Source organism: Burkholderia sp. AU33545 (assembly GCF_020419685.1).
In the GTDB taxonomy this organism is placed as follows: Bacteria; Pseudomonadota; Gammaproteobacteria; order Burkholderiales; family Burkholderiaceae; genus Burkholderia; species Burkholderia diffusa.
In genome coordinates this window covers 398,666-510,851 of sequence record NZ_JAIZRQ010000001.1, presented here as the reverse complement: position 1 = coordinate 510,851, position 112,186 = coordinate 398,666, and the positions used below count along the sequence as shown (strand labels likewise).

Genomic DNA, 112,186 nt, shown 5'->3' with positions numbered 1-112,186 from the left:
GAACAACGTCCGCCAAGGCGGCTGCGGCTCGGGCCAATGCGCGTGCAAGAGCGCCGCCCAGGCGCGCGTGCGCGATCCGTTCGACGAAACCGACTACGGCACGCCGCAACGGCATGCCGATACCGACGTCACGCTCGAAATCGACGGCCAGCCGGTGACGGTGCCGGCCGGCACGTCGGTGATGCGCGCCGCGATCGAAGCCGGCGTCAACGTGCCCAAGCTTTGCGCGACCGATTCGCTCGAACCGTTCGGATCGTGCCGCCTGTGCCTGGTCGAAATCGAGGGCCGGCGCGGCTATCCGGCATCGTGCACGACGCCCGCCGAAGCCGGGATGAAGGTGCGCACGCAGTCGGACCGGCTGCAGTCGCTGCGCCGCAACGTGATGGAGCTCTACATCTCCGACCACCCGCTCGACTGCCTCACCTGCCCCGCCAACGGCAACTGCGAGCTGCAGGACATGGCGGGCGTGGTCGGGCTGCGCGAAGTGCGCTACGGTTTCGACGGTGCGAATCACCTGCGCGAGCAGAAGGACGAATCGAATCCGTATTTCACGTACGATCCGTCGAAGTGCATCGTCTGCAACCGCTGCGTGCGCGCATGCGAGGAAACGCAAGGCACGTTCGCGCTGACGATCGCCGCGCGCGGTTTCGAATCGCGCGTCGCCGCCGGCGAAAGCGAATCGTTCATGGAATCGGAATGCGTATCGTGCGGCGCCTGCGTCGCCGCGTGTCCGACCGCCACGCTGCAGGAGAAGTCCGTCATCCAGTTCGGCCAGGCCGAGCACTCGGTCGTCACGACCTGCGCGTACTGCGGCGTCGGCTGCTCGCTCAAGGCCGAGATGAAGGGCACGCAGGTCGTGCGCATGACGCCGCACAAGAACGGCCTCGCGAACGAAGGTCATGCGTGCGTGAAGGGCCGCTTCGCGTGGGGCTACGCAACGCACAAGGACCGCATCACGAAACCGATGATCCGCGAGAAGATCACCGACCCGTGGCGCGAAGTCAGCTGGGAAGAAGCGCTCACGTACGCGGCGACGCAATTCCGCAAGCTGCAGCAGAAATACGGCCGCGATTCGATCGGCGGCATCACGTCGTCGCGCTGCACGAACGAGGAAACCTACCTCGTGCAGAAGCTGGTACGCGCCGCGTTCGGCAACAACAACGTCGATACCTGCGCACGCGTGTGCCACTCGCCGACCGGCTATGGCCTGAAGGCGACGCTCGGCGAATCGGCCGGTACGCAGACCTTCGCGTCGGTCGGCCAGGCCGACGTGATCGTCGTGATGGGCGCGAACCCGACCGACGGCCACCCTGTGTTCGGCTCGCGCATGAAGCGACGCATCCGCGAAGGCGCGAAGCTGATCGTGATCGACCCGCGCCGCATCGACGTGGTCGATGGCCCGCACGTGAAGGCCACGCACCACCTGCAGCTGCGCCCCGGCACCAACGTCGCGATGGTCAACGCGCTCGCGCACGTGATCGTCACCGAAGGGCTCGTCGCCGAGGCATTCGTCGCCGAACGCTGCGACACGCGCGCGTTCGAGCAATGGCGCGACTTCGTGTCGCGCGCCGACAACTCGCCCGAGGCCACCGCGGACGTGACGGGCGTACCGGCCGAACTGGTGCGCGAGGCCGCACGCCTCTATGCAACCGGCGGCAACGCCGCGATCTACTACGGCCTCGGCGTGACCGAACACGCGCAAGGCTCGACGACGGTGATGGGCATCGCGAACCTCGCGATGGCGACTGGCAACATCGGTCGCGAAGGCGTCGGCGTCAATCCGCTGCGCGGCCAGAACAACGTGCAAGGCTCGTGCGACATGGGTTCGTTCCCGCACGAGCTGCCCGGCTACCGGCACATCAGCGACGCAATCGTGCGCAGCCAGTTCGAAGAAGCATGGTCGGCCACGCTGCAACCGGAACCGGGGCTGCGCATTCCGAACATGTTCGACGCGGCGCTCGACGGCAGCTTCAAGGGGCTTTACTGCCAGGGCGAGGACATCGTCCAGTCGGACCCGAACACGCAGCACGTCGCGGCCGCGCTGTCGTCGATGGAATGCATCGTCGTGCAGGACATCTTCCTGAACGAAACCGCGAAATACGCGCACGTGCTGCTGCCGGGTTCGACGTTCCTCGAGAAGGACGGCACGTTTACGAACGCGGAGCGCCGCATCTCTCGCGTACGCAAGGTGATGCCGCCGCTCGCGGGTTACGCCGACTGGGAAGTGACGCTGCTGCTGTCGCAGGCGCTCGGCTACGACATGCACTACACGCATCCGTCGGAAATCATGGACGAGATCGCGCGGCTCACGCCGACCTTCTCGGACGTGTCGTACAAGAAGCTCGACACGCTCGGCAGCATCCAGTGGCCGTGCAACGAAGATGCACCGGACGGCACGCCGACGATGCATATCGACGCGTTTGTGCGCGGCAAAGGCCGGTTCGTGATTACGCAGTTCATTCCGACGCCGGAAAAGGTCACGCAGCGCTATCCGCTGATCCTGACCACGGGCCGCATCCTGTCGCAATACAACGTCGGCGCGCAGACGCGCCGGACCGAGAACGTCCGGTGGCACGAAGAGGATCGCCTCGAGATTCATCCGCACGATGCGGAGGATCGCGGGATCCGGACAGGCGACTGGGTCGGCATCGAATCGCGGGCCGGCCAGACGGTACTGCGCGCGCTCGTATCCGACCGCATGCAGCCGGGTGTCGTGTACACGACGTTCCACTTCCCCGAGTCGGGCGCGAACGTGATCACGACGGACAGCTCCGACTGGGCCACGAACTGCCCGGAATACAAGGTCACGGCCGTGCAGGTCATGCCGGTTGCGCAGCCGTCGGACTGGCAGCGCGCGTATGCACGTTTCAACTCGGAGCAGCTCGACCTGCTCGAGCGCCGCGCCGCCACGCCGGCTGCCGCGACGACGGGCAAGTGAGGACGCGATGGACAACGGACACCTGATCGACATGGCCAACCAGATCGGCGCGTTCTTCGAATCGATGCCCGATCGCGAAGAAGCGCTGGCCGGAATCGCAGACCACATCCGGCGCTTCTGGGAACCGCGGATGCGGCGCGCGCTACTCGCCGCGCTCGACGATCCGTCGAGCGAAGCCGCGCAACGCGCCGCACCGATCGTGCGCGACGCGATCGCCGCGCACCGCGCATCGCTCGTGCCGGCCGCGGCCTGCGCCTGAGCGCCGCGCTACGCGGGCACCGGCATGCCCGCGAACCAGCTTTCGCAATGGCGCAGCAGCGCGTTCGCGTCGGTGGCGGTACGGCCGCGCACCGCGATGTAGCCATCGGGACGCAGCAGGTAGAACGACGGCCTCGAACGGCCGTATACCTGCGCGAGCCCATCGTCGCCGTCGCTTTCGGCATCGGCGACGCGCCACGTTCGCACGGCACCTGGCATGATCCGCTCCAGCCCCTGCGCAAGCGCCTGCGCGTCCGCAGGCATCGGCGCTACATCGCCCGTGTCGCCCGTGTCGGCACTTGCCGGCTCCTCGAGCAGCAGCAGCGTAAAGCTCGCCGGGTCATGCAGGTCGTATAGTCTCGCGGTCCCGGGCGCCCGGCCGAGCGGCCCGTCGACGACGTGCACGAGCGCGTCGGGCGCACGCTCGCCCGCGCGCGGCCCGCCATCGAGCACGCGTTCGAGCGTGAGCGGGCTTTTCCGGTATTGCACGCCGAGCTCGCTGACAGTGCGACGCACCGCGTCGCGCACCGGCCCGAACGACGCCAGCAGCGGCACGACATGATCGCGCAGCAGCTTCATCGCGCCGTGGTCGGCTTCGACGATCTGCGTGATGAAGCCGGTCTGCCGCAATACGTCACGCTCGATCGGATGGCGCTCCGCGTGATACGTGTCGAGCAGCCGCTCCGGCGTGCCTGCGCCGAGCACGCGCGCAAGCTTCCAGCCGAGATTGAACGCTTCCTGAATACCCGTGTTCATCCCCTGCGCGCCCGCCGGGCTGTGAACGTGCGCGGCGTCGCCCGCGAAGAACACGCGCCCGTGACGCAGCCGGTCGACCATCCGGCTATGCAGGCGGAAATACGCCGACCACGCGAGATCGCTCGGCGCGATCGACGCGCCGACGCGAGCGCGCACGATCGCCTCGCATTCGTCGAGCGTCGGGGTGGCCGGCGCATCGGGCGATGCGTCGCCGCCGGGCGGCCGGTCGGCGACGAGCCGGTAGCGGCCGCCGCCCATCGGAAACAGCCCCGCGATGCCGTCCGGCGTCGTGAACAGGTGGATCTCCTCGTCCGGCCAGTCGGGTATCGCCGCGAAATCGGCGAGCAGGAAGGTCTGCTCGAACGCATGCCCGGCGAAGCCCAGGCCGAGCAGATGGCGCACCGTGCTGTGCGCGCCGTCGGCGGCGATCAGGTACGACGGTGCGAACGCCTGTTCAAGACCGTCGGCGCCGCGGATCGTCACGTCGAGCGACGTACCGCCCGCGTCGCACGCGGTCAACGTGACGCCGCGTTCGACCGTCACACCGAACCCGGCCAGGTGCTCGGCGAGCAGCCGCTCGGTGATGCTCTGGTCGAGAAACAGCAAATACGGATAGCGCGTTTGCAGCGGATCGAAATCGAGCCGCGCGATCACGCGGCCGTCCGCGTGCAGTACGGCCGCATGCGCACGATGGCCCAACGCGAGAAATGGTTCGACCGCGCGATGCTGCTCCAGCAGTTCGAGCGTGCGCGCCTGGATGCCGATCGCGCGCGAATACGGTGCGGGCGCGGCGAGCCGGTCGATGATGCGCACCGGCACGCGGGCACGCGCGAGCGCCATCGCGGCGGCAAGGCCAGTCGGGCCCGCGCCGACGATCAGCACGGGCGGGATATCGAGCGGTGTGTCAGCCATGAGAACCTCGATGACACGCGATTGTGCAAGTCTACGCCGCTCCGCGTGACGGGGCCATATGCCAATCGGCCGATCTGGGGTGCCCCCGCGCAGTGTGGGAAAATACGCGCTTTCCGTCAGTTTTCGCGTCATGGATTCCGCATTCGACCGAGCGTATGCCGCGCACCGCGCGGGCCACCTCGCCGAGGCCGAGCACGGCTATCGCACCGCACTCGCCACCAATCCCGCCGACGCCGACGCACTGCATCTGTTCGGCGTGCTGCGGCATCAGCAGGGCCAGCATGCCGAGGCGGCCGATCTCGTCGGGCGTGCGGTCGAGCTGCGCCCGAATGATGCCGCGCTGCAGCTCAATCTCGGCAACGCGCTGAAGGCGCTCGGCCGACTCGACGAAGCGATCGACCGCTTTCGCAACGCGCTGACGCTCGCGCCCGAATTTCCGCTCGCGCACTACAACCTCGGCAACGCGTATGCGGCGCTGCAGCGCCACGAGGATGCCGTCGATGCGTTCGGCCGCGCACTTCGGCTCACGCCCGACGACGCATCGATCCACAACAACCTCGGCAACGCGCTGAATGCCCTCGGCCGTCACGACGACGCGCTCGCCGCATTCCATCGCGCCCTCGAGCTGCGGCCCGGGCATGCCGGTGCGCACAACAATCTCGCGATGGCCCTGAACGCGATGGGCCGGGCCGACGACGCGATCGCGCACTTCCGGGCGGCGATCGCCGCGCAGCCGCGCTTCGTCGCCGCGCATTTCAATCTCGGCAACACGCTCGAGGCGGTCGGCCGTCACGGCGAAGCCGCCGCCGCATTCGAAGCCGCGCTCGCGCTGCACCCGCCGTTCCCACTCGCCCTTTTCGGGCTCGCGAACGCGCTGTGCGCGCAGGCACGCCAGCGCGAAGCGCTGCCCTACTACGAACGGGCGGTCGGCCTCGATCCGTCGTTCAGTCTCGCGTGGCTGAACCTCGGCAACGCACATCACGCACTCGGCGCGCACGAGATGGCGCTGCGCGCGTTCGACCAGGCGCTGCGCGTCGCTCCCGACCTCAAACTCGCGCACCTGCATCGCGCCGTCACGCTGCTTACGCTGGGCGACTTCACCCGCGGCCTGCCCGCATACGAAGCGCGTCACGACACGCCGGGCGCAACGCCGCTCGGCACGCTGCCGCGCTGGCAAGGCGAGCCGATTGCGTCGCGCACGCTGCTGATCCGCGCGGAACAGGGCTTCGGCGACACGCTGCAGTTCGTCCGCTTCGTGCCGCTCGCGCGCGCCCGCTGCGCGCGCGTCGTGCTCGAAGTGCAGCCGGAACTCGTCGCGCTGCTCACGCCGGCCGCGGCACGCTGGCGCGTGACGCTCGTCGCACAGGGCGCCGCGAAGCCGCCGGCGGCGGACGTCGCGTGCACGCTGATGAGCCTGCCGTTCCTGCTCGGCCTGCAGCCAGCCGACATCGTCGCGGGCAAGCGCTACCTCGACGCGCCGGACAGCGCGCGCCGGCGCTTTCGCGGCTCGCTCGGTGGCCAGTCGAAGCGCAAGTTCGGTCTCGCGTGGTCAGGGCGCCGGCAAGCGCAGGAAAACCGCTCGATGCCGTTCGACGCGCTCGCACCGCTGCTCGCACTGCCGGACATCGACTGGGTCGTGCTGCAGCCGGCGCTCGACGAAGACGAACGGGCGCGCGTCGACGCGCATCCGCGCGTGCATCGCCTCGATGGGCGGCTGAACGACTTCGCCGATACGGCCGCGCTGATCGAACGACTCGACGGCGTCGTCACGATCGACACGGCGGTCGCGCACCTCGCGGGCGCACTCGGCAAGCCGCTGTGGATCATGCTGCCGTTCGCACCCGACTGGCGCTGGTTCACCGGCGACGACTGCCCCTGGTATCCGCACGCGAAGCTCGCCCGCCAGTCCGCACCGGGGCAATGGCTCGACGTGGCGGCGGCGGTCGCCGACGCGCTGCGCGACGCCTGAGTGGCCGAACGCAGACAAAAAAGGAGCGCGGCGCGCTCCTTTTTTCGTTCGACGTGATGCGACGCAGATGGTGTCAAGCCGCCTTGTACTGGTTGCGCGCCTCGGGCGTGCGATACAGCACGAGCGTCGCGATCAGCCCGCAAATCGCGGCGACGCTCAGCCACAGCCCCGGCGCCGCCTTGTTGCCGGTCTGGTGGATCAGCAACGTCGAGATCGCCGGCGTAAAACCGCCGATCGTCGTCGCGAGGCTGTACGCGAGCGAAAAGCCAGCCGTGCGCACGTCGGCCGGCATCACTTCGGTCAGCGCGACGACCATCGCACCGTTGTACGAGCCGTACAGGAACGACAGCCACAGCTCGACCGCCAGCAGCCGCAGGAACGACGGATCGGCCACGAGCCACAGCACGGCAGGGTAGGCCGACAGCAGCGTGAGCACCGTGAACGCGATCAGCACCGGGCGGCGGCCGATGCGATCCGACAGCGCGCCGGACAGCGGCAGCCAGACGAGATTGGACAGGCCGACGCAGACGGTTACGACGAGTGCGTCGAGCGACGACAGGTGCAGCACTTCCTTGCCGAACGTCGGCGTGTAGGCCGTGATCATGTAGAACGACACCGTCGTCATGATCACCATTCCCATGCCGGCAATCACGACACCCCAGTTCTCGAGCATCGAACGCATGATCTCGCCCATCGTCGGACGATGACGCTTCGCAAGGAATTCGTCGGTCTCCTTCAGCGAACGACGGATCAGGAACAGGAACGGGACGATCAGACAGCCGATCAGGAACGGAATGCGCCAGCCCCACGCGGTCATGTCCTCGACTGGCAGCGCGCGGTTCAGCAGCACGCCGACGAACGCCGCGAACACGACCGCCACCTGCTGGCTGCCCGATTGCCACGATGTGTAGAACCCCTTGTTGCCCTTCGTCGCGATCTCCGACAGGTACACCGACACGCCGCCGAGCTCGACGCCCGCGGAAAAGCCCTGCAGCAACCGGCCGAGCAGCACGAGCACCGGCGCGAGCACGCCGATCGTCGCGTAGCCGGGTATCGCGGCCACCGTGAGCGTGCCGAGCGCCATCAGCCCGAGCGTCAGGATCAGCCCCTTGCGGCGGCCGTGGTGGTCGATGTACGCGCCGAGCACGATCGCGCCGACCGGGCGCATCAGGAAGCCCGCGCCGAACACCGATAGCGACAGCATCAGCGACGCGAACGCGTTGCCGCTCGGAAAATAGGTTTTCGCGATGGCCGACGCGTAATACCCGTAGACCATGAAGTCGTACATTTCCAGGAAGTTGCCGCTGACGACCCGGAACACGGTACGAACCTTCGATTCCTGCGCGACGGCGTGTGTTGCTGTGGACATGTTGTTCTCTCGGCTCGGATGGCGCGACATCGGCGCCGTGTGGATCCGACGATGCGTGTGGCACCGGACCGGCACGCACGAACATCGCTGCCAGCCGGAGGCACGCAGCACAACGATGCGCACGCCGGCATGGACGGCAAATGATGCCACGCGAAGCCGACAATTGCCTTGGGCCGGGCCCGCGATCACCGTCGCCGCGTTCGTCTGGTACGAATCGCCTCGAAACGCGTACAAAAAATCAGATTGATCTGATCGACCGGTCGCCGTCGACTGACCACAATTTCACAACTTGCCACGCTATTCGCGCCGCGGCCGGCATCGTTGCCTGTGTCGCATCGCGTACCGCCCTCATGATCCCAACGCTCCTCGTTTCCGTCGAAGGTCCGCTTGCCCGCCCTCGTGTCGCACCGCTCGACGGCGTGCCGCCGTTCGGCCGCGAATGGACGTTCAGCGGCGCGCCCGGCACCCGACTCGGCACGCGCTGCGCAGCCATCCTGAAGACCTCATGCATCGACGTCGGAGCACCGCATCGCGCGTGCCGCTGGCAATCGCCGCCCGCCACGCGCCCGGTGTCTGCCGGTGTACCGGACGTTGCGGCGCGCGCCGCCGGCCAGCACATCGAGCATGCCGCCGGTCGCGCGCATGACCGACGTGCGCGGCACGCCGCCTGCTGGAGCATCGGCGCACTCGGCATCATCGGCTGGCTGATCGCCGCGCACGAGCCGTTACCGGGTTTCGCGCCTGCGCCCGCGACGCAGATCGTTGGCGTCGTGCCGGAGCATGCCGTGCAGTCCATGGGTGCCGTGCAAACGGCCGCGGTGGCGCCCGCCATGCCGACCGTCGCACCGGCGCAGCCCGTCGCAGCGCGGCCGTTTGCGACGCCTTCCACAAGCGCGCCCGTCACACGCGGCGCGACGACCCATCCAGCGTCGCGACGCTCCGAGACGACACCGAACCTTCAGCGCGTCGCCATCGCAGCGCCGCCGACGCCGCATCGACAGGCCCACAGGCGCACGACAACGGCACGCGTGTACGCACCTTCCGCGCCGCGACTCGCCGCGCGCCCATCGGTCACGCGCCACGCGTCGCGCACGCCGACGCCCGATCGCGTCGGTTCGCCTGCGCCTCCCGGAGCCCCGCTCGATCCGCTCGACGACCCGCTCACGCTTATCGCGATGGTGAACGCGCTGCACCCCGATCGCGCGGCACCGGCGGCCGACGCGCCCGGCGCCGGTTTCGACTGGACAGCACAACTGTCCCACCGCCGCCTGACCGACGGACCGGATACGCTCATCCGCTGACACGCGCCCAACAAAAAACCCGGCGAAGCAGGCTTCGCCGGGTTTTCGTTCGTCCGTCCGTCGGTCGATCGCATCGAATCGTCACTTGTGCGCGGGCAACCCCGTTTCCGACTGCCGCTCGAGTTGCCGCACCTGCTCCTGCAGATCACGCAACTGCACCTGCGCGGCCCGCTTCTCGATCTGCAGCGCCCGCGTCTGCTCCTGCGCCGCCTTCTGCCGCTGCGCCACCTCGGCCTGCTGGCCGCGCGCGACGTTCAGATCGGCCTGCAGTTGCTGCGCGCGATTCGCCTGCAGCGCGATCACACGTTCGAGGAACGTCTTCTGCGCCTCGAGTTCGGTGCGACGAATTTCGACGTCCGCGAGCTGCACCGTCTGCTGGACGAAGTTCGCGTACACCATCTCCGCACGGCTTTTCTCCTGCGACCTGATCACGCGCCACAGATGCTTGTCCTGAAACAGCGCGACGTAATACGTCATCTCGCGCGGATCGAACATCAGGCTTGCGCCATAGCTGCCGTTGTAGGTGGTGCGCATCTCGACGATTCGTCCGTCATGCAGCATCTGCGTGAGTTCGCCGACGTTGCCTTGCGCGGTGGCATCCGTGGCGGATGCCGCGGATGCCGGTGCCGCAGTCGCGACATCGCCGCTCAGGCTCGTCACCGCGGGGCGCGTGCCCGCGACGGGCGCGGTCGCGTCGGACCACGCTGCGCCCGCGTGCGCGCAGGCGGCCAGCGCAACGATCCACGTTGCGCATCGTGCAGGGGAAAAATCTCGGAAGACCAACGTCAGACTCCGGCGAACGAATCGGGAGTCGCGATTATCGTTCAAAACGAAACGGCCGCATCTCGAATTTATCGGGATGCGGCCAGCCTTCCTGCGCGGCGATACAAGAGCGGCTTACAGGCGGGTATCGCGAGCCGCTCGCAGGAACGCATCGAGCAGCGGCGTGCAGTCGAGCAACTCGGAGCCGCCAGCACGATGAAACTCCGGGTGCCATTGCACGCCGACGACGAACGGTGCACGCCGGTAGCGAATGCCTTCGATGATCCCGTCACCGGCCGACACGGCCTCGATGTTCAGATCGCGGCCGAGATCGCGGATCGCCTGATGGTGAATCGAGTTCACGATCGCTTCGCTGCGCCCGGGGAACATGCTCGCGAGCGTCGACGAGTCGGGGAAGCGGATGGCGTGGCGATGCTGGTCGTAATGCTCGCTCACGTGCGCATTCGCGGTCGGCACGTCCGTCGCGATGTCCTGGTACAGCGACCCGCCGAACGCGACGTTGATCAGCTGGCAGCCGCGGCACACGCCGAGCACCGGCTTGCCGGACTCGACGAACTCGTGAAACAGCTCGAGCTCGTACATGTCGCGCACGCGGTCGCCCGGCCATTCGGGGCGCGCATCCGACGCCGCGTAGGTTTGCGGCGACACGTCGGCGCCGCCTTGCAGCAGCAGGCCGTCGAGATGCTTCGCGTAGTCGCGCAGGCGGATGTTGCTCGGATGCAGCATGCCCTGGTGACCGACGGTCGGGATCATGAACACGAGCACGTCGCGCGACATCACCCAGTGCGCGATCGATTCCTCGAGATACTGCAGTGTCTTGCCGCGCAGTCCCTTCGCGCCCGGCTCCGGATGGAAGATCCTCGCCGACACGCCGATGCGCAGCGTACGCTGCGTGATCCGCTGGCCGGCGCGATCGAAGATCCGGCGTGCGCGTGCCGCGATGATCCGGCCGAACACCGACCACGGCGTGTCGCTTTGCTTCAGGTATGCCGGCGGCGCGTTCTGCGCGCTCGCGGGCGGCGGACGCGGCGTGTCGAAATCGGGCTGCGCGCCGAAACCGGGCGGCGCGGCACCGGGTTTCGGCGGCACTGCACCGCCTTCGGCTGCAGCACCTGTCGTGCCTGCGGCGCCCGGCTCGGACGCCGCAGTGACCGGCGACGCACCGTCCGCCGCGACGACTTGCGCAGCGGCAGCCTGCGTCGCAGACGCCTCCGGCGTGTGCGCCGGCCTAGAACGGGGGAAATCGGTAGAAGCGGAAGAGGTGCCGGGCAGACCGGCCGGGGAAGGCGTGATTTCGCTCATGACGATGGTCTGGTGCGTCGCTCGCGCGTGGTGGATTGACGAGGATTCATTATGCTTCAGTGCACGATCGCGCGGTAAACGAGCAACATCCTGTCGATATTGTTGCAACTCGTCGCATCCGCCGCCAGGCGTGTCACCGAACTCATTCGACGATATCGATCGTCGCCCGGGCACACTGGACATCAGTGATATATCACAATAATATTCACGAATCGCCCACGCTACCGATCGCCTGCGCCATGATCGCGCCCTGCCCGGCCACCGCACCGCCGCCCGCATGAACGCCCTGACCGACGTCCTCCACGACCGGCCCGCCGCATCGGCCGTCAGCCTCGCCGACCGCGCGTACGCGCTGATTCAGCGCGACATCATCACGATGCGCCTGAAGCCCGGCGCCGCGCTCAACGAAGCCGACCTCGTCGCCCGCACCGGCATCGGCCGCACGCCCGTCCATCAGGCCGTCCACCGGCTGGTGCTCGAAGGGCTGCTGTCCGTGATGCCGCGCAAGGGGTTGATGGTGCAGCCGCTGTCGCTCGACGACATCGTCGCGGTGATCGACGTGCGCCGCATCAACGAAGCGCATTGCGTCGAACTCGCCGCCCGCCATGCGACGCCCGACGATCTCGCGCGCATGGCCGCGCTGCTCGACGACGAGCAGGCCTGCGTCGACACGCACGACGTCGAGGGCATGATGGAGCTCGACCGCGCGTTTCATCAGGCGATCGCCGCGGCGGCACGCAACACCGTGCTCGCGGAGATCCTGCGCGCGCTGCACGAACGCTCGCTGCGCTTCTGGTTCGTCACGCTGTCCGAGCCGCACCACCTGTCCGACGTCCAGCGCGAACACCTCGAATTGTTCGAACGGCTGTCCGCGCGCGATGCCGCCGGCGCGCGCACGGCCGTCGAACGCCATATCGATTCGTTTCGCGCCACTCTTGTCCAACGTCTTCGCCCCTGAACCGCCCATGACCACCTTCACGCCCTTCCCTCCGCTCGCCCAGCTCGCCGCCGACCTCGCCGCCGGCCGGACCACGAGCCGCGCGCTCGTCGACGTCGCGCTCGACCGGATCGCCGATCCGTCCGGCCAGGGTGCCGCCGTCTTTACGGAAGTCGACGCCGACAACGCGCGCGCGGCCGCCGATGCCCACGACCGTCTGCGTGCCGCGGGCACCGTGCTGTCGCCGCTCGCGGGCATCCCCGTGTCGGTCAAGGATCTGTTCGACGTCGCGGGCCAGGTGACGCGCGCCGGCTCGCGCGTGCTCGATGGCGCACCGCCCGCCAAGGCCGACGCCGTCGCCGTCGCGCGGCTCAAGCGCGCGGGCGCGGTGCTGGTCGGCCGCACCAACATGAGCGAGTTCGCGTTCTCGGGGCTCGGCCTCAATCCGCACTTCGGCACGCCGCGCTCACCTTACCGCCGTGACGTGCCGGGCGACGCGCGGATTGCCGGCGGCTCGTCGTCCGGCGCGGCCGCGTCCGTCGCCGACGGGATGGCGGCCGTCGCGCTCGGCACCGACACCGGCGGCTCGATCCGCATTCCGGCCGCGCTGTGCGGGCTCACGGGCTTCAAGCCGACCGCGAGCCGGATCCCGACGCAAGGCGGCGTGCCGCTGTCGACCACGCTCGACTCGTTCGGCCCGATCGGCCTGACGGTCGCCTGTTGCGCGCTCGTCGACCGCATGCTCGCGGGCCTCGAGCCGCACGTACCGGCCGCGCGGCCGCTCGAAGGCGTGCGGCTCGGCGTGCTGACCAACTATGTGACGGACGGCGTCGATGCAGATGTCGCCGCCGCGCTCGACGCCTCGCTGAAGCACCTCGAAGCCGCCGGCGCGATCGTCACGGAAGTGCGCTTTTCCGCGCTCGACCGGTTGCCGGACATCAACCGCTTCGGCTTCTCGCCGATCGAGGCATACGCGTGGCATCGCCCGCTGCTCGCGCAGCACCGCGACCAATACGACCCGCGCGTGCTTTCGCGGATCCTGAAGGGCGAGCCGGCGAGCGCGGCCGACTATCTCGACCTGCTCGCCGCCCGCCAGGCGATGCTGGAGGAAGCGGCGCACACGGTCTGGTCGCGCTTCGACGCGCTCGTCGCGCCGACGGTGCCCGTCGTGCCGCCGCGCATCGCCGAACTCGAAGCGGACGACGCTGCCTTTACGCGCACCAACGCGCTGATCCTTCGCAACCCGAGCGCGTTCAACTTCCTCGACGCCTGCGCGCTGTCGCTGCCGTGCCATCCGCGCGACACGGCGCCGGTCGGCCTGATGCTCGCGGCCGCGCCGCATCGCGACGACGCGCTGCTCGCGATCGGCCAGGCGGTCGAGGCCGTGCTGAACACGATCCGGTGACCGCACGGGCGCAATGACGGCGGAAGGTGCCCCGGACGAAGTAGCTGCGGCGGGGTGCCGCATGCGCGCTGTCAGTTTCGTGCCAGATCGTTCGCGCTAAAATCGCGCGATTGTTTATCGGATCGACCAACGACAGGAATCCCGCCGACATGAACGACTCCACGCTCGCACTCCGCCGTGAACGCCGCCTGCTGATGCTGCTCGGATGGGTGTGCATCGCCCTGCTGGCCGGCGCGCTTTATCTGCAGTACGTGAAGAACGAAGATCCGTGCCCGCTGTGCATCATCCAGCGCTACTTCTTCGCGGCGATCGGGATCTTCGCGTTCCTGGCGGCCGGGATGCGCAACTGGCGCGGCATCTGGGTGCTCGAGCTGCTGATCGCGATCGCCGCGGCCGGCGGCGTCGGCACCGCCGCGCGGCACCTTTCGATCCAGATGAATCCGGGCTTCAGCTGCGGCTTCGACACGTTGCAGCCGATCGTCGACAGCCTGCCGCCCGCCCAGTGGTTCCCCGGCATGTTCAAGGTCGCCGGCCTGTGCGAGACCGTCTACCCGCCGATCTTCGGCATCCTGCTGCCCGGCTGGGCGCTGATCGGCTTCGCCGCGATCCTGATTCCCGTCGCCTCGAGCCTCTGGCGCCATCGCCGCAAGCTGGCAGGCTGACCGGACGCGCCACGTTCCGGCCGACCGGTCGAGGCCGCGCAGGCGCTTCGCGCTGCTCACCCGGCTGCACCGGCGCAGCCCCACGCGGCCGCACATGCCGGCCGCGCGTAAACACCTACCCCGCCGCAACCCGGATTTCAGGGCGACCGCACCTCACGCGACAGCCGCGCGCACGCCCCGCCGCGCATGCGTTTCGGCCCGATGCCCGTGCATCGGCGCCCCGATCCCGCACGGCGGGCCTATGATCGACATGATCGCCGTCTGATAGCCCGGATCACCGCCCGGCAATGTTTCCGCCGCCTTGCGGTGCTATCTTCGCGACTGGATGGCGATCTACGTGCGCGAGGCCAGTTGCCTCACCTCCTGCGTAACGCGCGCCCGATCCGCAATGTCGACTGGATTCATCATGACAACGCAAACCATCCGCATCCGTCACCCTCATGGCGTCCGCACGTCCCGCGGCGTCGTTCGCGCGCGCCTTCGGCGCACGGCCACCGCACCGAATTCGCAGTCGGGCAGCCGGCCCGCGTCGCTTTCGTCCGCCCTCGTTGCCGCGGCGCCCGCCACCCCGCGCCGCCCGTCGTGCCGCGTCGTCCCGACCGGAGCGTGCTGATGGAAGCCTGGCTCGGCGATCTGCAGCAGTTGCTCGCGCACGGCGAAGCGGCCGTGCTGGTGACGGTGGCGCACACCGACGGCTCCGCGCCGCGCGAGGCCGGCACCAAGATGCTCGTCACGCGCGACACGGCCCGCCATACGATCGGCGGCGGTCATCTGGAATGGAAGGCGATCGAGATCGCGCGGCACCTGCTGAAGGACGGCGCGCACGTGCCCCACGCACGCCGGCTCGAACGGCTCGCGCTCGGCCCGAGCCTCGGCCAGTGCTGCGGCGGCGCGGTCGTGCTCGCGTTCGAGCGGCTCGACGTCGGCGACCTCGGCTGGATCATGTCGCTCTCCAAGCGCGTCGCGGCGGGCGCCGCAACCGTGCGTAGCGTATCATTCGGCCCCTCGCCGGGTGCGCCGCTGCTGAGCGAGCCCGAATCGCCCGCGGCGCGCGCCGATTGCCTGCTGTGGGAAACCGGTGGCGTATCGCTGATGACCGAAACGATCGCGCCGTATGCGTTCCCCGTCGTGCTGTTCGGCGCGGGACACATCGGCACCGCGCTCGTGAAGGTGCTGGCGACGCTGCCATGCCACGTGCACTGGATCGACGGACCCGACGCGGTGTTCCCGCCGGCCGACGCACTCGCCGGGATCGGCAATCTCGCGATCGACGCGGTGGCCAGCCCGGCCGATGCCGTCGATACGGCGCCGCCGCATGCGTACTTCGTCGTGATGACGCACGACCACGCACTCGATTTCGTGCTGGCCGAGCGCATCCTGCGGCGCGGCGACTATGCATACTTCGGGATGACCGGCTCGCGCACCAAGCGCGTGCAGTTCGATCATCGGCTGGCGGCGATCGGCATCGACCCGGCCCAGGTCGCGCGGATGCGCTGCCCGATCGGCGTCGAAGGCATCATCGACAAGGCGCCCGAAGTGATCGCGATCTCGGTGGCCGCGCAATTGCTGCAGGCCGTCGAGGCGAACGCGCCCGCCCAGGCTTCCCCTACATTCTGACCGACCAAGAACAACGCCATGACCCCGACCTTCAAGGACAAGATTGCCCGCGCTCCGAAAGCGGAGCTGCACATCCATATCGAAGGCTCGCTCGAGCCCGAACTGATTTTCGCGCTCGCGCAGCGCAACGGCGTGAAGCTCGCGTACGAGTCGATCGACGCGCTGCGCGCCGCGTATGCGTTCACCGATCTGCAGTCGTTCCTCGACATCTATTACGCCGGCGCGAGCGTGCTGCTGACCGAGCAGGATTTCTACGACATGACGGCCGCATACTGCGAACGCGCACTCGCCGACAACGTCGTCCACACCGAGCTGTTCTTCGACCCGCAGACGCACACCGAACGCGGCGTGCCGATCGAGACGGTCGTTGCCGGCATCGACCGCGCGCTCGCCGATGCCGAGCAGCGCGGGCTGTCGAGCAAGCTGATCCTGTGCTTCCTGCGCCACCTGTCCGAAGACGATGCGCTCGCGACGTTCGAATCCGCGTTGCCGCTGTTCGAACGCTATCGCCACCGGCTGATCGGCGTCGGTCTCGATTCGTCCGAGCTGGGCCATCCGCCGACGAAGTTCGCGCGCGTGTTCGAGAAGGCGCGTGCGCTCGGGCTGAAGCTCGTCGCACATGCGGGCGAGGAAGGCCCGCCCGCCTACATCTACGAAGCGCTCGACGTGCTGAAGGTCGACCGGATCGACCACGGCGTGCGCAGCATCGAGGACGCGGCGCTCGTCGAACGCCTCGCGCGCACGCGCACGGCGCTGACCGTGTGCCCGCTGTCGAACCTGAAGCTGTGCGTGTTCGACGACATGGCGAAGCACACGCTGAAGGCGCTGCTCGATCGCGGCGTCGCGGTGACGATCAACTCCGACGATCCGGCCTATTTCGGCGGCTACGTGAACGACAACTACTTCGCGACGGTTGACGGGCTGCAGCTGACGGACGCCGAAGTGCACACCGTGATCCGCAACGGCTTCGAGGCGTCGTTCGTCGACGCCGCGCAGCGCGATGCGCTGATCGCGCGTCTCGATTCGTACTGGCAGGCCGCGTGACGCCTGGCATCGAGGTTCGCTAGACAGATGAAACACATCGACGGCATCCGCTTCGTGGCAACCGGTTTGGCCCTGCGCCACGTCGGCCGCGTGCGTGCACCGCGCACGCACGCGCGCGTCGCGCCAGTCGCCCGTGTGGCGACGGCGTTGTGCGGCGTCGCGCGCCGAAGCCTGTCGTTGCGGCTCGTCATGCAGCTCGCCGCCGCGCCGGTCGCTAATGCCACCGCGATCGCCTTCCGCCGCGCCCCGGCCTTCGCGCTTCGTCGCATCGCGCATGCCCGAGCAGCGCCCGCCATGCCGTCGCTCGCGCGGCGCCGACCGTTTTCTTCTGTTCGCCTTACCTTGATGCAGGACCATTCGTCATGACGCAAACCGCTTTCCGTTCCCAACTGCTCACCTTCAACGGCGACCCGGCGCAGTCGAGCCAGGCCGCGAACCACGAGACCGACGGTCTCCTGATCGTCGGCGACGGCAAGGTCGTCGCGGCCGGCCCGTATGCGCAGCTCGCCGCGACGCTCGCGCGCGACGCGATCGTCCACGACCTGCGCGACAAGCTGATCGTGCCCGGCTTCATCGACACGCACATCCACTATCCGCAGACGGACATGATCGCGTCGCCGGCGCCGGGCCTGCTGCCTTGGCTCGACAAGTACACGTTCCCGACCGAGCGCCAGTTCGGCGATCCGGAACATGCGCGCGAAGTCGCCGACTTCTTCGTCGACGAACTGCTCGCCTGCGGCACGACGAGCGCGCTCGTCTACTGCACCGTGCACAAGCAATCGGCCGACGCGCTGTTCGCGGCGAGCGACGCGCGCGACCTGCGGATGATCGCGGGCAAGGTGCTGATGGACCGCAACTGCCCCGAGTTCCTGCGCGACACCGCGCAATCGGGCTATGACGACAGCGCGGAGCTGATCGGCCGCTGGCACGGCAAGGGCCGCCAGATGTACGCGCTTACGCCGCGCTTCGCGCCGACATCCACCGAGGCGCAGCTCGAGGCATGCGGCGAACTCGCGCGCCGCCATCCGGACGTGTTCGTGCAGAGTCACGTCGCGGAAAACGTCGATGAAGTGAAATGGGTGGCCGAGCTGTTCCCCGGCCACCGCAGTTATCTCGACATCTACGACCGTTACGGGCTGCTGCGCCCGCGCGCGGTGTACGGCCACTGCATCCACCTCGACGACGAGGACCGCCGCCGGATGGCCGAGACGCGCACCGTCGTCGCGCACTGCCCGACGTCGAACTTCTTCCTCGGCAGCGGGTTGTTCGACTTCGACAAGGCCGGCGAATTCGACGTGCCCGTCACGCTCGCCACCGACGTCGGCGGCGGCACGTCGTTCTCGATGCTGCAGACGATGAACGAGGCGCACAAGGTCGCGCGGCTGTCGGGCCACCACCTGACGGCGACGCGGATGTTCTGGCTCGCGACGGCCGGCGCCGCCCAGGCGCTCGACCTCGCCGACACGGTCGGCACGCTCGCGCCGTGCACCGAGGCCGATTTCGTCGTGCTCGACCCGCAGGCCACGCCGTTGCTCGCGCGCCGCACGAAACGCGCGGAGTCGCTGGAAGAACTGCTGTTCGCGTTCGCGCTGCTCGGCGACGACCGTGCCGTGTACCGCACCTATGCGGCCGGCCAACTCGTGCACGAGCGCGGTGCCGCGCGCCGCACCGCCGCCGCGTAACTGACGCGCGCTTGCCCATGCCTGCCCCGGCGTGCGTCGAGAGGCATGCCGGAGCAACCGGATTCGCACCGCGCGCGCCGCACGCCGTGCTAGAATTCGCCGCTCATTGGGGAGTAGCCGCTCCGCTCGATGTCCCGCGCCAACGGCGCGCATCGTGACGGAGGCGTCCGTCAACAGACTTGGCCTTTCGGCCATGGCGGACGCAGCCACCAAGGCCTGGCGAGACCGATGGTTCACTGCGCGCCGCATCAGGGCCCGGCGCGCGGCGGATCGTCGCTCGCACGCACAACATCGGCCCGTGGAACCCCATACGTGTCTCAAGCCTTCCTGATCTCCACCGGCGCCGTCGCCCTCGCTGAAATCGGCGACAAGACCCAACTGCTGTCTCTCGTGCTGGCCGCGCGCTACCGCAAGCCCGTGCCGATCATTCTTGGCGTGCTCGTCGCGACGCTCGTGAACCACGGTTTCGCCGGTGCGCTAGGCGAATGGCTCGGCGCGCTCGTCACGCCGTCGATCATGCGCTGGGCGCTCGCGTTCTCGTTCATCGCGATGGGGCTGTGGATCCTCGTGCCGGACAAGCTCGATGCGGACGAAGCCAATGCCAACCGCTCGCGGCTCGGCGTGTTCGGCGCGACGCTCGTCGCGTTCTTCCTCGCGGAAATGGGTGACAAGACGCAGATCGCGACCGTCGCGCTCGCCGCGCGCTTCCAGGATTACATCGGCGTGGTGGCCGGCACGACGTTCGGGATGATGCTGGCGAACGTGCCCGCGATCCTGCTGGGCGACCGTTTCGCGCACCGCCTGCCGACGAAGCTCGTGCACGGTATCGCGGCCGTGCTGTTCGTCGTGCTCGGCGCGCTGGCGCTGCTGGGCGTCGGGGCCTGACGCACGCAGCAAGTGACGCGACCGGGCGGCAGCGCCGGTGTCGATACCGCGCTACTTCGCGACCGCCGCGCCCGATGCCGGCACGGCCGGCACCGCACGCTCGTTGGCGGCCGGTGCGGCCGGCCCGCCGCGCTTGTCGACCGGCAGCCGCACCGTGCGGATCGCACCGTTCGCCAACGGGAAATCGGTGAGCGCGCTGCGCGCGAGGAACGGCATCGCATACAGCAACGCCCCGTTGTCGCCGGTGGTGCGCGCGGTCACGTTATAGACTTCCTTGCCGGTCGCGCGCTCGGTGATCCGGATGCCGAGCGTGTAGTCGAAGACCTGGTAGGTCTGCGCGACGTAGCCTGCCGGCATCGGCCCCCAGGGTCCCCACGGGCCCCACGGCCCGCCCCGCCAGTACGGCCCCGGCCCCATCAACCACGGGTCGTAGTAAACCGGTTGCGGCACCGTCACCAGATCGCTGCCGACCCCGTAGGCCAGCCCGACCAGATAGCGGGCCTGCGCGGCCGGCACCTGCCTGAATGCATACGCGGACAGTTCGTTCGCGACGATCGGCTCGTAGGTCGACTGCTCGATGCTGTGCTTCTGCGCATCCGTGCGTGTGAAGGCATAAGTGCGTGTCGCGTCGCTGCCGCTCCAGTCGGAGAATGCCGTGACCTGCGTCGTCACGTAGCTGGTGCAGCCCGTCAGCAGCGTCACGCATAGCACCGCCGCCCAGCCCGCACCGCGAAAAATCCAATCGTGTTTCATGTCGATCCTCGTCGATCCGTCACCCGTGCGTCGCAACGCGCGAACTGCACGGGATGCCGATAATACGCGGACTCCCGGAACCGGTAAAAAGTTCGCCCGGCACGCAGCCGCCAGCCTTTGTACAATGACCCGGTTCGCCCGGCCCGCGTCGCGGGCCCGATCCCCATTCCACCGATCTCGACGACCATGTCCGACAACGCCTCTTCCACCGTGATCCGCCGCGCCGACTACACGCCGCCGGCCTTCCTCATCGATTCCGTCGCGCTCGAATTCGATCTCGCGCCGGCCCGCACGATCGTCAGGAATACGATGCGCGTGCGCCGCAATCCGGACGCGGCGCCCACCCCGCATCTGGAGCTGCTGGGCGAAGCGCTCGAATTCCTCGGCGCACGGCTCGATGGCGCGCCGTACGGCGCGGTCCGCGCGCACGAGCATGGGCTGACCGTCGAAAACGTGCCTGATGCGTTCGAGCTCACGCTCGACAGCGCGTGCGCGCCGGACCAGAACACGACGCTGTCCGGCCTGTACGTGTCGAGCGGCAACTTCTTCACGCAGTGCGAGGCCGAAGGCTTTCGCCGCATCACCTACTTCCTCGACCGCCCCGACGTGATGGCGTCGTATACGGTCACGCTGCGCGCCGACAAGACGGCGTATCCGGTGCTGCTGTCGAACGGCAATCTCGTCGACTCGGGCGAGCTGCCCGACGGCCGCCACTTCGCGAAATGGGAAGACCCGTTCCGCAAGCCGAGCTATCTGTTCGCGCTGGTCGCGGGCAAGCTCGTCGCGATCGAGGAGAAGATCACAACCGGCTCGGGCAAGGAAAAACTGCTGCAGGTGTGGGTCGAGCCGGCTGACCTCGACAAGACCCGTCATGCGATGGATTCGCTGATCCACTCGATCCGCTGGGACGAAAAGCGCTTCGGCCTCGAGCTCGATCTCGACCGCTTCATGATCGTCGCGGTCGGCGACTTCAACATGGGCGCGATGGAGAACAAGGGGCTCAACATCTTCAACACGAAGTACGTGCTGGCGAACCCCGAGACCGCGACCGACACCGACTTCGCGAACATCGAATCGGTGGTCGGCCACGAGTATTTCCACAACTGGACCGGCAACCGCGTGACCTGCCGAGACTGGTTCCAGCTGAGCCTGAAGGAAGGGCTGACGGTGTTCCGCGACCAGGAATTCTCGGCCGACATGGCCGCGGGCGACGACGTCGCATCCGCGGCCCGCGCGGTCAAGCGCATCGAGGACGTGCGCGTGCTGCGTCAGCTGCAGTTCGCCGAGGACGCGGGCCCGATGGCGCACCCGGTGCGCCCGGAAAGCTACGTCGAGATCAACAACTTCTACACGATGACCGTCTACGAGAAAGGCTCGGAAGTCGTGCGGATGTACCAGACGCTGTTCGGCCGCGACGGCTTCCGCAAGGGGATGGACCTGTACTTCAAGCGCCACGACGGTCATGCCGTGACGTGCGACGACTTCCGTCACGCGATGGCCGACGCGAACGGGCGCGACCTCGCGCAGTTCGAGCGCTGGTACAGCCAGGCCGGCACGCCGCGCGTGTCGGTGAAGGCCGCCTACGACCCCGCCACGCGCCGTTACACGCTCACGCTCGCGCAGGGCTACGGCGATGCGTCGCCGGCCGCGCGCGAAACGCAGCAAGGGCCGCTCCTGATCCCGTTCGCGATCGGCCTGATCGGCCGCGACGGCCGCGACCTGCCGCTGCGTCTCGACGGCGAAGCCACGGCGGCAGGCACGACGCGCGTGCTCGACTTCACCGATACCGAGCAGACCTTCACGTTCGTCGACGTGCCGGAACAACCGCTGCCGTCGCTGCTGCGCAATTTTTCGGCACCGGTGATCGTCGAGTACGACTACAGCGACGACGACCTCGCATTCCTGCTCGCGCACGACAGCGACCCGTTCAACCGCTGGGAGGCCGGCCAGCGCCTCGCGACGCGTGCGCTGCTGACGCTCGCCGCGCGTGCCGCCGCAAAAGAGCCGCTCACGCTCGGCGAGAATTTCGTCGCCGCGTTCCGCCGCGTGCTGACCGATGAAAACCTGTCGCCCGCGTTCCGCGAACTCGCGCTGACGCTGCCGTCGGAAACCTATCTGGCCGACCAGATGGCGGAAGCCGATCCGGCCGCCGTGCATCGCGCGCGCCAGTTCGTGCGCCGCCAGCTCGCGACCGCGCTGCGCGCCGAGTGGCTCGCCGCGTACGCGCAGCACGAGACGCCAGGCGCGTACGAGCCGACGCCCGACGCATCCGGCCGCCGTGCGCTGAAGAACCTCGCGCTCGCGTATCTCGCCGAACTCGAGGATCCGGCCGACGCCGTGCGCATCGCGACCGCGCAGTACGACGCGGCGAACAACATGACCGATCGTGCCGCCGCGCTCGGCGCGCTGCTGTCCGCTGCGGCATCGGGCGCGAACGACGCGGCCGCGCGCGCGCTCGACGACTTCTACCGTCGCTTCGAGAAGGAAGCGCTCGTGATCGACAAGTGGTTCGCGATGCAGGCGGCGCAGCGCGGCACTGCCGCGCAGCCGACGCTCGCGAAGGTCCGCAAGCTGATGGCCCACCCTGCGTTCAACCTGAAGAACCCGAACCGCGCACGCTCGCTGATCTTCAGCTTCTGCGCGGCGAACCCGGCGCAATTCCACGCGGCGGACGGCTCGGGCTACGCGTTCTGGGCCGAACAGGTGCTCGCGCTCGACGCGATCAACCCGCAGGTCGCCGCGCGCCTCGCCCGCTCGCTGGAACTGTGGCGCCGCTTCACGCCGGCGCTGCGCGACCGGATGCGCGATGCGCTCGAGCAGGTCGCCGCCGGCGCGAAATCGCGCGACGTGCGCGAGATCGTCGAAAAGGCACTTGCGTAACGTCACGCACGCGATTCGCCTCGCGTGCGACGAAGCCGGCGCCGCCCCGTTGCGGCGCCGGCTTTTTTGTTGTCTGAAGGTTGGCGGGGTCGGAGCCGGACCACGCGTTCGTGGCACCCGGTTTTCCCGCCGCTTCCACGCCGATCCGCCGCGTCACGCACGCCGGAACCCGGCCGAGTCAGCCGACCGACCATGTAACCGGACGAAAAAAGGCGGCGGGTCGGGAGGCGCGCCGGGTAAAATTGCGGCAATTCAAGGATTCTTTGGCCTTTCGGAGTCTGTCATGTCCATTGCCCGCCGCACCACGCTGTCCAAGTTCCTGATCGAGCAGCAGCGTGAGACCAACAACCTCCCCGCCGACCTCCGACTGCTGATCGAAGTTGTCGCCCGCGCGTGCAAGGCGATCAGCTACAACGTATCGAAGGGCGCGCTCGGCGATGCACTCGGTACCGCCGGCAGCGAGAACGTCCAGGGCGAAGTGCAGAAGAAGCTCGACATCCTGTCGAACGAAATCCTGCTCGACGCGAACGAATGGGGCGGCAACCTCGCCGCGATGGCGTCGGAAGAAATGGAAACGTTCTTCCCGATCCCCGCGAACTACCCGCGCGGCGAATACCTGCTCGTGTTCGACCCGCTCGACGGCTCGTCGAACATCGACGTGAACGTGTCGATCGGCACGATCTTCTCGGTGCTGCGTTGCCCGGACGGCAAGCAGGCCACCGAGGAATCGTTCCTGCAGCCGGGCACGGAGCAGGTCGCGGCCGGCTACGCGGTGTATGGCCCGCAATCGGTGTTCGTGCTGACGACCGGCAACGGCGTGAACTGCTTCACGCTCGACCGCGAAGTCGGCTCGTGGGTGCTCACGCAAAGCAACATGCAGATCCCGGCCGATACGCGCGAATACGCGATCAACGCATCGAACGCACGCCACTGGTACGAACCGGTCCAGCGCTACGTCAGCGAGCTGAACGCCGGCAAGGAAGGCCCGCGCGGCGACAACTTCAACATGCGCTGGATCGCGTCGATGGTGGCCGACGTGCACCGGATCCTGAACCGCGGCGGCATCTTCATGTACCCGGCCGACAAGCGCACGCCCGATCGTCCGGGCAAGCTGCGCCTGATGTACGAAGCGAACCCGATGTCGTTCATCGTCGAACAGGCCGGCGGCGCCGCGACGACCGGCACGCAGCGCATCATGGAAGTGCAGCCGACCGGCCTGCACCAGCGCGTCCCGGTGTTCCTCGGTTCGAAGAACGAAGTCGAGCGCGTGACCGGCTATCACAACGAAGGCGAAGGCAAATAAATTTGCACTGCAGCACTAGACGGAGGTGCGAGACGCCAGTACAATCGCGCCTTCGCGATGTGGCCCTGACAGGCTGCATCGCAGTGAAGTGAAAGCGGGAAGTCCGCCGGATCGATGGTTTCGCGAAACAGCAGCAGCAAGCTGAAAAAATTTCGCAAAACCTATTGCCAAGATCTCGGATTTGACCATATAATTTCATTTCTCTGCTGCCGGTGTAGCTCAGTTGGTAGAGCAGCGCATTCGTAATGCGAAGGTCGTAGGTTCGACTCCTATCTCCGGCACCAAGATATAAAGGCCTGATAAGCATCGCTTATCAGGCCTTTTCTCTTTTGCGGCCACGATTTCCGATACACGAAGTCCTGCACCACCCGCCGCATCATTTCCGCTTGCGGGCATCCCCCGACTCCCGCACCGCGCGCCGCCGATTACAATCGCCGGATCACCTGGCCCTCCCCCCCCTCCGCATCATGCGCATCTGGCGCCTCGAGCGACCGAACCTCGGCGGGCAACTGGACGTGTCCCGCGCAACTGGTCTCGTTACCGTGATCGGCGGCAGCGAGCCGAATGCGTTCGCCGCGGAAATCCTGAAGCTGTTCGACGATGCGCTGTCCGTCACGCAGTGCACGATCTTCGCGTACGAATTCGGCAACCGTCCACGCACCATCTCGGTCGCCGATCATCGCGGCGGCCGCTACCTGCGTGACGTCGCCGACACCTACGCGCGGCATTTCTATGCACTGGACGGCAACCAGAAGATCGTCTCGGCCGCCGGTCGCGGCACGCACCGCCACGACGTGGTGCTGCATCAGCAGGCCGGCGACGAGATCTGCCACGAGGCATATCGCGCAGCCTGCTACCGCGGCCCCGACGTGTCCGATCGCGTCGCGTTGCTGATGCAGCCGAACGACTCGACCTGGCTGTCGATCAACTTGTATCGCGCGCGTCGCAGCGGCGCGTTCCAGCCACGCGAGATCGCGGCCATCGAAACGCTCGCACCGCTGATCGCGCAGGCCGCGCGGCATCACTATGCGCTCGCCGGCGCGGCGCAGATCGGCATCCCGCAACTGATGCTCGCGCGGCTGCGCGGCGCATGCCCGGCACTGTCCAAGCGCGAACTCGATGTGCTGCGCGGCGTGCTCGAAGGCCAGACCGCGCAGGAGATCGGTGAGACGATCGGCGTGAAGGCCTCCAGCGTCGTCACCTACCAGAAACGCGCGTACCGACGCCTCGGCATCTCGAGCCAGCGCCAGCTGTTCGCGCTGTGCCTGCAGCCCTGAACGTCGACTGCCGATCCTGAGCGCGTCGGGGTAAGTCCCGGCCCGCCGCCGGCCGAGCGCTGTACCCGGAATGGGGACAGCGGTGTTCGATACGGCTTCCATACTGCATCCAGCCTGCCGCACGCATCGCGTCGTCGAGCGTGCGCATTCAAACTGTGCAACCTGGAAGCCAACGATGGGCATCGAATTCAAGCCATATCCGTTCGTCGCCGCGCGCCATCCCGCGCACCTGCCGACCTGCAGCGACGGCGCCGACATGCAGCGGCACCGCGTCGCGATCGTCGGCGGCGGGCCGGTCGGCCTCGCGGTCGCGCTCGGCCTCGCCAATCACGGCATCCGCAGCGTGCTGCTCGAAGCCGACGATTCGGTCTGTCACGGCAGCCGCGCCATCTGCATCTCGCGACGCAGCCTCGAGATCATCGAGCGGCTCGGCGCACTCGACGGTTTCCTCAGCGTCGGACTGCCGTGGAGCGGCGGACGCAGCTTCCATCGTCACGAAGAAGTGCTGCATTTCACGATGCCGCAGGACGAAAACCAGAAGCTGCCGCCGATGGTGAACCTCGCGCAGTATCACATCGAGCAGTTCCTGCTCGATGCCGCGCTGCGCCGCCCCGAGCTCATCGAAATCCGCTGGCAGACGAAGGTCGCCGGCGTCACGCGGCGCCCGGACGGGGTGCGTCTCGACGTCGATACGCCACTCGGCGGATACGCACTCGATGCCGACTGGGCCGTGGCGAGCGACGGCGGGCGCAGCACGATGCGCGATGCGCTCGGCCTGTCGCTCCAGGGCACCAGCTACGAAGGCCGTTACGTGATCGTCGACATCGCGCTCGACAGCGATCGGCCGACCGAGCGGCTCGCCTACTTCGACCCGGCGTCGAACCCGGGCTCGACCGTACTCGTCCACAAACAGCCCGACAACGTGTGGCGGATCGACTACCAGCTGCGCGACGATGAGGATCCCGAAGCGGCCGTCAAACCCGAAAACGTGATCCCGCGTGTGCAGAGCCTGCTCGACATGATGGGCGAGCGCGGCGACTGGTCGCCGATCTGGATCACGATCTACAAGGCGAACGCGCTGACGCTCGAACGCTACCGGCACGGCCGCGTGCTGTTCTGCGGCGACGCCGCGCACCTCGTGCCGATCTTCGGCGTGCGCGGCGCGAACTCGGGCATCGACGACGCCGACAATGTCGCTTGGAAACTGGCGTACGTGATTCGCGGGCTCGCGTCGGACGCACTGCTCGACAGCTATTCGGACGAGCGCGTGTTCGCGACGCACGAGAACCTGCGCTACGGCACCAAGAGCACCGAGTTCATGGCGCCGCCGTCGTTTGCGTTCGACCTGATGCGCAAGGCCGTGCTGACGCTCGCGGTCCGGCATCCGGCTTTGCGTTCGCTGATCAATCCGCGTCAGACATCGGCCATCGCTTACACGGCGTCGCCGCTCAATGCGGACGAACGCGATGCGTTCTCGGCTGGGCCGGCGCCCGGCATGGTACTCGCCGAATGCCCGCTGATGCTGCAGACGTCGAGCGACATCGGCAACGACAACGGCGCGCGTCGCGGCCACCTGACCGATCTCGTCGGCTCGCGCTTCACCGCGTTCCGCTTTACGCGCGACGGTGCGCCCGATCCGTCGTTCGCCGATCTCGAACGACGCCTGCACGACACCGGCATACCGTTCGCGCTCGTCACGCTCGCGCGGCATGCGGCACCGCAACACCCCGGAGGCGGCGGCTACGATGTCGACGGCCGGCTGTTCGACCTGTACGGCGCGCGCGACGGCACCGTCTATCTCGTGCGTCCGGACGGACACGTGCTCGGCCGCTGGCACGATGCGCGCACCACCGACCTGAGCGCCGCACTCGAGCGCGCACTTCACCCGCACACGTCAGCCGATCCTCAGGAGAACGCATGATGACCGACACCGAACGCGACGTCCTCTACACCAACCTGTGCCGCACGATGACCCGCATCGGCGAAACCGACGCGTCGCTCTTTCTCGCCCGCTTCGCGCTGCTGGCGATCGAGGCGATCGGCGACGCGGCAACCATTACCCGCCTGATCGTGGACGCCGGCGACGGTCTGCCCGACACGGGCGCACCGGCGCCGACGCATGGACGATGTGACACATGACGCACCCCTTGCGCGCCACCACCCATTTCTTACGAATTCATTTCGTAGGCAGACGAATCCCCTGGAAAATCCCGATAAGGGTGCATAACATTACTTAACGATTCCGACCCGTCTATCGCGTTACATTGCGTGGGCGGCACGGCGGGTCGCATGCCGCCTTCATGCAGCTTGCGGCGAAACAGCCGACGTCCGGTCATTTCGACTCAACACTAGGAGAGGATCACCATGACTCATGGCTTGATTATGTGGCTCATCATCGGCGCGATCGCCGGCTGGCTGGCGGGCCTGCTCGTCAAGGGCGGCGGGTTCGGCCTGATCGTCGATATCATCGTCGGGATCGTCGGCGCGGTGATCGGCGGCTGGCTGGCCGGGGTGCTCGGCATCAGCCTCGGCAGCGGCTTCATCGGCTCGGTGATCGTCGCGGTCATCGGCGCCGTGATCCTGCTGTTCGTGATCCGTCTGTTCAGGCGCGCGGCCTGACGATCTTCTCGCGCGCCTTCGGGCGCGCTTTCGTTTCGTATTTGCATCGAAGCGGCGCGCGGCATTGCCCGCGCGCCGCCTTCCGGTTTCACTGGCGCTTGCCGCGCCGAAACCAGCCGTCGAGCACGTCGGTCGTCAGCAATCCGCTGCGCGCCTCGCGTGCGCCATCGCGTCCGATCCACACGGTACGCGGCATTTCTCCCCGCCATCCCGCATCGAGTGCCGCCCGCAGACGCTCGGGCATCGGCTCCGCGTTCGCATATTGCGCGACCTGCGGCGGCAGGTTCATTTGCGCGAGCGCCTGCGCGATCGCCGCACCGTTGTCGTCGTACGCGTCCATCGAGACCATCGCGAGGCGCACGTCCGGATGCCGGCGCTGCCACGCGACCAGATGCGCGGCGTTCTCGCGGCAGTAGCCGCAATCGAGCGACCAGATCTCGACCGCGAGCGGCCGTTCGAGCGCCGTCGCGTACAACTTCGCGACCTCGGCCGCGCGCAGCGGCTGCAGTTCACCGGCCCATGCGGGCAGGCTCGCAAGCACGGCGCCGATCGACACCAGCAGCCGTTTCATTGCGCCCCCTCCACGGAAATCAGCCGATAGCCGTCGTTACGCGTACGCCACGACAGGTAGAGGCGTCCTGCATCGTCGAGCAGTTGCGGGTTGTCGCTCGCACCCGAGGTCGACGCGATCACGCGCGGCGCCGACCAGTGCTCGCCGCGATCGTCCGAGCGGCGCAACTTGATCTGCATCGTGTCGCCGTCGAATGCCTTCCATGCGAGCCAGACGACATCACCGCGCGCGACGAGCGCCGCATGCGATGCCTGCTCCGCTGGTACCGCCGGATTCGCGCCGAACGCCCAGGGTGTGCCGAGCGGCCTCCCATCGGCGCCGATGCGCGAGTAGAACACGTCGGCGCGGCCGTCGACGACGCCGAACCACGCGATGTGGCGCGTGCCGTCCGGCGCGATCGCGAGCGCCGGCCCGTGCTCGGGGCACGCCTCGACGTGCCAGTTCGAGAACGTCGCGCGCACCGGCGCGACGGGCTCCGACGCCGACACGGGCAGCACCGCGAGCGCATGGTCGCGGATCTGCCCCGGGAATACGTTGCGCCACACGGCTTCGATATGTCCGGCCGGACCGATCGCCATCGCGATGCGGCAGCATTCGCATGTGTGATCGGTCACCTTGCGCTCTGGCTCGAACGACGCGCCGCCGTCGCGCGACACGGCGTAGTAGACGGCCGCACCGTCGTACGCCTGCCCCGCCGCCTTCGCCGCAACGAGATCGCGCTTGTCGATCCACGCGATCGCGATGTTGCCGGCCGGATCGACTGCCATCATGTCGAAGCGGTGCGTGATCGCCTGCCGGTCGCGATGCACGGTGACGGGCACGCTCCAGGTCGCGCCGCCGTCAAGCGAACGCGAAAAGCGCACCATGCCGGTGTACGGCGCCTCGAGCGGCATCGACCACGACACGTACACCGCGCTACCGTCCGGGCTCGTCGCGAGCTTCGGGCGATTCTCCGCACTCGTGTAGATCGGCTCGGGCATCGCGTTGACGGTCGCAGGTGCGGACAACGTGCGGCCCGCGTCATCCGAGTGCGCGACGACGACGTGCGCGCCTTCGACCCATGCGACCCACAGCCGGTGCCGCACGTCGAATGCGGCGCCGGTCGCGAGCGGCTGCTTCTGCTGTGCCGGCGCGGCCTGCATGCTCATGTGCGCCGCATGCGGATCGACGGCGTTCGGCGCGTCGTGCGCACCTGCGGGCGACAGCGCCGCGAGCCACAGCGCGCAGCCTGCCGCGAACGATTTCACAGCGACCATTTCAGTTCTCCAAAGAAAGTGCGGCCCGGATACGGGTGGAACACGTAGTAGCGGCGGTCAGTCAGGTTGTCGATGCCGACCGACGCGACCCAGTGACGGTCGAACCGGTAGCGTGCCTTCAGGTCGACGACCGTGAAGGTGCTCGTGCCGCCGTACACGTCCGGATTGACGTCGCTGTTGTCGAGCGTATTGAACTGGCGGCCCGAGTAGCGGACGCCGACGCTCGCGAGCCAGTGTTCGTCGAAGCGGTACGACGCGAGCAGGTTCGCGCGCATGCGCGGGATGCGCGGAAAGCGCGAACCGACGTAAGCCGGATTCGCGGCGTCGGCCAGAATCTGCGCATTGCTCGCCGACACGTTCGCGTCGATGTCGAGTCCGCGCAGCCCGACGCTCTGGCCGCTGAATGCGAGTTCGATGCCACGTACGCGCACGCGATCGACGTTCGAGATGTTGGTGACGGTCGACGCGCCCGACACCGTCGTCTGGCTGTAGATCGAATCGCGCAGGTCGCTCTGGAATACGCTCGCGCGCACGACGCCGACGCCCACGTCGCGCTCGGCCGTGAAGTCCCAGTCGATCGCCTTTTCCGGCCGCAGGTTCGGGTTGTTGTTGACGATCGCGTTGTTCGAGATCGTGCCCTGGAACAGTTCGCCGACCGTCGGGAAGCGCGTGCCGGTCGCGAACGACAGCCGGAAGCGCCAGACGTCCGTCGCGTCCCATTGCAGCGCAACTTTTGGCGACAGCGCATTCGCGTTGCGGTCCGCGTAGCCGAGCATGCCGTTGGCGTTGCCAAGCGCGCCGCCGTATGCATCCCAGCGCTCGTAGCGCAGGCCGAGGGTCGCGAGCCAGCCGGGCGCGAAACGCCACGCGTCCTGCGCGAACAGCGCCTGCGTGCGCGTGTCGCCCCGGTAGACGCTCGCGAGCGACGTAGTCGGCCCGGTCAGCCAGTCGGCCGTGTTGTACGTGACGTTGCGCAGGAAATAGTTGTCGTAGTGATAGCCGAACGTGAACGCGTGGCCCTTCACTTCCGGCGCTTCGGCCTTCAGGTCGAACGTGCGCCAGCCCGTGCCGTCGCCCTGGAACAGCGTGCCCGCCCCGCCCTGCACGGTCGACGCCGCGCGCAGCACGTCGCGCGATACGTCGTATGCCGACACCACGCCCGACAGTCGCCAGCCCGAATCCAGCCGACCGTTCAGGCCGAGCGCGTACAACCAATTCTCCTGGTCGCCGCGCTGCGGCGCGAACGCGCTCGGCGCGACGGTCATGTTCCGGCCGCCAATCGACACGTTGCCACCGTAGACGGGATTGCCGGCCGCATCGCGCAGGAAGGTTTCGCCGTGCTGCCGGTAATGGTTTTCCCAGTGCCCGAGCGTCAGCGTCGCGTCGACGTGGTCCGTCAACGCATAGCCCATCCGGACCGTCTCGTTGAGCTGCTCGGTCCGCTCGATGGTCTGCGCGCCGACGATCGTGCGCGGCTTGCCGTTCGGCCCGATGTCGGTAGCTGCCCCCGTAACTGGCACCGCAGCGCCGAGCGTCGGGTTGTAGGCTGAATTGGGGCTCGCATACTGCATCGGCTGGCCGTCGTTCTCCAGCCGGTCAAGCGACAGCGAAAACCAGAACTTGCCGACGCGGTTCGCGATCCGCGCGGTCTGGTGATTGCCGCCGAAGCGGTCCGCGAACCCGTAGCCGTCGTGATAGCGCTGCGTGAAGAACTGCGTCGACAGCGACGCCTCGAGCGCATCGGGGCGCCGCGTCGTCAGCAGCACGGTCGAGCCGATCGCGTTGCCGGGATACAGCGCGGAAAAGGGACCATACAGCACGTCGACGCGCGCGATATCGTCGGGCGCGATCAGCGACCAGCGCGGCGGATACGCGTAACTCGAACCGAGCAGGTTCGACAGCAGCAGCCCGTCGGCGTAGACGAGCCCGCGCGCGCTCTGCAACTCGTTGAAGTCGCGGCCGGCGAACACGCTGTTGCGGTCGCCGATGTAGCGCTTGCGAACCATCAGGTTGGGTGCGTACTTCAGCGCGTCCTCGGTGGTGACGTTGGTGTGCGCGTCGATCTGCTCGCGCGTGATCGACTCGACGACGGCCGGCGTATCGGGATCGACGGGTTGCCGCCGGGCGGAAACGCTGACGGCGGTCAGCGTGTCGCTCGTCGGCGCGGGCGCGGCAACCGGTGCGGCACGGCCGGCCGGGTTGCCCGGGCCGCCGGGCACGGGGTCGGCGGATGCGCCATCGATCGTGGCCGCCTGCGCGGCAGGCCAGACAAAAACTGCCGCGCAGGCGAGCGCGAGCCGGTCGCGCGACGGCCGCGCGGGGAAGGTGAACGACATGGATGAATTCCTGAAAACGTGACCGGACGCCGCCGTGCGCGAGCCGACGCGCCGCGCGCACATGGCGCGGCGCGCGGATCGGGCCGCAGGCGACACGCGCGCCACCGGAGCGCGCGGACGATATCAATCAGATCGGGACGTTTTCAGGCGGACCGCGCGGCTGCGCGAGACGGATGCCCTTGCGGGGAAAAACGGGAACGGCCGGGGCGGCCGCCCGGTACGCGAATGCGCGCACGAAGCCCGGCAATGCAGGCAGGCTCGTGCCGAGCGCCACGTTCGCCGCGAAGCCGGGACAGTACACGCAGTGCGGCACGCCGGCATGGTCCAACGGCGTTGTGCCGCGGTCGTCGCCCGACTGCGCGAGGGCGATGTGGCGCACGCCTGCCGCACTGCACAATTCGAGCGTGAGCTCGCCGGAACCGCTCGATGCGAGACGCGCGTAGCCGATGACGGGCGACAGTACGTTCAGTACGATCGCCAACCATACGAGGCCGATCCATCGCGTCGTTCGTTTCATCGCGGTCCAGGAAAAAGTGCGCGCAAGTATAGCAAGCGGCCCGATCGTTGCCGACGTGCGAGGTGCAATAGTCGGCATCTCACAGTGCGCAGCTGCGCATGTGCCGTTAATACAACAGAGACAAAATCTAACGATTCGCCACTGGCATAAATCCAAGCGCGAGGTTGATAATTATTGAACCTGCTGGAGAAATGACCATGGACGAAAGACCAACCCGCATGCCCCCGCCCGAGCAAGTGATGAGCCCGGATCCGGAACCCGTCGGCGTGGAATTCCTCGCCGAGTTGCCCGAGCATGTCCGGGCATTCTTCGACGAGCAGCACAAGCTGTACTCGCCGAAGTGAACCTACGTTCCGTTCTGTAACCGCCACGTGTCGATCGATATCGTGCGGTTCATCGCTGCGTTTTCGGCGCAGATCGCTTCGCACCCGGGCTGCAATGGCCTGACGGTGCCGGATCAGCGCGTCCGCTGATTCTTCTGTCGCGTCGTTCCGCCGCGCGACTGTCTTCGTCTATTCTTCTGGTTTTCCAACTCCGGCCATCCCGGTCCCCCGATCGTTCCGATGAAACAAGCCATTCGTGCCAGCGTCGCTGTCGCCGCGCTCGGCGTCGCCTTTTTTACGTCACCGCACGTCGCACGCGCGGACGGCGATGACACCGCGCTCACCAATCTCGTCGCGCTCGCATCGCAGCGGCTCGCGCTTGCCGAACCCGTCGCGCGATGGAAATGGGCGAACCACCAGGCGATCGAGGACCGGCCGCGCGAAGCGGCCCTGCTCGCATCGGTGGAGAAGCGTGCCGCACAGTCCGGCGTGGATCCCGCGTTCGCGCGCACGTTCTTCGAGGATCAGATCGCCGCGAGCAAGGACGTGCAGAACGCGCTCTTCGCAACGTGGCGCGCGACGCGGCCGCCGGAAGGCTCGCCGCCCGACCTCGCAACCAGCACGCGGCCGGCGCTCGACCAGCTCACGCAAAAGATGCTGGCCGGCCTCGCGCAAGTCGCACCGCTGCGCGACGCGCCCGATTGCCAGGCGCGGCTCGCACGCAGCATCGCGAACTGGAAGACGCTTACGCGCTACGACCGCACCCAGACGCAGGCACTCGGCATCGCGCTGTCGCACGTGTGCTCGGCCGGCGGCGCCAGCGCGATCGGCTGATGGCGCGCGGCCATTACGCGCTGCAGCCGGCGGTGCTCAGTCGGCAGGCGTGAGCGCCGCTATCGGAATCAGTTGCAGGCCGCGCGCGAGATGCGTCTGCAGCAGGCGATGGGTATGCGGCTCGACCGCACCGTCCGCGCCATCGGCCACGAGCCGCGCCGCCGCATCGAGCGATTCGGCCACACCGAGGTAGCGCCAGCCGTCGATCACATGAAACAGGCGGCGCTCGCCGCTCGCCTCGAACGCGACCGGGCCGTCGAACGGCCAGGGCACATTGCCGGCACGGGCGCTTTCGGCCGCGGGACGCCGGTTGTATGACGGACGGAGGCGAGCGATCCACTGCGCTTCCGCAAGCATTGCGCCGAGTTCGTTGCCGGTCTCCCGCCATTCGACGCGCCGCACCTGCTGTGCAATCCGCATTTCCTTCGACGAACGCCGCTCGCCAGTCAGCAGCGCGCGCAAGCGCTGCCGCACGCGCACGCTGCGGCCAACGTACAGCGCTACGTCGCCCTCCCCGAACAACGCGTACGCGCCGCATCCGGCCGGCGCGGTATCGAGCCACGCTTCGGTCATGCCGCCCGCGAGACGGAAGTGGCGCGTCGTGCGCGCAATCTGGTCGCGCAGACGCTCGAGCGGCACGATCTCGTGCAATTGCCGCCAGAACTGCCAAAGGAGATCGGCATCCGCGAGCGCCCGGTGGCGGGCGGCGGGAACGAGGCCATGCCGCTCGATCAGCGCATCGAGTCCGTGTCGCGCCTCCTGCGGAAACAGCGCGCGCGACAACCGCACCGTGCACAGCACGTCCGGATTGAATGCGAAGCCGGCGCGCTCGAATTCGGCACGCAGGAAGCCCCGGTCGAAGCTCGCGTTGTGCGCGACGAACAGCTTGCCGTCGAGCCGCTCGAACAGCACGGGCGCGAGCGACGCGAACGACGGCGCGTCACGCACCATCTCATCGGAAATGCCCGTCAGTTGCTGGATGAACGGCGGAATCGATTGCCCCGGATTGACCAGCGTCGTCCATGTCGATACGCCCAGCGGGCCGATTTCGACTACGCCGATTTCAGTGATGCGGTGCTCGGCGGACGAACCACCGGTGGTTTCGAGATCGACGAAGACGAGCGGCTGTTCGCAGGCGGGATCGGACGGACGGAAATCGGACATGAAAAGGCGGGAGAGACAATGCTTCCGTGAGTATGCACCGGCAGGCGTGTTCGCGACCAGTACGAAGCGGATTCGATTCGCCGGTCACGGGTTTTCGTGCCCCAAAAAGCAAAAAGCCCCCGCGATGCGGGGGCCGGACGTGATCGGCAATGCGTGGCGCGTCAGACCGCCTGGATATTCGCTGCCTGCTTCCCTTTCGGCCCGACTTTCACATCGAAGGAAACGCGCTGGTTTTCCTTCAGCGTTTTGAAGCCGTCCATCCGGATTTCGGAAAAGTGCGCAAACAGATCTTCGCCACCATTATCGGACGTAATAAAGCCGAAACCTTTAGCATCGTTAAACCATTTTACGATACCGGTATCCATACCTTCGTTCCCCACTCGATTAGATCAAAAAAGCTACTGTTTATAGCCGCTTCCCGAAATCCCGCAACGGCGCGCCGACACTCACCCCCAGCGCTCCGCCCGGGGACGGAGTGCTGACTTTATAAATTGGACAATCCGGGTGCGTCAAGGGAATTTTTGGTGCCTTCTTTATCAAAAAAACGTCAATACCACTGGAATCGGTACACCATCGTCTTTTATTAATTGATTCGCATCAAAAACCTGTCAATATTACCGGGAGCGAATCACCGATAATCAAAAACATGAAAAACCTACCGGGGACAAATCGGGCCGGTAAAATCATCGGGTTTTTTCCGGATTGCCAAGAACGAAGGACGTAGCGATGCTGGTGCAAGGCATTGGAAGGAGAAGGTCATGTGGCTGGACGGAATCAAACGCCTTGCGAGCCGGCTCGCACGCGTACGCCGCAAGTCCCGCGCGCTGGCCGAGTCTCGTGAAACGCCATGCGATACCGAGTTCGACCCGACCTGGCACGGCGATCATTGGCAGAACCTGCTGGCTTCACCGCTGGACGCCCGTCACTACGTGATGGAAGACTGGACGTACACGCCGCCGCGGGCCGAAGCCGATGACACGCAGCCGACCGGCAAGCGCAAGCGACGCTCGTACAAGCAATAGGGATCCGGGAGACGGGCAAAAAAAAAGCGCGACTGGGAAGTCGCGCCGACAAAGGTTTGGAGATCTTTTCCGTCAACGAAAAAGTCTGCTTCGGAAAGCAGAGATCGCAGTATAGCGAGAGAACATCCTTTCATTATCCATGCTCCACACAAACCTCTATTGCCGATGTGTCAATAATCGCGCTAGGTCTGCCCCGCCCGCCACTGATTGCCTGTCGCGATCGCGCAACGCCCTCGACACCCGTTATGCAGTCCTGATCACATTCTCCGCCTGCTGCGCTGCCGCAAAGTCTTGATGGCCGGGGCTCCCGGCGCATACACTCATTCTTGCGGGATTCAAAATACAGTATTGCCAGAAGCAATTTCCTTTTGCACCCGGACCCATCCGTACACTGCAAATGGATTTCCGACGAAGGCGCCGCGCTCAACGCGCACGGCGTCGCCGACACGCGACGCCGCCGATGCCCGCAGCAGGTTCGATCGACATCATCCTGTTTGGAGACAGATCATGAAAAAGCCCCTGATCGTCGCCGCATTGACCGGCGTGTGTGCCACTGCCGCCCATGCGCAAAGCAGCGTCACGCTGTACGGCCTGATCGATGCAGGCATCACCTATACGAACAACCAGGGTGGTCACAGCGCGTGGCAGGAGACCAGCGGCTCGATCAACGGCAGCCGCTGGGGCCTGCGCGGCACCGAGGATCTCGGAGGCGGACTGAAAGCGATCTTCACCTTGGAAAACGGCTTCGGCATCAACAACGGTTCGCTCAAGCAGAACGGCCGCGAATTCGGTCGCCAGGCTTTCGTCGGCCTCGCGCACCAAAGCTACGGCTCGCTCACGCTCGGCCGCCAGTACGACAGCGTCGTCGATTTCCTCGGCCCGCTGTCGCTGACCGGCACCCAATACGGCGGCACGCAGTTCGCGCACCCGTTCGACAACGACAATCTGAACAACTCGTTCCGGATCAACAACTCGGTCAAGTATCAGAGTGCCAATTACGGCGGCCTGAAGTTCGGCGCGCTGTATGGCTTCTCGAATTCCAGCGATTTCTCGAACAACCGCGCATACAGCGTGGGCGCGTCTTACAGCTATCTGGGCTTCAACGTCGCGGCCGCGTACATGCAACTCAACAACAACATCAACGCGCTGTCGCTCGCAGCCAGCGACCCCGGCGCGGTGGCCGGCGACTGGACGTTCGCCGCCAGCCGTCAGCGCACCTGGGGCGCGGGCCTCAACTACACGTTCGGGCCCGCGACGGCCGGCTTCGTGTTCACGCAGACGCGCCTGACCGATTCGGCCAGGATCAGCGCCGGGCAGTCCGGCGTGTCGGGCGGCATCCCGCTCACCGGCGGCACGCGCTTCAACAATTACGAAGTGAATGGCCGCTACGCGCTGACACCGGCATTCTCGCTCGCGGGTTCGTACACGTACACCGACGCCCGCCTCGACGGCCAGACGCCCAGCTGGCACCAGTTCAACCTGCAGGCCGACTATGCGCTGTCGAAGCGCACCGACCTGTATCTGCAGGGCGAGTACCAGCGGGTCAATGCGGACGGCCTGGCTGTGGGCGCGAACATCAACGGGCTCGGCACCGCGTCGTCGACGAACAAGCAGATCGCGGTCACGGCCGGCATGCGCCACCGCTTCTGAGCAATGCGATCGGTCCCCGCCCGGCAAGGACCGTCATGACGAAGCGCCCCACCCGGGGCGCTCGTTGATTCAGCGCTGCGCTGTGCGAATGCACCGCTCCCCGCTCACGCGCTGCCCGGTGCCGGATAGCGAACGTCGAGCACGTCAATCGGCTGGGGACCAGCCGGCGTCATCAGCGTGACGGTGTCGCCGATCTTCGCCTTGATGAGGGCTCGTGCGACCGGCGAAATCCAGCTGACACAGCCGCGATCGAGATCGACCTCGTCGATCCCGACGATCGTGACGGTGTGATCCTCGCCGTCCGGCGTCGCGTAATCGACGGTCGCGCCGAAGAACACCTGGTCGACATTCTCCTGCCGGCTCGCGTCGACGACTTCGGCGAGATCGAGCCGCTTCGTCAGAAAGCGGATCCGGCGGTCGATCTCGCGCAACCGCCGCTTGCCGTAGATGTAGTCGCCGTTCTCCGATCGATCGCCGTTCGACGCGGCCCACGACACCAACCGCACGACTTCGGGGCGCTCGACGTCGATCAGGTTCAGGAGTTCGTCCCTGAGCCGCTTGTGGCCGGCCGGGGTGATGTAGTTCTTCGTGCCCGCCGGAATCGCGGGTTGACTCGGGTCGAGATCGTCGTCGTCGCCGTCCGACTCTTTGACAAACGCCTTGTTCATGATGCAGATTCAACACTTGGATGACTGATGCATCAAGGGTACACGAACGCGGCCGCCCAGGATCGGGTGACATTTTTTGCGAATAAGGCTTCCCTTTTTATACAACCCTGCTATACTTCCGCTTCTGCGTGCGGCTGTAGCTCAGTTGGATAGAGTACTTGGCTACGAACCAAGGGGTCGTGGGTTCGAATCCTGCCAGCCGCGCCACTTTTTTCGAGGGCCTTCCAAACCGAAGGCCCTTTCAGTTCGATGTTGTAGCGTTTTGTTTTTGCGTGCGGCTGTAGCTCAGTTGGATAGAGTACTTGGCTACGAACCAAGGGGTCGTGGGTTCGAATCCTGCCAGCCGCGCCACCTTTTTGGGGGCCTTCCCATCGCAGAAGGTTCCGACAGTTGAAGTAGTACCGCTTTGCGTGCGGCTGTAGCTCAGTTGGATAGAGTACTTGGCTACGAACCAAGGGGTCGTGGGTTCGAATCCTGCCAGCCGCGCCACCTCAGAAGGGCCTTCCTCCGGGAAGGCCCTTTTTTCTTTTCCGCCTCCCCCTCTTTTGTTCGGCCACCGCCCGCTCGAGTCGGGTTGCCACTTCATGACATCGCCCGACGCGCTGCATACATGAAAACGGCGGCCCGTGGCCGCCGTCGCATCCCGCCGCAAACCACCGCGCGACGTCAGTAATCCTGCCGCTCGCGCTCGATGCGCATGCCGCCGTCGTGACGCGCATGCACGCTGTCGTCGGTCGAGCGCTCGCGCATGATCCGCATCACGTCCGGATTGGTCCGCACGCGCCGCATCACGTTCGCGAGATGCACGCGATCGCTGACCTGGATCACGAACCGCAGCACCGTCGATTCGTGCGTCAGATCCTCGTCCATCGCGATGTGAACGATGTTCGCGTCGGCCGACGTGATGTCCGCCGCGACGCGCGCGAAGATGCCCTTCGTGTTCTTCACGAGCGCCTTCACCGCGACGTCGAACAGACGACCCGGCTGCGGCGCCCACTCGACGTCGATCCAGCGGCCCGGATCGCGACGATGGATGCGCTGCGCGACCCGGCAATCGGTCGTATGAATCGCCATCCCGAGGCCGATGCCGATATAGCCCATGATCGCATCGCCCGGAATCGGCCGGCAGCACGCCGACAGTTGCACGGACATCCCTTCGGTGCCGGTAATCACGACCGGCGGCGCATTGTGCGCGGGATGCCGCTCGGACTTCGGCAGATCGTCGTCCGCATCGCGGCCGGTCATCAGCACCTCGATGCGCTTGGCCATCACCGCGGCGACGCGGCGGCCGAGGCCGATGTCCGCGAAGATTTCCTGGCGACTCTTGTTGCCCGTCCACTGGACGAGCTTCTCCCACACCTCCGGCGTGACATCGGCGAGCGCGAGCCCGTAACCCTTCAGGCTCTGATCGACGAGCCGCTCGCCGAGCTGCACCGACTCGTTCAGGCGCATCGTCTTCAGGTAGTGACGAATCGCCGAACGCGCCTTGCCGGTGCGCACGAAACCGAGCCACGCGGGGTTCGGCTTCGAATACGGCGCGGTGATGACCTCGACGATGTCGCCGCTCTTCAGCTCGGTGCGCAGCGGCAGCAACTCGTTGTTGATCTTCACGGCCACGCACTGGTTGCCGAGATCGCTGTGGATCGAATACGCGAAATCGAGCGCCGTCGCGCCGCGCGGCAACGCCATGATCTTCGACTTCGGCGTGAACACGTAGACCGCATCCGGGAACAGGTCGATCTTCACGTGCTCGAGGAATTCGCTCGAATCGCCGGCTTCGCTCTGGATGTCGAGCAGCGACTTCAGCCACTGATGCGCGCGCTTCTGCACATCGTTCAGATCCGCGCCGCCGTTCTTGTACAGCCAGTGCGCGGCCACGCCGGCCTCGGCGATCTCGTGCATCTTGCGCGTGCGCACCTGGAACTCGATCGGCGCGCCGAACGGGCCGACGAGCGTCGTGTGCAGCGACTGATAGCCGTTGATCTTCGGGATCGCGATGTAGTCCTTGAACTTGCCGGGCACGGGCTTGTACAACGCGTGCAACGCACCGATGCACGTGTAGCAGTCAAGCGGACTCTCGACGACGACGCGAAAGCCGTATACGTCGAGCACCTGCGAGAACGACAGCTGCTTGTCGCGCATCTTGCGATAGATGCTGTAGATCGTCTTCTCGCGGCCGGTGATCTCCGCGTCGAGCTTCGCGTCGCTCATCGCGCGCTGAGCAGCCTCGAGGATCTTGCTGATCACTTCGCGGCGGTTGCCGCGCGCGGCCTTCACGGCCTTCTCGAGCGTCGCGTAGCGATGCGGGTTGAAGTTCGCGAAGCTCATGTCCTGCAGCTCGCGATACGTGTTGTTCAACCCGAGGCGGTGCGCGATCGGCGCGTAGATGTCGAGCGTCTCGCGTGCGACGCGCCGGCGCTTTTCCATCGGCACCGCGCCGAGCGTGCGCATGTTGTGCAGACGGTCGGCGAGCTTGACGAGGATGACCCGCACGTCGCGCGCCATCGCGAGCAGCATCTTGCGGAAGTTTTCCGCCTGCGCTTCCTCGCGGCTGCGGAACTCCATCTTGTCGAGCTTCGACAGGCCGTCGACCAGTTCGGCGACCTTCGGGCCGAACCGTTCGGCCAGCTCGCTCTTGGTCACGCCCTGGTCTTCCATCACGTCGTGCAGGAGCGCGGCCATCACGGCTTGCGCGTCGAGCTTCCAGCCGGCACAGATTTCCGCGACGGCGACGGGATGGGTGATGTAGGGTTCGCCGCTCTGGCGATATTGACCGAGGTGGGCTTCGTCACTGAAGTGGAACGCCGCCTTGACCTCTTTGATTTCTTCCGGAGGGAGATACTCGGCAAGCGCGGCCGTCAGTTTCGCGATCGAAACGACGCCGTGCTTGCGCGGCTGCTCCGGCGTGGCGGTCGGCCCGAACAGATGCCGGAAGGACTGTTCGAGGACCGCGTCGATGTACTGGCGCGCAGGCGACTGGGCCGTGGCTTCGGTGGTCGAATCCGCGGAGGCGGACGATGGGGTGGTGCTCATATTCGCCTCCAGGTCGAGTCGTTGCGCGCGTGGACTACATGGCTGGAACGGGCCGGATGCGCGTTACACCGGCACCTTCTTCAGCATCTCGACGCCGACCTGGCCGGCAGCGATCTCGCGCAGCGCGACGACGGTCGGCTTGTCGCGGCTCTCGATCTTCGGCGTATGGCCTTGCGCGAGCTGCCGCGCGCGGTAAGTGGCGGCGAGCGCCAGTTCGAAGCGGTTGGGGATTTGCTTCAGGCAGTCTTCGACGGTAATGCGAGCCATGTTGGTAATTCCTTCTGAATATAGTCCCTATTCTACCTTATGTCCCTCTACCCCCGCGTCATTCCGCGTGGGGCAAATGGATGCCGAGCTCGATGAACAGCTCGGTATGTCGCGCGTACTGCGAAGCAAAGCGCAGGCGCGTCGCCGCGACGATGCATTCGAGCTCGGCCAGTGCACGATCGAAATTTTCGTTGATCACGACGTATTCCGCTTCCGACGCGTGCGCCATCTCGCTGCCCGCGGCGAGCAGGCGTCGCGTGATCACGTTCGGCTCGTCCTGGCCGCGCTTCTTCAGACGTTCCTCGAGCGCGTCGAGCGATGGCGGCAGAATGAAGATGCCGACCGCGTTGCGGAACTGCTTCTTCACCTGCTGCGCGCCCTGCCAGTCGATCTCGAGCAGCACGTCGTGGCCGCTCATCATCTGCTCCTCGATCCAGACGCGCGACGTACCGTAGTAGTTGCCGTGCACTTCCGCGCTTTCGAGGAATTCGTGCGCGGCGTGGCGCGCGCGGAAATCCTCGACGGTCGTGAAGTGGTAGTGCTGGCCGTCCTGCTCGCCCGGGCGCGGCTTGCGCGTCGTGTACGAAATCGACAGGCAGATGTCGCTGTCCTTCGACAGCAGCGCGTTCACGAGCGTCGACTTGCCGGCGCCCGACGGCGCGATGACCATGAACAGGTTGCCGGGATAGACGCCGCCGTGCAGCGCATGCGACGCGTGGCCGTCGTGAGTGGGATGGGTCATGTTGCGTTACTCCAGGTTTTGCACTTGCTCACGCATCTGCTCGATCAACAGCTTGAGCGCCATCGATGCGTCGGCCAGTTCCTTCGCCGCCGCCTTCGAGCCGAGCGTGTTTGCTTCTCGATTCAGTTCCTGCATCATGAAGTCGAGACGCTTGCCGACGCGGCCGCCCTTCTCGATCACGTGACGCGTTTCGTTCAGGTGCGCGGTGAGTCGCGACAGCTCTTCCGCGATGTCGATCCGGATGCCGTACATCGTCACTTCCTGACGAATGCGTTCCGCGGCTTCCTCGCGCGTGACGATCGGCGCGCTGCCTTCGGGCGCCGCGATGCCGAGCGCCTCCTGCAGCCGCTCGACGATCTTCTGCTGATGCTTCGCGATCAGCTCCGGCACGAGCGGCGTGATGCGCGCGACGATCGCCTCCATCTCGGTGACGTTCGACAGCAGCATCGTCGCCAGCTGCGCGCCTTCGCGCGAACGCACGACGACGAGTTCACCGATCGCTTCCTTGCCGCACGCGAGCACCGCGTCGCGGATCGCTTCCGCCGATACGCCGCTCTCGGCGAGCACGCCTGGCCAGCGCAGGATCTCGCCCGCACGCAGGCGACCGACACCCGGGAACGAATCGAGCACCGAGCGCTCGAGCTCGGCAAGCTGGCCGAGCGCCGTCTGGTTCAGCGCACCGGCACCGATGCTCTGCTCGCCGCGCTGCAGGTTGATGCGCACGTCGACCTTGCCGCGCGACAGCTTGTTCATCAGCATTTCGCGCAGCGCGGGCTCGCACGCGCGCACGTCGTCCGGCATGCGGAAATTCAGGTCGAGGAAGCGCGAGTTCACGGTGCGCAGTTCGACCGACACGCTGGTGCCGCCATTGCCGGTGGCCGTCGCGAGTTCGCGCGTCGCGCTCGCGTAGCCCGTCATGCTGTAGATCATGGTTCGTCTCGCCGTCTGGGTGCCCTTCTCGGGCGGGAATATGTCGAGGCGCCCGGCGCATTGCAAGGCGCGGGGCGGGAAGCGCGCATTATCCCATTTTTGCGCCCCACCCCGCCGGGCAAGGCAGCCGTTCGGCGCTAAAATCGGGGTTTCCTCTTCCGTCCACGATTCCCCCATGACGTCTTCCCTGTCCCGCCCGAGCGGCCGCCGCGCCGACGAACTGCGCAAGGTCGCCCTCACGCGCCATTACACGAAACACGCCGAAGGCTCGGTACTCGTCGAATTCGGCGATACCAAGGTGATCTGCACCGCGAGCGTCGCCGAACGCGTGCCCGAATTCCTGCGCGATCGCGGCCAGGGCTGGCTGACGGCGGAATACGGGATGCTGCCGCGCGCGACGCACACGCGCAGCGACCGTGAAGCCGCGCGCGGCAAGCAGACGGGCCGTACGCAGGAAATTCAGCGCCTGATCGGCCGCGCGCTGCGCGCGGTGTTCGATCTCGAAGCGCTCGGCCCGCGCACGATCCACATCGACTGTGACGTGATCCAGGCCGACGGCGGCACGCGCACGGCCAGCATCACCGGCGCCTTCGTCGCCGCGCACGACGCCGTGTCGAAGCTGATCGCGGCCGGCAAGCTCGCGCGCTCGCCGATCACCGACCACGTCGCCGCGATCTCGGTCGGCGTGTACGAAGGCGCACCCGTGCTCGACCTCGACTACGCGGAAGATTCGCGCTGCGACACCGACATGAACGTCGTGATGACGGGCGCCGGCGGCTTCGTCGAAGTCCAGGGCACCGCCGAAGGCGTGCCGTTCTCGCGCGCCGAGATGAACGCGCTGCTCGACCTCGCGCAAAGCGGGATCGGCCAGCTCGTGCAGTTGCAGAAGGACGTGCTGGGCGCCGGCCATGTCTGACGATCGCACCTTGGCGCCGCTGTCGCGCATCGTGCTCGCGTCGAACAACGCCGGCAAGCTGCGCGAGTTCACCGCGCTGTTTTCGACGGTCGGCATCGAGATCGTGCCGCAGGGCGACCTGGCCGTGCCGGAGGCGGACGAGCCGTTCGGCACGTTCATCGAGAACGCGCTGACGAAAGCACGGCACGCGTCGCGGCTCACCGGCCTACCGGCGATCGCCGACGATTCGGGCCTGTGCGTGCGCGCGCTGCGCGGCGCACCGGGCGTCTATTCCGCACGCTACGCGCAGCGCGCGGGCGGCGACAAGGGCGACGCGGCGAACAATGCGTACCTCGTCGAGCAGCTGCGCGGCGTCGCCGACCGGCGCGCATACTATTGCTGCGTGCTCGCGCTGGTGCGCCACGCGGACGATCCCGAGCCGCTGTTCGCCGAAGGTCGCTGGGAGGGCGAGATCGTCGACACGCCGCGCGGCGAACACGGATTCGGCTACGACCCGTATTTCCACCTGCCGTCGCTCGGCGCGACGGCGGCCGAGCTCGAGCCGGCCGTGAAGAACACGCACAGCCATCGCGCGCTCGCGCTGAAGGCACTGCTCGCGCGGCTCGCGGAGGAACCGGCATGATCGTCTTCGTCACGCATTCGCAACCGGAGGCCGCATGAGCCAGGCGGCGGAAACCGGCGCGCGCGTCGTCGCGGCCTTCACGTCGCCCGGGCAGGTGCGGCTCACGTCGCTGCCGCCGCTCGCGCTGTACGTGCATTTTCCGTGGTGCGTGCGCAAGTGCCCGTACTGCGATTTCAACTCGCACGAGTGGAAGGGCGAGCGGTTTCCGGAAACCGAGTACCTCGACGCGCTGCGCGCCGATCTCGAACAGGCGCTGCCGCTCGTCTGGGGCCGGCAGGTGCATACGGTGTTCATCGGCGGCGGCACGCCGAGCCTGCTGTCGGCGGCCGGCCTCGACCGGCTGCTGTCCGACGTGCGCGCGCTGCTGCCGCTCGATGCCGACGCCGAGATCACGCTCGAGGCGAACCCGGGCACGTTCGAGGCCGCGAAGTTCGCGCAGTTCCGCGCGAGCGGCGTGAACCGCCTGTCCGTCGGCATCCAGAGCTTCAACGAAGGCCATCTGAAAGCGCTCGGCCGCATTCACGACACCGCGCAGGCGCGCGCGGCCGTCGAGATCGCCGCGAAGACGTTCGACAACTTCAACCTCGACCTGATGTTCGCGCTGCCGAACCAGACGCTCGACGAATGCCGGGCCGACATCGAGACCGCGCTGTCGTTCGCGCCGCCGCATCTGTCGCTGTATCACCTGACGCTCGAACCGAACACGCTGTTCGCGAAGTTTCCGCCCGTGGTACCCGACGACGACGCATCGGCCGACATGCAGGAATGGATCCACGCGCGCACGGCCGAGGCCGGTTACGGCCGCTACGAAGTGTCCGCTTACGCGACGCCGAATCATCAGTGCAAGCACAACCTGAACTACTGGCGCTTCGGCGACTATCTCGGGATCGGCGCGGGCGCGCACACGAAGCTGTCGTTCCCGAACCGGATCCTGCGGCAGGCACGCTACAAGCATCCGGCTACCTTCATCGAACAGGCGATGGCCGGCACGCCGGTGCAGGAAGAACGTGAAGTCGGTGCGCGCGACCTGCCGTTCGAGTTCATGCTGAACACGCTGCGGCTCGTCGAGGGCTTCCCCGTGCACAGCTTCGTCGAACGCACGGGTTTGCCGATCGGCACGATCGAGCAGGCACTCAAGGATGCGGAGCAGCGCGGACTGATCACGCGCGATTTTGCGCAGATCGCGCCGACGCCGCTTGGTCAACGGTTCCTCAACGACCTGCAGGAATTGTTCCTGCGCGACGATTGAGGCGGAACGAGGCGGCATTTCGGTTACAATGCCGCCTCGTGTGGAAGCGTGGCCGAGCGGTTTAAGGCACCGGTCTTGAAAACCGGCGACGGGAAACTGTCCGTGAGTTCGAATCTCACCGCTTCCGCCAGGAAGTTCGCCAAACCCCGTCCATTCATCGAATGACGGGGTTTTTGTTTGTGCGACGCGCGCCGCGCACGGTGCCCGCCCCGCGTGCCGACGCATCTCGCCCGATGCCGTTACAATCCGGCGCTCCGATTCGCGAAACGGGAAACCACGTCATGAAGTCCTTCATCGCCTCGTCGCTCGTCGCCCTGGCTGCCGTCGGCACGCACGCCGCGGCCGCCGATTCCGCCTCCGGCACCGACGCGCAAACGCCGTCATGCGCGATTGCGTACGTGAAGGGTGTCGGCGGCTCGCCGCGCAGCCTGCGCGAATATCTCGCGAGCCCGACGCCGTACAACTATCTGAAGGAAAACGAGATCCAGTGCAAGGTGTCGGATGACGGGCGCGCATCGAACTGCACCGGCGTGACCTATATCCGCAACGAACAGGTCAGCGTGTACGACGATTCCGACCCGGCGACGCTGACGGTCGTCGCGCCGGTGGAACTCGAGCACGGCCAGAAGTACCCCGTGATCCTCGTGGTGCAGCGCAAGGACGCGCGCTGCACGCGGTAACGCGCGCCACGACACGCCCGCCGTCCGCCGACGACGCGCGCGTGCCTCACGGGCCGGGCCGCCATCGCCTAGAATTCGATCAGCACGGCGACACGACCGCCGCCGCGACTCGATGCCGCCCGCGCCATCCGTGCGTGCGGCCCAGGGAGACCGCCATGACCGAATTGTCGACAGCGACGGATCACGTCGATTACGAAGGCTTCGAGATCCATGTGGTGCCGGGCATCGCCCCGGGCAGCGACACGCGTTACACCTACACCGGCTATGTCTGCCATCCTGGCGCGAATCCCGCGCTGCCCGATCATGCGGTGCCCTTCCACGCGGACGGCGAGGAAAGCTTCGCGAGCGTCGACGAAGCGGTTCGGGAAGCCGTGCACATCGGCAAGAGCATCATCGACGGCACGCATCCGGACCTGTCCGTTCTGTCGCTCGTAACACACGGCTACTAAGCGGGCCGGTCGGGCCACGCCCACCGCCACTGCGTGCGACGCGCGTGCGCATATCGCGCCCGCGCCGTCACATGTCACGTCACGTCGGAACACATGCCGGTCGGCCCGCCGATCGCCATCATCCGCGAATCGCTACGTCGCGCTTCGCGCACTATGCGTTTCTCCCGATAACAGGTCGCGGCCGGACGCCTATCATTTTTTTATCGTCACCCTCCGGCAGTCCGCCATGTCTCATCTTCCCCACCCGGGCGCCAGCCGGCTGCGTGTTGCCTGGCTGGTCGCCGCCTCGTTGCTTGCCGCCTGCACGATCACGCCGCCGCCATCGCTGCGCTCGGTGCAGACGATCCCGTCCGTCATCCGCAACGCGAATCGCGACCAGTACCGCGTGGAAGTCGCGCGGTGCGTCACCGAGCACAATCCGTCCGGCGTCGCGCGCGGGACGCCGCAGGCGATGCTGCGCTCGCTCGTCGTCGTCGCGTTCACCGTCGATGGCAGCGGCCGCCTCGTCAACGCATCCGTTTATCGCAGCAACGGCGACAGCGAAGCAGAAGGGCTCGCGCTCGCGTCGCTGCGTCGCTCGGCGCCGCTGCCGCCACCACCGTCGAAACTGCTGGACGGCAATGGCCGGCTCGAGATGATGGAAGGCTGGCTGTTCAACGACGACGGACGTTTCCAGTTGCAAAGCACCGCATCCGCACAGGCGCAATCGCTCGACTGAGCCCGCGCCGGCCGCGATTGCCGCTATGTCGCGGCGCTGGCTATAATTTTCCGCAATCGCGCGGCCACCCTCCCGCGCGCGCGTTCGCGCGCCGCACCCGGCATGCGAGCCGACCACGCCGGCACAGGGCGGCGGCGACCTATCCGTCTCCATCGTCGACCGGCGGGTGACGTCAGCGCCACGACGCGCGTTCACGCCGCTACCGCATCATCCGCCCGGCTGCGCTCTCCCGGCAGGCGTCCACCTGTCTGCCCGAGCGCACGCTCAGGCGAATGCCCCAACGACAAAACGGAGACATCCATGTCCGCATCTCCCCCGGCCGTTGCACACGCAACCGGTTCGGCCGGCGCCGTCAGCCACCGGCGCATCGTGTTCGCGAGCTTCATCGGCACCGCGATCGAGTTCTACGACTTCTACGTCTACGCGACTGCCGCCGCACTCGTCATCGGCCCCGTGTTCTTCCCGCACGGCTCCGCGACCGCACAGGCGCTGTCCGCATTCGTCACGTTCGGCATCGCATTCATCGCGCGGCCGATCGGCTCGTTCTTGTTCGGCCACTTCGGTGACCGCATCGGTCGCAAGTCGACGCTCGTCGCGTCGCTGCTCGTCATGGGCGTGTCCACGACCGCGATCGGCTTCGTGCCCGGCTACGACACGATCGGCACACTCGCGCCGGTGCTGCTGTGCGTGCTGCGCTTCGGCCAGGGGATCGGCCTCGGCGGCGAATGGGGCGGCGCGGCGCTGCTCGCGACCGAGCACGCGCCGCAAGGCAAGCGCGGCTGGTTCGGGATGTTCCCGCAGCTGGGCCCGTCGGTGGGCTTCCTGATGTCGAACGGGCTGTTCTTCGCGCTCGCGCTGTCGCTGTCCGACGAACAATTCCGCAGCTGGGGCTGGCGCATCCCGTTCCTCGTCAGTGCGGTGCTCGTCGCGCTCGGCCTGTACGTGCGGCTGAAGATCACCGAGACGCCGGCGTTCCAGGCCGCACTCGACCGCAACGAACGCGTGCGCGTGCCGGTCGCGACGCTCGTCTCGCAACATTGGCGCCCCACATTGCTCGGCGCGCTCGCGATGGTGGTCTGCTACACGCTGTTCTATATCTCGACGGTGTTCTCGCTGTCGTATGGCGTGTCGACGCTGCACATTCCGCGTCAGAGCTTCCTCGGCCTGTTGTGCTTCGCTGTCGTGTTCATGGGGCTCGCCACGCCGCTGTCGGCGTGGGCGTCGGATCGCTTCGGCCGCAAGCCGGTGCTGGTCGTCGGCGCGATCGCCGCACTGCTGTCCGGCTTCGCGATGGAGCCGCTGCTCGGCAGCGGCTCGATGCCGCTCGTCGCGTTGTTCCTGACGCTCGAGCTGTTCCTGATGGGCGTGACGTTCGCGCCGATGGGCGCGCTGCTGCCCGAGTTGTTCCCGACCAACGTCCGCTATACGGGCGCCGGGGTCGCGTACAACCTCGGCGGGATCCTCGGCGCGTCGATCGCGCCGTACATCGCGCAGCTGCTCGCCGCGCGCGGCGGCCTGTCGTGGGTCGGCGGCTACGTGTCGGTCGCGGCAGCGATCAGCCTGATCGGCGTGCTGCTGATGCGCGAAACCCGCGACGCATCGCTCGTCTGAGCCTCAGGGGCGCCTCGGGTTGTGTAGCGGGCGGCGCTGACTATACTCGATCCGGGGACGCCGTCGCGCGCCCCCGGATCCCCGAAGGAGCCGCCGCAATGAACATCCGCCTCGACAACGCCGACCTCGTCCTGATCCTGGCGCTCGCGCTGGGTGGCGCCCTGCTGCTCGCGGCCCGCTTCCGGCCGAAAACCTGGCGCGGCCTCCTGTTCGAGGCGCTGCTCGCCAACCTGGCCGCCGTCGCCGCGGTGCTCACGGTCGAAGCACTGCTCGCCTGAACCGGCCGGCCCCGTTTCCGCGGTGCCCATTCACGACGATAGCGGCCCTGTGCAGGCCTTAGGCCGTCAGCCGCTCGCGCTGTGCGCCGTAGGCCGACCCGACCGCATCGATCGCATCGAGTGCCTGCGCCACCGACGGCGGCGCGCCGGGCTCGCCGATCGACAGTGCATTCGGTGCGCCGCCGATGCCGCAATGGTGGCGCGAGGTCGCGACGAAAATCATCACGGTCGGCCGCTGCAGCGCGTGCGCCATGTGCACGAACCCGGTATCGACCCCCACCACGAGCGCAGCCCGGCCGATGGCCGCGCCCAGTTCGCGCACCGACATCGCGGGCAGCACGACCGCGCCCGGCGCGCGCGCGGCAATGTCCTGCGCATCGTCGTGCTCGGCGGCCGATCCCCACGGCAACAACACGCGCACGCCACGCGCCATCATCCGGGTGGCTAGCGCGGCCCAGTCGTCGGCCGGCCATTTCTTGTCCGGATTGGACGTCGCGTGGAACAGCAGCATGAACGGCGCGCCGTCGGTCACGGCGGGCGGCAGGCTCGCATCCTGCGGCGGGACGATTCCGTACTCGGCGATGCCTTCGGGGACATAGCCGAGCGCCTCGCCGGCGCTCACGCGCATCCCGTGCCACGCGTCGCAATCCGGCCGCGGGCCGAAGCGATGCGAGTACGCGAAACGGGCGCCCGTCTCGCCAAGATCCTGCGTCTGGTAGCCGACACGGCGTGCGGCGCGCGCGAGTGCCGAGATGATCGCGCTCTTGTAGACGCCGTGCAGGTCGATGACGGCATCGTAGCGGTGCGCGCGCAGCGCGCCGATCGACGCGGAGATCGCCTTCAGGTCACCGCCGTTGCGGAGCTTCTTGAACCGCCGCAGCGGCGCGCAGAGTACGTCGCTCACGCCCGGGTGCCAGCGCACGACCTCCGCGCACGATTCATCCACGGCCCAATCGACCCTCACGCCCGGGAAGGCGCGATGGAGGTCCGCGACGACGGGCAGCGTCTGGACGACGTCGCCGAGCGACGTCACTTTCACGATGAGTATGCGTTTCACGTTCGTTATGAGGAATGGCTGGCCATTTCGCCATGCTATCGACGCTTGCGGTGCGCGGATATTACACCGGCATTACATTTGCAACAAAATGCGACGCATTTGTGAATATTTGTCGAGCCCCGCCGCATCGGGTTCTTTTTATAATGCGTTCTTTGCCCTCCCGGCCCGCTGCCGATGCAACGCCCCGCCCTTCCTGCCCTGTTCCCTGCCCTCACCCGCCGCTCGCTGCGGATCTGGCGCCAGTACGGCGTGTTCTGGCTCGGCGCGATCGCCGTCGGCCTCGCGGCCGTGCTGTACGCGCGGCTGATCGACTGGGGCTACGACACCTTCCGCACGATGCGCGACCACGCCGCGTGGCTGCCGCTGCTGCTGACGCCGTCGATCGCCGCCGCGTCGGCATGGCTCACGCGCCGCTTCTTCCGCGGCGCGGAGGGCAGCGGGATCCCGCAGGTCATTGCGACACTGCACGCGAGCCCGAGCGCATTCGGTGCGCGGCTGCTGACGCTGCGCATCCTGTTCGGCAAGGTCCTGATCTCGTTCCTGGGAATCCTCGGCGGCTTCACGATCGGCCGCGAAGGCCCGACCGTGCAGGTCGGCGCGGCGCTGATGTTCAACCTGCGGCGCTTCTACCCGCGCTCGAACGCGCAGATCGAACGGCAACTGGTGCTCGCCGGCGCGGCGGCCGGCCTGTCGGCGGCATTCAATACGCCGCTCGCCGGGATCGTGTTCGCGATCGAGGAGCTGACCCGCAGTTTCTCCGCCCGCGCAAGCGGCGTGCTGATCACCGCGATCATCCTCGCCGGTGTCGTCGCATTGGGACTGAACGGCAACTACACGTACTTCGGCACGATCGACGCCGGCCAGCATTTTCCGAAGATGCTTGCCGTCGCCGTGCTCGTCACCGCGATCGTGACGGGCATCGCGGGCGGTCTCTTCAGCTGGCTGCTGCTCAATACGGGCCGCTGGCTGCCCGCGCGCCTGCTCGGCCTGTATCGCGAGCGCCCGATCGCGTTCGCGGCGCTGTGCGGCTTCGTGATCGCGGTCGTCGGCCTCGTGTCGGGCGGGACGACGTTCGGCAGCGGCTATGCCGAGGCACGCGGCCTGCTCGACGGCCATGAACGGCTGTCGGTGCTTTATCCGTTCCTGAAGATGGTGTCGATGGTCGCGTCGTACCTGCCGGGCATCCCGGGCGGGATCTTCGCGCCTTCGCTGTCGATCGGCGCCGGGTTCGGCAACCTGCTGCACATCGTGTTCGGCAACATGAGCCTGCCGATGCTGATCGCGCTCGCGATGGTCGGCTACCTCGCGGCGGTCACGCAGTCGCCGATCACGTCGTTCGTGATCGTGATGGAGATGATCAACGGTCACGCGCTCGTGATTTCGCTGATGGCGACCGCGCTGGTATCGAGTCGCATGGCGCGCTTCTTCGCACCGCCCCTCTACGAAACACTCGCAGAGCGCTATCTCGCGCCGCCCGCGGCCACCGCGGAACCCGCCGCGGCACCGGCGGCTTCGGCCGCGGTCGTCGAGCCGCAGGATGCGGCCGCCGCGCCCGCCGATCCGCTCGACACGCTGCGCGAGCAGGACGGTGGCGAGCCGGAGGCCCCAGTGGCCGCCAACGTCGCCACGCACACGCCGGCGACGTCGCACGAGCCCGGCCCGTCCGCATCCGGTGCGAGCGGCCCGGCGCCGGCGGACCCGCGTGACCCTCAGTAGATCACCACCGGCGCCGGCCGATAGTAGACGGGCCGGGCCGGCACGACGATACAGCCGGCGAGCGTGATCGCGACGAGCGCGATGGCAATGGCGGTTCGTTTCATCGCATGCCTCCGTCAGGCCCAGTGGCCGCGGGTCCAGAACCAGTTCGGGCCGCGCTGATCCCAGTGGCCCGGCACCCAGTGCATGCCGATGCGCTCGGTTTCCCAGTGGCCGCCGATCCAGACGTAGCGGCCATGGTCCCAGTGCCAGTGCCCACGCTCCCACACATAGCCGACGCGCGCGTCGGGCACGACCTCGTAGCGCACGGGCGGCGGCGCGTTCGGCGCGACGACGACGATTTCCTCCACGGGCGCGGCCGCCGGTTCGGCGACGACCATTCGGCCCGACTGCACCATTACCGGGGCACCGACGAGGATTTCGTCCGCGCGTGCGGCGAGCGGCGCGGCGATGGCTGACAGGCCCGCGGCGAACAGTGCGAGCGAAACGATACGACGTCGAACGACATAGACAGCCATGACAACCTCCTGATTAACAAATGACGCGAGCGTATTCGTTCAATGCGGGAGGTCGACCAACGGCCGACAAACGCCGTGTTACGGCGAGCCCGAAAGTGCAACAGGGCGTAAGACGCGCACGACGGCATGCGCCGCCGTGCGGGGGGACATGCAAGCGTCAGGCTTGCGGGATCTCGATCTTCACTTCGAGGACCTCGAGATCGTCCTGGCGCTCGAGGCTCACGCGGATGTCATCGTTCGAAATATGGACGTACTTCGAGATGACCGCGACCAGCTCCTTCTGCAGCGCCGGCAGGTAATCGGCCGGCGGCCGGCCGCCAACCCGCTCGTGCGCGATGATGAGCTGAAGGCGCTCCTTCGCGACCGATGCGGACTTCTTCTTCTCGCCGAGGAGAAACGAAAGGATGGACATGGGCGGCCTCCGTTACTTGCTGCCGAAGAGGCGCTGCAGCAGGCCCGGCTTCTGATAATCGGTGAAGCGCAGCGGCTTGTCCTCGCCGAGGAAGCGAGCGACGACGTCCTTGTACGCTTCGGCAACGTCGGTGCCGTCGATATGCACCGCCGGCAGACCCTGGTTCGATGCGTGCAGCACGGCTTCCGATTCCGGAACCACGCCGATCAGCTTGATGCGCAGGATCTCGCTGATGTCCTCGAGCGACAGCATTTCGCCTTCGCTCACGCGCTTCGGGCTGTAGCGCGTGATCAGCAGATGTTCCTTGATCGGATCCTTGCCCTCGGTCGCGCGCTTCGTCTTCGACGACAGGATGCCGAGAATGCGGTCCGAGTCGCGCACCGACGACACTTCCGGGTTCGTGACGATCAGCGCTTCGTCCGCGAAGTACATCGCGTGCAGCGCGCCCGCCTCGATACCGGCCGGCGAATCGCAGACGATGTATTCGAAGTCCATCGCGACCAGGTCGTTCAGCACCTTCTCGACGCCGTCACGCGTGAGCGCATCCTTGTCGCGCGTCTGCGACGCCGGCAGGATGAACAGGTTCTCGCACTTCTTGTCCTTGATCAGCGCCTGGTTCAGGTTCGCTTCGCCCTGGATCACGTTGACGAGGTCATACACCACGCGACGCTCGCAGCCCATGATGAGATCGAGGTTGCGCAGGCCGACGTCGAAGTCGATCACGGCCGTCTTGTGGCCGCGCAGCGCGATACCGGACGCAAAGCTCGCGCTCGTCGTCGTCTTGCCCACGCCGCCCTTGCCCGAGGTCACCACGATGATTTTTGCCATTTACCCAATACCCTGTGTTCGTCAATGAGAGCCGATCGATCCGGCGTGCGCCGCGTGAATCACGTCAGGCGCAGCGGTTCGATCATCAGTTTTTCCTCTTCGAGCCGGATCTGCACCGATTTGCCCAGTATGTCGGCGGGCAACGGGTTCTCGGTCGTTCGATAGATACCCGCGATCGAAATCAGTTCCGGCTCCAGACACGTGCAGAAAATGCGCGCGTCGTGATTACCGTGCACGCCCGCCAGTGCGCGGCCGCGCAACGGCGCGTAGATGTGGATGTTGCCTTCCGCGATGATCTCGGCGCCGTGACTGACCGGCGCAAGCACCACGAGGTCCCCTTTCGCGTAAATCTGCTGTCCCGAACGCAGCGGCCGATCGATCACCAGCGTCTGGCCGCCCGCCGGAATCGACGTCGGGCCAGGCTCCGGCGCCGGGTCGGCCGCCACGGCAGCCGCCGCGGCAACGACAGGCGCCGGCTCCGCTTCCTCGGCCGGCTTCGCGGTCGACACGCGGCGGTCGCGCGCCTCGAGCAGCGGCAGGCCGGCTTCCCCCGCCCAGCCCTGCGTGGCGAGCGCCACGACGCCCACCGGGCGCATCCGCACGTCGTTCAGCATCTGGCGGATGTCGGCAAGCGCGACGCGTTCGCCGTCCGCGAGGCGGCGGACGTCGATCACGACGACATCATCGGCGAAAAACTCGGGAGTCGCTTCGAAGCGCTTGACCAGTTCGGTACGCAACGCATCGAGATCGGTCGTCTTCACGGTGAACAGCAACGTATCGACCGATCCGCTGCGCAGCTCGAAGAATGGCGATTTTTTAAGCGACATGGACACTCTGCAAAAAATTTTTGCGTATTTTACAGGCGTCCACGCGTGCGGCCATTATTTTTGGGGAACCGGGCGGCGACGGTCGCGGCGAGCGCGCAACCGGCAAGCCGGTAGTCGGACGGGCGGCCGGGCCTTCATCGCACCGTGCGGCCCGCGCATTCATGCGTCAGGGCGTGTTGAAGTGCGACACGAACAACGACTTCATCGCGCCGGGCATCCGCGCGATCGGCGCATGCTCGCCCGTGTTGGCGAAACCCGCGCGTTCGTAGAAACGAATCGCGTTGCGGTTCGCATCGGCGATCCATGCGTAGACGTCCTGCGCACCGCGTTCGGCCAGCCACGCGGTGGCCGTTTCGAGCAACAGCACGCCGCCGCGCAGGTGGCGGACCGCGTGCGCGACCCACAGCTCGCTGACGAACGCGCGCCGCTCGGGCGTGTTGTCGAAATACGCGCCAATCATGCCGGCCGGATGACCTTCGGTATACAGCAGGAAAGTCGTCGACTCGTCGGACGCAGCGCGCAGCGCGGCGACGGCCGCCGCCGCGTCGGAATCGACGTTCAGCAATTCGGCCTCCGGCGCTTCACCGGGCGCGTAGGGCTCGCGCAGCGATGCGGCGCGGAGTTCGCGATACACGCGGCCTTGGTCGGCAGCGATACGACGAACGGTCAAGGTCGAACTCATGCAGGCACAGCCCCCTTCGGACAGCAAGCTATTAGCTTCAACCGAAAGCGGGGCATGAGTCAAATCGTAATTTTCAAACGGCAGCGCCGATCGAAAGGCAACAGATGTCGCGCACACGCCGGTGTGCAGGTGCAGCATCGATGCGTCGACGTGCGGCAACGCATGAAACCCGAACTGCGGGACCGGAAGCGTCGCCTCGCTCGCCTTGTCATGCATGGCACGCATGCGGCGAGGGTCCGGCATTTCATCATCGATGCCGTAATGATTCGTTACATGTGTATGCAAAAGAACCGCGCAGCCGGGCGACGTCGCGCCAGACCTGCTGCATCGCAACATTCGTTGCGGACTTCGCCGATGGATGCAAGCATGCGTCACGCCAGGCATTCATCTGACAAGAACGCCGGTCGCGCCAGCGGATCGGCCCAAGACTGCGTGTTTCAATCACCCCGTGCCGGCCCTTCCCGACCGTCGTCATGCACGGCCCACCGTTTGGAGTTGCGCGCCTAGCGCCAGGGTTTGGAAAGCGTGCGTGACGGTCGTATAACTGGCACCACCGGACGACCGATCCGGTGCCGCGGACCCGCGACGATTCGAACGACGACAAACGCGTCACTCGGCCGCTGCTCCCGCACACGCGGGAGCCGGCCCCAACAAGGAGGGAGACAATGGCAATGACCGACACATCGGCCTCGGGCTGGTCGGATGGCAAACGTTATCTATGGCTGCTCGGCGCGGTGACGATCACGCTGCCCATCCTCTCGGCCCAGCTCGCACTGTCGACGGGCCTTCACGTGTTCTGGTGGTTCGGCCCGCTGTTCGCGTTCGGCGTGATCCCGGTCCTCGACACCCTGATTGGCGACGATCGCGACAATCCGCCCGAAGCCGCCGTCCCGCACCTCGAACGCGAGCGCTACTACCGCTACATCGTCTATCTCGCGACACTGGTCGAATACATCGCGTTCTTCACGTGCGTATGGATCGTCGGTACGCATGCGCTCGCGTGGTACGACTACGTCGGCTTCGCGCTGTCGCTCGGCGCCGCGACGGGCATCTCGATCAACACCGCGCACGAACTCGGGCACAAGACCAACCGCTTCGAGCGCTGGCTCGCGAAAGTCACGCTCGCGCCGGTCGCTTACGGGCACTTCTTCGTCGAGCACAATCGCGGCCATCACGTGCGCGTCGCGACGGCCGAGGATCCGGCGAGCGCGCGCTACGGCGAATCGTTCTGGGCATTCCTGCCGCGCACCGTGACGGGCAGCATCCGCTCGGCGTGGCGGCTCGAGACTGCGCGCCTCGAGCGCCTCGGGCATTCGCCATGGACCTGGCGCAACGAGGTGCTGCACGCGTGGGCGATGACCGTCGTCGTGTGGGGCATCGCGATCGCGATGGCCGGCAAGGTCGTGATTCCGTTCCTCGTGATCCAGGCCGTGTACGGCGCGTCGCTGCTCGAAGTCGTCAACTACGTCGAACACTACGGGCTCGGCCGCCGCAAGCTGCCGAGCGGCCGCTACGAACGCTGCACGCCGCAGCATTCGTGGAACAGCAATCACGTCGTCACCAACCTGTTCCTGTATCAGTTGCAGCGGCACGCCGACCATCACGCGAACCCGACGCGCTCGTACCAGGCGCTGCGCCACTTCGACGACTCGCCGCAACTGCCGGCCGGCTATGCGACGATGATCCTGTTCGCGTACGTGCCGCCGCTCTGGTTTCGCGTGATGAATCCGCGTGTCGTCGCGCACTATGGCGGCAACATGGCGCAGTCGAACATCAAGCCGTCAATCCGCGCTCGCGTGCTCGCGCAGTATTCGACCGCGGCCTGATACGCGACGGTGCGGTCCGATCGCGATCGCGATCGGCAATATCGTCACGCGGCCTGCGGCAGCCTGAACACGGCGACCGCGTGTCGCAGCGCGCTCGCCTGCTCGGCCAGCGCCTGCGTCGCGGCAGACGCCTGTTCGACCAGCGCCGCGTTGCGCTGCGTCGCCTCGTCCATCTGCGTGACCGCGACGTTCACCTGCTGGATGCCGCCGCTCTGCTCCTGCGATGCCGACGAGATCTCGCCGACGATCGACGTGACTCGCTGAACCGCGCCGACGATCTCGTGGATCGATTCGCCCGCGCGGCCGATCAACACCGAGCCCTCGTCGACCCGCCGCGTCGATTGCTCGATCAGCGCTTTGATCTCCTTCGCGGCGGCCGCGCTGCGCTGCGCGAGCGTGCGTACTTCCGACGCGACGACAGCGAAGCCGCGCCCCTGCTCGCCCGCGCGCGCCGCCTCGACGGCCGCGTTCAGCGCGAGGATGTTGGTCTGGAACGCAATGCCGTCGATGACCGCGATGATCTCGCCGACCTTCGCCGCGCTGGCGGCAATCCCGCTCATCGTGTCGACGGCGTCGGACATCACGCCACCGCCGGCGGACGCAATGTCCGATGCGTCCCGCGCCAGCTGCGCCGCGTGCTGCGCGTGTTCGGCCGACTGGCGCACGATGCCCGTCAGTTCGGTCATGCTGGCGGCGGTTTCCTCGAGCGACGCAGCCTGCGCCTCGGTTCGCGACGACAGGTCGTGATTGCCCGCCGCGATCTGCGCGCTCGCGGTCGCGACCGCTTCGGCATGCGTCCGTACCTCGAGCACGACGCCCGACAGGCTTGCCTGCATCGTCCGCAACGCGCGCAGCAGATCGGCGATCTCGTCGCGACCGACCGCATCGACGTGGCGCGTCAGGTCGCCGTCGGCCACCGCCTGCGCACAGGCGACGGCGCGATCGAGCGGCCGCAGGATCGCGCGGCTGAACAGGTACGCACCGATCATCGCGATGCCGAGCACGATCAGCATCAGCACGACGCTCGCCGCGGTGGCGTGGCTCGCATCGCGGCTCGCTTGCGCTGACACGGCGGCGCTCTCGTCGGCAATCGCCTTCGCCGCGCGCTCGAGCAGCGTGGCGGGTGCACGGTCGACGCCCGCGACGGCCGCATCCCCGGCCGTCGGCTCGAAGCCAGCGGCCTTGAATGCGTCGAACCCGCGCCGGTAGCCGTCACCCATCGCCGCATGCGCGCGCATGAACTGCTCGACGAGCGTGCGGCTCTCGCCGGGCGGCAACTGGTTCACGAGCTGCGCGGCGAGCGTATCGACCGTGCGCTCGCGCGTCTGGAATGCCTGCCAGTACTTGTCGAGCTTGTCGGGCTGCTTGCCGCGCAGCAGCGTGTCCTTCCATTCCTGGACCTGCAGCTTGAACTGCACGAGTGTCGCCGACACGAGCCGCTCGTCGGCGACCCGGGTCTGCACGTCGTTCGCGAACGTATCGATCGAGCGATTGAGGATGCGGATGCCGTACAGCGCGCCGCAGAACATCAGCAGCAGCGCAATGGCGAATGCGAGGGGAATCTTGTAGCTCAGCTTCATTGGACCTTGAATCGACGGGAAACGGCGACGATGCAAAAGACGCTTGCCGCCGCCCTCTGTTAACGGCACGCGAAGCCAAGGCTGAAGCAGGACATCGACAGCGGGAATCCGGCGCACCGGCCGCGAGGAAGACGGCGATCCGGCGACAGTGAGAACCGGGCCGCCTGCAAGCGAGGGAGCATTGCGACTCTGGCGTCGCGCGATCAGGTCGGGCTTGCCGCGTGCGGTCCGGCCGCCTCGATCGCGTGTCGACCGGCCATCCAGCGCCGCACTGCGGCGATCGACAGCGCGCCGCACACGATCCCGGCGATCACGTCGGCGAGATAGTGACCGCCTTGCGTCGGCGTCGACGCGATCATCACCGCATTCAGCACGATCGCAGCCGGAAACACGTAGCGAACATGCCGCACCGCATACGCGAACAGCAGCGCCAGCATCACGTGAAACGACGGCAACGACACGAGCCCCTGCGCGTCGGCCAGATTCAGTTGACGGAGCTGCCCGCTGCGCAACAGGTCGTAGTGCGTCACCGTCGATGCGGTGCCCGGGTCGGTGATGCCGAAATGGATGAATGCGCTGGCGGCGGGGAGCGGCACGGAGACGAGCACGACCACGATCACCGCGAACATGAACTGCGCGACGAACTCGGCCAGATCGTCGACGCGGCGGACCGCCGCGAGGATGAACGGCACCGCAAACAGTTGCGGCATGCCGCTGCGATAGGCGAGGTCGAGCATACGATGCAGGCCGGCGTGCGCCGTCACCCATCGGTACAGGTCCGGCCAATGGAAACCGAGCATCGCATCGAAGCGAACGAGATGGTTTTCGATCGACGGCGGGGCGATCGCCACGCAAAGATAGTCGAGCACGGCGACGGCCGCGCTGAGCGTTGCGAGCAGTGCCACGCTCAGTAGCGCGAATGCGAATTCGCGACAGCGCAGCGTTCGCGTGATGTCGCGATAGCGACGCACACGAGACAGCACGGCAAGGAACGCGCTTGCGGCGAACCCGAGCGCGACGTGCTGCGCGAACTCGACGATGCTGCCAGGATTCACGACCCAATCCGCGTGCATGACGCACAGGCCGGCGGCAAGCACCGTCAGCAATACAGCGCCGGTCAGCATCCCCCAGATTCGCGTGCTCGCTCTCATCGTGGCTTTTGTGTGGTTCGTGTGGCCGGCCCGTACGCCTGCGCGCTATCGTACACCGCCATCGACGCAGCGTTCACTCACGCGCGACCCAAACGAAAAACCCCATGATCCTTTCGGATCACGGGGCTTCGTATTTTGGCGGAGAGGGTGGGATTCGAACCCACGGTACGGGGAAACCGTACGCCTGATTTCGAGTCAGGTACATTCGACCACTCTGCCACCTCTCCTTCCTTGCTACTTCATTCCCGGTTGGTCGTGTCCGGGAAAGAAAAGATTATAGAACGATCTCTTTGAAACTCACAAGCCCTTTTTGCAAATTTTTTCGGGGCCTTCGAAGACCGATCGCGGAGCGATCTCACGACGCCTGCGCAGGTGCTTCGATTCGCTCCATGCCGCCCATGTACGGACGCAGTGCCTCCGGCACCGTGACCGAACCGTCGGCATTCTGGTAGTTCTCCAGCACGGCGACGAGCGTGCGGCCGACCGCGAGGCCTGAACCGTTCAGCGTATGCACGAGTTCCGGCTTGCCCTGCGCGTTGCGGAAACGTGCCTGCATGCGACGCGCCTGGAACGCCTCGGTGTTCGAGCAGCTCGAGATCTCGCGATAGGTGTTCTGCGCGGGCAGCCACACTTCGAGGTCGAACGTCTTCGCGGCCGAGAAGCCCATGTCGCCCGTGCAAAGCGTGATCACGCGGTACGGCAGGCCAAGCTTCTGCAGGATCGCTTCCGCGTGGCCGACCATCTCGTCGAGTGCCGCGTACGAAGTGTCCGGCGCGACGACCTGCACCATCTCGACCTTGTCGAACTGGTGCTGACGGATCATGCCGCGCGTGTCGCGGCCGTACGAACCGGCTTCCGAACGGAAGCACGGCGAATGCGCGGTCAGCTTGATCGGCAGCGCGGCGCCTTCGACGATCGATTCGCGCACGGTGTTCGTCAGCGAAATCTCGGACGTGGAGATCAGGTACTGCGTGATCGTGTTTTCGGCGCCGCCCTTCTCCACGCGGAACATGTCGTCGGCGAACTTCGGCAGCTGGCCCGTGCCGTAAAGGATTTCGGGGTTCACGATGTACGGCGTGTACGTCTCGCTGTAGCCGTGCTGCAGCGTGTGCGTGTCGATCATGAACTGTGCGAGCGCGCGGTGCAGCCGTGCGATCGAGCCGCGCAGCATCGTGAAACGCGCACCGGCGAGCTTCGCGCCGGTTTCGAAATCGAGGCCGAGCGGCGTGCCGACGTCGACGTGATCCTTCACCTCGAAGTCGAACTCGCGCGGCGTGCCCCAGCGGCGCACCTCGACGTTGTCGGCCTCGTCCTTGCCGACCGGCACGCTTTCGTGCGCGATGTTCGGCATGCCCAGCATCAGGTCGGACAGGCGCGCCTGAATCTCGCCGAGCTTGGCCTCCGACGCTTTCATCTCGTCGCCGATCCCGCCGACTTCGGCCATGACGGCCGACGTGTCCTCGCCCTTCCCCTTCATCGCGCCGATCTGCTTCGACAGGCTGTTACGGCGCGCCTGGAGCTCTTCGGTACGGGTCTGGATCGCACGGCGTTCCGCTTCGAGCGCGGAGAACGCGGCGACGTCGAGGGTGTAGCCGCGATCGGCGAGGCGCTTCGCGACGCCGTCGAGGTCTTTGCGCAGCAACTGGATGTCGAGCATGGGAGGACTTGGAAAATCGTTGTGTAAGACCGGAATTCTAACGCACCGCAGGGCCGCCACGGCACTGGCCGGATGGACAGTGCCGCAAACGCGCGACGGGCGCAGGCATGTCGCTTCGCCGGCTGCGCGTGTGCAGCCGGCAATGCGCGTTGCGCGGCGCCGCTGCGCGGCTTGCGGCGGCAGCCCCCGCAAGCGCTGACGCGCCCCCGGGCCGCGCGCAGCCGGTCAGTCCTTCTTGCCGGCCTCGCGATCGAGTTCGCGCAGCCACGCGAGCTTGTCGGCGATCTTCGATTCGAGCCCGCGCGGCACCGGCTTGTACCAGCGCGGCTCGCGCATCCCTTCCGGCAGGTACGACTCGCCGGCCGCATAGGCATTCGGCTCGTCGTGCGCGTAGCGATACGCGTGACCGTAGCCGAGTTCCTTCATCAGCTTGGTCGGCGCATTGCGCAGATGCACGGGGACCTCGCGCGACTTGTCCTGCTTCACGAACGCCATCGCCTGGTTGAACGCGTTGTAGCCCGCGTTGCTCTTCGCCGCGCACGCGAGATAGATCACCGCCTGCCCGAGCGCCAGCTCGCCTTCCGGCGAGCCGAGCCGCTCGTAGGTCTCGGCCGCGTCGTTCGCCACCTGCAGCGCGCGCGGGTCGGCGAGGCCGATGTCTTCCCACGCCATCCGCACGATCCGGCGCGCGAGATATTTCGGATCCGCGCCGCCGTCGATCATCCGGCAGAACCAGTACAGCGCGCCGTCCGGGCTCGAACCGCGCACCGACTTGTGCAGCGCCGAGATCTGGTCATAGAAGTTGTCGCCGCCCTTGTCGAAGCGCCGCGCGTTCAGCGTCATCGCGCTGCTGACGAAATCGGCATCGATGGTCGTGACTCTGGCGGACGTTGCGGCCGTCTGCGCCTGCTCGAGCAGGTTCAGGAAACGCCGCGCGTCGCCGTCTGCATAACCAATGAGCGTATCGATCGCCTTGTCGTCGAATGCGAGGCCGTCGAGCGCGATTTCCTGCGCGCGCTTGAGCAACTGACGCATCTCGTCGTCGCTCAGCGACTGCAGCACGTACACCTGCGCCCGCGACAGCAGCGCCGAGTTGACTTCGAAACTCGGGTTTTCGGTCGTCGCGCCAATGAAGGTCACGAGCCCCGACTCGACGAACGGCAGCAGCGCATCCTGCTGCCCCTTGTTGAAGCGGTGGATTTCGTCGACGAACAGGATCGTGTGGCGGCCTGTGCGGTTCAGCGTGTCCCTCGCCTGCTCCATCGACTCGCGGATGTCCTTCACGCCGCCGAGCACCGCGGACAGCGCGATGAACTCGCAGTCGAACGCGAGCGCGGTGAGGCGAGCGAGCGTCGTCTTGCCGACGCCGGGCGGCCCCCACAGGATCATCGAATGCGGCTTGCCGGATTCGAACGCGAGCCGCAGCGGCTTGCCTTCGCCCAGCAGATGCGTCTGGCCGATCACCTCGGCGAGCGTCTTCGGCCGCAGCGCCTCGGCGAGCGGCCGGCGCGGCTCGACTTGAAACAGGTCGGACATGAACCCTCGCTCCAGATCAAACGATGGCGGCCGAACCGGCCGCCGGACCCGACATTATGACAGCCGCACGACGGCACCGCCGGGCCCGGTGCCCGCGCCGGATGCCCGCACGGGGTGCACGCGCCGGGTGCCCGCGCCGGAAAACAAAACGGGCCCGCCGTCGCCGGCAGGCCCGTGTCAGGAAAATGGCGCGGTGCCGTTCAGCCCGCGATCACGTCCGCGCCCTTCGGCACGACGAACTTGAATGCATCGCTCTTCAGCGGCGGGTTCGTCTGGATGTTCGTGAAGGTGAGCAGCGTGACGTTGCCGAACACGTCGTGCAGCTCCATCGCGGCGAGCGTGCCATTGCGGAAACCGATGCCGATCCGCTGGAACTGCGTGTCCTGCGCCTTCGGCAGCATCTCCAGCCACTCGATGCCGCCCTTCTCGCCGGCGTCGCGCAGCGTGTAGTTCTTGTCGAGATCGTTGCTGCCGAACAGAATCGCGGCCGGGCTCGCGCCCAGCGCGCCGTTCAGCTTGCGCTCGGTGACCTGGTTCAGGTCGTGGTCGTACACGTAGAGCTTGTCGCCGTCGGCCTGCAGCACCTGCTGGTACGGCTTCTGGTACGTCCAGATGAACTTGCCCGGACGCGAGAACACGAACGTGCCGCTCGAGTTGTCATTCGGCTTCGGCGCGGCCTGTGCGGCGCTCGCGCCCTTGGCCGGCGCCTTGACGATCTGCTGCGTGAAGTCGCCTTTCGCCGAATGCACCTGCGACACGAAAGCCTTCAGTTGCTCGGTGCCGCCCGCGAACGCGTGCGTCGCCGCGAGCATCAGCGATGCGCCGGCGAGCGCCGCGCCGAGCCAGCGCCGCGTCGAACGAAGGGAAGGGACGAACGAAAGTTGCTGCATGTTGCGGTTTTCTCCCTGGGTGGCCGGCGCTGCGTGCGCCGCGGACTCATTCCGCGTCGCGCGCCGGCACAAGAATTTCGCGGTTGCCGCTCGACGACATCGCCGACACGAGCCCCGACTGTTCCATCTGTTCGAGCAGCCGCGCCGCGCGGTTGTAGCCGATCCGCAAATGGCGCTGCACGAGCGAAATCGACGCGCGGCGGTTCTTGATGACGATCTCGACCGCCTGGTCGTACAGCGGATCAGACTCGCCGCCGGCCTCGCCGGTTCCCGCGCCGGCCGAACCCTCGTCGCCGTCGGCGGTGCCGCCTTCGAGCAGCCCTTCGACGTAGTTCGGCTCGCCCTGCTCCTTGAGCTTCTCGACGACGCGGTGCACTTCGTCGTCGGCGACGAACGCGCCGTGCACGCGCACCGGCAGCCCGGAGCCCGGCGGCAGGTACAGCATGTCGCCCATCCCGAGCAGCGATTCGGCGCCCATCTGGTCGAGAATCGTGCGCGAGTCGATCTTCGACGACACCTGGAACGCGATCCGCGTCGGCACGTTCGCCTTGATCAGGCCGGTGATCACGTCGACGGACGGACGTTGCGTCGCGAGGATCAGGTGGATGCCGGCCGCGCGCGCTTTCTGCGCGATCCGCGCGATCAGCTCCTCGACCTTCTTGCCGACGACCATCATCAGGTCGGCCAGCTCGTCGATCACGACGACGATGTTCGGCAGGCGGCCGAGCGGTTCGGGATCGTCCGGCGTCAGGCTGAACGGATTCGGGATCTTTTCCTCGCGCTTTGCCGCTTCGTCGATCTTGTTGTTGTAGCCCGCCAGGTTGCGCACACCGAGCTTGCTCATCAGCTTGTAGCGGCGTTCCATCTCGGCGACCGTCCAGTTCAGCGCATGGCCGGCCTGGCGCATGTCGGTGACGACCGGGCACAGCAGGTGCGGAATGCCCTCGTAGACACTCATTTCGAGCATCTTCGGATCGATCAGGATCAGGCGCACCTGCTCGGCGGTGGCCTTGTAGAGCAGCGACAGGATCATCGCGTTGATCCCGACCGACTTGCCGGACCCGGTCGTGCCAGCCACCAGCAGGTGCGGCATCTTCGCGAGATCCGCGCACACCGGCTTGCCGCCGATGTCCTTGCCGAGGCTGAGCGTCAGCGCCGACGACGCGGCCGCATAGACTTCCGAGCCGATGATCTCGGACAGGTGGACCGTCTGGCGGCGCTGGTTCGGCAGCTCGAGCGCCATGTAGTTCTTGCCGGGGATCGTCTCGACCACGCGGATCGACACGAGCGACAGCGAGCGAGCAAGATCCTTCGCGAGGTTGACGATCTGGCTGCCCTTCACGCCGGTGGCCGGCTCGATCTCGTAGCGCGTGACGACCGGGCCCGGATACGCGGCGACGACGCTCGCCTCGACGCCGAAGTCCTTCAGCTTCTTCTCGATCAGGCGCGACGTGAATTCGAGCGTATCGGCGGAAATCGCTTCCTGTGTCTGCGGCGCCGGATCGAGCAGCGACACCGGCGGCAGCGTCGAATCGCCCGGCAGGTCGGTGAACAGCGGCACCTGGCGCTCACGCTCGACGCGCTCGGACTTCGCCGGCGTGACGACCGGCGGCACGATCGTCACGGGCTCGTGATCCTCGATGCGCACGCGCTCCTCTTCGACCTTCCCCTCGCGGCGCACGGCCGCGGCCTCGCCGAGCTTGCGGTCGCGTTCGGCCTCGCGGCGCAGCTTCGCGACGTTCACGGCGGACAGGATCGCGCCGCCGACGCGCTCGGCGACCGACAGCCACGAGAAGCGGAAATACAGCGACAGGCCGATCGCGAGCAGGATCAGGAGCAGCAGCGTGCCGCCGGTGAAGCCGAACGCGTGCGACATCGCGCCCGCCACGGCCTCGCCGATCACGCCGCCCGGCGCGCGCGGCAGTTGCACCTTCAGCGACCACATCCTCAGCGCCTCGATGCCGTCGCACGCGAGCACGACGAGCACGAACGCGAAGACCTCGGTGAGCCAGCCGATCGGCCGCTCGGGTTCGTCGGCGACTGGCTCGTGACGCGTGATACGCCGGTAGTTGACCGCGATGCGCCGCCCGAGCGGCACGATCAGCCAGTAGGCCGACAGCCCGAACAGCAGCAGGATGATGTCGGCCGTCCACGCACCGACGCGGCCGGCCCAGTTCGAGATGTGGTCCACCTGCGCGGCGTGCGTCCAGCTCGGATCGCGCCGGCTGTAGCTCAACAGGGCCATCACCAGAAAAGCGCAGAGCGCGACCTGGAGAATCCAGCGGATCTCCGTGAGGAGCTTCGACATCCGGTGCGGCAACGCCTGTGCCTGGGCGGAATAAGGAGCTTTTGCCATGAATCCGTATAAAGAGGACGGGCCGCGCGCCCGCCTGTCGTTCGATCGCGCTTATTGTAAACGCTGCATCGGGCCGCCAAGTGTAAATGACGGTTACATAACAGGGACGGGGTGCCAAACCGGGCGCCTCAAGCGACCGCAAGCCGGACGGACGCCCTTGCCGGGGCCTGCGACATCGCGCCGCCGCCCGCCCGGCCCGCCGCGCCGGCCCGGGCGGCACGCCGCGAAACGCTATCGCCACGATTGAAACTCTCGTTCGGCAGCGCAGCAACGGGGCCTTTATAATGCGCGTCTGATACCCATCTATGACGGCATCCCGGTCAACCCGGATCGTACGGCGGGCCTACCCCACCCGCCGCGGCCGCCTTTTACGGATTCGCACATGTCCACGCCCAAACACGCCAAAGTCCTGATTCTCGGTTCCGGCCCCGCCGGCTACACGGCTGCCGTCTACGCGGCACGCGCCAACCTGTCCCCGGTGCTGATCACCGGCATCGCGCAGGGCGGCCAGCTGATGACCACGACCGACGTCGAAAACTGGCCGGCGGACGCGAAGGGCGTGCAAGGCCCGGAACTGATGGCACGCTTCCAGGAGCACGCCGAGCGCTTCAACACCGAAATCGTATTCGACCACATCCACACCGCGAAACTGCACGAAAAGCCGATCCGGCTGATCGGCGACTCGGGCGAATACACGTGCGACTCGCTGATCATCGCGACCGGCGCGTCCGCGCAGTATCTCGGCCTGGCTTCCGAGGAAGCGTTCATGGGCAAGGGCGTGTCGGCCTGCGCGACCTGCGACGGCTTCTTCTATCGCAACCAGGAAGTGGCGGTGATCGGCGGCGGCAACACGGCCGTCGAGGAAGCGCTCTACCTGACGGGCATCGCGAAGAAGGTCACGGTGATCCACCGCCGCGACAAGTTCCGCGCCGAGCCGATCCTGATCGACCGCTTGCTGGAGAAGCAAAAGGAAGGCGTCGTCGACATCAAGTGGGATCACGTGCTCGACGAGGTGACGGGCGAGGAGTCGGGCGTCACGGGCCTGCGCATCAAGAACGTGAAGACCGGCGCGACGGAAGACCTGCACGTGCAGGGCGTGTTCGTCGCGATCGGCCACAAGCCGAACACCGACCTGTTCCAGGGCCAGCTGGAGATGAAGGACGGCTACATCCTGACGAAGAGCGGCCTGCACGGCAACGCGACGTCGACGAGCGTGCCGGGCGTGTTCGCCGCGGGCGACGTGCAGGACAACGTGTACCGCCAGGCGATCACCAGCGCGGGCACGGGCTGCATGGCCGCGCTCGACGCGCAGCGCTACCTCGAAAGCCTGCACGACAAGAAGTAAGCCGGTAGCCTTGCCGCGGCGGGCGCTACAATGGCGTCCGCTGCCGCGAAGCGGGCTCGACCGGAAAGCCGCTGCCGCCGCGCAGCGGCTTTTTTGTGCCCGCGCGCCCGAACGCGCCTGCCCTGTTACCGAATCATGGCAAAGAACCAGCCCCATCCGAGCGATCCCGCGAAGCGGCAGATCGCCGCCCGTCCCGCGAACCCCGCGCCCGCCGCGCCGCCGCCCGCGCCCGATCCCGCCGCGTTGCGCGGCCAGGGGCTCGCCGGCCTCGGCGCACTGCGCAAGTCGCTGCAAGGCGAAGCCGATCGCCGCGACCGCGAGCGCATCGAAACGGCCAAGGCCGAGCGCAAGGCGGAAGCCGACGCGAACCTGTTCCGCAACGAGATCGGCGCCGTCCGGCCGCTGAACGCACCGCCGCGCGCGGCGGCCGGCCGCACGCCGCCCGATCCGGTGCCGAAGCAGACGCAGCGCGACGAGGAAGCCGTGCTGAACGCGACGCTGTCCGACGAATTCGATCCCGAGACGCTGCTCGACAGCGATGACTCGCTGTACTACCACCGCCCCGGCATCAGCCGCGACGTCGTGCGCAAGCTGAGGAGCGGCGCGTGGATCGTGCAGGCGCAGATCGACCTGCACGGCATGCGGCGCGACGAAGCGCGCGATGCGCTCGCCGAATTCATCCGCGAAGCCGGCAAGAAAGGGCTGCGCTGCCTGCGCGTGATCCACGGCAAGGGGCTCGGCTCGATCGGCAAGGAACCCGTGCTGAAAGGCAAGGTGCGCGCGTGGCTCGTCCAGAAGGAAGAAGTGATCGCATTCTGCGAGGCGCGCGGCCACGACGGCGGCGCGGGCGCGGTGCTGGTGCTGCTGCAGCCGTTCGCGGCGCCGGGCGACCGGGGGCCGCGTGCCGCATCCTAGGCTGACGCTCGCGATCGCCATACTGGAGGCAATCGCCACGCTGGCATTTGCGATCTCGGGCTTCATCGAGGCGCGCAAGAACCGCCTCGACTCGGTCGGCACGTTCGTCGTCGCGCTCGCCACCGCGTTCGGCGGCGGCACGCTGCGCGACATCCTGCTCGAGCGCCGGCCGTTCTACTGGGTCGTGCACGACGACTACGTGATCGCGATCTTCGTGCTCGCGCTGTTCGCGCCGTTCGTGCTGCGCATGCTGTCGCGGCTGTCGGCCGAGCGGTTGCTGCTCGTCGCCGATGCGATCGGGCTCGGCATCTTCAGCATCTCGGGCACGTCGATCGCGCTCGACGCCGAGATGCCGCGCTTCATCGCGGTGATGATGGGCGTGATTACCGGCGTGGTCGGCGGGATCGTCCGCGACGTGCTGTGCAACGACATCCCGCTGATCCTGCGCGATTCGCGGCCGTACGCGACCTGCGCGTTCGTCGGTTGCTGGTTCTATCTGCTGCTCGTGTGGCTGCAGTTCGATTCGGTGTACAGCGTGCTGCTCGCGACCGGCTTCATCCTCGTCGCACGGCTCGCGACGTTCAAGTTCGACGTGCGGTTGCCGCACTGACGCCGCCGTGCCGCCGCGCCGCAATGCCGTGCCTGGCCGGGGCGCCAGAACAAAAGGGGCCGTTCAAGACGGCCCCTTCACGTTCGTTCAGCGCATTCGCGTCCTCACGCGATCCGCTCTTCCGACACCGGATCGAACAGCACCGCCTTCGACACGTCGAACAGCAGCGACTGCGTCTGCCCCGGCTGCGGATTCGCGGCCGGATGCACGCGGCTCACGATCCGCTTGCCGTTGACCTGCGCGAACACGTGCGTGTCCGGCCCGGTCGGCTCCGTCACGTCGACGCGCACGTCGATCGGCTGCAGCTGCGACGTCTCGCCGTGGTGCGCGTTGCGCACGTCGGTGATGCGCTCCGGGCGCAGGCCGAGGATCACCTCGCGGCCGACATGACCGTTCATTCGCTTCGCGTCGAACGGCAGGTTCAGCGCGCTGCGCGCGAGGCCCGTGTCGATCTCGAGCGCGATCCCGCTGCCCTGCTCGACCAGCTTGCCGTTGATGAAGTTCATCGGCGGCGCGCCGATGAAGCCCGCGACGAACAGGTTCGACGGCGAATCGTAGATCTCCTGCGGCGCGCCGAACTGTTGGACCACGCCGTCCTTCATCACCGCGATCCGGTCGCCGAGCGTCATTGCCTCGATCTGGTCGTGCGTCACGTAGACGATCGTCGTGCCGAGGCGCTGGTGCAGCAGCTTGATTTCCGCGCGCATCTCGATGCGCAGCTTCGCGTCGAGGTTCGACAGCGGTTCGTCGAACAGGAACAGCGACGGATCGCGTGCGAGCGCACGGCCCATCGCGACGCGCTGGCGCTGGCCGCCCGACAGCTGGCCCGGCTTGCGGTCAAGCAGATGCTGGATCTGCAGCATCGCCGACACGCGCTCGACGATCTGCTGCTGCTCGCTCTTCGGCACCTTGCGGATGTTCAGGCCGAACGAGATGTTCTCGCGCACCGTCATCGACGGATACAGCGCGTACGACTGGAACACCATCGCGATGTCGCGATCCTTCGGCGACAGGTCGTTGACGACCTTGCCGTCGATGCAGATCTCGCCGCTCGTCACGGTTTCGAGCCCGGCAATCATGTTGAGCAGCGTCGACTTCCCGCAGCCCGACCCGCCGACCAGGATCAGGAACTGTCCGTCCTCGATCTCGATGTCGACACCCTTCAGGACCGGCACCCCGTTCGGGTAGGTCTTGTACACGTCACGGATGGAAAGGCTTGCCATGCTGTGAATCCTCTGTCTCGTCTCGCGCGGCGCACTGCGGCGCCGCGTCGGGTTCGTTTCGATGCGCCGCGCGTCGTGCGCGGCCGGTTCGTCGTTTCGGATGAAACCGCGCTTACCCCTTCACCGCGCCCGCCGTCAGCCCGCGCACGAAGTAGCGGCCGGCGACCACGTAGACGAGCAGCGTCGGCAGCGCGGCGATGATCGCGCCGGCCATGTCGACGTTGTATTCCTTCACGCCCGTCGACGTGTTGACGAGGTTGTTCAGCGCGACCGTGATCGGCATCGAATCGACGCCGGAGAACACGATCCCGAACAGGAAGTCGTTCCAGATCTGCGTGAATTGCCAGATCAGGCACACCATGAAGATCGGCAGCGACACGGGCATCAGGATCTTCGTGAAGATCGTGAAGAAGCCCGCGCCGTCGATGCGCGCGGCCTTCACGAGTTCGGCCGGCACGCTCACGTAGAAGTTGCGGAAGAACATCGTCGTGAACGCGATCCCGTACACGACGTGCACGAACACGAGGCCCGGAATCGTGTTGGCGAGGCCGAGCATCCCCTGCAGGCGCGCCATCGGCAGCAGGATCACCTGGAACGGAATGAAGCAGCCGACCAGCATCATCGTGAACAGCGCATCCGCGCCGCGAAAGCGCCAGTGCGTGAGCACGTAGCCGTTGAACGCGCCGATCAGCGACGAGATCAGCACGGCCGGGATCACCATCTGCAGCGAGTTCAGGAAGAACGGCTTCATGCCGTCGCAGCGCACGCCGGTACACGCGCCGCTCCACGCCTTCACCCACGGATCGATGGTCCAGTGCGTCGGCGGCGTCAGCAGGTTGCCGGTGCGCAGCTGGTCGAGATCCTTGAAGGACGTCGACAGCATCACGTAGATCGGGAACAGGAAATACAGCGCGAACAGGATCAGCGCCGCATAGATCACTGCCCGGCTGATCGTCATCTTAGGCTGCATTGCGGGTGCTCCTCGATTCCATATACATCAGCGGCACCAGCACGGCGACCACGGTCGCGAGCATCATCACCGACGACGCCGCGCCGAGCCCGAGCTGGCCGCGGTTGAACGAAAACGTGTACATGAACATGGCCGGCAGCGACGACGACGTGCCGGGGCCGCCCGCCGTCAACGCGACCACCAGGTCGAAGGTCTTGATCGTGATGTGGCAGAGAATCAGCAGCACCGAGAAGAACACCGGGCGCATGCTCGGGATCACGATCTTGCGGTAGATGGTCGGCAGCGTCGCGCCGTCGACCTGCGCGGCCTTGAAGATCTCGGCGTCGACGCCGCGCAACCCGGCGAGGAACAGCGCCATCACGAAGCCGGTCGACTGCCACACGGCGGCGATCACGATACAGAAGATCGCCTTGTCCGGATCGTCGAGCCAGCCGAACGAGAAGCTGGTCCAGCCCCAGTCGTGCATCACTTTCTCCAGGCCGAGGCCCGGGTTCAGGATCCACTGCCATGCGGTACCCGTGACGATGAACGACAGCGCCATCGGATACAGGAAGATCGCGCGCAGCGCGCCTTCGTTGCGGATCCGCTGGTCGAGCAGGATTGCGAGGAACAGCCCGAGCGCGACGCAGATCGCGATGAACGGAATCCCGAACCAGCCGAGGTTCGCGGCGGAGGTCCACCACACGTCGTTCTGGAACAGGTCCGTGTAACGGCCGAAGCCGTCGAATTCGTAGTTCGGCAACAGCCGCGAGTTGGTCAGCGACAGATAGCCGGTGATCAGAATGAAGCCGTAGATGAACACCACGGCGATCGCGAGGCTCGGCGCGAGCACGAGCTTCGGGATCCAGCGATCGGCGAAGGCCGACATCGGCGACGTGCGCCGTGCGGCGGCAGCGCCGGATCCGTTTCCGCTAAGAGGGGCAGCCACTTGATTCGACTCCTGGAACGAGGGTGACGCAGGCCGGGCCGGCGCCGGGTACGGCACGGGCTTCGCGGGCGAGCCCGTTTGCTGCACTTGCAAAAACGCCCGGCCGGCGAAGTGCTTCCGGCCGGGCGCCTATCGCGTTTTACTTCACCTTCGCGGCTTTCGCGAGCGCGGCGACCGCGCTCTTCGAATCCTGCTGCGAGTTCATGAACTTCGTCACGACGTCGGTGATCGCGCCGGCCGTTGCGTCGCCCTGCGCCATCCCGTGCGCGAGCGACGGCACGAAGCCGCCCGACTTGATCGCGGTCTGCTCGTCGGCGTACGACTTCTTCGCGCAGTCGTCGAACTTGTCCATCTTCACGCCGAGACGCACCGGCACCGAACCCTTCAGCAGGCTGAACTGCTCCTGGAAGGCCGGCGTCATGATCGTCTTCGCGAGTGCGAGCTGGCCCGGCGTCGCTTCCTTCTGGCCCTTCTGCTGGAAGAACACGAACGAGTCGACGTTGAACGTGTACGAATTCGCCGTACCCGGCACCGCCGCGCAGATGTAGTCCTTGCCCGCCTTCTTGCCCGCGTTCTCGAACTCGCCCTTCGCCCAGTCGCCCATGAACTGCATGCCGGCCTTGCCGTTGATGACCATCGCGGTCGCGAGGTTCCAGTCGCGGCCGTTACGGCCGGTATCGAAGTAGCCCTGGATCTTGCGCACCGTGTCGAACACCGACAGCATCTGCGGCGAGGTCAGCGTCGCCTGGTCGAGATCCACCAGCGCCTTCTTGTAGAACGCCGGGCCCTGCGACAGCACGACGTCTTCCCACAGCGTCAGGTCCTGCCACGGCTGGCCGCCCATCGCGACCGGCTGGATGCCCGCGGCCTTCAGCTTGTCGGCGACCGCGAAGAATTCAGGCCAGGTGGTCGGCACCTTCGCGCCGACCTTGTCGAGCGCGGCCTTGTTGATATAGAGCCAGTTCACGCGATGCACCGAGAACGGCGCCGCGACGGTGTGGCCCTTGTACTTGATGATCTTGTCGATTTCCGGCGGCAGGTTCTGCTTCCAGTCGCCAGCGGCGGAATCGATGTTGACGAGCACGCCCTGGTCGGCCCAGTCCTGGATCAGCGGGCCCTTGATCTGCGCGGCCGACGGTGCGTCACCGCTGATCACCTTCGTCTTCAGCGCGGTCATCGCCGCGGCGCCGGCGCCGCCCGCGACCGCGAAGTCCTTCCACACGTAGCCCTGCTTCTGCACGTCGTCCTTCAGCACGCCGACGGCCTTCGACTCGCCGCCCGAGGTCCACCAGTGCAGCACGGTTACATTCTCGGCCGCCTGCGCCGCCACGGCGCCAGCCATCAGACCCGCGGCGCAGAGCGCGCCCATGATCGAGCGAACTTTCATTACTTATCTCCTCCAGACTGAATCAACTCGTGAGGTTCCCCGACGGGGAACCGGCTTCTTGATAAACGACGGGGAAATCGAGCCGCGGGACGCATGCAGCGTACGGGGCCGATGACCGGCCGGGCTCTTACAGAAAGCGTGAATCGAGATTCAACGGCGTGTCTCCTCTTTGTGTTTCTGGCCCGCCGCGATGCCGCGGCGCGAGCCCGGGGGCGACGGCGCGCGGACGATGCGCACCGTCAATGTCCGATAACATTCGGCACAAGGCGTTCCCGAAGGCGAAGCTCGCGCAGTTCATCGACCGCACTTCTTTTTTTCTTCACCCAGGTGCTACCCCTTGCGGCGGATTGTAGTTAAACTACAATTCAGTGTCAAAAATATTTTTATCGCACTACGGATCGCTTCCCAGCACCCCAACCGGCGGAGACACATGCATACCGATTCCAGCTTTACCTTCGTACTTTTCGGCGGCACCGGCGACCTGTCGATGCGCAAGATCCTGCCCGCGCTGTTCGAAGCGCACCGCGGCAACATGCTCGCGGAAAGCGGCCGGATCGTTGCCGTCGCGCGGCACGAATCGGATCGGGCCGGCTATCTCGAGTGGGTCGACACGCACGTGAAGCCGCACGCGGCGAAAGCCGCCGGCAAGGCCTTCGACGAAACCGCGTGGAAATCCTTCCTCGAACGCATCGAATACGTAAAGCTCGACCTCGGTCGCGCGGAGGACTACGTCGTGCTGCGCGACGCGGTCGCGCAGCTTCCCGGCATCCGCGTGTTCTATCTCGCGACGGGGCCGTCGCTGTTCGTGCCGATCTGCAAGGCACTCGCGTCGGTCGGCCTGAACGAAGGCGCGCGCATCGTGCTCGAGAAGCCGCTCGGCTACGACTTGCGCTCGTCGAACGCGATCAACGACGCGGTCGGCGAGATCTTCGCGGAAGACCAGATCTACCGGATCGACCACTACCTCGGGAAGGAGCCGGTGCAGAACCTGCTCGCGCTGCGCTTCGGCAATGCGCTGTTCGAGCCGCTGTGGCGCCGCGAATGGGTCGAGAGCATCCAGATCACGATCGCCGAGGAGCTCGGCGTCGAGGCGCGCGGCGATTTCTACGACAATACGGGCGCGCTGCGCGACATGGTGCAGAACCACCTGCTGCAGCTGCTGTCGATCGTCGCCATGGAGCCGCCGCACTCGATGGACTCCGACTCGGTGCGCGACGAAAAGCTGCGCGTGCTGCGCGCGCTGAAACCCGTCGATTCGCGCGACATCGGCAAGGTCGCGGTGCGCGGCCAGTACCATGCGGGCGTGATCAAGGGCGCGCAGGTGCCGGCCTACGCGACCGAGCCTGGCGTGAAGCCGGACAGCCCGACCGAAACCTTCGTCGCGCTGAAGGTCGAGATCGAAAACTGGCGCTGGGCCGGCGTGCCGTTCTTCCTGCGCACCGGCAAGCGTCTCGCCGATCGCGTCGCGGAGATCGTCGTCAACTTCCGGCCGGTGCCGCACTCGGCCCTCGGGCCGACCGCGCTGCGCGCCGGATCGAACCGCCTCGTGATCCGGCTGCAGCCGAACGAGACGATTCGCCTGTACTGCCTCGCGAAGCAACCCGGCGAAGGGATGAACCTCGCGAGCGTGCACCTCGACCTCGCGTTCGACCGTTTCTTCAAGGAAGGGCAGATGGAGGCGTATCAGCGCCTCTTGCTCGACGTGATCAACGGCCGCCTCGCCCTGTTCGTGCGTCGCGACGAACAGGAAGCCGCGTGGCGCTGGGTCGAGCCGATCCTGAACGAATGGGCCCGCTCGCTGAAGCCGCCGAAGCCGTATGCGGCAGGCACGTGGGGGCCGGCCGCGGCGAGCGCGATGCTTGCGCAGCACGGCACCTGCTGGCTCGAAGAAGAAAACTGATGCAAACCGTTGCCGTGTGCACACGGCAACGTGCCCCATGATTCGCACGAATTGAACAGACAAAGCAGTCCGGAGGAGATGTGATCGAGATTCACGCTTTCGACACCCAGGAAGCGCAAAGCGAAGCGCTCGCGCGCGCCGTCGGCGATGCGCTGCGCGCCGCGCTCGGCGGCCCCGCGCGCCCGACGCTCGCGGTGTCCGGCGGCACGAGCCCGCGCCCGTTCCTGCAAACGCTGTCGCACGCGGCGCTCGACTGGGCCGGCGTCGACGTCACGCTGGTCGACGACCGCTGGGTGCCGGAAGACGACGCGGCCAGCAACGCGCAGTTCGTGCGCGACACGCTGCTGCAACACGCGGCGGCCCCTGCCCGCTTCCTGCCGCTCGTCGACACGCGCGCGGCGCTCGACGCGCACGTCGCCGCACTCAACGCGAACGCCGACTACCGCGTGCCGACCGTCGCCGTGCTCGGCATGGGCGAGGACGGCCACACCGCGTCGATCTTCGCCGATGCGCCCGAATGGGATCGCGCGATCACGACGCCCGAGCGCTTCGTCGCCGTGCATCCCGGCGCCGCGCCGCATGCGCGTGTGAGCTTCTCGCTCGATGCGCTCAAGCGCGTCGAGCGGCTGTTCCTGCTGATCGCGGGCGAACGCAAACGCGCGGTGCTCGACGCGGCAGCCGCATCGCTGCAGAAGAACGCGATTTCCCAACTGGCCAACGACAAGGGGACCAAGCTCGATGTCTACTGGTGCGCAAAGTAAGGCTGTCGTCGCGGCCCAGCATGCCGACGGCCCGCGCCTGCTCGCGGACGTCGGCGGCACCAACGCGCGTTTCGCGCTGGAAACCGGCCCCGGCGAGATCACGCAGATCCGCGTCTACCCCGGCGCGGACTATCCGACGCTCACCGACGCGATCCGCAAGTATCTGAAGGACGTGAAGATCAGCCGCGTGAACCACGCGGCGATCGCGATCGCGAACCCGGTCGACGGCGACCAGATCACGATGACCAATCACGACTGGAGCTTCTCGATCGAGGCCACGCGCCGCGCGCTCGGCTTCGACACGCTGCTCGTCGTGAACGACTTCACCGCGCTCGCGATGGCGCTGCCGGGCCTGACCGATGCGCAGCGCGTGCAGATCGGTGGCGGCACGCGCCGCCAGAACAGCGTGATCGGGCTGCTCGGGCCCGGCACCGGGCTCGGGGTCTCCGGCCTGATTCCCGCGGACGACCGCTGGATCGCGCTCGGCAGCGAAGGCGGTCACGCATCGTTCGCGCCGCAGGACGAGCGCGAGGATCTCGTGCTGCAGTACGCGCGCAAGAAGTTTCCGCACGTGTCCTTCGAACGCGTGTGCGCGGGACCGGGCATCGAGGTCATCTACCGCGCGCTCGCCGCGCGCGACAAGAAGCGCGTGGCCGCGACCGTCGACACGGCGGAGATCGTCGAGCGCGCGCATGCGGGCGACGATCTCGCCCTCGAGGCGGTCGAATGCTTCTGCGGCATCCTCGGCTCGTTCGCGGGCAGCCTCGCGCTGACGCTCGGCGCGCTCGGCGGCGTGTACATTGGCGGCGGCGTCGCGCTGAAGCTCGGCGATCTGTTCACGCGCTCGTCGTTCCGCGCGCGCTTCGAGGCGAAGGGCCGCTTCACGCAGTATCTCCAGAACATCCCGACCTACCTGATCACCGCCGAATATCCGGCCTTCCTCGGCGTGTCGGCGATCCTCGCGGAGCAGTTGTCGAACCGGTCGGGCGGCGCATCGTCGGCCGTGTTCGAGCGGATCCGCCAGATGCGCGACGCGCTGACGCCGGCCGAGCGCCGCGTCGCCGATCTCGCGCTGAACCATCCGCGCTCGATCATCAACGACCCGATCGTCGACATCGCACGCAAGGCGGACGTGAGCCAGCCGACGGTGATCCGCTTCTGCCGCTCGCTCGGCTGCCAGGGGCTGTCGGATTTCAAGCTGAAACTCGCGACCGGCCTCACCGGCACGATTCCGATGAGCCACAGCCAGGTGCATCTCGGCGACACCGCCACCGACTTCGGCGCGAAGGTGCTCGACAACACGGTGTCCGCGATCCTGCAGTTGCGCGAACACCTGAACTTCGAGCACGTCGAGAACGCGATCGAGATCCTGAACGGCGCGCGCCGCATCGAGTTCTACGGGCTCGGCAACTCGAACATCGTCGCGCAGGACGCGCATTACAAGTTCTTCCGCTTCGGGATTCCGACGATCGCGTACGGCGACCTGTACATGCAGGCCGCATCGGCCGCGCTGCTCGGCAAGGGCGACGTGATCGTCGCGGTGTCGAAATCGGGACGCGCGCCGGAATTGCTGCGCGTGCTCGAGGTCGCGATGCAGGCCGGCGCGAAGGTAATCGCGATCACGTCGAGCAACACGCCGCTCGCGAAGCGCGCGACCGTCGCGCTCGAGACCGACCACATCGAGATGCGCGAATCGCAGCTGTCGATGATCTCGCGGGTCCTGCATCTGCTGATGATCGACGTCCTCGCGGTCGGCGTCGCGATTCGTCGCGCGTCCACCAACGGCGAACTGCCGGAGGCCGTCGCGCAGGCGCGCGCACGGGCGAGCGACGACGAGACGGCCGACGTGCTCGACTGGCTGAGCCACGGCGCCTCGCCGGCGGCGAAGGACGTCGCGCGGGACTGACGCCCGACACGGCACGGCGACCGCTTTCCGCCCGCCCGAAAAAAACGCCACCGACGCATCGCGCGGTGGCGTTTTTTCATGCCGGGGCGGCGGCTGCCGCGCCGGCTCAGGCGCCCGCTTTCACCGGCCGGCCATGCCAGCGCAGCACGAGGGAGCGGCCGACGAAACACAGCACGCCGGTGACGCCGATCGTCACGCCCATCGCGAACGGCGTGCCGTCCGCGAGTGCGCCGATCGCAACGCTCGCGATCGCGCCAAGCGCGAGCTGCATCGCGCCGAACACGGCCGCCGACGCGCCCGCATTGTGCGGATAGCGATGCATCAGGTCGGTCGTGCAGTTCGCGGACAGGATCCCGACCACGCCGACCACGAAGAACAGGCACACGACGATCGACCACAAGCCGCCCCACCCGGTCAGCGCGACGAGCGCGACCGCGAGCGACGCGATGCAGCTCACGAGCGACGCGGCCGAGATGATGCGCAGCGAGCCGATGCGGCCGACGAGCCGCGTGTTCGCGAAGTTGCCGATCATGATCCCGACGACGTTCAGGCCGAACAGCAGCCCGTAGTGCTGCGGCGACACGTGGAAATACTCGATGTACACGAACGGCGTCGCGGTGATGTACGAGAACATCGACGCGAACGCCATCCCGCCGCACAGCATGTGCCCCCACGCGACCGGATCGGACAGGATGCGCCCGTACGATGCGAACGACGCGAGCACGGCCGCGCTCTTGCGCCGCTCCTTCGGCCAGGTTTCCGGCACGCGCAGGTAAGCGGTCGCCGCGCACACCGCGCCGAACACGGCGAGCACGACGAACACGCCGCGCCAGCCCGAGAAGCGCAGGATCTGCCCACCGATCAGCGGCGCGAGCAGCGGCCCGACCGCAGTGACGATCGCAACCATCGACAGCACCTTCGCCGCATCGGTCGGCTCGTGCGCATCGCGCGCGATCGCACGCGACAGCACCGACGCAGCGCCGGCGCCGAGCGCCTGCAGGAACCGCACGAGGATCAGCATGTCGATCGAGTTCGACACGAAGCAGCCGACGCTCGCGAGCGTGAACAGCGCGATGCCACCGAGCAGCACCGGCCGGCGGCCCCACGTGTCGGACATCGGACCGTACAGCAGCATGCCGATCGAGAAGCCGGCCATGAAGCTCGTCAGCGTGCGCTGCGCGGCGCCGGGACTCACGGAAAAGCCGTCGGCGATCGACGGCAGGCTCGGCAGGTACATGTCAGTGGCGATCGGCCCGCAAGCGGCGAGCGCGCCAAGCAACAGGATCAGCCGGGCATCGGGCCGGCGTCGGATGACGTGAGACATGGGTATCCGGAATGGAGGCCCGCGCGCATCGGGGCGCGCGTGGCGGTGAAGACGGGAGGCCGCGCCGCGAACGGCGCGCCCAGGCCCATGATTGTACGCGCAACTTTTTTACGTGCTGGCGGCCGAGTGGGCGGCGGGCGGGAAAACACCGGCGCGACGCCCACCGCGCGGGATCGAGCGCCGGGATTCGATTAAGCTTGCAGCTCCTCGCCCCTCTCGTCTGACCAATACGACACACGATCGAACCGATGACCGCCTTCCTGTTGATCTGGAGCCCCAAGAAATGGCCGTGGCCCGAATTGCCCGACGTCGCCGCGCGCGTGAAAGCCGGCGAGGCCGTGCATGACGTGTGGGGCTGCGGCTTCGCGCGCGGCATCCTGCCGGGCGATCGTGTGTTCCTGCACCGCGTCGCGAAGGAGCCGAAAGGCGTGTTCGGCTCGGGCTACGTGACGCGCGCGCCGTACGAGGTGCCCGACCCGGCGACGAAGCGCGGCTACCGGCTGTGCATCGACTTCGTCTACGACTGGCTGGTCGACGCGCACCAGGACGTCGTGATCCCGCGCGACGCGCTGCGCGTCCATCCATACTCGGTGCAGACCTGGGACGCGCAGTCCTCCGGCACGTCGATCAAGCCGATGGTCGAAGGCCCGCTCGAGAAGCGCTGGGCCGAGCTGACCGGCAAGCGCAAGCCGCCACCGTTGCCGGATCGATAACGGGGCCGAATCACACCCTCGTCCTGCCCGGCCCGCGCCATCCCTCACGCGCCGAAAGGCCGCAGACCGCCCGGCGGGCCCGTCATGCGCGTCTCCGGTACAATCAGACGATCGTTCCGCCCAGGCGCCGCGGCCCGTGCACAGGCCCCCGCGCCCTTCTCTCGCAGGTTTCGTCCATGTCCAACAATCAGATCCTCTTCGAACGCGCCCAGAAGACCATTCCGGGCGGCGTCAACTCGCCGGTGCGAGCCTTCCGTTCGGTCGGCGGCACGCCGCGTTTCGTCTCGCGCGCGCAGGGCCCGTACTTCTGGGATGCCGACGGCAAGCAGTACATCGACTACATCGGCTCATGGGGCCCGATGATCGTCGGCCACGTCCATCCGGAAGTGCTGTCGGCCGTGCAGAACGTGCTCGCCGACGGCTTCTCGTTCGGCGCGCCGACCGAAGCCGAGATCGAAATCGCCGAGGAAATCTGCAAGCTCGTCCCGTCGATCGAGCAGGTGCGGATGGTATCGAGCGGCACCGAGGCCACGATGAGCGCGCTGCGTCTCGCGCGCGGCTTCACGGGCCGCAGCCGCATCGTCAAGTTCGAGGGCTGCTATCACGGTCACGCGGACAGCCTGCTGGTCAAGGCCGGCTCCGGCCTGCTGACGTTCGGCAACCCGACGTCGGCCGGCGTGCCCGCCGACATCGCGAAACACACGACCGTCCTGGAATACAACAACGTCGCCGCGCTCGAAGAAGCGTTCGGCGCGTTCGGCGACGAGATCGCCGCGGTGATCGTCGAGCCCGTCGCGGGCAACATGAACCTCGTGCGCGGCACGCCCGAATTCCTGAACGCGCTGCGCGCGCTGTGCACGAAGCACGGCGCCGTGCTGATCTTCGACGAAGTGATGTGCGGCTTCCGCGTCGCGCTCGGCGGCGCGCAGGCGTACTACGGGATCACGGCCGACCTCACCTGCCTCGGCAAGGTGATTGGCGGCGGGATGCCGGCCGCCGCGTTCGGCGGCCGCCGCGACATCATGGCCCACCTCGCGCCGCTCGGCGGCGTCTATCAGGCCGGCACGCTGTCGGGCAACCCGATCGCGGTCGCCGCGGGCCTGAAGACGCTGCAACTGATCCAGGCGCCCGGCTTCTACGACGCGCTCACCGCGCAGACGAAACGCCTCGCCGACGGCCTCGCGGCCGAAGCGCGCGCGGCCGGCGTGCCGTTCGCCGCCGACTCGATCGGCGCGATGTTCGGCCTCTACTTCGCGGAGCGTGTGCCGACCAGCTTCGCGGAAGTCACGAAGAGCGATACCGAGCGCTTCAACCGCTTCTTCCACCTGATGCTCGACGAGGGTGTGTATTTCGCGCCGTCCGCGTACGAGGCCGGCTTCGTGTCGAGCACGCACGACGACGCGGTGATCGACGCGACGCTCGCGGCCGCACGTCGCGCATTCGCAGCCCTCGCCGCCTGACCCGGGTCCGCACGCATGTTCTCGGATACCGATTTCGCCCACATGCAGCGCGCGCTGACGCTCGCGGCGCGCGGCATGTATACGACCGCGCCGAACCCGCGCGTCGGCTGCGTGATCGTCAAGGACGGCGACGTGATCGGCGAAGGCTTCACGCAGCCGGCCGGCCAGGACCACGCGGAAGTGCAGGCGCTGAAGGACGCGCGTGCGCGCGGCCATGACGTCGCCGGCTCCACCGTGTACGTGACGCTCGAGCCGTGCAGCCACTTCGGCCGCACGCCGCCGTGCGCGAACGCACTGATCGACGCGCGCGTCGCGAAGGTCGTCGCCGCGATGGAAGACCCGAATCCGCAAGTGTCGGGGCGCGGCCTAGGGATGCTGCGCGACGCGGGCATCGACGTGCGCTGCGGGCTGCTCGCGAACGAAGCGGGTGAACTGAACATCGGCTTCGTGTCGCGGATGACGCGCGGTCGCCCATGGGTACGGATGAAGACGGCCGCGTCGCTCGATGCACGCACGGCGCTGCCGTCCGGCGAAAGCCAGTGGATCACCGGCGAGGCCGCGCGCCTCGACGGCCACGCCTGGCGCGCGCGCGCGTGCGCGATCCTCACCGGGATCGGCACCGTGCGCGAGGACAACCCGCTCCTGACCGTTCGCGGCATCGACACGCCGCGCCAGCCGCAGCGCGTGCTGGTCGACAGCCGCCTCGACCTGCCGCTCGATGCGCGCCTGCTCGAAGGCGCGCCGCTGCTGATCTTCTGCGGCCGGCTCGATGCCGCCGGCGAAGTGCGCGCGAACGTGCTGAAGTCGCGCGGCGCGGAAATCGTGCCGCTCGCGAATGCGTACGGCAAGGTCGACCTGCCCGCGATGCTGGCGGCGCTCGGCGCGCGCGGCGTCAACGAGTTGCACGTCGAGGCCGGCCACAAGCTGAACGGCTCGCTGCTGCGCGAGCAGTGCGTCGACGAGCTGCTGGTCTATCTCGCGCCGAGCCTGCTCGGCAGCGACGCGGCCGGCATGTTCGACCTCGCCGCGCCGGCGAGCCTCGACGCCCGCGTGCGGCTCGCGTTCCACAGCGTCGAGCGGATCGGCGACGATCTGCGAATCCTGGCGCGTGTCGCGCCGCCCCCCGCCACTCTTTGAACGGAGCCGTCAGGATGTTTACCGGAATTGTCGCGGCCGTCGGCCGCATCGAGGCGATCAACCCGCTCGGCGCGTCGCCCGAGGCGGGCGTGCGGCTGACCGTGCAGGCCGGCGGGCTCGACCTGGCCGATGTCGCGCTCGGCGACAGCATCGCGATCCAGGGCGCGTGCATGACGGTGATCGAAAAGACCGACACTGGTTTCGACGTCGACGTGTCGCGCGAAAGCCTGAACCGCACGGTCGGTCTCGCGCAGCCGGGCGAAGTGAACCTCGAGAAGGCGCTGCGCGCGCACGACCGCCTCGGCGGGCACATCGTGTCGGGCCACGTCGACGGCCTCGGCACCGTGACGCGCTTCGCGCCGGTCGGCGAATCGCACGAGTTGCGGATCGTCGCGCCGCGCGAGCTCGGCCGCTATCTCGCGTACAAGGGCTCGATCACGGTCAACGGCGTGAGCCTGACCGTCAATACGGTCGACGATCGCGCCGACGGCTGCGAGTTCTCGATCAACCTGATCCCGCATACGGTCGAGGTCACGACACTGCGTCACGTGAAGGCCGGCGACAAGGTCAATCTCGAAATCGACATGATCGCGCGGTATGTGGAGCGGATGATGTCGGCATCGCAGGGCGTGCATCAGGACTGACCAGACTGTTCCGCCCCCTGGATGGTAAATGGCAGCCGGCGGTGCGGCCCGGCACCTGACCTGATGGCCAACGACGCGCACGGGTCATCCCGTCGCGCTAAGATGCAACGGCAGCGGTTTCGGCGCCGCGACGCACGGTGCGCCGCGTACCGGCTGCCCCCTTTTCCTCCAGGAGTCGTCCCATGTCCATCTCGATGTACCAGGCTTCGCTGCCCGTCCTGATCCGCGGCCTCACCAACCTGCAGCACATCCTCGGCAAGGCGCAGGCGCATGCGGCCGAGAAGCAGATCGACCCGTCGGTGTTCATCGGCGCACGCCTCTATCCGGACATGCTGCCGCTCGTCCGCCAGGTGTATATCGCGACCGACACGGCCAAGGGCTGCGCCGCGCGGCTCGCCGGCGTCGACATCCCGAGCTATCCCGACGTCGAGCAGACGTTCGACGAACTGCACGCGCGCATCCAGAAGACGATCGACTATCTGAAAGGCTTCGACGCCGCACAGATCGATGGCAGCGAAGCGCGCCAGGTCGTGCTCAAGATGCGCGTCGGCCCGATCGAGTTCACCGGCCAATCGTATCTGCTGAACTTCGTGCTGCCCAACTTCTTCTTCCACGTGACGACGGCATACGACATCCTGCGCCACAGTGGTGTCGAACTTGGCAAGCTCGATTACCTCGGCGGCCGTAACGAACAAGCGTGACGCACGGCCGGGGCTCGGCCGGCCTGCGGTGGCCCGTCTTCGGGCGGGCCGCGACGGTCCGGGCAGGCCCGGCCCGACGGCCGGTCGCACCGCTTTCCGGCGCGCTCGCCGGCCGCGCGCAGCCGGTGCCAGCCGAAACGTCGCCCGGCTGGCGTAAAATACGCACTTTCCTCTTTCTCGCCCCCTTATGACGCTCGCCTCCACGCTCGACATCATCGCGGAGTTGAAAGCCGGCCGGATGGTGATCCTGGTCGACGAAGAAGACCGCGAAAACGAAGGCGACCTCGTGATCGCCGCCGAATTCGTCACGCCGGAAGCGATCAACTTCATGGCCAAGTACGGCCGCGGCCTCGTTTGTCTGACGTTGACGCAGGAACGCTGCAAGCAGCTGCACCTGCCGCTGATGACCTACCGCAACGGCACGCAGTACGGCACCGCGTTCACGGTCAGCATCGAAGCGGCCGAGGGCGTGACGACCGGCATCTCGGCCGCCGACCGCGCGCACACGATCGCCACGGCGGTCGCGCACGACGTCCGCCCCGAGCACATCGTGCAGCCGGGGCACGTATTCCCGATCATGGCGCAGCCGGGCGGCGTGCTCGTGCGCGCCGGCCACACCGAGGCCGGCTGCGACTTCACCGCGCTCGCGGGCCTCACGCCGGCCGCGGTGATCTGCGAGATCATCAAGGACGACGGCACGATGGCGCGCCTGCCCGACCTGATCGAATTCGCGAAGGAACACGGTCTGAAGATCGGCACGATCGCCGACCTGATCCACTATCGCAGCCGCACCGAATCGATCATCGAGCGGATCGCCGAGCGCACGATGCAGACCGCGCACGGCACGTTCCGCGCGGTGCTGTACCGCGACCAGCCGAGCGGCTCGCCGCACATCGCGCTGGTGCGCGGCACGCCGTCGCCCGACGTCGATACGCCCGTGCGAGTGCACGAGCCGCTGTCGGTCCTCGATCTGCTCGAGACGAGCATCTCGACGCACTCGTGGACGCTCGACGCGGCGATGCGCGAGATCGCGGAACGCGACCTCGGCGTGATCGTGCTGCTCAACTGCGGCGACACGAAGGAACATCTGATCGACGTCTTCAAGGCGTTCGACGAGGAAGAAAAGGCCGCTGCGCTGAAGCGCCGGCCGGTCGATTTCAAGACGTTCGGCATCGGCGCGCAGATCCTGCGCGATGTCGGCGTCAGCAAGATGCAGGTGCTGTCGAATCCGCGCAAGCTGGGCAGCATGTCCGGCTACGGCCTCGAAGTCACGGGCTTCATTCCGATGCCCGGCGGCGAAGCCAAGTCCTGCCCGGCGTCCCACGCGTAACCCGCCACGACGCTTTCGCCCTATAACCGTTCATCCACACCACGGACCAGATCATGGAAATCGGACAATACCAACCGAATCTCGAAGGCGACGGCCTGCGTATCGGCATCGTGCAATCCCGCTTCAACGAACCCGTCTGCAACGGCCTCGCCGATGCGTGCGTCGAGGAACTCGAGCGCCTCGGCGTCTCCGGTGAAGATGTGCTGCTTGTGTCGGTGCCCGGCGCGCTGGAAATCCCGCTCGCGCTGCAGAAACTCGCGGAAAGCGGCCAGTTCGACGCGCTGATCGCGCTCGGCGCGGTGATCCGTGGCGAGACGTACCACTTCGAACTCGTGTCGAACGAAAGCGGCGCGGGCATCACCCGCATCGGCCTCGACTTCAACCTGCCGATCGCCAACGCGGTCCTGACGACCGAAAACGACGAGCAGGCCGTCGCGCGCATGACCGAAAAGGGTCGTGACGCCGCGCGCGTCGCAGTCGAGATGGCCAACCTGACGATGGCACTCGACCAGCTCGGCGACGACGACGAGGACGACGAAGAGGAAGAAGACGAAGAGGAGCGCGCATGAAGAAGAGCGCCCGCCGACAATCGCGCGAGCTGGCGACGCAGGGCCTGTATCAGTGGCTGCTGTCGAACGCGGCCTCCGGCGAGATCGACGCGCAGCTGCGCGGCGCGCTCGGTTACGACAAGGCTGACAAGGAACTGCTCGAAGCCATCCTGCACGGCGTGATCCGCGAGCACGCGACGCTCGTCGAAGCGCTGACGCCGTCGCTCGACCGCCCGATCGACCAGTTGTCTCCGGTCGAACGTGCGGTGCTGCTGATCGCGACGTTCGAGCTCACTCACCATGTCGAAACGCCGTACCGTGTGATCATCAACGAAGCGGTCGAACTCGCGAAGACGTTCGGCGGCTCCGACGGCTACAAGTACGTCAACGGCGTGCTCGACAAGCTCGCCGCGAAGCTGCGCCCCGCCGAAACGCAGGCGCGCCGCAACGGCTGATACCGTTTGTTTGTCCACGGGCGCGCAAGCGCCCGTTTTTCATTCTCTCCCCCGCCCCGCCCGACCGATGAATACCACCGCCGATTCGCTCGTCACGCTCGCCGCACGCGTCGACGCGATCCAGCCCTTCTACGTGATGGAATTGATGAAGGAGGCACAGCGGCTCGAGTCCTCCGGGCGCGATGTTATCCACATGGGCATCGGCGAACCGGATTTCACCGCGCCAGAGCCCGTCGTCGAGGCGGCCGCGGCCGCGTTGCGCCGCGGCGTCACGCAGTACACGAGCGCGCTCGGCATCGCGCCGCTGCGTGAAGCGATCGCCGCGCACTATGCGCGCGCCTACGGCCTCACGATCAGCCCCGAGCGGATCGTCGTGACGGCCGGCGCCTCCGCCGCGCTGCTGCTCGCGTGCCTCGCGCTCGTCGGCCGTGACGACGAGGTGCTGATGCCCGACCCGTCGTATCCGTGCAACCGGCACTTCGTCGCGGCGGCCGAAGGTCGGCCGGTGCTCGTGCCGAGTGGCCCGGAAGCGCGCTTCCAGCTCACCGCGGACGACGTCCGCACGCGCTGGGGCAGCCACACGCGCGGCGTGCTGCTCGCGTCGCCGTCGAACCCGACCGGCACGTCGCTCGAGCCGGACGAACTGAAGCGGATCGTCGAAGCCGTGCGCGCACGCGGCGGCTTCACGATCGTCGACGAAATCTACCAGGGGCTCAGCTACGACGCGGCGCCCGTGTCGGCGCTGTCGTTCGGCGACGATGTCGTCACCGTGAACAGCTTCTCGAAGTACTTCAGCATGACCGGCTGGCGGCTCGGCTGGCTCGTCGTGCCGCCCGCGCTCGTCGGCACCTTCGAAAAGCTGTCGCAGAACCTGTTCATCTGTCCGTCCGCGCTCGCGCAGCACGCGGCGCTCGCATGCTTCGAACCGGCAACACTCGACATCTACGAGGCGCGCCGCCTCGAATTCAAGCGTCGCCGCGATTTCATCGCGCCAGCGCTCGAGAAGCTCGGCTTCACGGTGCCCGTGATGCCGGACGGCGCGTTCTACGTATATGCGCACTGCGGCGGCGTCGCCCATCCCGCGGCCGGCGACAGCGCGGCGCTCACGCACGCGATGCTGCACGATGCGGGCGTCGTGCTGGTGCCGGGCATGGATTTCGGCGTGCATGCGCCGCGCGACTATATCCGGCTGTCCTATGCGACCGCCTACGCGCGCCTCGAAGAGGCCGTCGAGCGGCTCGCGGCACTGTTCGGCCAGCACTGACCGCCGATCCGCCGATCCGCTTTCCCGGCCGGCACACCGGCCGTTGCCCCGCGCAAAAAAAGAAAAAGGCACCCGAATCGGGTGCCTTTTTGCTGGAGTCTGGCCAGAACCGCGGGACGTTACGCGCCGAGTTCCGAGTGGTCGCCGTGCGACTGCTTCGCGGTGTCGACGCTTGCGTCGTCCTGCTGCGGTGCGCCCTTCGGCGCGGCAGCCGCTTTCGTGGTGATCGGCTGCGCGCCGTCGAGCGTCGCATGCACGCGCTTGGCGCCGCCGGCTGCTGCCGTCACGGCCGCGGTCACGATCGGCTTCGACGGCTGGGCCGGCGCCTGCGGCGCATTGACCGGCACGCTGCGGCCATGCGCGACATCGCGCAGGCGGCCGCGCTCGGCCATGACCTTCGAGCCGTAGGCGGTGTCGTCCGGGTTGGTCGAGCCGTTGTACAGACGCAGCCCGTTCGCGAGCGAGCCGCCGCGGGCGATGCAGTCCTTCAGCACGAGCGCGCCGACCTGCAGGTTCGCGAGCGGTTGCAGCGCGGTGTCCGTGCCGCCGAAATACTCGAACTTGTCGGAATGAACCTTCGACATGACCTGCATCAGGCCTTGCGCGCCGACACCGCTTTCCGCGTACGGGTTGAAGCCCGATTCGATCGCCATCACGGACAGCAGCAGCAGCGGATCGAGGCCGACGTCGCGGCCGGTCTGGAACGCAGCCTTGACGAGCTGGCCGAGCGGCTCCTGCGCGACCCTGTAACGGCGCGACAGGTAGGTGGCGACGAGCGCCTGTTCGCGGTTCGACGCGAGCGCACGATCGTCGCGCGCATCGGCCGGGACCCGCTGGGTCGGGATCAGTTTCGCCAGCGCGACGGGCGACGGGCCGCTACGGGACGGATCGGACGCATCGTTCTGCGCGGCGGCTTCCGGCGTGACGTCGAGACCGACGGCGAGCGCATCCGTTTCCGGGGCGTCTTCCTGCTGCGGCTGCGCGCCAGCAGGCGCGAAGTTCGGCAGCGGATGGCCGGTCAGCAGACGGGCCGGACCGGCCTGCACGGCCGCGGATACGACCGGCATCAGCTTCGCGGCGAGATTCCCGCGCACGGTCGGCAGCAACCACAGGGCAAGTGCGACCGCGACAGCGAGACAGCCGACAACGCTGAATAGATGGTGACTGACACGCGTCCCGCGACGCAGCATGTTGCGCACGATTTGTGCATGCTGCTCACTAGGACGCCACGATAACCAAGCGTTCATTCAGATCATCTCCCATGAACATGACTCGTGCGGCTCGCTCAGCTCGATGGCGAGACGGAAAACGCGCCGCGGAATCACGACGCCGCACGCCTTGGTTGGGACGCGCAAGCATCGGGGAAACGGTATAAGTACCGTTCGAGGCCACGGTGTAAGAGGGCCGGCACCTTCGCACATTGGGCGAGGCGGGCATACGCGGTGGCACCCACGCAAAAAAACCAGCGTCTCGTGGCGCTGGCTGGGACTACGACAAAGGCCGTCGAATACGCCGTGCAGGTTTCGGCGGACGGTGACGCGCTGCGTCAAAGATCGGTGATTGGCGGCTCGAAGCCTTTTACCCTGCAACCAATGTGAGCGGATTCTAGCAGGGTTTTATAGATCGTCAACACTATAAAACCGCAAAATCATAACAAAAAGTAATTTTGAACCGCCCTTCAGATCGCAAGCCCGCTGCCGTAGGGGCTCTGCGCGCCGTCGACTTTTTTCTCCGCCGGGCGTGCGAGCGGCCGCCCGGGTAAAATCGTCGGTCGATTCGGGGCCGCAGCCGGCCGCTGCGCCCGCCCATCGCTGCCCGCCTTGCGGGTGGCTCGGACCTTCTTCATGAAATACAAAGACTTACGCGATTTCATCCAGCGCCTCGAGGCGCTCGGCGAGCTGCGGCGCGTCACGCAGCCCGTGTCGCCCGTGCTCGAAATGACCGAACTGTGCGACCGCGTCCTGCGCGCCGGCGGCCCGGCGCTGCTGTTCGCAGCGCCGCCCGGCAATGCGTTCCCGGTGCTCGGCAACCTGTTCGGCACACCGCGCCGCGTGGCGCTCGGGATGGGTGTCGATGCGGGCGACGACGCCGCGCTCGGCTCGCTGCGCGACCTCGGGCGGCTGCTGTCCGTGCTGAAGGAGCCGGATCCGCCGAAGAGCCTGAAGGACGCCGGCAAGCTGCTGTCGCTCGCGAAGGCCGTATGGGACATGGCGCCGAAATCGGTGTCGTCGCCGCCGTGCCAGGAGATCGTCTGGGAAGGTGCCGACGTCGACCTGAACAAGCTGCCGATCCAGACCTGCTGGCCCGGCGACGCAGGGCCGCTCGTCACGTGGGGCCTCACGGTCACGCGCGGGCCGAACAAGCCACGCCAGAACCTCGGCATCTACCGCCAGCAACTGATCGGCCGCAACAAGCTGATCATGCGCTGGCTCGCGCATCGCGGCGGTGCGCTGGACTTCCGCGAATTCGCGCTGAAGAACCCCGGCAAGCCGTATCCGGTCGCGGTCGTGCTCGGCGCCGATCCGGCCACGACGCTCGGCGCGGTGACGCCCGTGCCCGATTCACTGTCCGAGTATCAGTTCGCCGGCCTGCTGCGCGGCAGCCGCACCGAGCTCGCGAAGTGCCTGACGCCCGGCGTCGATACGCTGCAGGTGCCCGCCCGCGCGGAGATCGTGCTCGAAGGCTTCATCCATCCGCAGGAAGGCGCACCCGCCCCTGGCCCGGCCGGCGCGCCGCCGCGGCCGGCCGGCAACGCGGCCGCCGCATACGAACACGCGCTCGAAGGCCCGTACGGCGACCACACCGGCTACTACAACGAGCAGGAGTGGTTCCCGGTGTTTACCGTCGAGCGGATCACGATGCGCCGCGACGCGATCTATCACTCGACCTATACGGGCAAGCCGCCCGACGAGCCGGCCGTGCTCGGCGTCGCGCTCAACGAGGTGTTCGTGCCGCTGCTGCAGAAGCAGTTCACCGAGATCACCGACTTCTACCTGCCGCCGGAAGGCTGCAGCTACCGGATGGCCATCGTCCAGATGAAGAAGAGCTACGCCGGCCATGCGAAGCGCGTGATGTTCGGCGTGTGGAGTTTCCTGCGGCAGTTCATGTATACGAAGTTCATCGTGGTCGTCGACGAGGACGTCAACATCCGCGACTGGAACGAGGTGATCTGGGCGATCACGACGCGCGTCGATCCCGTGCGCGACACCGTGATGGTCGACAGCACGCCGATCGACTATCTCGATTTCGCGTCGCCAGTCGCGGGCCTCGGCTCGAAGATGGGGCTCGACGCGACCAACAAGTGGCCGGGCGAGACGACCCGCGAATGGGGTCGCCCGATCGAGATGGATGCGGCCGTGAAGGCGCGTGTCGACCGTCTCTGGCAGGAAATCGGACTGTAAGTCCGCGCCTTGAACGCACCCGACAAGAACGACGATGAGCTTTCCCCCCACCTCGATGCTGTCCGACGGGTTCTTCCTGTCGCTGTCGCTGTGTCTCGACATCGGCCTCGTCAACGTCGCGATGCTGTCGCTGACGCTGTCGCACGGCTTCCGGCCGGGCTTCTGGCTCGGCGTCGGCTCGTGCGTCGGCGATCTCGTCTACGCGGCGCTCGCGCTCGCGGGCATGGCCGTGCTGCTGCAGTTCGAGGCCGTGCGCTGGATCGTCTGGATCGGCGGCGGTGCGGTGCTGCTGTTCCTCACGTGGAAGATGGCGCGTGAAGCGCTCGCGCCGGCCGGCAGCGGCCACGACGGCACGGCGGACGACACGCCGCAGCCGCGTGCCAGCGCGCGGCGCAGCTTCGTGCGCGGAATGCTGCTGGCGATGTCGTCGCCGAGTGCGATTCTGTGGTTCGCGGCGGTCGGCGGCGCGCTGATCGCGAAAGCCGGCGCGACCACGCCGGCGACGGCGTCGGTGTTCCTGTCCGGCTTCTTCCTCGGCGGCCTCGCGTGGACGCTCTTCATGTGCACGCTCGCGAGCCAGGGCCGCAAGCGCGCGGGCGCGGGGATGATGCGCGCGTGCCACGTCGCGTCGGCGCTGCTGTTCGCGTATTTCTCGTACAGCGTGATCGTCGGCGGCTACCGCGACCTGATTGCCCACGCGGCGTAACCGCCGCACGCACACTCGCGCCCCAAATGAAAAACGGCGCAACGCCCCGCGAGGGACGTTGCGCCGTTTTGCCGCGCGCGGTCAGGCCGCCGCGCGGAATTCGTCAACGACGCCAGCCGTGGTGACCCCAGCCGCCGTAGCCGTGACGCCAGTACGGACGGCCGTAGTAGCCGCCGTAGCCGCCGACGACCACGGCGGGCGGTGCATAGTAGGCCGGCGCCGGCGCGTAATACACCGGCGGGGGCGGTGCGTAATAAACGGGCGGAGGCGGTGCATACACGGGATACGCAGGTGCGATCGGGACCCCGATGCCGACCCCGATCGACACGTGAGCCTGAGCGGCGCTTGCGGCCCCCAGGGCCAGCGCGGCGGCGGCGATGAACGGAATGAGCTTTTTCACTTCGATTCTCCTGCTGGAGCGGTAATTTGTACGCTCCTGTCGGCAACGGCGGGCATGCACGTCGCATGGATGCAATGTAGCGAAAACCCACCGCTCGCGTATGGCGCATTTGTTGCAAATTGCAATTCCACGCGGCGGCGGCGACCGTGCAGCAGGGCGCCGAGGCCCGGCAATCCCCGCCGCGAGTCCCGCGATTCCGTCCGAGCAGCCAAACCGCGACGCACCGGCCGGTCAGTCTTACCGGATCCGGTAAGCGCGGCCGGCACGCTTCCGTAATGAACGATTACAAATTTGAAACAGGACGCCGACAATCCAGGCGGGACACAGCCCCCGCGCGATTTGGGGCCGGATTAGGCCATCTTCGACGGAGGCGAAACCGCGGCGCGAATTTACCTTGTCCGCACCGAACGCTGCCGTCCAGGCCGTCCCCGTTCGGCATCGCCGCCGATCCACGACCACCCCGTCATTCCTGCGATACTGACGTCTGCTCCGTTTTCGCTGCGTGACCCGCCATGCCCCTCCCCGCTCTCCCCCGCCTCGGCTTCATCGGCGCCGGCCGCCTGGCGCGCTGCCTTGCCCTGCGCTTCGCGGCGGCCGGCTTTCCGGTCATCGCGATCGCGAGTCGCACGACGGCATCGGCCGCGGCACTTGCCGCGCGCATCGACGGCTGCCGGGCGGTCGACACGCCGCAGCAGGTTGTCGACGCCGCCGACCTGATCTTCCTGACCGTGCCCGACGACCATCTCGCATCGACCGCCGCCGCGCTGCGGTTCGACGCGGCGCGCGCGGCAGGCCAGGCGCTCGTCCACTGCAGCGGCGCGTCGGCGGTCGAGTTGCTCGATCCGGCAAAGCGCCAAGGCGCGGCCACGGGCGGCTTCCACCCGCTCTACCTGTTCGGCGGCACGGACGCCGATCTCTCCCGCATCGACGGCTGCTCGGTCACGCTCGAAGCCGACGGCGCGCTGCACGCGACGCTGCTGCGACTAGCTGCCGCACTCGGGTGCCATCCGCTGTCGATTCCGGCCGGCGGCCGAATGCTGTATCACGCGGCCGCACATTACGCGGCGAGCTTCGCGCTGTGCGGGCTGTCGGAAGCGGTCGAGCTGTGGCGCGGCCTCGGCTTCGACGAGGAAGCGGCGTTGCGCGCGCTGCTGCCGATGCTCGCCGGCACGATCGCCACCGCGCGCGACAAAGGCCTCGCGAACGCACTGGCAGGCCCGGTATCGCGCGGCGACACCGGCATCGTCGAGCGTCAGCTCGCGCTGCTCGAAGCGCGCGGCGGCGACCACGCGACCCTGTATGCGCTGATGACCCGCCGCGCGGTCGCGCTCGCGGCGAAGCGCGCGGCGCCGCCGGCCGCGCTGCCGGCGCTTGCGCAGGCCGTCGAAACGTCGCTCGAGCGCACGACCGGGCACCCCTCCCCGCCGCGAGACGAGGCGTGATAAGGTGTCGGCCGATGCGCCGCCATCCGGCGTTGGCGGCCGCACGCTACCCGACTGTATAAAAAGGATGCCAACGATGTTCGGCGAGATCGCCCGTTTTCTGCTCAATACCGTCTTCACACTGTTCGGCGCGGCGCTGATTCTGCGCGTCTGGATGCAGGCCGTCCGCGTGCCGCCGTACAACCCCGTCACGCAGGCCGTGCTGCAGGCGACCAACTGGCTCGTGCTGCCGTTGCGCCGCGTGATCGCGGGCGTGCGCGGCATCGACTGGGCAAGCGTCGTCGCCGCCCTCCTCACCGCGCTCGTCTATGTGGTGCTGATGGTCGTGATGGCCGGCCTGGATCCGGCCTCGGTGATCGCGACGCTCGTCGTGGTCGCGCTGCTCACCGTCGTGAAGTGGGCGCTCAATCTCGTGATCTGGATGACGATCCTGATGGCGCTGCTGTCGTGGCTCAATCCGCGCTCGCCGGCGATGCCGATCCTCTACCAGCTCACCGCGCCGTTCCTGAACCCGCTGCGCCGCGTGATCCCGAACCTGGGCGGCATCGACCTGTCGCCGATCCTGCTGTTCGTGATCGTGCAGGTGCTGCTGATGATCGTCACGCGCGCCGCCGTGTCGCTGACGATGTTCGGCATCTGACGCGTTGCGCTATGCTGCCGGCCCCTGCGCCGGCGACACCTCGAGCGTGTCGATCACCCCGAAGCGCGCGGGAATCATCGCGTAGCACACGCGCACCTTCTCGCGCGCAAGCCGCTCGAGCAGTTGCTGCGCCTCGTCCTCGGTGACGATGAACTCGACCTCGATCGCGAGCGAGCCCTGCAGCTCGAAAAAGCGGTCCTCGTGCAGCACCCGATGCCGGCCGAAGCCGGCCATCGCCCGAAACGCGGAACCGCCCGCGACGCCCATCCGGTTTCCTTCCTCCAGCAACCACTCCCACAGCGGCTTCCAGTGCAGCCGGTGCTGCTCGTGCACGTAGAAGCGCAAGAAAACCCTGTCCATCGCGTCCTCCCGATGCCGGCGCGCTCAGGCTGCCGCGAACCACACGCGCGCGGTCCACATGCCGAGCGCCGTCAGCGTGAACGATCCAGTCAAGTGTAGGGCAGCCACCGCGAACGCCCATCCCAATTCGCCCTGCACCGCGTGCGTCATCACTTCGACCGAATAGGTCGAGAACGTCGTGAGGCCGCCGAGGAAGCCCGTGATCACGAACAGCCGCCACTCGGGCGGCAGCCCGACGCGGGTGGTAAACGCGACGGCCGCGATGCCGATCACGTAGCCGCCGATCAGGTTTGCGGCGAGCGTACCGAGCGGCACGGCGGGAAAGAACGCGTTGAGCGCAAGGCTCAGGAACCAGCGCAGCAATGCGCCGAGCCCGGCGCCGACGAAGATCGCGACGATCGAATAGAACAAGGGAGCTCCTCGCTGACGAGGCCGCATCGCGGGCGCGGCCTACGCCGAACTGTATGCGGAATCGCGCCGCGACGGCAATGCCGGCCGGCCCCCGGCGCGCACCGGATGGTGTCGCGCCGGAATCACGCATTTCATTATTTCCATGCACCGCCGAGCTCGATATTTTCCAATGCATTACGCAGGTCATTACAAATTGTTGGAAACGAATCGATTATTCATCAGATTTTGTCGAATTCGAAAAGTCAGCCCCGCACCAGCCATGTAAGCCTTTCTTCATGGTCATTTCGCGTGTTTTCCCTAATCCAGACATTCCCGAATCGGGTCGATATTCAATGCAATTCGCTCTGCTGATTTCGTAAAATCATTTCGCTCCCCCACTCCATCGACATGGAAGCTCGAAAAATGAACAATTACCGCCTGTCATCCATGTTGATTCCGGCACTGTGCGCGTCGCTGCTCGCGTCGAGCGTCGCGCTCGCCGAGGACAACGGCCCCCCGTCCTACGTCGAAGGCCACCGCGCGCCGAAAGGCTATGCGCGCCCGCCTTTCCACACGAAACAGCGCGCGAGCACGGCCACGGTGGCCGGCCTCACACCCGTGCTCGTACGCCATGCGTACGGGTTCGATTCGATCGCCAACCAGGGCGACGGGATGGTCGTCGCGATCGTCGACGCGTACGACGATCCGAAGATCGAAGCCGATCTCGGCGTGTTCAGCAACGCGTTCTCGCTGCCGGCCTGCACTTCGTCGAACGGTTGTTTCACCAAGGTCTACGCGCGCGGCACGCGACCCAAGACGGACGCGGGCTGGTCGCTCGAGATGTCGCTCGACGTCGAATGGGTGCATGCGATCGCACCGAAGGCGAAGATCGTGCTCGTCGAGGCCGCGTCGGCCAGCTTCAGTGACCTGATGGCCGCGGTCGACGTAGCGGTCAAGCGCGGCGCATCGGTCGTGTCGATGAGCTTCGGCGGCAACGAGTTCGGCAGCGAGACCGGCTTCGACAGCCATTTCAACGCATCGGGCGTCACGTTCGTCGCGTCGTCCGGCGACAGCGGCACCGGCACCGAGTACCCGGCGGCGTCGCCGTACGTGGTGGCGGTGGGCGGCACGACGTTGTCCACCGACGCATCCGGCACTTACGTCAGCGAGGCGGCGTGGAGCGGCAGCGGCGGCGGCGTCAGCTCGATCGAGGCCGAGCCGGCCGGGCAGACCGGCTGGCCGGTGCCGGTGGCCGGCAAGCGCGGCGTGCCCGACGTCAGCTACGACGCGAATCCGTCAAGCGGCTTCGCGGTATACGACTCCGTCACCTATCAGGGGCAGGCCGGCTGGTTCCAGGTCGGCGGCACGAGCGCGGGCGCGCCGCAATGGTCGGCGCTCGTCGCCATCGCGAATTCGCTGCGCACGGCGGCCGGCAAACACGCGCTGAGCGGCACCTACGACACGCTCTATACGGTCGGGAAAAACGCCTACGGCAGCGACTATCACGACGTCACGACCGGATCCAACGGCACTTGCGGCAGCATCTGCAATGCAGCGGGCGGCTACGACTACGTGACGGGCCTCGGCTCGCCGATCGCGCCGGCGCTCGTCCAGGCGCTCGTCGCGCAGCCGTGATCGCGCGGCCGCGGCCGGCCGATTCGTCCCGCGCCGCTCAGCCGCCGTGCCATGCACGGTCGAGCACCACGAGCGTCGCGAGCGCGCTGCCCTTCAGCCCGATCACGTCCGCGCGGCGGGCATGGGCCTCGCGTGCATTGATGCGGATCACGTCGGCACCGAGCCGTTCGCTCGAGAGACGCACGGTCGGAATCGCGGTGCCCGCGCCGATCTCGACGACGGTCACCCATCCCGCCTGCGCGATCCAGTCCTGCAGGGCCCGCTCCTGCGCGTCGTAGCGTTCGCCGAGCCAGCCGTTGTCGCCGAACATCAGGATGTTCGGTCGCGCGAGGCCGCCGCAACGCGGGCAGCGCGGCAGCTCGCCGACCAGCCGGCACGCGGCCGCGTCGACATCGGGGGTGAACGGCGCGGCGTCCCACGTGTCGTCCGAGCAGGGTCGCAGGCACTGCATCGAATGAATCGAACCGTGAATCTCGGCGACACGCGCCGGATCGAAACCGGCCTTCTGAAACTGGCCGTCGACGTTGCTCGTCAGCACGAAGCCGCCGTTCGGCATCGCGTCCATCCAGCGCCGCAGGATCGCGAAGCCCGCGTGCGGCACCGTCTGCCGGTAGAGTCCGAGACGGTGTCCGTAAAAGCCCCACGCAAGCTGCGGATGTGCGCGGAACGCCTGCGGCGAAGCGATCTCGTGGAATTCGAAACGCTCGTGGCGCAGCGCCGGATATGCGCGCCAGAAGCCGTCCGTGCCGCGGAAATCGGGCAGCCCCGAATCGACGCCGATGCCCGCGCCGGCCGTCACGAGCAGCGCATCGGCGCGCGCGAGCGCCTCGACGGCGGACGCGACCAAATGAGCCGGCAGTGGCTCGGCAGCGGCGCTGGAATCGGTGGAATCGGACGAGTCGGAAATCGGCATGATGGAGCAGCGGAAGCGTCGAACGGTGCGAGTGGCGTCGCGCGATCATACGCCGGTTCGGGCGCCGCGCCGCGACATCACGCAGCCGCGGCGCGCACGCCCGCGGGTTCCCGCAGCGCGACGTACTGCAGCAGCATGATCGTCTTCGCGTCGACGATCTCGCCCCGCTCGACGGCATCCAGCGCCGCGTGCAGCGGCATCTCGACGACCTCGAGATCCTCGCCCTCCTCCGCGATGCCGCCGCCGTCGCCCGTGCGCAGCGACGCATCGTATTCGCCGACGAAGAAATGCAGCTTTTCCGTCACCGAGCCGGGACTCATGAACGCCTCGAACACCTTGCGCACGCCGCGCACGCGATAGCCGGTTTCCTCTTCGGCCTCCGCGCGAATGCGTGCATCGGGCGTCGCGTCGTCGAGCAGGCCGGCGGCGGCTTCGAGCAGCATGCCGTCGTGTCCGTTGACGAACGCCGGCATCCGGAACTGCCGCGTGAGCAGCACGTCACCCGTCGTCGCGTTGCGCAGCAGGATGGTCGCACCGTTGCCGCGGTCGTACGTTTCGCGGCTCAGGCGCTGCCACGTGCCGTCGCGGCGCAGGAAATCGAACGTTACCTTCTTCAGCACATACCAGTCATTGGACAGCACCGTCGTATCGACGATGCGGACGCGGTCCCGCGTTGCGGCCATGGTGGTCTCCCATTCGACAAGTGACGGCACTCATGGTAGCGTGCATATTCGTGCAATTTCAAGAAATTTCGTGCAAACCCGATGCTGACGACCCAACGCAAGAAAGTGATCCTCGACGCGCTCGCCCGCGACGGCCAGGTGCTGGCCGTCGAACTGAGCGCGCAATTCGGCGTGTCCGAGGACACGATCCGGCGCGACCTGCGCGAACTGGCGGCCGAGGGCCTGCTGCAGCGCGTGCACGGCGGCGCGCTGCCGGCGTCGCCGGCGGTCGCGCCGTTCGCGCAGCGCGAGCTGCTCGAAACCGCGGAGAAACGGCGCATCGCGCGCCGGGCCGCGCAGATGATCGCGCCCGGACAGGTCGCGATCGTCGACGGTGGCACGACGTCGGCACTGCTCGTCAGCGAGCTGCCGCCCGACCTGCGCGCGACGATCGTCACGCACAGCCCCAGCGTCGCCGTCGCACTGGCCGCGCATCCGTCGATCGACGTGATCCTGATCGGCGGACGGCTGTACAAGCATTCGATCGTCGCGGTGGGCGCCGCGGCGATGGAAAGCATCTCGCGCATCCACGCGGACCTGTATTTCATGGGTGTGACCGGCGTTCATCCAGTCGCGGGGCTGAGCACCGGCGACTTCGAGGAAGCCGCGATCAAGCGCGCACTCGCGGGGCGCGCCGGCGAGACGATCGTGCTGGCTTCGCAATCCAAACTGCGAGCGGCGTCGCAGTTCGCGATCGGCGAACTCGCGCTCGCACAAGCGATCGTGGTCGAACGGGAAACCGATGCAGCGCTGACCGAGCCGATCGAGGCCGCGGGCGTGACGGTCGTGCGCGCGTAGCCGAGCCGCGGCTTCGACGTCTGCACGCCGGTGGGGCGGCACCGACATCGTCGTCGGCGCGATGTCAGCGTGCCGACAGGTGCCGCTTGCTACGATGGGCGACTGCCCACCCGCCGCGCCCCGTCCGCCCGATGTCTTCACCCTGCAACCCGATCACACCCGCGCCACCCGACGGCCCTGCCCCGCCGCCCGGCGTCCTCGCACTGTTCATCGCGTTCGCGCAGATCGGCCTGACCAGCTTCGGCGGCGGGCTGAGCGGGCGCATGATGCGCGACTTCGTTCACGAGCGGCGCTGGCTCGACGAGGAAGCGTTCCTCAACGGCCTTGCGCTGTCGCAGGCGCTGCCGGGCGTCAACGTGAAGAACCTCGCGATCTGGATCGGCTACCGGCTGGCCGGATGGCGCGGCGCGGTGGCCGGCTTCACCGGCATCATCGCGCCGCCGGCCGTGCTGATCGTGCTGTTCGGCGTCGCGTTCTCGACGCTGACGCGCTTCACGCTCACGCACGTCGCGCTCGCGGGCGCGGCCGCCGCGGCGATCGGGCTGTCGATCTCGATGGCGATCACCGCGGTGCGCCGGCTGCCGCGCCGCGCGCTGCCGTTCGCGGTGGCGGCGCTCACGTTCGTGTCGGTGGCCGTGCTGCACTGGCCGCTCGTATGGACCGTACTTATCGCCGGCGCGCTGAGCGTCGCGCTCGAATACCGGCGCGCGGCCGCATCCATCGTCGGGAGCGACGAACGATGACTGCCTCGTCACGCTACGCCGCCCTGTTCGGCGTATTCGCACCGCTGTCGATCGCGACGATCGGCGGTGGTCAGGCGATCATCGCGGACATCCAGCGGCAGGTCGTCGACGTGCATCACTGGATGACGGCCTCGCAGTTCGTGAACGACTTCGCGATCGCGCGAATGGCGCCGGGCCCCGGCTCGCTGCTCGCGACGCTGATCGGCTGGCAGGTGGCCGGCTTCTGGGGCGCGGTCATCGCGACGCTCGCGCTGTTCGGGCCGACCGCGTTCCTGATCTACGGCGCAGCGCATCTGTGGCGGCGCCACCAGGGCGCACGCTGGCAGGTCGCGCTGGAGGCAGGCCTGCGCCCGGTCGCGGCCGGCATGATCCTCGCGTCCGTCTGGGTGCTGCTGCAGGCGCTCGACGGCGGCTGGCCCGCGCGGGCGATCGCGGTCGTGTCGACGATATGCGTGATGGTCACGCGCATTCACGCACTGCTGCTGATCGTCGTCGGCGCGTTGCTGCTGGTCGGTGCGCACGCGATCGGTTGACGGCGGCTCGCCTATGGCGCACGGGCGTGCCGCGCATGGTTCGACCGCGCGCTCACGCAGTGTGTGCTCGGGCGCGTCGTCACCGCGATGATGCTCGGGTTCGCGGTCCGCTTCGCGATCGACGCGCGCCGAGACCGGCCGCGCAGTTCACAAGCCGGCTACCGCGCGAAACGCGCGGTACGCATCGGCATGACGCTCGAAGCCGATGCCCGGCGCCTGTGGCACGGCCGCGTAGCCGGCGTCGACCGATTCGCCGTCCGCCAGCCCGTTGAACGGGCGGAACGCGAACGGGCTCACTTCGGCGCCGCCGAGCCCGAGCGCCGACACGACGTGCAACGAGAACAGATGACCACCGTGCGGCCAGAACGCATCGCGCCGCCAGCCGTTCGACACGAAATGGTCGACGATCTGCAGATAGCCCGGCAGGCCATAGCAATGCACCGGATCGAACACAAGGACGTCGCGGTCCGGGCGCAGGCCGCCGTAGCGTTCGATCAGCTTCGCTTCCGCGAGCGAGAACAACGCCTCACCGGCCGCGACCGGCGGCGCGTATTGCGCGGTCAGGTCCGCATGAAGCGGCAGGTCAAGCGGATCGCAAAGGTCCTCGAACCACCAGAGTTCGAACGGTGCCAGCATCGCGACGGCTGCGCGGCCGCTCGTCGCGTCGTACCTATTCATCGCATCGACCGCGAGATGCGAACTGTCGGCCAGACACGCCGCAGCGGCTTCGATGCGTCTTTTGTCGTCATCGGCATCCGCGCCGCCGATCTTGATCTTTGCGTGCGTGTAGCCGAGATCGGCGATGCGGCGCATCTCGTCCGACAGGTGCGCGAGATCGTCGTGCGGATAGCGGTAACCGCCGCCCGCATAGACACGCACGCGAGGTGCCGCGTTGCGCGCGAGCCCGTCAGCGACGAAGCGATGGAGGGGCAGGCCCGCGATCTTCGCGGCGGCATCCCAGATCGCCATGTCGAGCACGCCGACCGCGACACAGCGTTCGCCGTGCCCGCCGGGCTTCTCGCCTGCCATCATCGCGCGCCATGCGCGAAACGGATCGAGGTTCGTGCCGGCGTCGTCGGCGATGGCGTCCGCGGCGGCCAGCAGACGCGGCGCGAACCGTTCGCGAATCAGCCCGCCCTGTGCATGACGACCGACCGAAGCGTAGCCATAACCCATGATCGGCCGGCCATCGCGCACGACATCGGTGACGATCGCGACGACGCTCGTCGTCAGGTCGCCCGACGGAAGCGCCGGATCTGCATGGCGGGAAACGGGGATCGCTTGCTCGCGGATGTCGATGATGCGCATGGTCGGGGTTCCGGGAAAACGTTCGGCGTTTGCGGACCATGCGCGCATTTCGGACGGCGCGAATGGCGGATCGCTGCATCATAGGCGCCTGCGCGATGTCGTGCAGACGCGCGACCGTCGCGATGCGGCGAAGGGATCCGACTCGCTCGACATCGTCCGAACCGCGCCGTGCCGCGTCGACGTGCGGACGACCGCCGCATCACGTGCGAGGCGCGTCGCGCGCCTCGACGCCGATCATCGCACCCCACTGGCACGGCCGCGAATTAGATAGACATCCGACGCGAAGCGCGTATGATGATTTTTGTCCGAGCCCGCGTCACTCCACTCGCCGCTCGCCCCGCCGTCTACCCTCTCGCTGCGTCGCGCCGTTACCCTCCGTTACCCGCGCGCATTGCTGTCCTTTTCACCCCACCCGTCACACCGCGCCGCGGTGATACCGGTCGGATGCGTTCGTCCACGCGATTTGTCGCGCCCGAACCCAGGAGTTCATCATGAGCATGCATCTCTATCGTGGCTTCGAAATCTATCCGCTGATCTACCCGCATACTCCGTCGCTGAACGGTAATACGCACAACTACGACGCCGGCTTCGACGCGGCCGTGAAGATCTGCCTGCGCGGCACCACCGACACGCTGACCCGCAGCGAAACATTCCGGCTGATCGACAACGCGCCGTTCGAATCGGCGGGCGAAGCGCGCCGCGCGTCCGTTCGCTACGCGGAGCAGATCATCGACGGCAATCGCGACAAGCAGCCGCTCTTCGCAGATTCCCATTGACGCTTCCTGTCGCGGCAGCGCGGCCGCACCCTGATTCGGATGACGAAATGATTATCGATGAACTCCTCCGCCTGATCGAACGGCGAGAGATTTCCAGTACCGACGCAGTCCCGCACGACGGCCTCGCCGGTTCTGCGTTGCGTCACCAACCCGAGTTGCAGATGTTCGCTGCAGTGCGCGCGTTGACGATCAGCGCCGGATATTCCGAATTCGAATCCGACGAGATCGCGAGTGCCGTCATGACCCGGCTCGGCTAGTGTTCCGCCACGCGTGTCTTGAAACAGCACGTGCATGACGACGATCATCCGCAAGCCCGACGAACCTGTCGATGTCGCGCTTCGGCGCTTCCGGTGAAACATCGAGAAGACGGGCCTGATCCGCGAGTTGCGTGGTCGCACCGGCTATGAAAAGCCAACTACCGAGCGCAAGCGCAAGAAAGCCAGCGCCGTCGCGAGACAGTGCCTGCTCGCGAAACGCATGCTACCGCCTCGCAAGCTCTATTAGGAGAACGCCGTGTATCAGCCGACCGTCGAGGACCCTCCATTCTTCCCGTTGACGAAGTGCGAGGTCGATTTCGATCGACAGAAGGATGCGATCACGCTTCTGCCTAGCTTCTACGCGTTCGGCTGCGAGTACACCAGTCGCGGCCTCCTGATCGGCCGAGACGATGCATTCAGATTGATTGCCGCGATCGAAAAAGCCCTGAGCATCGAGCAGTGAACGTCGCCCCGACGTTGTCGAATCGCGTCGTGCCGGCCGGCGCTGCGCGGACATCGCGACAGACGCGAGCGCTCTGATTGACTCCGGACTGGCCGCGCCTCTTTGCCCATCGCCTAACCCCCGCAAGGTCGTTCGACACCCCTCCGATCACCACCGTTCTGCCGCGGATCACGAAACGATTGATCTACTTGCGGGACATGCTCGCGGAACGACGGCTGTTCAAGGAAGCGCCCGGCAGCATGGATGCTGATGTATCCGGACAAGAGCATTTTGGAGATCGCGTCGACCTGCCGATTTGCCCATGCGTCGCACCTCGGGCGCGCGCTTCGGCGGGCGTACGGGATGGCGCCGAGCGCCTATCGTGAGCGGCAGACACCCGGCGCGATCGGTGAGATCGACGGAATAGCGGAATCGGCCGAGCGTGCGGCCACGCTCGGCGAGTTGTTTCCGAACCGGAGCGAGTTTGTTGAGCCGGAATCCCCTGCTTGCGATCCCGACTGAACCCCTTGCTCGTCGGCACGGGTACGGGTGCGTTTCAACGCATCGATTCAACCGGCGCTGGTACGCGAGTCGAATCGACAGGCCCGCTCAGGCAAACACGAAGTACTTGCGCACCGTCTCCACCACTTCCCACGTCCCTTTCATGCCGGGTTCGATCACGAACACGTCGCCGGCCTTCAGATGCACCGGCTCCTCGCCTTCCGGCGTGATGATGCAGTAGCCGTCGAGGAAGTGGCAGTACTCCCATTTCTCGTAGTTCACTTCGAACTTGCCCGGCGTGCAGATCCAGGTGCCCATGATCTTGCTGCCATCCTTCGAGAGGTAGGCGTTGAGGTTCACGGTGTGCGGATCGCCGCCGATGCGCTTCCACTTGGTCGCGTCGACGACCGGGGTCGGGCAGGTTTTGCGCAGAACGGTGATGAAATCGGACATGTCGGCTCCAGACTAACGATCGGGTAGAAGGTCTGTCACGTTAGTTCGAAAGCATCACCGGGGCTTGTATGCGTCCGACACCGACTCGTCTATTTTCGACACGGGCTTGCGTGCTGGCGCGCCGCCCGCGTGTTCCGGTCGGCCTTGCGATGACCGACCGCTTCCGGCCGATCCTTGACGCCCGTTCCCGGCGATCCGTCGCCCAACCACCGAGCCCATGCGAGCTTCGAGGCAGGCGGCCAAAAACGCCTTGCTTGCAACATCTGGGCCAAACCCTGTAGAATTACGCGTTCTGCGGGCGTCGTATAATGGCCATTACCTCAGCTTCCCAAGCTGATGACGTGGGTTCGATTCCCATCGCCCGCTCCACCTTCGGCTGCTCGGCAGCCTGCGCAAGAGCCGCCTCGTCGAAGGCGGCTTTTTTGTACCGTCTGCCGGTTCATCCGGCAGCACCGCTGCGCATGACGGGCCCGCGCCCGAACCAAGCCTTTCTCTGTCACCGATGATGCACGACGATCCGAACGAAGCCGGCCTGCCGCCGGACGACGCCGCCCTTCCCGACGAAGCCGCCGACGGCGCCGACGAAGTCAACCCGCTGCACCGCCGCCGCATCCGCAGCTTCGTGACGCGCGCCGGCCGCGTGTCGACCGGCCAGCGCCGCGCGCTCGACGATCTCGGCCCGCGCTTCGTCGTCCCGTACGCGGCGGAAATCCCGGACTGGGACGCCGTGTTCGGCCGCCGCGCGCCGCGCATCCTGGAGATCGGCTTCGGGATGGGCGCATCGACCGCGGAAATCGCCGCGCACCGCCCGGGCGACGACTTCCTCGGCGTCGAAGTGCACGAACCGGGGGTCGGCGCGCTGCTGAAACTGATCGGCGAGCAGGACCTGCCGAACATCCGCATCATCCAGCACGACGCGGTGGAGGTGCTCGAGCACATGGTCGCGCCGGAAAGCCTCGACGGCGTGCACATCTTCTTCCCCGATCCGTGGCACAAGGCGCGCCATCACAAGCGCCGACTGATCCAGCCGCCGCTCGTCGCGCACCTCGCATCGCGCCTGAAGCCCGGCGCGTACCTGCACTGCGCGACCGACTGGCAAAACTACGCGGAACAGATGCTGGAAGTGCTCGGCGCCGAACCGACGCTCGAAAATACGGCTGCCGACTACGCGCCGCGCCCCGACTACCGCCCCGTCACGAAGTTCGAACGGCGCGGGCTGCGGCTCGGCCACGGCGTGTGGGACCTGGTGTTCCGCAAACGCGCCGGCTGAACACAACGCGCAGCGCGCGCAATGACAAACGGCCCGACCGGCATCTGCTACCGATCGGGCCGTTCTCTATTGGATGCGCCCTCGCCCCCGCACCGGCATCACGCCCAGTTCAGCCACCCGCTATACCCCACCAACAGCACGAACAGGCCGAACGCGATCCGGTACCACGCGAACACGGTGAAGTCGTGCGTCGCGACGAAACGCAGCAGCCAGCGCACGCACACGAACGCGCTGACGAAGGCGGCAACGAGCCCGAGCGCGAACAGGCCGAGCGAATCGACCGTGAACGCCTGCCAGTCCTTGACGGTTTCGTAGAGCGTCGCGCCGAAGATGATCGGAATCGCGAGGAAGAACGAGAATTCGGTCGCGACGCGCCGGTCGAGGCCGAACAGCATCCCGCCGATGATCGTCGAGCCCGAGCGCGACATGCCCGGCACCAGCGCGAAACATTGCGCGATGCCGACCTTCAGCGCGTCGAGCGGCGTGAGCGCATCGACCGACTGCACGCGCGGCGGCTCGCGGCGTTCGCGCTGTCGCGCCTCGGCCCACAGGATGATCGCACCGCCGACGACGAGTGCGAACGCGACCGGCACCGGCGAGAACAGCACGGCCTTGATCTTCTTCTCGAACAGCAGGCCGAGCGCGATCGCGGGAATCGTCGCGATCACGACGTTCAGCGTGAAGCGCTGCGCGTCGGGCCGGCTCGGCAGCCCGGACACGATGGAGACGATCCGCTGCCGGTATTCCCAGCAGACCGCGAGGATCGCGCCGAACTGGATCACGACGTCGAAGGTCTTCGCGTGCGCGTCGTTGAAATTCAGGAAGCTGCCCGCGACGATCAGGTGGCCGGTGCTCGACACCGGGAGGAATTCCGTCAGCCCCTCGACGACGCCGAGGATCAATGCCTTGCAGATCAGGATCCAGTCCATCCGTGGCCCAACTCCGAAGTAGTCGAAAGAAAGGGCCGCGTCACCGTCGCGGCCCGCCCGGCCGCGCGCGGTGCGCCGTCACTTTTCGACGATCGCTACGCGTATGCCGTTTGTAAGAATCGTAATTGTACCGGGTTCGTAGTTCACGCCGGCAAATTGCAGTTGTTCGGGCTTGAACGTGTAGATCGGATAGTTGGTCAGCACCTGCGTCGCGAGCAGGCCGGCGGCCGCGCCGACCTGTTGCGCGTACATCTGCGCGTTGCCGTCGAGCACGAGGCTGTCGACGGCCGGCGCCTTCAGCACGACCGAGCGGCTCGGCGCGTCGTAAGCCAGCTGGCCCGACACGATGAACTTGCCGCTCACCGGTTCGCTCAGGAACGGACTCGCGAAATGCGCGTCCAGCTGCACGGCGACGCGGTTCTGGTCGGGCAGCAGGTTGACGGCCGGATTGGCGAGCGACACGTCGACGACCTGCGCGACCGTCTTCTGGTACGGAAACTTGCGCGCGACGGCTTTCTGCACATCGCCGCGCGAGAACGTGTAGTGATCGGGGATGAACGGGAAAGTCGACGCGCAGGCGGCGAGCGATACCGACACGCCGATGGCGCCGGCGCAAGCGGCGAGGAAGCGGCGCCGGCCGGACGTGCAAGATGCGGTCATGCTGAACAATCTCCTGTATCGGGCGAAGCGTCAGTCGGGATACCGGCTCGGCCGCAAGCCGGGCCGTGGACCGAGGTTAGTGCTTCGGCGGATGTCGCCGGTTCCATGCGCGTGCCGGTGACGGGCAGCGCGGGCAATGCGTCAGCGGGCCGCGCCGGCGCCCGGCGCCGGCTGCGTCGCGACCTCGAGGCGCGTCAGCCACGCGAGCGCGTCGTCGCGCGACGCACCGCACATCTCGGCGGACGGCTGCAGTCCGGAACAGCACGCGGGACGCTCGGGCCGGCCGAAGATCCGGCAGCGCAGGTCGTCGCCGAGCTGCACGCAACGCACGCCGGCCGGCTTGCCGTCGGGCATCCCCGGAATCGGCGAGGAAATCGACGGCGCGATGCAGCATGCGCCGCACCCCTCGCGGCACGCATGCGGCGGCGGGACATCGGCGGGCGCCGGACGGACAGGCATTTCGACGGACACTCGGCTCTCTCACGAACAACAAAAAACGGTGCGGCAACCGGACGCAGCGTGCGGCAGCCCACTGCGCATTGTGCCACCGCCGGCTGCGACGTTATTACACAATGCAGCCGAAACGCGCGTTTATATACTCGAAAGCATCTAAAAAGCGCGAGACCATCATGAGTTCCGGTTCTGCCGACACAATGTTCCGTCCCGATTTGCTCGCGAAGTACGGCGCGAACGGGCCGCGCTATACGTCCTACCCCACCGCGCTGCAATTCCGCGACGATTTCGACCCGGCCGACTACGTGCGCGCCGCGGGCGATCCCGGCGCGTCGTCGAGCGACCTGTCGCTGTACTTCCACATCCCGTTCTGCAACACGGCCTGCTTCTACTGCGGCTGCAACAAGATCGCGACCAACAACCGCCGCCGCGCGCGCCCGTATCTCGAGCAACTGAAGCGCGAGCTGGCGCTGCAGGCCGCGCTGTTCGATCCCGCGCGCCCGGTCACGCAGCTGCACTGGGGCGGCGGCACGCCGACCTTCCTGTCCGACGACGAAACGGCCGAGCTGATGGTGGCCACCCGCGAACACTTCGCGCTTGCACCGGACGCCGACGCGGAGTTCTCGATCGAGATCGACCCGCGCACGGTCACGCCCGCGACGCTCGTCCACCTGCGCAACATCGGCTTCAACCGGCTGAGCCTGGGCGTGCAGGATTTCGATCCGATCGTGCAGCAGGCGATCAACCGGATCCAGCCGCTCGCGATGACGGCCGACCTGCTGTCGGCAGCACGCACGACGGGCTTCCATTCGGTCAGCGTCGACCTGATCTACGGGCTGCCGCACCAGACGGTCGCCGTATTCGCGCGCACGCTCGAGACAATCATCGAACTCGCGCCCGACCGCCTCTCGGTATTCGGCTACGCGCACATGCCGCACCTGTTCAAGATGCAGCGGCAGATCGACGACGCGACGCTGCCGCCGCCCGCAACGCGCGTCGCGCTGCTCGGCCTCGCGATCGACATGCTGACCCAGGCCGGCTACGTGTACATCGGGATGGATCACTTCGCGCGACCGACCGACGAGCTCGTGCACGCGCAGCGCAACGGCACGCTGCAGCGCAATTTCCAGGGCTACAGCACGCGCGCGGATACCGATCTGGTCGGCTTCGGCGTGTCGTCGATCGGGAAGGTCGGCGACGTCTACGCGCAGAACGCGAAGGACCTGCCGGCCTATGGCGCAGCGCTCGACGCGGGCCGGCTGCCGATCACGCGCGGCGTGCGGCTCACGCCCGACGACCGGCTGCGCCGGGACGTGATCACCCAGCTGATGTGCAACCTCGAACTGCCGTTCTCGCATATCGAGGCCGCGCACGGGATCCGCTTCGCCGATCACTTCGCGCGCGAGCTCGACGCGCTGCGCACGTTCGAGCAGGACGGGTTGCTGACCATCGCCGGCGACCGCCTGACGATCCACCCGGCCGGCCGGATGGTCGTGCGCAACATCGCGATGGCGTTCGACGCCTACCTCGGCCAGACGCCGCGGCAACGCTACTCGCGCACCGTCTGACGCCGCACGGCCGCATGCGGGCGGCCGGTTTGATAAAGTACGGGGCTCAACGCCCCTGCAAGAATCCGCACGATGCGCACCACCAAAGCAACCAACGCGGTCGAACGCCTGAAAACGCGTTCCGGCAACCCGCAGTTCGCGGCCGTCGCGATGGCGGGCGGCCTGTTCTATCTGGTCGACCGCTCCGGCGGCACCGCCGAGAAGCGCAGCGAGCCGCTGCCGCTCGACGAATTCGTCAGGTTCGTCGACGAATTCGGCCCCAAAAAGCCGCGCAAGGCGAGCAAGCTCGACCTCGCATTCGAGGCGCAGATCAAGAAGAGCAAGGGATAAAGGTCTGTTGCAGGCCGTCTGAAGGCTTCGCGGCCGCCCCCTTTGGTACAATCACGAAGTTTCTCTATCCCCGCTGATGGCCGACCTGGCTGCGTGACCACACCATGAATATCGAAAACGCGCGTTTCAACATGATCGAACAACAGATCCGGCCGTGGGACGTGCTGGATCTGGACGTCCTGGGCCTGCTGTCGATCGTCAAGCGTGAAAACTACGTGTTGCCCGAACACCGCGATCTCGCGTTCGCCGACCTCGAGCTGCCGCTGCCCGGCGGCACCAGCAAGATGCTGTTCCCGCGCGTCGAAGCGCGCGTGCTGCAGGAACTGTCGGTCAAGAAGCACGAGAACGTGCTCGTGATCGGCGCGGGTTCGGGCTACCTGGCCGCATTGTTCGCGCATCGCGCACAGCACGTGACGGCTGTCGATATCGATCCGACCATCGCAAAGTTCGCGGCGGACAACCTGCGCAACGACGGCGTGACGAACGCGGAAGTCGTGCTCGGCGACGGCTCGCTCGGCTGGCCCGACAAGGCGCCGTATGACGTGATCTGCGTCGCGGGCGGCCTGCCGGTCGTGCCGCAGCAGATGCTCGAACAGCTGAAGATCGGCGGCCGCCTGTCGGCGTTCGTCGGCGGCCGTCCGGTGATGAAGGCGCAGATCATCACGCGCATCGACGACAAGCAGTACCGTGTCGCCGACGTGTTCGAAACCTACGTCAATCACCTCGTCAACGCGATGGAGCCGTCGCGCTTCAAGTTCTGAGCGGCGGAGCTTCCATGCAGATCCTGACACCCGCGATGCTCGCGGAATGGCTTCGCGATCCGGCGCGTCCCGCGCCGCTCGTGCTCGACGTGCGCGAGCCCTGGGAAATCTCGACCGCGCAGATCGCCGGCAGCGTGTCGATCCCGATGCAACAGATCCCCGCGCGCAGCGAGGAACTCGACGACGAAGCGGAAATCGTCTGCGTGTGCCATCACGGGATGCGCAGCGCCCAGGTCGCGATGTTCCTCGAATCGCGCGGCTTCACGAAGCTGTACAACCTGCAGGGCGGGATCGACGCGTGGTCGCGTGACGTCGATCCGTCCGTGCCGCGTTACTGAGTGACTGACCTTCCCGGCGGCGCATCGCGCGCCGCCACGGCGACCGGCACGTTGCAGCCGATCGCTCCGATCCGCCGAACGGGCGCGCATGGCGCGCCCGTTTGCATTTCCGCTTCTGTGTTCCCCCTCCCCCGATTGCTTCAGCCCGTCGGCTATCCGCGTGTGTTCGATGTCGAACGGCGGCGAGCACCCGAGCATGGCACCCGTCGAACGGAACGCTTCGCGCTTCCCGTCGTACTCCACTTCCCCCCGCGTGCACAGCGACGCCGACACGACGCGACGCGGCTGAATGCATGCGCATCGATCACGTTCCGCATGCCCCTCAACGCGTGACGTGCGCGCTCGCACACGGGCGCATACCGTGCACCATTTGCGCCCGCGCGACTGCACCGCAACGGATCGCGCATGCTGC

108 protein-coding genes, 7 tRNA genes, 1 pseudogene and 1 riboswitch (1 of these 117 only partly in view) are annotated in these 112,186 nt (G+C 67.1%); of the genes and pseudogenes, 71 read left to right on the top strand and 45 right to left on the bottom strand.

From position 1 onward, the window contains the following. Positions 1–2,938 carry the 3' portion of a formate dehydrogenase subunit alpha gene (gene fdhF / locus LGM71_RS02315; protein WP_226113884.1) on the top strand. The gene continues 14 nt to the left of window position 1, outside the view, so the window shows 2,938 of its 2,952 coding nt (coding positions 15–2,952); its start codon lies off the left edge, out of view; its stop codon occupies positions 2,936–2,938. Between the two features lie 7 nt (positions 2,939–2,945). Next, positions 2,946–3,197, top strand: a complete 252-nt coding sequence (locus tag LGM71_RS02310; RefSeq protein WP_174907126.1) for a formate dehydrogenase subunit delta — start codon at positions 2,946–2,948, stop codon at positions 3,195–3,197. A gap of 8 nt (positions 3,198–3,205) precedes the next feature. On the opposite strand, the gene LGM71_RS02305 is transcribed toward LGM71_RS02310, so the two are convergent. After that, positions 3,206–4,864 carry an FAD-dependent monooxygenase gene (locus LGM71_RS02305; protein ID WP_226113882.1) on the bottom strand — a complete coding sequence of 553 codons (1,659 nt, stop codon included), beginning with the start codon at positions 4,862–4,864 and terminating at the stop codon, positions 3,206–3,208. Between the two features lie 130 nt (positions 4,865–4,994). Here LGM71_RS02305 and LGM71_RS02300 point away from each other — a divergent pair, with 130 nt between their 5' ends. Beyond that, on the top strand, positions 4,995–6,833 hold the full coding sequence (locus LGM71_RS02300) for a tetratricopeptide repeat protein (protein ID WP_413226847.1): 1,839 nt from the start codon (positions 4,995–4,997) through the stop codon (positions 6,831–6,833). Positions 6,834–6,906: 73 nt separating this feature from the next. On the opposite strand, the gene LGM71_RS02295 is transcribed toward LGM71_RS02300, so the two are convergent. After that, entirely contained in the window at positions 6,907–8,202 is a 1,296-nt protein-coding gene (locus LGM71_RS02295) for an MFS transporter (RefSeq protein WP_124623434.1), read from the bottom strand. 350 nt (positions 8,203–8,552) lie between these two features. On the opposite strand from LGM71_RS02295, the gene LGM71_RS02290 reads away from it, so the two are divergent. Further along, entirely contained in the window at positions 8,553–9,503 is a 951-nt protein-coding gene (locus tag LGM71_RS02290; protein ID WP_226113878.1) for a hypothetical protein, read from the top strand. 81 nt (positions 9,504–9,584) lie between these two features. Here LGM71_RS02290 and LGM71_RS02285 read toward each other — a convergent pair whose 3' ends face one another. Continuing rightward, entirely contained in the window at positions 9,585–10,286 is a 702-nt protein-coding gene (locus LGM71_RS02285; protein ID WP_226113877.1) for a DUF2968 domain-containing protein, read from the bottom strand. Between the two features lie 114 nt (positions 10,287–10,400). Then, entirely contained in the window at positions 10,401–11,588 is a 1,188-nt protein-coding gene (locus LGM71_RS02280; RefSeq protein ID WP_226113875.1) for a gamma-glutamyl-gamma-aminobutyrate hydrolase family protein, read from the bottom strand. A gap of 277 nt (positions 11,589–11,865) precedes the next feature. On the opposite strand from LGM71_RS02280, the gene LGM71_RS02275 reads away from it, so the two are divergent. From LGM71_RS02275 to LGM71_RS02240, 8 genes are all read left to right on the top strand, one after another. After that, positions 11,866–12,546 (top strand): GntR family transcriptional regulator, encoded by a 681-nt coding sequence (locus LGM71_RS02275; RefSeq protein ID WP_226113873.1) that lies wholly within the window; start codon positions 11,866–11,868, stop codon positions 12,544–12,546. Between the two features lie 7 nt (positions 12,547–12,553). Continuing rightward, a complete protein-coding gene (locus LGM71_RS02270) occupies positions 12,554–13,930 on the top strand; it encodes an amidase (RefSeq protein WP_059598989.1) in 1,377 nt (458 codons plus the stop codon). A gap of 149 nt (positions 13,931–14,079) precedes the next feature. Continuing rightward, positions 14,080–14,592, top strand: coding sequence for a disulfide bond formation protein B (locus LGM71_RS02265; protein WP_059598988.1), 513 nt, complete (start codon positions 14,080–14,082; stop codon positions 14,590–14,592). A gap of 612 nt (positions 14,593–15,204) precedes the next feature. After that, the gene (xdhC, locus tag LGM71_RS02260; protein ID WP_226113871.1) at positions 15,205–16,209 is read left to right on the top strand and encodes a xanthine dehydrogenase accessory protein XdhC; all 1,005 of its coding nucleotides are present in this window, start codon (positions 15,205–15,207) and stop codon (positions 16,207–16,209) included. 18 nt (positions 16,210–16,227) lie between these two features. Continuing rightward, positions 16,228–17,253 carry an adenosine deaminase gene (locus LGM71_RS02255; protein WP_059598985.1) on the top strand — a complete coding sequence of 342 codons (1,026 nt, stop codon included), beginning with the start codon at positions 16,228–16,230 and terminating at the stop codon, positions 17,251–17,253. A gap of 27 nt (positions 17,254–17,280) precedes the next feature. Then, complete coding sequence (locus LGM71_RS02250; protein WP_226113869.1) at positions 17,281–17,619, top strand: hypothetical protein; 339 nt, start codon at positions 17,281–17,283, stop codon at positions 17,617–17,619. Beyond that, on the top strand, positions 17,616–18,935 hold the full coding sequence (gene guaD, locus LGM71_RS02245) for a guanine deaminase (protein ID WP_226113867.1): 1,320 nt from the start codon (positions 17,616–17,618) through the stop codon (positions 18,933–18,935). Before LGM71_RS02250 ends, guaD begins: the two co-directional genes overlap by 4 nt. A 96-nt stretch (positions 18,936–19,031) precedes the next feature. Beyond that, positions 19,032–19,169: riboswitch (yybP-ykoY riboswitch) on the top strand. 78 nt (positions 19,170–19,247) lie between these two features. After that, positions 19,248–19,820 (top strand): TMEM165/GDT1 family protein, encoded by a 573-nt coding sequence (locus LGM71_RS02240; RefSeq protein ID WP_059448199.1) that lies wholly within the window; start codon positions 19,248–19,250, stop codon positions 19,818–19,820. A 51-nt stretch (positions 19,821–19,871) separates the two neighbouring features. On the opposite strand, the gene LGM71_RS02235 is transcribed toward LGM71_RS02240, so the two are convergent. After that, on the bottom strand, positions 19,872–20,573 hold the full coding sequence (locus tag LGM71_RS02235) for a DUF4136 domain-containing protein (RefSeq protein ID WP_059598983.1): 702 nt from the start codon (positions 20,571–20,573) through the stop codon (positions 19,872–19,874). Positions 20,574–20,759: 186 nt separating this feature from the next. Here LGM71_RS02235 and pepN point away from each other — a divergent pair, with 186 nt between their 5' ends. The 7 genes from pepN (at position 20,760) to LGM71_RS02200 (ending at position 28,652) form a co-directional block, all read left to right on the top strand. Next, positions 20,760–23,453, top strand: a complete 2,694-nt coding sequence (gene pepN / locus LGM71_RS02230) for an aminopeptidase N (protein ID WP_175815742.1) — start codon at positions 20,760–20,762, stop codon at positions 23,451–23,453. Positions 23,454–23,736: 283 nt separating this feature from the next. Then, positions 23,737–24,756: a class 1 fructose-bisphosphatase gene (locus LGM71_RS02225; protein ID WP_059598981.1), complete on the top strand. Its 1,020-nt coding sequence runs from the start codon at positions 23,737–23,739 to the stop codon at positions 24,754–24,756. Positions 24,757–24,964: 208 nt separating this feature from the next. Further along, positions 24,965–25,040: transfer RNA gene (locus tag LGM71_RS02220), tRNA-Thr, on the top strand. 183 nt (positions 25,041–25,223) lie between these two features. Further along, on the top strand, positions 25,224–26,033 hold the full coding sequence (locus tag LGM71_RS02215; RefSeq protein WP_226113865.1) for a helix-turn-helix transcriptional regulator: 810 nt from the start codon (positions 25,224–25,226) through the stop codon (positions 26,031–26,033). Positions 26,034–26,208: 175 nt separating this feature from the next. Further along, positions 26,209–27,954 carry an FAD-dependent oxidoreductase gene (locus LGM71_RS02210; RefSeq protein ID WP_226113863.1) on the top strand — a complete coding sequence of 582 codons (1,746 nt, stop codon included), beginning with the start codon at positions 26,209–26,211 and terminating at the stop codon, positions 27,952–27,954. After that, positions 27,951–28,172 carry a hypothetical protein gene (locus LGM71_RS02205; protein WP_226113861.1) on the top strand — a complete coding sequence of 74 codons (222 nt, stop codon included), beginning with the start codon at positions 27,951–27,953 and terminating at the stop codon, positions 28,170–28,172. The genes LGM71_RS02210 and LGM71_RS02205 overlap by 4 nt, the downstream gene beginning before the upstream one ends. Positions 28,173–28,397: 225 nt before the next feature. Continuing rightward, positions 28,398–28,652, top strand: coding sequence for a GlsB/YeaQ/YmgE family stress response membrane protein (locus LGM71_RS02200; protein ID WP_059530096.1), 255 nt, complete (start codon positions 28,398–28,400; stop codon positions 28,650–28,652). A gap of 88 nt (positions 28,653–28,740) precedes the next feature. On the opposite strand, the gene LGM71_RS02195 is transcribed toward LGM71_RS02200, so the two are convergent. The 4 genes from LGM71_RS02195 to LGM71_RS02180 form a co-directional block, all read right to left on the bottom strand. Beyond that, positions 28,741–29,223 (bottom strand): TlpA disulfide reductase family protein, encoded by a 483-nt coding sequence (locus LGM71_RS02195; protein ID WP_226113859.1) that lies wholly within the window; start codon positions 29,221–29,223, stop codon positions 28,741–28,743. Beyond that, complete coding sequence (locus LGM71_RS02190; RefSeq protein ID WP_226113858.1) at positions 29,220–30,479, bottom strand: sialidase family protein; 1,260 nt, start codon at positions 30,477–30,479, stop codon at positions 29,220–29,222. The genes LGM71_RS02195 and LGM71_RS02190 overlap by 4 nt, the downstream gene beginning before the upstream one ends. After that, positions 30,467–32,815, bottom strand: coding sequence for a TonB-dependent receptor (locus tag LGM71_RS02185; RefSeq protein WP_226113856.1), 2,349 nt, complete (start codon positions 32,813–32,815; stop codon positions 30,467–30,469). The genes LGM71_RS02190 and LGM71_RS02185 overlap by 13 nt, the downstream gene beginning before the upstream one ends. Positions 32,816–32,942: 127 nt before the next feature. After that, positions 32,943–33,332, bottom strand: a complete 390-nt coding sequence (locus LGM71_RS02180; protein WP_226113850.1) for a DUF2946 domain-containing protein — start codon at positions 33,330–33,332, stop codon at positions 32,943–32,945. A 197-nt stretch (positions 33,333–33,529) separates the two neighbouring features. Between LGM71_RS02180 and LGM71_RS02175 the strand changes: the two genes are divergently transcribed. Together LGM71_RS02175 and LGM71_RS02170 are read left to right on the top strand one after the other, a co-directional pair. Next, a complete protein-coding gene (locus LGM71_RS02175) occupies positions 33,530–33,676 on the top strand; it encodes a hypothetical protein (protein WP_009690993.1) in 147 nt (48 codons plus the stop codon). 219 nt (positions 33,677–33,895) lie between these two features. Then, a complete protein-coding gene (locus LGM71_RS02170) occupies positions 33,896–34,489 on the top strand; it encodes a chorismate mutase (RefSeq protein ID WP_124623488.1) in 594 nt (197 codons plus the stop codon). Positions 34,490–34,525: 36 nt separating this feature from the next. Here LGM71_RS02170 and LGM71_RS02165 read toward each other — a convergent pair whose 3' ends face one another. Both LGM71_RS02165 and LGM71_RS02160 read right to left on the bottom strand, forming a co-directional pair. Continuing rightward, positions 34,526–35,653 carry an exonuclease domain-containing protein gene (locus LGM71_RS02165; RefSeq protein WP_226113849.1) on the bottom strand — a complete coding sequence of 376 codons (1,128 nt, stop codon included), beginning with the start codon at positions 35,651–35,653 and terminating at the stop codon, positions 34,526–34,528. A gap of 161 nt (positions 35,654–35,814) precedes the next feature. Then, on the bottom strand, positions 35,815–36,018 hold the full coding sequence (locus LGM71_RS02160) for a cold-shock protein (RefSeq protein ID WP_006476615.1): 204 nt from the start codon (positions 36,016–36,018) through the stop codon (positions 35,815–35,817). A 393-nt stretch (positions 36,019–36,411) separates the two neighbouring features. On the opposite strand from LGM71_RS02160, the gene LGM71_RS02155 reads away from it, so the two are divergent. Both LGM71_RS02155 and LGM71_RS02150 read left to right on the top strand, forming a co-directional pair. After that, positions 36,412–36,675 (top strand): hypothetical protein, encoded by a 264-nt coding sequence (locus tag LGM71_RS02155; protein ID WP_226113848.1) that lies wholly within the window; start codon positions 36,412–36,414, stop codon positions 36,673–36,675. A gap of 507 nt (positions 36,676–37,182) precedes the next feature. Further along, entirely contained in the window at positions 37,183–38,325 is a 1,143-nt protein-coding gene (locus LGM71_RS02150; protein WP_124904367.1) for a porin, read from the top strand. Positions 38,326–38,429: 104 nt separating this feature from the next. Here LGM71_RS02150 and greB read toward each other — a convergent pair whose 3' ends face one another. Then, positions 38,430–38,993, bottom strand: coding sequence for a transcription elongation factor GreB (gene greB / locus LGM71_RS02145; RefSeq protein WP_059530120.1), 564 nt, complete (start codon positions 38,991–38,993; stop codon positions 38,430–38,432). A gap of 130 nt (positions 38,994–39,123) precedes the next feature. On the opposite strand from greB, the gene LGM71_RS02140 reads away from it, so the two are divergent. The 3 genes from LGM71_RS02140 to LGM71_RS02130 all read left to right on the top strand — a co-directional run bounded on the left by LGM71_RS02140 (position 39,124) and on the right by LGM71_RS02130 (position 39,482). Next, positions 39,124–39,200, top strand: a tRNA-Arg gene (locus tag LGM71_RS02140). Positions 39,201–39,267: 67 nt separating this feature from the next. Continuing rightward, positions 39,268–39,344, top strand: a tRNA-Arg gene (locus tag LGM71_RS02135). 61 nt (positions 39,345–39,405) lie between these two features. Then, positions 39,406–39,482: transfer RNA gene (locus LGM71_RS02130), tRNA-Arg, on the top strand. A gap of 177 nt (positions 39,483–39,659) precedes the next feature. On the opposite strand, the gene LGM71_RS02125 is transcribed toward LGM71_RS02130, so the two are convergent. The 4 genes from LGM71_RS02125 to LGM71_RS02110 form a co-directional block, all read right to left on the bottom strand. Beyond that, entirely contained in the window at positions 39,660–42,026 is a 2,367-nt protein-coding gene (locus LGM71_RS02125) for a RelA/SpoT family protein (protein WP_059598969.1), read from the bottom strand. A 63-nt stretch (positions 42,027–42,089) separates the two neighbouring features. Further along, the gene (gene rpoZ / locus LGM71_RS02120; protein ID WP_006025620.1) at positions 42,090–42,293 is read right to left on the bottom strand and encodes a DNA-directed RNA polymerase subunit omega; all 204 of its coding nucleotides are present in this window, start codon (positions 42,291–42,293) and stop codon (positions 42,090–42,092) included. Positions 42,294–42,351: 58 nt separating this feature from the next. Continuing rightward, the gene (gene gmk, locus LGM71_RS02115; protein WP_059598968.1) at positions 42,352–43,035 is read right to left on the bottom strand and encodes a guanylate kinase; all 684 of its coding nucleotides are present in this window, start codon (positions 43,033–43,035) and stop codon (positions 42,352–42,354) included. Between the two features lie 6 nt (positions 43,036–43,041). Beyond that, positions 43,042–43,965, bottom strand: a complete 924-nt coding sequence (locus tag LGM71_RS02110) for a YicC/YloC family endoribonuclease (protein ID WP_059598967.1) — start codon at positions 43,963–43,965, stop codon at positions 43,042–43,044. A gap of 175 nt (positions 43,966–44,140) precedes the next feature. On the opposite strand from LGM71_RS02110, the gene rph reads away from it, so the two are divergent. The 9 genes from rph (at position 44,141) to LGM71_RS02065 (ending at position 50,488) form a co-directional block, all read left to right on the top strand. Next, entirely contained in the window at positions 44,141–44,881 is a 741-nt protein-coding gene (rph, locus tag LGM71_RS02105) for a ribonuclease PH (RefSeq protein WP_059530129.1), read from the top strand. Continuing rightward, positions 44,874–45,503 carry an RdgB/HAM1 family non-canonical purine NTP pyrophosphatase gene (gene rdgB, locus LGM71_RS02100; RefSeq protein WP_059598966.1) on the top strand — a complete coding sequence of 210 codons (630 nt, stop codon included), beginning with the start codon at positions 44,874–44,876 and terminating at the stop codon, positions 45,501–45,503. Before rph ends, rdgB begins: the two co-directional genes overlap by 8 nt. Positions 45,504–45,537: 34 nt before the next feature. Then, positions 45,538–46,752, top strand: a complete 1,215-nt coding sequence (gene hemW / locus LGM71_RS02095) for a radical SAM family heme chaperone HemW (RefSeq protein WP_226113839.1) — start codon at positions 45,538–45,540, stop codon at positions 46,750–46,752. A 42-nt stretch (positions 46,753–46,794) separates the two neighbouring features. Continuing rightward, positions 46,795–46,882, top strand: a tRNA-Ser gene (locus LGM71_RS02090). Between the two features lie 151 nt (positions 46,883–47,033). Continuing rightward, a complete protein-coding gene (locus LGM71_RS02085; protein ID WP_124623500.1) occupies positions 47,034–47,432 on the top strand; it encodes a hypothetical protein in 399 nt (132 codons plus the stop codon). 155 nt (positions 47,433–47,587) lie between these two features. Beyond that, the gene (locus LGM71_RS02080) at positions 47,588–47,881 is read left to right on the top strand and encodes a hypothetical protein (RefSeq protein ID WP_124623503.1); all 294 of its coding nucleotides are present in this window, start codon (positions 47,588–47,590) and stop codon (positions 47,879–47,881) included. Between the two features lie 226 nt (positions 47,882–48,107). Then, positions 48,108–48,599 carry an energy transducer TonB gene (locus LGM71_RS02075; protein WP_124623506.1) on the top strand — a complete coding sequence of 164 codons (492 nt, stop codon included), beginning with the start codon at positions 48,108–48,110 and terminating at the stop codon, positions 48,597–48,599. 300 nt (positions 48,600–48,899) lie between these two features. Next, on the top strand, positions 48,900–50,210 hold the full coding sequence (locus LGM71_RS02070; protein ID WP_124904355.1) for an MFS transporter: 1,311 nt from the start codon (positions 48,900–48,902) through the stop codon (positions 50,208–50,210). A 98-nt stretch (positions 50,211–50,308) separates the two neighbouring features. Further along, positions 50,309–50,488 (top strand): hypothetical protein, encoded by a 180-nt coding sequence (locus tag LGM71_RS02065; protein WP_059605294.1) that lies wholly within the window; start codon positions 50,309–50,311, stop codon positions 50,486–50,488. A 58-nt stretch (positions 50,489–50,546) separates the two neighbouring features. On the opposite strand, the gene waaC is transcribed toward LGM71_RS02065, so the two are convergent. Then, positions 50,547–51,545 (bottom strand): lipopolysaccharide heptosyltransferase I, encoded by a 999-nt coding sequence (waaC, locus tag LGM71_RS02060; RefSeq protein ID WP_226113830.1) that lies wholly within the window; start codon positions 51,543–51,545, stop codon positions 50,547–50,549. A 174-nt stretch (positions 51,546–51,719) separates the two neighbouring features. On the opposite strand from waaC, the gene LGM71_RS02055 reads away from it, so the two are divergent. After that, complete coding sequence (locus LGM71_RS02055; protein WP_226113828.1) at positions 51,720–53,261, top strand: chloride channel protein; 1,542 nt, start codon at positions 51,720–51,722, stop codon at positions 53,259–53,261. Between the two features lie 116 nt (positions 53,262–53,377). Here LGM71_RS02055 and LGM71_RS02050 read toward each other — a convergent pair whose 3' ends face one another. The 5 genes from LGM71_RS02050 to LGM71_RS02030 all read right to left on the bottom strand — a co-directional run bounded on the left by LGM71_RS02050 (position 53,378) and on the right by LGM71_RS02030 (position 56,666). Further along, positions 53,378–53,779 carry a YXWGXW repeat-containing protein gene (locus LGM71_RS02050; RefSeq protein ID WP_226113826.1) on the bottom strand — a complete coding sequence of 134 codons (402 nt, stop codon included), beginning with the start codon at positions 53,777–53,779 and terminating at the stop codon, positions 53,378–53,380. A 157-nt stretch (positions 53,780–53,936) separates the two neighbouring features. Further along, positions 53,937–54,191, bottom strand: coding sequence for a cell division topological specificity factor MinE (gene minE, locus LGM71_RS02045; RefSeq protein ID WP_006486661.1), 255 nt, complete (start codon positions 54,189–54,191; stop codon positions 53,937–53,939). A 12-nt stretch (positions 54,192–54,203) separates the two neighbouring features. Further along, positions 54,204–55,019 carry a septum site-determining protein MinD gene (gene minD / locus LGM71_RS02040; protein ID WP_034182973.1) on the bottom strand — a complete coding sequence of 272 codons (816 nt, stop codon included), beginning with the start codon at positions 55,017–55,019 and terminating at the stop codon, positions 54,204–54,206. Between the two features lie 59 nt (positions 55,020–55,078). Then, complete coding sequence (gene minC / locus LGM71_RS02035) at positions 55,079–55,846, bottom strand: septum site-determining protein MinC (RefSeq protein ID WP_226113824.1); 768 nt, start codon at positions 55,844–55,846, stop codon at positions 55,079–55,081. Between the two features lie 166 nt (positions 55,847–56,012). Next, on the bottom strand, positions 56,013–56,666 hold the full coding sequence (locus LGM71_RS02030; RefSeq protein ID WP_226114236.1) for a GNAT family N-acetyltransferase: 654 nt from the start codon (positions 56,664–56,666) through the stop codon (positions 56,013–56,015). Positions 56,667–57,193: 527 nt separating this feature from the next. On the opposite strand from LGM71_RS02030, the gene LGM71_RS02025 reads away from it, so the two are divergent. After that, the gene (locus LGM71_RS02025; RefSeq protein ID WP_226113822.1) at positions 57,194–58,354 is read left to right on the top strand and encodes an alkane 1-monooxygenase; all 1,161 of its coding nucleotides are present in this window, start codon (positions 57,194–57,196) and stop codon (positions 58,352–58,354) included. Positions 58,355–58,398: 44 nt separating this feature from the next. Here LGM71_RS02025 and LGM71_RS02020 read toward each other — a convergent pair whose 3' ends face one another. The 7 genes from LGM71_RS02020 to LGM71_RS01990 form a co-directional block, all read right to left on the bottom strand. Continuing rightward, on the bottom strand, positions 58,399–59,934 hold the full coding sequence (locus tag LGM71_RS02020; protein ID WP_226113821.1) for a methyl-accepting chemotaxis protein: 1,536 nt from the start codon (positions 59,932–59,934) through the stop codon (positions 58,399–58,401). Positions 59,935–60,137: 203 nt separating this feature from the next. Next, positions 60,138–61,085: a phosphatase PAP2 family protein gene (locus tag LGM71_RS02015; protein ID WP_226113819.1), complete on the bottom strand. Its 948-nt coding sequence runs from the start codon at positions 61,083–61,085 to the stop codon at positions 60,138–60,140. Between the two features lie 136 nt (positions 61,086–61,221). Further along, positions 61,222–61,312 (bottom strand) — tRNA-Ser (locus LGM71_RS02010). 128 nt (positions 61,313–61,440) lie between these two features. Further along, complete coding sequence (gene serS / locus LGM71_RS02005) at positions 61,441–62,742, bottom strand: serine--tRNA ligase (protein ID WP_226113817.1); 1,302 nt, start codon at positions 62,740–62,742, stop codon at positions 61,441–61,443. Between the two features lie 225 nt (positions 62,743–62,967). Beyond that, positions 62,968–64,278 (bottom strand): replication-associated recombination protein A, encoded by a 1,311-nt coding sequence (locus tag LGM71_RS02000; protein WP_226113815.1) that lies wholly within the window; start codon positions 64,276–64,278, stop codon positions 62,968–62,970. Between the two features lie 200 nt (positions 64,279–64,478). Continuing rightward, entirely contained in the window at positions 64,479–65,168 is a 690-nt protein-coding gene (lolA, locus tag LGM71_RS01995; protein ID WP_124623532.1) for an outer membrane lipoprotein chaperone LolA, read from the bottom strand. A gap of 46 nt (positions 65,169–65,214) precedes the next feature. Continuing rightward, positions 65,215–67,524 carry a DNA translocase FtsK gene (locus LGM71_RS01990; protein WP_226113812.1) on the bottom strand — a complete coding sequence of 770 codons (2,310 nt, stop codon included), beginning with the start codon at positions 67,522–67,524 and terminating at the stop codon, positions 65,215–65,217. Between the two features lie 382 nt (positions 67,525–67,906). On the opposite strand from LGM71_RS01990, the gene trxB reads away from it, so the two are divergent. The 3 genes from trxB to LGM71_RS01975 all read left to right on the top strand — a co-directional run bounded on the left by trxB (position 67,907) and on the right by LGM71_RS01975 (position 70,394). Continuing rightward, positions 67,907–68,869, top strand: coding sequence for a thioredoxin-disulfide reductase (trxB, locus tag LGM71_RS01985; RefSeq protein WP_059605329.1), 963 nt, complete (start codon positions 67,907–67,909; stop codon positions 68,867–68,869). Between the two features lie 135 nt (positions 68,870–69,004). Continuing rightward, positions 69,005–69,784 (top strand): Smr/MutS family protein, encoded by a 780-nt coding sequence (locus tag LGM71_RS01980; RefSeq protein ID WP_059605331.1) that lies wholly within the window; start codon positions 69,005–69,007, stop codon positions 69,782–69,784. Continuing rightward, positions 69,771–70,394 (top strand): trimeric intracellular cation channel family protein, encoded by a 624-nt coding sequence (locus LGM71_RS01975; protein WP_059605334.1) that lies wholly within the window; start codon positions 69,771–69,773, stop codon positions 70,392–70,394. The genes LGM71_RS01980 and LGM71_RS01975 overlap by 14 nt, the downstream gene beginning before the upstream one ends. Before the next feature lie 104 nt (positions 70,395–70,498). On the opposite strand, the gene LGM71_RS01970 is transcribed toward LGM71_RS01975, so the two are convergent. From LGM71_RS01970 to LGM71_RS01955, 4 genes are all read right to left on the bottom strand, one after another. Next, positions 70,499–71,617, bottom strand: a complete 1,119-nt coding sequence (locus LGM71_RS01970; protein WP_124623541.1) for an ABC transporter ATP-binding protein — start codon at positions 71,615–71,617, stop codon at positions 70,499–70,501. A gap of 112 nt (positions 71,618–71,729) precedes the next feature. Further along, entirely contained in the window at positions 71,730–72,587 is an 858-nt protein-coding gene (locus LGM71_RS01965; RefSeq protein WP_124623544.1) for a carbohydrate ABC transporter permease, read from the bottom strand. Further along, positions 72,577–73,515, bottom strand: a complete 939-nt coding sequence (locus LGM71_RS01960; protein WP_059509685.1) for a carbohydrate ABC transporter permease — start codon at positions 73,513–73,515, stop codon at positions 72,577–72,579. The genes LGM71_RS01965 and LGM71_RS01960 overlap by 11 nt, the downstream gene beginning before the upstream one ends. Before the next feature lie 139 nt (positions 73,516–73,654). Beyond that, positions 73,655–74,902: an ABC transporter substrate-binding protein gene (locus tag LGM71_RS01955; RefSeq protein WP_124623547.1), complete on the bottom strand. Its 1,248-nt coding sequence runs from the start codon at positions 74,900–74,902 to the stop codon at positions 73,655–73,657. Positions 74,903–75,332: 430 nt separating this feature from the next. Between LGM71_RS01955 and zwf the strand changes: the two genes are divergently transcribed. From zwf to LGM71_RS01940, 3 genes are all read left to right on the top strand, one after another. Then, positions 75,333–76,802 (top strand): glucose-6-phosphate dehydrogenase, encoded by a 1,470-nt coding sequence (gene zwf, locus LGM71_RS01950; RefSeq protein WP_124904341.1) that lies wholly within the window; start codon positions 75,333–75,335, stop codon positions 76,800–76,802. An 80-nt stretch (positions 76,803–76,882) separates the two neighbouring features. Continuing rightward, positions 76,883–77,563, top strand: coding sequence for a 6-phosphogluconolactonase (pgl, locus tag LGM71_RS01945; protein WP_226113810.1), 681 nt, complete (start codon positions 76,883–76,885; stop codon positions 77,561–77,563). Then, positions 77,541–79,469, top strand: coding sequence for a bifunctional transcriptional regulator/glucokinase (locus LGM71_RS01940; protein ID WP_124904337.1), 1,929 nt, complete (start codon positions 77,541–77,543; stop codon positions 79,467–79,469). The genes pgl and LGM71_RS01940 overlap by 23 nt, the downstream gene beginning before the upstream one ends. A gap of 106 nt (positions 79,470–79,575) precedes the next feature. Here the strand turns inward: LGM71_RS01940 and LGM71_RS01935 are convergent, their stop codons facing one another. Continuing rightward, positions 79,576–80,793: a Bcr/CflA family multidrug efflux MFS transporter gene (locus LGM71_RS01935; protein WP_059605354.1), complete on the bottom strand. Its 1,218-nt coding sequence runs from the start codon at positions 80,791–80,793 to the stop codon at positions 79,576–79,578. A 248-nt stretch (positions 80,794–81,041) separates the two neighbouring features. Between LGM71_RS01935 and LGM71_RS01930 the strand changes: the two genes are divergently transcribed. The 9 genes from LGM71_RS01930 to LGM71_RS01890 all read left to right on the top strand — a co-directional run bounded on the left by LGM71_RS01930 (position 81,042) and on the right by LGM71_RS01890 (position 89,045). Continuing rightward, the gene (locus LGM71_RS01930; protein WP_226113808.1) at positions 81,042–81,506 is read left to right on the top strand and encodes a hypothetical protein; all 465 of its coding nucleotides are present in this window, start codon (positions 81,042–81,044) and stop codon (positions 81,504–81,506) included. A 176-nt stretch (positions 81,507–81,682) separates the two neighbouring features. Further along, positions 81,683–82,966 (top strand): glutamate-1-semialdehyde 2,1-aminomutase, encoded by a 1,284-nt coding sequence (hemL, locus tag LGM71_RS01925; RefSeq protein WP_059605360.1) that lies wholly within the window; start codon positions 81,683–81,685, stop codon positions 82,964–82,966. 15 nt (positions 82,967–82,981) lie between these two features. Further along, complete coding sequence (ribD, locus tag LGM71_RS01920; protein ID WP_124623558.1) at positions 82,982–84,103, top strand: bifunctional diaminohydroxyphosphoribosylaminopyrimidine deaminase/5-amino-6-(5-phosphoribosylamino)uracil reductase RibD; 1,122 nt, start codon at positions 82,982–82,984, stop codon at positions 84,101–84,103. Positions 84,104–84,117: 14 nt separating this feature from the next. Then, positions 84,118–84,747, top strand: a complete 630-nt coding sequence (locus LGM71_RS01915; protein WP_059680800.1) for a riboflavin synthase — start codon at positions 84,118–84,120, stop codon at positions 84,745–84,747. 182 nt (positions 84,748–84,929) lie between these two features. Next, on the top strand, positions 84,930–85,448 hold the full coding sequence (locus tag LGM71_RS01910) for a DUF1993 family protein (protein ID WP_059605368.1): 519 nt from the start codon (positions 84,930–84,932) through the stop codon (positions 85,446–85,448). A 187-nt stretch (positions 85,449–85,635) separates the two neighbouring features. Further along, the gene (ribBA, locus tag LGM71_RS01905) at positions 85,636–86,778 is read left to right on the top strand and encodes a bifunctional 3,4-dihydroxy-2-butanone-4-phosphate synthase/GTP cyclohydrolase II (RefSeq protein ID WP_059605371.1); all 1,143 of its coding nucleotides are present in this window, start codon (positions 85,636–85,638) and stop codon (positions 86,776–86,778) included. Positions 86,779–86,831: 53 nt separating this feature from the next. After that, a complete protein-coding gene (gene ribH / locus LGM71_RS01900) occupies positions 86,832–87,347 on the top strand; it encodes a 6,7-dimethyl-8-ribityllumazine synthase (protein ID WP_059680803.1) in 516 nt (171 codons plus the stop codon). Then, positions 87,344–87,781 carry a transcription antitermination factor NusB gene (gene nusB / locus LGM71_RS01895; RefSeq protein WP_059605377.1) on the top strand — a complete coding sequence of 146 codons (438 nt, stop codon included), beginning with the start codon at positions 87,344–87,346 and terminating at the stop codon, positions 87,779–87,781. Before ribH ends, nusB begins: the two co-directional genes overlap by 4 nt. A gap of 67 nt (positions 87,782–87,848) precedes the next feature. Continuing rightward, positions 87,849–89,045: a pyridoxal phosphate-dependent aminotransferase gene (locus LGM71_RS01890; protein ID WP_226113806.1), complete on the top strand. Its 1,197-nt coding sequence runs from the start codon at positions 87,849–87,851 to the stop codon at positions 89,043–89,045. Between the two features lie 119 nt (positions 89,046–89,164). Here LGM71_RS01890 and LGM71_RS01885 read toward each other — a convergent pair whose 3' ends face one another. After that, positions 89,165–90,292: a lytic transglycosylase domain-containing protein gene (locus tag LGM71_RS01885; protein WP_226113804.1), complete on the bottom strand. Its 1,128-nt coding sequence runs from the start codon at positions 90,290–90,292 to the stop codon at positions 89,165–89,167. 597 nt (positions 90,293–90,889) lie between these two features. Between LGM71_RS01885 and LGM71_RS01880 the strand changes: the two genes are divergently transcribed. Next, the gene (locus tag LGM71_RS01880) at positions 90,890–92,446 is read left to right on the top strand and encodes a UbiD family decarboxylase (protein ID WP_226113802.1); all 1,557 of its coding nucleotides are present in this window, start codon (positions 90,890–90,892) and stop codon (positions 92,444–92,446) included. A 34-nt stretch (positions 92,447–92,480) separates the two neighbouring features. Continuing rightward, positions 92,481–93,152, top strand: a complete 672-nt coding sequence (locus tag LGM71_RS01875) for a LysE family translocator (protein ID WP_059605390.1) — start codon at positions 92,481–92,483, stop codon at positions 93,150–93,152. A gap of 103 nt (positions 93,153–93,255) precedes the next feature. Here LGM71_RS01875 and LGM71_RS01870 read toward each other — a convergent pair whose 3' ends face one another. Then, the gene (locus LGM71_RS01870) at positions 93,256–93,552 is read right to left on the bottom strand and encodes a hypothetical protein (protein WP_124629662.1); all 297 of its coding nucleotides are present in this window, start codon (positions 93,550–93,552) and stop codon (positions 93,256–93,258) included. Between the two features lie 512 nt (positions 93,553–94,064). On the opposite strand from LGM71_RS01870, the gene LGM71_RS01865 reads away from it, so the two are divergent. Together LGM71_RS01865 and LGM71_RS01860 are read left to right on the top strand one after the other, a co-directional pair. Further along, positions 94,065–94,994 carry a Rossmann-like and DUF2520 domain-containing protein gene (locus tag LGM71_RS01865; protein ID WP_226113800.1) on the top strand — a complete coding sequence of 310 codons (930 nt, stop codon included), beginning with the start codon at positions 94,065–94,067 and terminating at the stop codon, positions 94,992–94,994. 76 nt (positions 94,995–95,070) lie between these two features. Beyond that, complete coding sequence (locus LGM71_RS01860; protein WP_059530230.1) at positions 95,071–95,634, top strand: YggT family protein; 564 nt, start codon at positions 95,071–95,073, stop codon at positions 95,632–95,634. Positions 95,635–95,643: 9 nt separating this feature from the next. On the opposite strand, the gene LGM71_RS01855 is transcribed toward LGM71_RS01860, so the two are convergent. Together LGM71_RS01855 and crcB are read right to left on the bottom strand one after the other, a co-directional pair. Further along, complete coding sequence (locus LGM71_RS01855; RefSeq protein WP_124629659.1) at positions 95,644–95,994, bottom strand: DUF190 domain-containing protein; 351 nt, start codon at positions 95,992–95,994, stop codon at positions 95,644–95,646. Between the two features lie 24 nt (positions 95,995–96,018). Then, on the bottom strand, positions 96,019–96,405 hold the full coding sequence (gene crcB, locus LGM71_RS01850) for a fluoride efflux transporter CrcB (protein ID WP_151048870.1): 387 nt from the start codon (positions 96,403–96,405) through the stop codon (positions 96,019–96,021). Between the two features lie 402 nt (positions 96,406–96,807). On the opposite strand from crcB, the gene LGM71_RS01845 reads away from it, so the two are divergent. Beyond that, positions 96,808–98,019: a S53 family peptidase gene (locus LGM71_RS01845; RefSeq protein ID WP_226113798.1), complete on the top strand. Its 1,212-nt coding sequence runs from the start codon at positions 96,808–96,810 to the stop codon at positions 98,017–98,019. Positions 98,020–98,056: 37 nt separating this feature from the next. On the opposite strand, the gene LGM71_RS01840 is transcribed toward LGM71_RS01845, so the two are convergent. Together LGM71_RS01840 and LGM71_RS01835 are read right to left on the bottom strand one after the other, a co-directional pair. Continuing rightward, positions 98,057–98,932, bottom strand: a complete 876-nt coding sequence (locus LGM71_RS01840; RefSeq protein WP_226113796.1) for an SIR2 family NAD-dependent protein deacylase — start codon at positions 98,930–98,932, stop codon at positions 98,057–98,059. A gap of 77 nt (positions 98,933–99,009) precedes the next feature. Continuing rightward, positions 99,010–99,615, bottom strand: a complete 606-nt coding sequence (locus tag LGM71_RS01835; protein WP_151048867.1) for an NUDIX domain-containing protein — start codon at positions 99,613–99,615, stop codon at positions 99,010–99,012. An 81-nt stretch (positions 99,616–99,696) separates the two neighbouring features. On the opposite strand from LGM71_RS01835, the gene LGM71_RS01830 reads away from it, so the two are divergent. The 3 genes from LGM71_RS01830 to LGM71_RS01820 all read left to right on the top strand — a co-directional run bounded on the left by LGM71_RS01830 (position 99,697) and on the right by LGM71_RS01820 (position 101,728). Further along, positions 99,697–100,452: a DeoR/GlpR family DNA-binding transcription regulator gene (locus LGM71_RS01830; RefSeq protein WP_226113794.1), complete on the top strand. Its 756-nt coding sequence runs from the start codon at positions 99,697–99,699 to the stop codon at positions 100,450–100,452. A 131-nt stretch (positions 100,453–100,583) separates the two neighbouring features. Beyond that, complete coding sequence (locus tag LGM71_RS01825) at positions 100,584–101,195, top strand: chromate transporter (RefSeq protein ID WP_124903011.1); 612 nt, start codon at positions 100,584–100,586, stop codon at positions 101,193–101,195. Further along, entirely contained in the window at positions 101,192–101,728 is a 537-nt protein-coding gene (locus LGM71_RS01820; protein WP_059605415.1) for a chromate transporter, read from the top strand. The genes LGM71_RS01825 and LGM71_RS01820 overlap by 4 nt, the downstream gene beginning before the upstream one ends. A 147-nt stretch (positions 101,729–101,875) precedes the next feature. On the opposite strand, the gene LGM71_RS01815 is transcribed toward LGM71_RS01820, so the two are convergent. Continuing rightward, positions 101,876–103,036, bottom strand: coding sequence for an enolase C-terminal domain-like protein (locus LGM71_RS01815; RefSeq protein WP_226113786.1), 1,161 nt, complete (start codon positions 103,034–103,036; stop codon positions 101,876–101,878). 491 nt (positions 103,037–103,527) lie between these two features. Between LGM71_RS01815 and LGM71_RS01810 the strand changes: the two genes are divergently transcribed. From LGM71_RS01810 to LGM71_RS01790, 5 genes and pseudogenes are all read left to right on the top strand, one after another. Continuing rightward, on the top strand, positions 103,528–103,812 hold the full coding sequence (locus tag LGM71_RS01810; protein ID WP_059605424.1) for a hypothetical protein: 285 nt from the start codon (positions 103,528–103,530) through the stop codon (positions 103,810–103,812). Positions 103,813–103,859: 47 nt separating this feature from the next. Further along, entirely contained in the window at positions 103,860–104,069 is a 210-nt protein-coding gene (locus LGM71_RS01805; RefSeq protein ID WP_059605427.1) for a hypothetical protein, read from the top strand. A gap of 34 nt (positions 104,070–104,103) precedes the next feature. Next, positions 104,104–104,316, top strand: a pseudogene (gene rpsU, locus LGM71_RS01800) (30S ribosomal protein S21). A gap of 9 nt (positions 104,317–104,325) precedes the next feature. Then, a complete protein-coding gene (locus LGM71_RS01795) occupies positions 104,326–104,532 on the top strand; it encodes a hypothetical protein (protein ID WP_059605430.1) in 207 nt (68 codons plus the stop codon). Positions 104,533–104,775: 243 nt separating this feature from the next. Beyond that, positions 104,776–105,033: a helix-turn-helix domain-containing protein gene (locus LGM71_RS01790; RefSeq protein ID WP_226113784.1), complete on the top strand. Its 258-nt coding sequence runs from the start codon at positions 104,776–104,778 to the stop codon at positions 105,031–105,033. An 87-nt stretch (positions 105,034–105,120) separates the two neighbouring features. Here the strand turns inward: LGM71_RS01790 and LGM71_RS01785 are convergent, their stop codons facing one another. After that, a complete protein-coding gene (locus LGM71_RS01785) occupies positions 105,121–105,465 on the bottom strand; it encodes a cupin domain-containing protein (RefSeq protein ID WP_059466993.1) in 345 nt (114 codons plus the stop codon). Positions 105,466–105,759: 294 nt separating this feature from the next. Here LGM71_RS01785 and LGM71_RS01780 point away from each other — a divergent pair. Together LGM71_RS01780 and trmB are read left to right on the top strand one after the other, a co-directional pair. Continuing rightward, a tRNA-Gly gene (locus LGM71_RS01780) sits at positions 105,760–105,834 on the top strand. 133 nt (positions 105,835–105,967) lie between these two features. After that, positions 105,968–106,735, top strand: coding sequence for a tRNA (guanosine(46)-N7)-methyltransferase TrmB (gene trmB, locus LGM71_RS01775; protein WP_226113782.1), 768 nt, complete (start codon positions 105,968–105,970; stop codon positions 106,733–106,735). Positions 106,736–106,833: 98 nt separating this feature from the next. Here the strand turns inward: trmB and LGM71_RS01770 are convergent, their stop codons facing one another. The 3 genes from LGM71_RS01770 to LGM71_RS01760 form a co-directional block, all read right to left on the bottom strand. Then, positions 106,834–107,664, bottom strand: coding sequence for an undecaprenyl-diphosphate phosphatase (locus LGM71_RS01770; RefSeq protein WP_059605630.1), 831 nt, complete (start codon positions 107,662–107,664; stop codon positions 106,834–106,836). Between the two features lie 78 nt (positions 107,665–107,742). Beyond that, on the bottom strand, positions 107,743–108,324 hold the full coding sequence (locus tag LGM71_RS01765; protein ID WP_059605627.1) for a DUF1439 domain-containing protein: 582 nt from the start codon (positions 108,322–108,324) through the stop codon (positions 107,743–107,745). A gap of 141 nt (positions 108,325–108,465) precedes the next feature. Next, positions 108,466–108,783, bottom strand: coding sequence for a YkgJ family cysteine cluster protein (locus LGM71_RS01760; protein WP_059680838.1), 318 nt, complete (start codon positions 108,781–108,783; stop codon positions 108,466–108,468). A gap of 170 nt (positions 108,784–108,953) precedes the next feature. On the opposite strand from LGM71_RS01760, the gene hemN reads away from it, so the two are divergent. From hemN to LGM71_RS01740, 4 genes are all read left to right on the top strand, one after another. Then, positions 108,954–110,345, top strand: a complete 1,392-nt coding sequence (gene hemN / locus LGM71_RS01755; RefSeq protein ID WP_226113764.1) for an oxygen-independent coproporphyrinogen III oxidase — start codon at positions 108,954–108,956, stop codon at positions 110,343–110,345. A 72-nt stretch (positions 110,346–110,417) separates the two neighbouring features. Then, positions 110,418–110,675 carry a hypothetical protein gene (locus LGM71_RS01750; protein ID WP_059448113.1) on the top strand — a complete coding sequence of 86 codons (258 nt, stop codon included), beginning with the start codon at positions 110,418–110,420 and terminating at the stop codon, positions 110,673–110,675. Positions 110,676–110,779: 104 nt separating this feature from the next. Next, positions 110,780–111,436: a protein-L-isoaspartate O-methyltransferase family protein gene (locus tag LGM71_RS01745; RefSeq protein ID WP_059605621.1), complete on the top strand. Its 657-nt coding sequence runs from the start codon at positions 110,780–110,782 to the stop codon at positions 111,434–111,436. Positions 111,437–111,450: 14 nt separating this feature from the next. Next, on the top strand, positions 111,451–111,774 hold the full coding sequence (locus LGM71_RS01740) for a rhodanese-like domain-containing protein (protein WP_059605618.1): 324 nt from the start codon (positions 111,451–111,453) through the stop codon (positions 111,772–111,774). Positions 111,775–112,186 lie beyond the last annotated feature (412 nt).

Excerpts from the sequence above, each read along its gene's own strand:
- LGM71_RS02310 (WP_174907126.1), top strand. The coding sequence starts at position 2,946 with ATGGACAACGGACACCTGATCGACATGGCCAACCAGATCGGCGCGTTC.
- LGM71_RS02305 (WP_226113882.1), bottom strand. The coding sequence starts at position 4,864 with ATGGCTGACACACCGCTCGATATCCCGCCCGTGCTGATCGTCGGCGCG.
- LGM71_RS02300 (WP_413226847.1), top strand. The coding sequence starts at position 4,995 with ATGGATTCCGCATTCGACCGAGCGTATGCCGCGCACCGCGCGGGCCAC.
- LGM71_RS02295 (WP_124623434.1), bottom strand. The coding sequence starts at position 8,202 with ATGTCCACAGCAACACACGCCGTCGCGCAGGAATCGAAGGTTCGTACC.
- LGM71_RS02290 (WP_226113878.1), top strand. The coding sequence starts at position 8,553 with ATGATCCCAACGCTCCTCGTTTCCGTCGAAGGTCCGCTTGCCCGCCCT.
- LGM71_RS02280 (WP_226113875.1), bottom strand. The coding sequence starts at position 11,588 with ATGAGCGAAATCACGCCTTCCCCGGCCGGTCTGCCCGGCACCTCTTCC.
- LGM71_RS02275 (WP_226113873.1), top strand. The coding sequence starts at position 11,866 with ATGAACGCCCTGACCGACGTCCTCCACGACCGGCCCGCCGCATCGGCC.
- LGM71_RS02270 (WP_059598989.1), top strand. The coding sequence starts at position 12,554 with ATGACCACCTTCACGCCCTTCCCTCCGCTCGCCCAGCTCGCCGCCGAC.
- LGM71_RS02265 (WP_059598988.1), top strand. The coding sequence starts at position 14,080 with ATGAACGACTCCACGCTCGCACTCCGCCGTGAACGCCGCCTGCTGATG.
- xdhC (WP_226113871.1), top strand. The coding sequence starts at position 15,205 with ATGGAAGCCTGGCTCGGCGATCTGCAGCAGTTGCTCGCGCACGGCGAA.
- LGM71_RS02255 (WP_059598985.1), top strand. The coding sequence starts at position 16,228 with ATGACCCCGACCTTCAAGGACAAGATTGCCCGCGCTCCGAAAGCGGAG.
- LGM71_RS02250 (WP_226113869.1), top strand. The coding sequence starts at position 17,281 with ATGAAACACATCGACGGCATCCGCTTCGTGGCAACCGGTTTGGCCCTG.
- guaD (WP_226113867.1), top strand. The coding sequence starts at position 17,616 with ATGACGCAAACCGCTTTCCGTTCCCAACTGCTCACCTTCAACGGCGAC.
- LGM71_RS02235 (WP_059598983.1), bottom strand. The coding sequence starts at position 20,573 with ATGAAACACGATTGGATTTTTCGCGGTGCGGGCTGGGCGGCGGTGCTA.
- pepN (WP_175815742.1), top strand. The coding sequence starts at position 20,760 with ATGTCCGACAACGCCTCTTCCACCGTGATCCGCCGCGCCGACTACACG.
- LGM71_RS02225 (WP_059598981.1), top strand. The coding sequence starts at position 23,737 with ATGTCCATTGCCCGCCGCACCACGCTGTCCAAGTTCCTGATCGAGCAG.
- LGM71_RS02215 (WP_226113865.1), top strand. The coding sequence starts at position 25,224 with ATGCGCATCTGGCGCCTCGAGCGACCGAACCTCGGCGGGCAACTGGAC.
- LGM71_RS02210 (WP_226113863.1), top strand. The coding sequence starts at position 26,209 with ATGGGCATCGAATTCAAGCCATATCCGTTCGTCGCCGCGCGCCATCCC.
- LGM71_RS02205 (WP_226113861.1), top strand. The coding sequence starts at position 27,951 with ATGATGACCGACACCGAACGCGACGTCCTCTACACCAACCTGTGCCGC.
- LGM71_RS02200 (WP_059530096.1), top strand. The coding sequence starts at position 28,398 with ATGACTCATGGCTTGATTATGTGGCTCATCATCGGCGCGATCGCCGGC.
- LGM71_RS02195 (WP_226113859.1), bottom strand. The coding sequence starts at position 29,223 with ATGAAACGGCTGCTGGTGTCGATCGGCGCCGTGCTTGCGAGCCTGCCC.
- LGM71_RS02190 (WP_226113858.1), bottom strand. The coding sequence starts at position 30,479 with ATGGTCGCTGTGAAATCGTTCGCGGCAGGCTGCGCGCTGTGGCTCGCG.
- LGM71_RS02185 (WP_226113856.1), bottom strand. The coding sequence starts at position 32,815 with ATGTCGTTCACCTTCCCCGCGCGGCCGTCGCGCGACCGGCTCGCGCTC.
- LGM71_RS02180 (WP_226113850.1), bottom strand. The coding sequence starts at position 33,332 with ATGAAACGAACGACGCGATGGATCGGCCTCGTATGGTTGGCGATCGTA.
- LGM71_RS02175 (WP_009690993.1), top strand. The coding sequence starts at position 33,530 with ATGGACGAAAGACCAACCCGCATGCCCCCGCCCGAGCAAGTGATGAGC.
- LGM71_RS02170 (WP_124623488.1), top strand. The coding sequence starts at position 33,896 with ATGAAACAAGCCATTCGTGCCAGCGTCGCTGTCGCCGCGCTCGGCGTC.
- LGM71_RS02165 (WP_226113849.1), bottom strand. The coding sequence starts at position 35,653 with ATGTCCGATTTCCGTCCGTCCGATCCCGCCTGCGAACAGCCGCTCGTC.
- LGM71_RS02160 (WP_006476615.1), bottom strand. The coding sequence starts at position 36,018 with ATGGATACCGGTATCGTAAAATGGTTTAACGATGCTAAAGGTTTCGGC.
- LGM71_RS02155 (WP_226113848.1), top strand. The coding sequence starts at position 36,412 with ATGTGGCTGGACGGAATCAAACGCCTTGCGAGCCGGCTCGCACGCGTA.
- LGM71_RS02150 (WP_124904367.1), top strand. The coding sequence starts at position 37,183 with ATGAAAAAGCCCCTGATCGTCGCCGCATTGACCGGCGTGTGTGCCACT.
- greB (WP_059530120.1), bottom strand. The coding sequence starts at position 38,993 with ATGAACAAGGCGTTTGTCAAAGAGTCGGACGGCGACGACGACGATCTC.
- LGM71_RS02125 (WP_059598969.1), bottom strand. The coding sequence starts at position 42,026 with ATGAGCACCACCCCATCGTCCGCCTCCGCGGATTCGACCACCGAAGCC.
- rpoZ (WP_006025620.1), bottom strand. The coding sequence starts at position 42,293 with ATGGCTCGCATTACCGTCGAAGACTGCCTGAAGCAAATCCCCAACCGC.
- gmk (WP_059598968.1), bottom strand. The coding sequence starts at position 43,035 with ATGACCCATCCCACTCACGACGGCCACGCGTCGCATGCGCTGCACGGC.
- LGM71_RS02110 (WP_059598967.1), bottom strand. The coding sequence starts at position 43,965 with ATGATCTACAGCATGACGGGCTACGCGAGCGCGACGCGCGAACTCGCG.
- rph (WP_059530129.1), top strand. The coding sequence starts at position 44,141 with ATGACGTCTTCCCTGTCCCGCCCGAGCGGCCGCCGCGCCGACGAACTG.
- rdgB (WP_059598966.1), top strand. The coding sequence starts at position 44,874 with ATGTCTGACGATCGCACCTTGGCGCCGCTGTCGCGCATCGTGCTCGCG.
- hemW (WP_226113839.1), top strand. The coding sequence starts at position 45,538 with ATGAGCCAGGCGGCGGAAACCGGCGCGCGCGTCGTCGCGGCCTTCACG.
- LGM71_RS02085 (WP_124623500.1), top strand. The coding sequence starts at position 47,034 with ATGAAGTCCTTCATCGCCTCGTCGCTCGTCGCCCTGGCTGCCGTCGGC.
- LGM71_RS02080 (WP_124623503.1), top strand. The coding sequence starts at position 47,588 with ATGACCGAATTGTCGACAGCGACGGATCACGTCGATTACGAAGGCTTC.
- LGM71_RS02075 (WP_124623506.1), top strand. The coding sequence starts at position 48,108 with ATGTCTCATCTTCCCCACCCGGGCGCCAGCCGGCTGCGTGTTGCCTGG.
- LGM71_RS02070 (WP_124904355.1), top strand. The coding sequence starts at position 48,900 with ATGTCCGCATCTCCCCCGGCCGTTGCACACGCAACCGGTTCGGCCGGC.
- LGM71_RS02065 (WP_059605294.1), top strand. The coding sequence starts at position 50,309 with ATGAACATCCGCCTCGACAACGCCGACCTCGTCCTGATCCTGGCGCTC.
- LGM71_RS02055 (WP_226113828.1), top strand. The coding sequence starts at position 51,720 with ATGCAACGCCCCGCCCTTCCTGCCCTGTTCCCTGCCCTCACCCGCCGC.
- LGM71_RS02050 (WP_226113826.1), bottom strand. The coding sequence starts at position 53,779 with ATGGCTGTCTATGTCGTTCGACGTCGTATCGTTTCGCTCGCACTGTTC.
- minE (WP_006486661.1), bottom strand. The coding sequence starts at position 54,191 with ATGTCCATCCTTTCGTTTCTCCTCGGCGAGAAGAAGAAGTCCGCATCG.
- minD (WP_034182973.1), bottom strand. The coding sequence starts at position 55,019 with ATGGCAAAAATCATCGTGGTGACCTCGGGCAAGGGCGGCGTGGGCAAG.
- minC (WP_226113824.1), bottom strand. The coding sequence starts at position 55,846 with ATGTCGCTTAAAAAATCGCCATTCTTCGAGCTGCGCAGCGGATCGGTC.
- LGM71_RS02030 (WP_226114236.1), bottom strand. The coding sequence starts at position 56,666 with ATGCTGCACCTGCACACCGGCGTGTGCGCGACATCTGTTGCCTTTCGA.
- LGM71_RS02025 (WP_226113822.1), top strand. The coding sequence starts at position 57,194 with ATGGCAATGACCGACACATCGGCCTCGGGCTGGTCGGATGGCAAACGT.
- LGM71_RS02020 (WP_226113821.1), bottom strand. The coding sequence starts at position 59,934 with ATGAAGCTGAGCTACAAGATTCCCCTCGCATTCGCCATTGCGCTGCTG.
- LGM71_RS02015 (WP_226113819.1), bottom strand. The coding sequence starts at position 61,085 with ATGAGAGCGAGCACGCGAATCTGGGGGATGCTGACCGGCGCTGTATTG.
- serS (WP_226113817.1), bottom strand. The coding sequence starts at position 62,742 with ATGCTCGACATCCAGTTGCTGCGCAAAGACCTCGACGGCGTCGCGAAG.
- LGM71_RS02000 (WP_226113815.1), bottom strand. The coding sequence starts at position 64,278 with ATGTCCGACCTGTTTCAAGTCGAGCCGCGCCGGCCGCTCGCCGAGGCG.
- lolA (WP_124623532.1), bottom strand. The coding sequence starts at position 65,168 with ATGCAGCAACTTTCGTTCGTCCCTTCCCTTCGTTCGACGCGGCGCTGG.
- LGM71_RS01990 (WP_226113812.1), bottom strand. The coding sequence starts at position 67,524 with ATGGCAAAAGCTCCTTATTCCGCCCAGGCACAGGCGTTGCCGCACCGG.
- trxB (WP_059605329.1), top strand. The coding sequence starts at position 67,907 with ATGTCCACGCCCAAACACGCCAAAGTCCTGATTCTCGGTTCCGGCCCC.
- LGM71_RS01980 (WP_059605331.1), top strand. The coding sequence starts at position 69,005 with ATGGCAAAGAACCAGCCCCATCCGAGCGATCCCGCGAAGCGGCAGATC.
- LGM71_RS01970 (WP_124623541.1), bottom strand. The coding sequence starts at position 71,617 with ATGGCAAGCCTTTCCATCCGTGACGTGTACAAGACCTACCCGAACGGG.
- LGM71_RS01965 (WP_124623544.1), bottom strand. The coding sequence starts at position 72,587 with ATGCAGCCTAAGATGACGATCAGCCGGGCAGTGATCTATGCGGCGCTG.
- LGM71_RS01955 (WP_124623547.1), bottom strand. The coding sequence starts at position 74,902 with ATGAAAGTTCGCTCGATCATGGGCGCGCTCTGCGCCGCGGGTCTGATG.
- zwf (WP_124904341.1), top strand. The coding sequence starts at position 75,333 with ATGCATACCGATTCCAGCTTTACCTTCGTACTTTTCGGCGGCACCGGC.
- LGM71_RS01940 (WP_124904337.1), top strand. The coding sequence starts at position 77,541 with ATGTCTACTGGTGCGCAAAGTAAGGCTGTCGTCGCGGCCCAGCATGCC.
- LGM71_RS01935 (WP_059605354.1), bottom strand. The coding sequence starts at position 80,793 with ATGTCTCACGTCATCCGACGCCGGCCCGATGCCCGGCTGATCCTGTTG.
- LGM71_RS01930 (WP_226113808.1), top strand. The coding sequence starts at position 81,042 with ATGACCGCCTTCCTGTTGATCTGGAGCCCCAAGAAATGGCCGTGGCCC.
- hemL (WP_059605360.1), top strand. The coding sequence starts at position 81,683 with ATGTCCAACAATCAGATCCTCTTCGAACGCGCCCAGAAGACCATTCCG.
- ribD (WP_124623558.1), top strand. The coding sequence starts at position 82,982 with ATGTTCTCGGATACCGATTTCGCCCACATGCAGCGCGCGCTGACGCTC.
- LGM71_RS01915 (WP_059680800.1), top strand. The coding sequence starts at position 84,118 with ATGTTTACCGGAATTGTCGCGGCCGTCGGCCGCATCGAGGCGATCAAC.
- LGM71_RS01910 (WP_059605368.1), top strand. The coding sequence starts at position 84,930 with ATGTCCATCTCGATGTACCAGGCTTCGCTGCCCGTCCTGATCCGCGGC.
- ribBA (WP_059605371.1), top strand. The coding sequence starts at position 85,636 with ATGACGCTCGCCTCCACGCTCGACATCATCGCGGAGTTGAAAGCCGGC.
- ribH (WP_059680803.1), top strand. The coding sequence starts at position 86,832 with ATGGAAATCGGACAATACCAACCGAATCTCGAAGGCGACGGCCTGCGT.
- nusB (WP_059605377.1), top strand. The coding sequence starts at position 87,344 with ATGAAGAAGAGCGCCCGCCGACAATCGCGCGAGCTGGCGACGCAGGGC.
- LGM71_RS01890 (WP_226113806.1), top strand. The coding sequence starts at position 87,849 with ATGAATACCACCGCCGATTCGCTCGTCACGCTCGCCGCACGCGTCGAC.
- LGM71_RS01885 (WP_226113804.1), bottom strand. The coding sequence starts at position 90,292 with ATGAACGCTTGGTTATCGTGGCGTCCTAGTGAGCAGCATGCACAAATC.
- LGM71_RS01880 (WP_226113802.1), top strand. The coding sequence starts at position 90,890 with ATGAAATACAAAGACTTACGCGATTTCATCCAGCGCCTCGAGGCGCTC.
- LGM71_RS01875 (WP_059605390.1), top strand. The coding sequence starts at position 92,481 with ATGAGCTTTCCCCCCACCTCGATGCTGTCCGACGGGTTCTTCCTGTCG.
- LGM71_RS01865 (WP_226113800.1), top strand. The coding sequence starts at position 94,065 with ATGCCCCTCCCCGCTCTCCCCCGCCTCGGCTTCATCGGCGCCGGCCGC.
- LGM71_RS01860 (WP_059530230.1), top strand. The coding sequence starts at position 95,071 with ATGTTCGGCGAGATCGCCCGTTTTCTGCTCAATACCGTCTTCACACTG.
- LGM71_RS01855 (WP_124629659.1), bottom strand. The coding sequence starts at position 95,994 with ATGGACAGGGTTTTCTTGCGCTTCTACGTGCACGAGCAGCACCGGCTG.
- LGM71_RS01845 (WP_226113798.1), top strand. The coding sequence starts at position 96,808 with ATGAACAATTACCGCCTGTCATCCATGTTGATTCCGGCACTGTGCGCG.
- LGM71_RS01840 (WP_226113796.1), bottom strand. The coding sequence starts at position 98,932 with ATGCCGATTTCCGACTCGTCCGATTCCACCGATTCCAGCGCCGCTGCC.
- LGM71_RS01835 (WP_151048867.1), bottom strand. The coding sequence starts at position 99,615 with ATGGCCGCAACGCGGGACCGCGTCCGCATCGTCGATACGACGGTGCTG.
- LGM71_RS01830 (WP_226113794.1), top strand. The coding sequence starts at position 99,697 with ATGCTGACGACCCAACGCAAGAAAGTGATCCTCGACGCGCTCGCCCGC.
- LGM71_RS01825 (WP_124903011.1), top strand. The coding sequence starts at position 100,584 with ATGTCTTCACCCTGCAACCCGATCACACCCGCGCCACCCGACGGCCCT.
- LGM71_RS01820 (WP_059605415.1), top strand. The coding sequence starts at position 101,192 with ATGACTGCCTCGTCACGCTACGCCGCCCTGTTCGGCGTATTCGCACCG.
- LGM71_RS01815 (WP_226113786.1), bottom strand. The coding sequence starts at position 103,036 with ATGCGCATCATCGACATCCGCGAGCAAGCGATCCCCGTTTCCCGCCAT.
- LGM71_RS01810 (WP_059605424.1), top strand. The coding sequence starts at position 103,528 with ATGAGCATGCATCTCTATCGTGGCTTCGAAATCTATCCGCTGATCTAC.
- LGM71_RS01805 (WP_059605427.1), top strand. The coding sequence starts at position 103,860 with ATGATTATCGATGAACTCCTCCGCCTGATCGAACGGCGAGAGATTTCC.
- LGM71_RS01790 (WP_226113784.1), top strand. The coding sequence starts at position 104,776 with ATGCTGATGTATCCGGACAAGAGCATTTTGGAGATCGCGTCGACCTGC.
- LGM71_RS01785 (WP_059466993.1), bottom strand. The coding sequence starts at position 105,465 with ATGTCCGATTTCATCACCGTTCTGCGCAAAACCTGCCCGACCCCGGTC.
- trmB (WP_226113782.1), top strand. The coding sequence starts at position 105,968 with ATGATGCACGACGATCCGAACGAAGCCGGCCTGCCGCCGGACGACGCC.
- LGM71_RS01770 (WP_059605630.1), bottom strand. The coding sequence starts at position 107,664 with ATGGACTGGATCCTGATCTGCAAGGCATTGATCCTCGGCGTCGTCGAG.
- LGM71_RS01765 (WP_059605627.1), bottom strand. The coding sequence starts at position 108,324 with ATGACCGCATCTTGCACGTCCGGCCGGCGCCGCTTCCTCGCCGCTTGC.
- LGM71_RS01760 (WP_059680838.1), bottom strand. The coding sequence starts at position 108,783 with ATGCCTGTCCGTCCGGCGCCCGCCGATGTCCCGCCGCCGCATGCGTGC.
- hemN (WP_226113764.1), top strand. The coding sequence starts at position 108,954 with ATGAGTTCCGGTTCTGCCGACACAATGTTCCGTCCCGATTTGCTCGCG.
- LGM71_RS01750 (WP_059448113.1), top strand. The coding sequence starts at position 110,418 with ATGCGCACCACCAAAGCAACCAACGCGGTCGAACGCCTGAAAACGCGT.
- LGM71_RS01745 (WP_059605621.1), top strand. The coding sequence starts at position 110,780 with ATGAATATCGAAAACGCGCGTTTCAACATGATCGAACAACAGATCCGG.
- LGM71_RS01740 (WP_059605618.1), top strand. The coding sequence starts at position 111,451 with ATGCAGATCCTGACACCCGCGATGCTCGCGGAATGGCTTCGCGATCCG.